Below are 112,375 nucleotides of genomic sequence, written 5' to 3' on the forward strand. Positions count from 1 at the left end.
CCACCCGCCCGAGTCGCCCCCGGCACCCCCGCCCCGACCCCCGGCGGCAACGGCCTCCTCCTCACCGAACTCCCGGTCCCGCACCGCCCCAAGGGCTCCCCGTACACGGTGAACGACCAGCTCATGGTCACCACGGCCCTGATGATCGCCCACTGGAACCGCGAACACGGCGCACACCCCCGCCCGATGCGCATCACGATGCCCGTGGACGACCGCCCCCGAGGCACGGACATGCCGATAGGCAACGGCACGCGACTCGTCGAAGTCACCTTCGCCCCGGACGAGTTGACCACCACCCCCGACCACCACATGGCCGAACTGCTCCACCGCACGGCAAGGAGAACCCGCGCCCTCAAAGCCCTCCCCCGCCCCCAACTGGGCCACGGAGCAACCCTGTTGACGACTCCGGTCATCCCCGTCGCCTGGCGAGCCACCCTCACCCGGGGCCTACGCCGAGCAGCCGCCCCCTGGACCTCGACCACCCTCCTCAGCAACATCGGCCGCATCCCATACACCCTGGACTTCGGGGACCCGGCGGGCCGCGCGCACGCGGTGTGGTTCTCCGCCCCCGCCCGCATGCCCCGCGGCCTCACCGTGACGACGGCGTCCACCGCGGGGAAACTCCACGTCGCCCTCCGCTGGTCCCGCACCCTCCTCGGCCCCGGCGACGGAGCCCACCTCCGCGACCTGTTCGAGCACTACCTGCACACGACGGAGGAGCACCCGGCATGACAACCACGACCCGGCGCCCCACCGGCCTGCGCGACTTCTACGAGAACCCCGCGGTGCCGGTCGCCTCCGGCCCCTCCCGCACCCTCCGCCAGGCCCGCATCCTCGCCACCGCGCTGGGCCCGGCCACCGAACACCCCCGCACAGTCCTCGACATCGGCTGCGGCGACGGCACCGCGGCCGCCACCGCCGCCCCCCTCCTCACGGGCCACCGGGTCGTCGGCGTCGACTGGTCCCAGGACGCCCTCACCCGAGCCCGCACCCACCTCCCGTACACGGTCCGAGGCGAACTCACCGCGCTCCCCCTCCACTCGGCCTCCGCCGACGCCGTCCTGTTCAGCGAAGTGATCGAGCACCTCGTCGACCCGGACACCGCGCTCGCCGAGATCCACCGCGTCCTGCGCCCGGGAGGCCATCTCATGCTGTCCACCCCGAACTTGGCCGCCTGGTACAACCGCGCCCTGCTGCTCGCCGGTGTCCAGCCCGTGTTCTCGGAGGTGAGCCTGCGCGCGATCCACGGGCGCCCGGGCAAGGAGGTCGTAGGACATCTGCGGCTCTACACCCCGCGTGCGTTACGGGAGTTCGTGGCGGCGGCCGGCTTCGAGGTCGTGGGGCTGAAGGGCGCGCCCTTCCACGGCGTACCGCGACCGTTCCGGCCCCTGGACCGCCTGGCCTGTGCCAGACCGCAGTTGGCGTCGATCCTGCTGCTGCACGCGCGGAAGACGTAGGGGGCGCGGCCGTGTGGTGGGGAGTGGCGGCGGCCCTGTTGGCGAACGTGCTGTACAGCACCGGTTTCGTCCTGGAGAAGCGGGCGCTCGCCGCTCTGCCCGAGGTGACGGTCCGTCAACCGATAAGGCTGCTGCGGCTGGTGCTGGGCAGCCCGCTCTGGATCGGCGGGTCCCTCGCGCTGGCCTCCGGGTTCGGCGCGCAGCTCGCCGTGTACCGGACGCTGCCGATCGCCGCCGCGCAGGGCATCTTCGTGTCCGGCCTGGTGCTGCTCGTGCTGTTGTCCGCGCGGATGCTCGGCGAGGAGACCAGCGGCCGGGAGCGGTACGCGCTCGGGGCGATACTCGTCGCCCTGCTGATGGTCGTGCTGTCCCTCAAGGAAGGCTCGGACCATGTCAGCCGCAACGCGCCCTACCCGCTGATCCTGTTGGTCTGCGTGCCCTCGCTCGCCGCCGGTGTCTGGCTGTACCGGTCCACCGAGCGCGGCGCGACGCACCGGCACCGGTTGCCCACCACGGGCGTCGAATACGGCGTGGCGGTGGGCCTGTTGTACGGGGTCAGCTCGCTCGCCATCAAGGGGGTGTCGAGCTACCTGACGACAAGTGATCTGGGCGGGGCGGTAGTTGGGCTGCTCCGGTCGCCGTACCCGTACCTCCTCCTCTTCACCGGCGCGTTCGGCCTGGTCATGTCCCAGGCGGCGCTCCAGCGTTGCCGGGCCTCGCTGATCGTGCCGGTGTGTACGACGGTGACCAGTCTGTTCACGGCGGTGCTCGGCACGCTCGCGTTCGGCGAGGCGCTGCCGCACGACCCGCTGCGGCTGGCCCTGCGGATCGGGGGCACCCTCCTTGCGGTCACCGTCCTGCTGACCATGCCGAAGCACGACAACGCGCCTCAACCACCGGCCGAGGCCAAGGAGTTGACTCCCCCATGAACCCGGACGACCCGCTGCTGAAGATCCTGGCCTGCCCACTCGACAAGGGCCCGCTGCACCTGCTCCCCACGGACGCCCTCTACAACCCGCGCCTGCGCCGCCGTTACCCCATCGTCGACGGCATCCCGCAACTCCTGCCCTCGTCCGGCGAGCAAGTGACCGACGACGCCGAGCACTTGGAACTCCTCAAACGGATGGCCCCATGACCCCCACGAACCCGACGGGCCCCGCTCCCCGCACCCTCACCGCCCGTCTCGCACCCCTCCTCCCCACCCGCCTGGTCGCCGCGACCGCCCGCGCCGTCTACCCCCGCTTCGAACCCGAACTCGCCCGCCTGACCGACCTGTTGCCGCCCGACTGCGGCACGGCGGTCGACGTCGGTGGCTGGTACGGCCCCTGGACCCACCGCCTCTGGAGACACGCGCGCGAGGTGGTCACCGTAGAACCGGTCCCGCACCTGGCGCGGCTCCTCGCTGCCGCCGCCCCCGCGCACGCCCGGGTGATCCCGGCCGCCGCCTCCGACCGTCCCGGCACCGCCCGGCTGTGGCTGCCGCCGGACGACGAGGGCGACCGGGGGGTGTCGTCGCTGGTGCGCCGGGACATCCACGCCCGCGCCGTGCACGTGCAATGCGTCACGCTCGACGGGCTGGGCCTGCGCGAGGTCGGCTTCATCAAGATCGACGTCGACGGCAGCGAACTGGCCGTCCTGCACGGCGCGACCGGCCTGCTGACCCGCGACCGCCCCGCGCTCTTCGTCGAACTGGAGTCCCGTATCCAGCCGATCGCCCCGGTGGTGCGGTATCTGTCGCTGCTCGGCTACGAGGGCTGGGTCCTCCCGGACCGGAACAGGGACTGGGTCCGGCTCGCGGACTTCCCGCTGGAGAAGCATCAGGCCCGCAACTCGTACGTCGTCTCCCAGGGGCTGCTGCGCCGGGTGCTGCCCTTCGCGCGCGGGCCCCGTTACGTCAACTCGGTGCTCTTCCTCACCGACGGCCGCACCCCCGGCGTCAGGCCCGATGTCAGTGCCGTGCGCGACGATGGATCGCATGCCCGAAGCGAACCGTCCAGCCCGCCCCTTCAGCCCCCTCGACTTCCAACTCGTCCTGCTGCGCCGTATGGCGGACCACAACCCGGACCTGGTCGAGAACGCCCGTCATGAGCTGGGCGTCTCGATCGCCGACATGCGCGAGGCCAACAAGCGCTGGCAGGCGATGCTGCACTCCCCGCGCGGCCGGGCCGCCGCCTCCCGCTACCGGTCGATCCTCGGCACCCCCGAGTCGACCGTGAAGCGCAAGATCGGCGACCTCGACTGCGAGGCCTGGCAGTGGCCGGTCCCGCTCTGGCCCGACCTCCGCTTCGAGGTGCTCACCGCCCCGAACGGCGCCGTGTGGAACGAATGGCTGGTCCGCGCCCCGGGCGCCACGCCCCCACCCCTCCACACCCTCGACGACCTGACCCCCTGGTCCTGCACGGTCGACGAGGCGGCCCGCGCCTTCGCCCCCGCCCGCCCCCTGGAGGGTACGGCCCCCACCCGCTGGGGCCTCGCCTTCACCGCCCCGGACGCGCAGGGCGTACGCCACCAGTGCGCCGCCGAGTTCACCTGGGGACTGCTCCAGCGAACGGCGGTCAGCGAGTAGCGGCCGCCCCCAGAATCGCCTCGACCACCGCGGCCAGCGAAGACTCCGGATGCAGATCCAGGAAGAGGTTCGGCTCGACGAGTTCCAGCTCCATCACACAGGGCTGTCCGTCCGGCCCGTCGACGAGGTCCACGCGCGCGTACAGCAGCTCCGGTGCGTCCGGTACGGCGGCCAACGCCCGCTCGGCGACGGAGAGTTCGGCCTCGGTCGCCGTCCACGGCTCCAGGTCGGGGTGGGACACCTTGTCGTCGTCGTACGCCGTCCCGCGCGCCAGCACGGCCCCCTTCCGCGAGGCGTGCACGAACCGCCCCCCGAAGAACAGCAGCGCCCGCTCCCCGCTGACGTCCACGTTCGTCAGATACGGCTGCACCATCGCGGTGAGCCCCTCCGCGTGCATGCGCTCCAGCTGTCGTACGGCCGTCCCGTGCTCGTCGGGCGTGTAGCGGGCGGCGAAGCGCGCGCCCGCGCCGGAGGTCGGCTTGACGACGTACTCGTGGTCGTCGGGGAGGTCGGCCGGGTCGCCGGGGGCGAGATAGCGGGTCGGCACGACGGGCACACCGGCCGCCGCCAGGTCACCGAGGTAGCGCTTGTCGGTGTTCCACCGCACGACCTGCACCGGGTTCGCGAGCCGGGTCGCCTTCGCGGTCCGCTCGGCCCACGCGACGAACTCGGCGGGGCGCCAGCTGTAGTCCCAGGTGGAGCGGATGAGCACGAGGTCGTACGAACCCCAGTCGGTACCGGCGTCGTCCCACGGCGCGGCGACCGCCTCGGCCCCGGCCGCCCGCAACGCGTCCACCAGCACCGGGAGGTCACGGTCCTTGCTGGGCTTGGGTCCGGGGTCGTAGGTGGCGAGCGCGATTCGGGGCACGGGGCCTCCATCGTCGTACGGACTGCGGGCAGATCCGCAGGTTAACCGGCCGCCCCGCAACCGCGGCAACCGGATTGACCTTCCCCTTTGGTGAAGCCCCAGCATCGGTGACGGAACCGAGAAGAGGTCGAGGCGCACATGGGCGGTACGGGAGACATGCTGACGATCGGGGCCTTCGCGCGGGCGTGCAGGCTGTCGCCGAAGGCGCTGCGGCTGTACGACGAGCTGGAGCTGCTGCGGCCGGCGCGGGTGGATCCCGACAGCGGATACCGGTACTACGCGGTGGCACAGCTGGAGCGGGCGCGGCTGGTCGCGTGGCTGCGGCGGCTGGGCATGCCGCTGGCCGGGATCCGCGAGGTCTGTGCTCTCGAACCGGCCGCCGCCGCCCGCGAGATCCGCGCCTACTGGGCCCGGGTCGAGGCGGATACGGCGGTGCGGCGGGATCTCGCCGGGTTCCTCGTCGACCATCTCGCGGCCGTGACGGCCGTACCGGGAAAGGACACCACCATGCTGGAACTGCGTTACGCCGCCCACTCGGACCGCGGCCGGGTCCGCCCCTCCAACCAGGACACCGCGTACGCGGGCACGCGGCTGCTCGCGGTCGCCGACGGGTTCGGCCCGGCGGGCGCGCCCGCGAGCGGCGCGGCGGTGGAGGCGCTGCGCTTCCTGGACACCGAGGAGGTACCGGCGGGCAATGTGCTCAACCTCCTGGAGGAGGCGGTACGGGGCGCCACCGACGCGGTCCGTGACGTGGCCGATCCCGCCGAGAACGGCACGACCCTGACCGCGCTGCTGTGGACGGGCTCGAAACTGGCGCTCGTGCACATCGGGGACTCGCGGGCGTATCTGCTGCGCGACGGCGGCCTGTTCCGCATCACGCACGACCACTCGGTCGTCCAGTCGCTGATCGACGAGGGCCGGCTGACACCGGAGGAGGCCGGCTCCCACCCCCAACGCGCCATGCTCCTCAAGGCGTTGACGAGCGGAACCCCCGACCTCAAACTCCACGACACCCGCCGCGGCGACCGTTACCTCCTGTGCTCGGACGGCCTGACCGCGGTCGTCCCGGAGCACCGGATCCGCGAACTCCTCACCGCGCACTCGGACCCGGAGGAGGCGGTACGGTCCCTGGTCGACGCGGCGAACGAGGCCGGGGGTCCGGACAACGTCAGCTGTGTGGTGGCGGACGTGGTGTAGGAACGGGGGTGTCCCCGGCACCTGGGGACCGTTGCCCCGACGGCTAAGGAGTGCGCCGCGTGTCCACCCTCTTCCCGGCCCTGACCAACCCGGGCGAGCAGCCCGCTCTCCGGTTCGGCGACCGGTCCCTGACCTACGCGGAGCTGGCCGCGGCGGCGGACGCCCTCGCGGCCCGGTGCGCGGGTACCGGCCGGGTCGCCGTCTGGGCCACCCCCTCGCTGGAGACGGCCGTCGCCGTGATCGCCGTGCTGCGGGCGGGAGTTGCCGCCATCCCCCTCAACCCGAAGTCGGGCGAGAAGGAACTCGGCCACATCCTGACGGACAGCGCCCCGACGCTGGTCCTGGCGACACCAGGTGATGAACTTCCTTCTCCGCTACGGCACTTGGAGCGCGTAGACGTCGATGTGCGGGGTGCCGGGGTGGACGCTCCGGACGTCTCCCCCGGCGACGAGGACCCCGCCCTCGTCGTCTACACCTCCGGCACCACCGGCCCGCCCAAGGGCGCCGTCATCCCGCGCCGGGCGATCGCCACCACGCTGGACGCCCTCGCGGACGCCTGGGAGTGGACCGGCGACGACGTCCTCGTGCACGGGCTGCCGTTGTTCCATGTGCACGGCCTGGTGCTGGGCATCCTGGGCCCGCTGCGGCGCGGCGGCTCGGTGCGGCACCTCGGCAGGTTCAGCACGGAGGGCGTGGCACGGGAGTTGAACGACGGCGCGACCATGATGTTCGGCGTCCCGACGATGTACCACCGCATCGCCGAGACCCTCCCCGACGACCCCGAACTGGTCAAGTCCCTCGGCCGGGCACGCCTGTTGGTCTCCGGCTCGGCCGCGCTCCCGGTCCACGACCACGAACGCATCACGTCGGCGACCGGCCGCCGCGTCATCGAGCGCTACGGCATGACGGAAACCCTGATGAACACCAGCGTCCGGGCGGACGGTGAGCCGCGCGCCGGGACGGTGGGAGTCCCGCTGCCCGGCGTGGAGTTGCGACTGGTCGAGGAGGACGGCACGCCTCTTGCCTTGTACGACGGCGAGAGTGTGGGCGAGATCCAGGTGCGCGGGCCGAACCTCTTCACCGAGTACCTGAACCGGCCCGACGCGACGGCCGCCGCCTTCACTTCCGACGGCTGGTTCCGCACCGGCGACATGGCCGTGCGCGACCCCGACGGCTACGTCAGGATCGTCGGCCGCAAGGCCACCGACCTGATCAAGAGCGGGGGTTACAAGATCGGCGCGGGCGAGATCGAGAACGCCCTCCTCGAACACCCCGGCGTCCGCGAGGCCGCCGTCACCGGCGAACCGGACCCCGACCTGGGCGAGCGGGTCGTGGCCTGGATCGTGCCGACGGATCCCCAATCTCCGCCGCAGCTGGCCGAGTTGGCCGACCACGTGGCGAGCCGCCTCGCCCCGCACAAGCGCCCTCGCGTCGTCCACCACATCACGGAACTCCCCCGCAACGACATGGGGAAGATCCTGAAGCGCTCCCTGACCCATGACTGAGCGCCGCTCGGCCCGAGAGACCCTGGCCCTCGTCACGGACGACACCACCTTCACCGAACTCCCCTACCCGGCACGGGAGTCCAAGCCCGACGGCCCCCTCGCCTGGCAGGGCTACGACGCCTCGCGCGCCCGCGCCGCCGACCACACCGGCGAGTCGGAGTCGGTGGTGTGCGGCACGGCGACGGTAGCGGGAACGCGGGCGGTGCTGATCGCCTTCGAGTTCGGCTACCTCGGCGGCTCGCTCGGCGAGCGCACCGGGGACCGGCTGGAGGCCGCGTACACGTACGCCCGTGAACACCGGTTGCCGGTCGTGCCGTTGGTCGCCACCGGAGGCAGCCGGATGCAGGAGGGCATGATCGCCCTCACCCAACTCCAGCGCGTGGCACGCCAGTCGGCGCTCACGAGGGAGGCCGGTCTCCCCCAGATCGCGGTACTGCGCGACCCCACCACGGGCGGCGGCTGGGCCACGCTCGGCGCGGGCGCCGATGTGATCCTGGCCCTGCCCGGCGCCCAGGTCGGCTTCGCGGGCTCCCGCGTACGGCCGCCGGACGCGGACCCGACGGCGTACACGGCGGAGGCCCAGGTGGCGGCGGGGGCGGCCGACGCGGTCGTAGAACCGGGGCAGTTGCAGGAAACCCTGGGGAGGTGGCTGCGGCTGCTGACCAGGCCGTGGGGCGGACAGGCGCCGGTGCCGGCGGCGCTCGGCGCGAGCGATCTCCCGGCCACCGGATGGGAGGCGGTACAGCGCGCCCGGTCCCCTCAACGCCCGCGCGCCGAGCGCTACTTGGACGCCTACTTCACTCACCGGCTCGCGATCAGCGGCGATCGGTGCGGGGGTGTCGACGCGGGCATGCTGTGCGGGTTCGGGGAGCGGGAGGGGCGGACGGTCGCGTATGCCGCGCAGGCCGGGACGGCTACCCGGCCCGCTGGTTATCGCACCGCTGCCCGGTTGATCCGGCTCGCGGAGCGGCTCGGCATCCCGGTGCTGACGTTGGTCGATACCCCGGGTGCAGCGAACGACGCCGAGGCGGAACGGCAGGGTGCGGGGGCCGCGATCGCGGACCTGTTCGGCGCGGTGGCGGCCGCCCGGACTCCGCTGACCACTCTCCTGATCGGCGAGGGCGGTTCCGGCGGTGCGCTGGCGCTGGCCGCGCCGGGCAACACCTGGGCCACACCGGACAGCTACTTCTCGGTGATCGCCCCGGAGTCTGCCGCCGCGATCCTCAAGCGGCCGCCGGAGGAGGCGGAGTCGACCGCTGACCAACTCCGTATCCGGCCGCAGGACTTGGCGGAGTTGGGCGTCATCCGGACACGGCCTGTTTGAGCGGCGGCGCCGTCTCCCCTCCCAAGGAGACGGCGCCGCCCGTCTGCGTTACCGGACTCCCACCGCCCGGACTATCTCCTGCCGCACCGAACCGCCCTGGTCGTCGGTCGCCGAGGCCCGCAGCGAGATGTACTGAGCGTCCCGGGGCACGGTGAGGGTGCCGCGCCATGACGCGTGGCCGCCGGTGAGCCTCACCGTCCGCCACGACTTCCCGTCGTCGTACGACACTTGGAGCGTGCCGCCGACGATCGTCCCGGTGTCCGGCGCGCCCACCACGTACGAGGCGCTGATCCCGACCGGCACCCGGCCGCCGCCCCGGACATCGCCCGCGAGGTCGGTATCGACGTCGAAAGCGAGGTTGAGGAGGGGCAGGAAGGTCCATCGATCGGCGGGCGTGGCCGACGAGTTGAAGATCCACTCGGCGTGACCCCGCGTGGAGAGTTTCCAGCGGTCGGGGTCGAGGGCGGTGTCGGTGACGACCTTGTAGGTGTGTTCGTCGGCGGGCGCGTCCCAGTCGTAGGCGCCGGAGCTGGTGCGCCGGTCGACCAGGGTGCCGTCCCGGTACACCTCGGTGGTCTGCGTCATGCCGCTGTCCGCGCTCCACGCATCGCCGAATCCGGTGTGGTCGGGCCCGGAGTCGCCCCAGCCGGGAGTGTTGAACTGCAGCTGGTTACCTGACCGTTGCTGTCCCCAGCCGAGCCCGGTGCCGAGCCATGGATGCCACACCGGCTTGAACCAGTCGAGGGTGCGATGCGTCCCGCCCGTGTACTGGACCAGCCCGCTGCGTTCCTCCAGCGTGCCGTCCCCGACCGTCACGGACTCCGACCACCGCTGGCCAGGGCCGGTCGACACGTAGTCCGTCCGCTCGGCCGGATAGTCGATCCGCTCCCGGAAGCCGAGCCCGATGGGAAAGGCGTCGGTGATCGAGTAACGGAACTCCCCGCCGCTCACCGGCGTCACCGACTTCTCCGGCTTCACCGCGTGGAACTTCGTATCCAGGACGGCGAGTTGACTGCGGCTGGGCGCGTAGGTGAGATCGGCGTCCGGGATCGCGCCCTGGTGTCCGGCCGAAAGGTCGTACGTGTAGGGCGTGTTGAGCGTCCCCGTCATGTCGACCGTCTTCGCCGCCCGCAACCGTGCCGCGTCGGCCGCGTTCACCGAGGCGATCTGCAGCGGACGGTCGGAACCGTCGTCCGCACCCCACCACGCGCTGAGCCGCCCGGCCACGTCGTCCGTCACGAACAACGCCTTGGCGCCCGCGTCTTGGGCGGCCTGCGCGAGCGCGACCGGATCGGCGCCATCACCGTCGGCGAGGTGGGCGAGTACCGCGCGCCCCCGGACCGCACCGGTGATGGGACCGTCCCCCACATCCACCAACGGCAACCGGCTGTGCCCCTCGATCAGCGTGCCGCCCGACTGCACGACGGCCTCACCGACCCCCTTGACCTCCAACAGCGGCTTCCCGAGCCGCCACACGGTCCGGTACTCGAAGCTGCCCTGGGTGACCTTGTCCGTCGGGGCCGCGAACACGCTGTCGTACATCACCGGCACCTGAACGGCGTCGAAGAGATCGGAGCCGTTGGCGTTCCGGTCGTACTCCATGCCCAACTGCCGTGTCTCCGTGCGCTGTTGGACCTTCGCGCGAACCTCCCTGAGCCGCCGCCCGTCCAGGGTGACCTCACGATCCCGGTCGAGGGTGACCTGGGGCGCCGCGAGGAAACCGAGCCCGAGCGAGTCGGCACCGTGGCTGCCGCGCACGTCGAGGAAGGAGGTCAGGCTGTAAGTGCCGGGCTGGAGGCGGAGTTTGAGTGTCCCGGAGTCACCGACCGCCTCCGGGTAGGGGTCGTAGCCCTGCGCCAGCCGCTGCACCACCAGGTCGGCGGCCGTGGCGGCCCCGTCCCGGTCCTTCACATGGACGGTGAGTGTGTACCGCTCCTCCTCCTTGACCAGCCCGAATGCCGTATGGGCCACGGGAGTTCCGGCGGCGGAGGCGACGATCTGTCCGCTGGTGTTGCCGACCTCGGCCTTCGCGCCGTCACCGGTCACGGTGGTGGAGGCCGTGCCGTGCGCGGGCACGGTGAGGGTGGAGTCGGCGAGGGTGGCGACACCGGCCGGGGCGCCCTGGACGGCGAGGCTCAACTGGACAGCCGCGCCGGATGAGTTGGCGTAGGTGAGGGTCCTGGTGACCGGCTTGTTCGCGTCGTACGGCCAGCTGTAGAAGCCGAGGTCGGTGCTGCCGGTGGCAGTGATCCGGGCGTCCACGGCATCGGGCACGTTCACCCGCCCCGCCCCCAACTCGTAGACGGACGCGTCGAGTTGCTTGGACGTGGACATCAACGCGTCCTTGAGCTGCACGCCGGTCCAGTCGGGATGCTCCTGGGCGAGCAGCGCGGCCACCCCCGCCACATGCGGTGTCGCCATCGACGTACCGCTCATGGAGGTGTAGTACCCACTGCCGTCCACGAGTTGGGAGCGGGCGGCGAGGATGTCGACGCCGGGGGCGGAGAGGTCGGGCTTGAGGGCGTTGTCGCCGTGGCGCGGTCCTGCGCTGGTGAAGTAGGCGGCCTGGTCGTTCGCGTCGACGGCGCCGACGGTGAGCGCGGAGTCGGCGGCGCCGGGTGAGCCGATGGAGGAGGGGGTGCCGGTGTTGCCGGCGGCTATGACGAAAAGCGCCCCGGTCTCGCTGCTCAACGTGTTCACGGCCTGCGCCATGGGGTCGGTGCCGTCGCTGGGTTCGGTCGAACCGAGGCTCATGGACACGACCTTGGCGTGCACGTCCCGCGCGGCCCACTCCATCCCGGCGATGATCTGCGACTCACTCCCGGACCCCTGGTCGCTGAGCACCTTGCCCACGGCGAGGGTGGCGTCCGGGGCAACTCCCTTCTCCTGCCCGGCGGATGCGGCTCCGCTGCCGCCGACGGTGGAGGTGACGTGGGTGCCGTGGCCGTTGCGGTCGGCGACGTCCTCGCCGTCGATGAAGCTCTTGGTGACGGAGACCCGTTGGGCGAGGTCGGGGTGGGAGAGGTCAACTCCCGTGTCCAGTACGGCGACTGTGACACCCTTGCCGGTCAGCCCGGCCGCCCAGGCGTGCGCCGTACCGATCTGCGCGTTGCTCTCGGCCATGTCCGCGGTCACCCGCCCGTCCAGCCAGACCTTCCGCACCCCGTCCTGCCGGGTGAACGCGCTCCAGAACCCGCGCCCCTTGTCCGCCTCGACGGCGGCCCCGCGCACACTCGCGAGCGTCCGCGTCCGCTCGGCGTCGCGCGGGGTCACGGCCTGTGCCCCTTTGTCGTACGTCACGATCAGCGGCAGCTCGTCGGTCGTCCGGTCGGCGAGGCCCTGCCGTAGCAGCTCGCTCACGTCGAAGAGCCGGCGGTCGAGGGTGCCCGCGCGCAGGTAGGGGAGAGCCTCGTCCGGTACGACGGTGATGTCGCCGTTGGCCAGCTGGGTGCGGACGGCGCCGGTGGCGCCCTGGGGGCGTTCGACGCTCACTGTCTTCCGGCCGCCCGTGAGGTCGGTGACGGTGACCTTGTCGCCGGTGACGAGAGTGACGGTACGGGTGGGGCTCGCGGTGGGGGCGGCAGCCGTAGAGGCGCCTGGGGCCGCCTGCGCCTGTGCCGTCGGCAGCAGCGCGACCACGAGCCCGGCCGACAGCAGTACCGCCCCGCGTCTGACTGGTCCTCTGCTCATGCACGCCCCTCTTCGTCGAGCCGTCGAGTCGTCGAGTGCTGCGAAGAGTGTCGTGTGCCTTGTGGCGCAAGGGAGTTGAATGGGGCTGGCGGATTGACGCCCCGGCGGTTTCCCGCCAACGCGGCGTCACGAGGACGCCCCCCACTGCCCTTTACGCGGTCTTTAACTCGGGCATTACGGACAAATACCCCCATTTAGCGGCACCCCGCCCGGCCCACCACAAGACGCGCCCGCTCCCTCACCCCCGCACGATGCGAAAGAGGCCCGCCGCCCGGCGAAGCCCCGGTCCGCGCTCTCGGGAGAACCTGCCATGACCGTCAGTCTGGAGCAGTTGCGACGCTGCCATTTCGCCGTCGACCTGGGTGCCGCCCGTACCCGTGTCTACGTCAAGGGCGCCGGGCTCGTCGTCGACCAGCCGTCCGCCGCCGCCGTGAACACCCGGACCGGCGCGCTGATCGCCGTAGGAGAGTTCGCGGAGAAGATGACGGGCCGTACGCCCGACTACATCCGGGTGGTCCGGCCGGTGTCCGGCGGGACCGTCGTCGACATCGAGATGGCGCAGCGCATGCTGCGGCACCTGATCGGCGACAAGGTGCGCCGCGCGCTGCGCCGCAAGCCCCGGCTGCGGGCCGCGGCCTGCACCCCGCACGACGCCGATCCGCTGGCGCAGCGGGCCGCGATCGAGACGCTGGTCGGGCTCGGGGCGCGCCGGGTGGAGCTGGTCGACACGCTGATCGCCGCCGCGGTCGGCTGCGGGCTGCCCGTGGAGCGGCCCGAGGCCACCATGATCATGGTGTGCGGGGCGGCCGCGACGCAGGTCGCCGTGCTCTCGCTCGGCTCGATCGTGACCGCCGAACGCATCCCGGTGGGTGGCGAGGCGGTGGACCACGCGATCGTCCAACACCTGCGCCACGAGCACGAGTTGATGCTGCCGAGCCAGTCCGTACGGCCGCTGCAGCTGGCCCTGTCCGGCAACGGTCTCACCCCGCACGGCCCGACCACCACCGAGATCCACGGGCGGGACGTGGCGAGCGGCCTCGCGCGTTCCGTTCGGGTCGACACCGCGGCTGTACGGGACGCGATCGAGACCCCGCTGACCGCCGTGCTCGACGGGATCGGCCGGGTGCTGCGCAACTGCCCGCCCGACCTGGTGGCCGACCTCGCGGACCGCGGGATCATGATGGTCGGCGGCAGCGCGCTGCTCCCCGGCTTCGACCAGATGCTGCGCGCGGCGACCGGGATGCCGGTGCACATCGCCGAGCGGCCGGACGTGTGTGCCGTACAGGGCCTGGGTTACATGCTGGAGGGCAAGATCGAGCCGCTGGTCCTGGACCCGCTGGCCACCACCTGAGCCCGGACCCGGCCGATCCGCGTGACGGCGTCCCCGACCTCTCGCGCCTCCTCGAAGCGGTCCTGAGCGTCGGTTCCGAGCTCGAACTGCGCACCACGCTCCAGCACATCGTGGACGGCGCAGCCGAGCTGACCGGCGCGCGGTACGCGGCGCTCGGGACGACGGACCCCGGGCAGGACGGCCTCACCGAGATCCGTACGGGCGGGGCCGAGCCGCCGCCCGCGGGGTTGCTCAGCGTGCCGATCCACGTCCACGACGAGGTGTTCGGCCACCTCCACCTGGCCGGAAAGCGGCACGACGCCCCCTTCACCGCCGAGGACGAGCAGCTCCTGCACGTGCTCGCCGCCCAGGCCGGCATCGCGATCGGCAACGCCCGCCTGTACGAGACGGCCCGGCAGCGCGAGCGCTGGATCGAGGGCGCGGCGGCCGTCACCACCGCCCTGCTCACCGGCGAGACCGCGGCCGACGCGCTGAAGACGGTCGCGGAGGGCGCGCGGGCCCTCGCCGACGCGGCCGCGGGCGTGATCCTCCAGCGCACGGCGGCGGGCGGCATGGAGATCGTCACCGCGTCCGCCTACGAGGACCCGGGCGACATCGTCGGTACGACCATCGAGCCCGGCAGCCCGGTCCTGGTCCAACTCCTGGGCGGCGAACCGGTGTTCATCGACGACTCGGCGACCGACCCGCGCATGACGACGCATGTACGGCACCGGTTCGGCCCGAGCATGATGCTCCCGCTCCAGGCGGACGGCCGTCTCATCGGCACCCTGGCTCTCCCGCGCCGCCCGGGCGACCGCCCCTACACGACCGTAGAACGGTTGCTGGCAACGCAGTTCGCGTCCCAGGCCGCGCTCGCGCTGGTCCTGGCCGACGCACAGCACAGCCGGGAACGCCTCGCGGTGTACGAGGACCGTGACCGCATCGCCCGCGATCTGCACGACCTGGTCGTCCAACGCCTGTTCGCCACGGGCATGTTGCTGGAGTCCACGCAGCGCAGAACGGACGAGACGGACCAGGCCCACGAGCTCCTCGGGCGCGCGGTGGACGAACTCCAGTCGACGATCCAGGAGGTCCGCACCGCGATCTTCGCCCTGCAACAGCCACCGGCGGAGGCCCCAACGGGCCTGCGCGGCAAGGTACTTCGGGAGGCGGCGGGCGCGTCGGCCGTGCTCGGCTTCCAGCCCTCCACCCAATTCGAGGGCCCGGTGGACACCGTCGTCCCCGACCAGGTGGCGGCCCACCTCCTCGCCGTGCTCCGCCGCGCCCTCACCAGCGCGTCCGGGCGCGCCGACGTGTCCCGCCTGGAGATCACGGTCGACGTGACGACGCCCCTGCCGGACGGCAGAGACGCCGTACGACTGAGGGTGTACGACGACGGAGGGACCGACGCCACGACGGTGAGCTGGCAGTCACCGCTGAGGACTTAGCGGTGAGGTCTTAGCGGTGAGGTCTTAGCGCTGAGGACTTAGCGCTGAGGACTTAGTACGGCAGGATCCGCCCCGACGGCGTCCTGCGGTCGATGGTGTCGTCGCGGGGCGTGATGGGCCGGCGACTGACGCGAACGCGGATCTGTCGGTTCATGGCGCCCTCCCGAGGCTCATATCTCCTATGCCCCTCTCCTATGCCCCACACTCGTCCTCGCGACTCCCAACAACATCAAGTCCGTACGGTGAGACCCATGACGACCACCTTCACGCTGCTGCATCCCGGCGCCATGGGCGCGAAAGTCGGCGGCGAGGCGACCCGTACGGGCACCCGGGTCCTGTACGTCCCGACGGGCCGCAGCCCCGCCAGCCTCCAACGCGCCCGCGAGGCAGGCCTGGAGCCGGCCGAGTCCCTCGAATCCGCCTTGTCCGTAAGCGACTTCGTCCTCTCGGTGTGCCCGCCGCACGCGGCGGAAGACGTGGCGCGCGAGGTCCTCGGTCACCCCTTTCGGGGCGTGTACGTCGAGGCCAACGCGGTCAGCCCGGACCGTACGAGGCGTATCGCGGCGGCGTGCGCGGAGCGCGGCGCGCTGATGCTGGACGGCGCGATCATCGGCGGCCCACCGGGTCCGGGCAGCGCCCCGCGCCTGTACCTGAGCGGCGACGGGGAGCAAGTCGCGCGAGTGGCGGGGGCGTTCAAGGACACGCGGGTCGTGGCCCGCCCCTTGGACGCGGAAATCGGTGCCGCGTCGGCGCTGAAGATGGCGTACGCGTCGTACCAGAAGTCGGCGCGCGTCCTGGCCGCCGTATCGCACGCCCTGGCCGCGCACCACGGCGTGGCCGCCGAACTCGCCCGCGAGGCGGGCTCGTTGACGTCCAACATCCTCGCCGAGACCGACCAGCTCCCCAGCGTCGCCGCCCGGGCCTGGCGCTGGGCACCGGAGTTGGAGGAGATCGCGGCGACTCTGCACACGGCGGGACTGCCGGCGGACATGGCGGAGGGGGCGGCGGCGGTGCTGCGCCGGTGGACGGACGACAAGGACGACTACGACCTGCCGCTGGAGGAGGTACTGGCCCACCTCAGGACGGAGGGCTGAGGACTGACTCAGGGACCGACCGTGGGTCCGATGCTCCGCAGTTCCTGCACGGTTCCCCCGAGCCTGGATCGGAACCCCTCCAGCAACTCGGGCACCGCGCTGACGACCCAACGGGTACCGACGAGGTACTTGCCGCCGTAGATGGCGGCACTGTCGAGCCAGGTCACCTTGAACCGCTCCTCGGGGAAGGTGGTGATCCGGTACTCGCCCTGCTTCGTACGGCACAGCCCCTCGCGCAACTCCTCCGCCTCGACCCGGATCTCGGCGGTGCACCCGGTCAGCCCGGCGATCACCTCGACCTTGGCGGGGGCGACGACTCCGGCCTCGGGGGCGGCGGTCACAGCAGTGGGAGTGGCCTTCCGTCTCCCCTCGGCGCCGTCCTCGCCACCGCCGCAGGCCACGGCCAGCGGGAGCAGGGCGAGTGCGGCACCTCGGCGCAGGCGGGAGGTGTGTCCTGGGCGGGGTGACGACTGCGGTGTCTGGGGGTGGGTCATGACAGGGGGTACGGGGGTGGTGGGGCGGCTGTTCAAGAGGTTCGCCGTGCCGGATCGCCGCTCCCCCGCCCTGGGCGAGCCTGCGGATCCACCGGGGGCCCGATTCGGACGGAAGTACCAAGAGTGAAGTCACCGAACTCGCACCTGGCACAACCCCCGTCGCTGACACGCTGGTTGAGGTGATCGGGTCAGCTCGGTGAGCTGTGCTGTCGGGGGGCGGGCGTGGCGGTTCGGCAGGCTGTTGGAGGCGAGGGGCCGCGTCATGTCGCGTGCGTGATGGACGGGAACGGGCGGTGGGCGGCGCAGCGGGCGTTGCCTCGTACGTCTGGGCACCGTGCCGCGGAGACCACCGCGATCGACGTCATCGAGGCGGCGCGGGCGGCCGGAGTCGAGTGGCTGAGCATGTACGCGTTCTCCACCGAGAACTGGGGGCGTCCGAGCGCCGAGGTCGATTTCCTCATGCGGCTGGTACGCCGGGTGGTGCGCAAGCACGCGCCGCTGCTGCACGCGCGGGGGATCCGCTGCCGCTTCCTCGGGGTCACCGATCCCCGCATCCCCCCGGCGCTGGCCCGGGACTTCGCCGACCTGATGACGCTGACCGCCGACAACCGCGGCCTGACGCTGACCGTCGCCTTCGATCACGGCGGGCGCCGGGACATCGTCGAGGCCGCGCGGTCGCTGATCCGCGACGGCGTGCCGGCCGACGGCGTGACCGAGCAGACCTTCGCCGCCCATCTGCCCTTCCCCGACACCCCCGATGTGGACCTGGTCATCCGTACCTCGGGTGAGCAGCGCATCTCCAACTTCATGCTGTGGCAGGTCGCGTACGCCGAGTGGGTCTTCCCGCCGGTGCTGTGGCCCGACTTCCGCGCCCCGCACTTCCTGGAGTGCCTGCACGCCTACCGGCAGCGCGAACGCCGGTTCGGCGGTGTCCCGCACGGCCTCCCGCCCCTCCCGAACGGAGAACTTCGATCGTGACCGACGTGACCGACGTGACCGACGCGGGTTCCGGCATCCCCCAACAGCCGCACCCAGCTGGAGACTTGACGCCCATGTTCGGCCCGGACTCCCACTTCGACGAGCTCCTCAACGATCCTCGCTGGGCCCTGGCCATCGTGCGGGCGACCGTACTGGAGGCCGCGCATCCGCAGGTCGGCGCCGCCCTGCTCGACAGCTCCACGTTCGTCGCCCACCCTTGGCGCAGGCTGCAGAACACCTTCCTGAGCCTGCGGCGCATGTTCGGCGCCGACGACGACGTACGACAGCGGGAGGCGGCGCGGCTCAACCGGCTGCACGCGCGGCTGAACGGGACCGACGCCCGCGACCGGCCGTACGACGCGTTGGACCCCGCTACGCGCGCCTGGGTGGTGGCGACGCTGTTCGAGAGCACCGTCACCATGTTCCGGCTGAGCGGACAGCCCCTGGAACAGCGGGCGATGGAGAGGCTGTACGCCGAATTCCAGGCATTCCTCGGCGCTTTGGGGGACGAAGCCGGTCAACTGCCCGCCACGCTCCCCGAGTTCTGGCAGTACTACGACCGTGTGGTGGAGGAGGAGCTGGAGAACACGGAGGCGATGCGCATCATCCTCTACAAGCTCTTCGACCACCTTCCCGCTCCGCCGCTGCTGAACGGTCTGCCCACCCTGTGGGCGCTCGGCCGCGCGGTCGGCGGTCCGGTCATGGGAGCCATCACGGTGGCCTCGCTGCCCGAGCCGTTCCGCCGCCGGGCGGGGCTGCCCGAACTGCCCGGCGCCCAGACGCTGATGCAGAGCGCGTACCTGACCGTGGGCCTGGCCCGTTTCCTGCCCGACGGCTGGATCCGGGCCGAGAACATCGCCGACCTGCTGGCGCTCACCCCCGACAGCGACGACCCCCGCGCCCGGACCGTCCGCGCCCTGCACGACAGGATGAAGCGGGCCGGCGCCTTCCTCCGGCTCGTCACGCCCTTCGGCGCGGAACCGGAACCGGGACCGGAGTCCACCGCACCCGGAGCGATCCGGCGCGACGCGGAGGAGTTCTTCCGCGAGGTGCTGGACCAGACCGGCGACGGCTACGTGGACTGGCCCGACCTCGCCGCGATGGCCCGTGAGCTGTCCACCCGCCTCGACCTCGACGAGCCCGAGGAGACCAGGCTCTACAACGCCTACGCCGACTGGTGGCGGGAACTCCAGAGCGCCCTCGACACCGACGGCGACGGCCGCGTCAGCGCCCAGGAGTACGCCGCGGCCACCCCGTCCCTGGCCGGACCCGCGCTGATCAGAGTGGCGGAGGTCCTCTTCGACGCCACCGACAGGAACGGCGACCAGCGCATCGACGCGGACGAGTACCGGGCCCTGTTCCGGACCGCGTTCCGTCGCGACACCGCAGGCGCAGGCACCGGCGGCGCGTACACCCGTAGCGCGTTCGTCAAGGACTTCCTGTCCTTCATGTCCGGCCGACAGCGCTCGACACCGTACGACCCGCTGCTCGCCCAGGCGTGATCACCGGCCGTACGTTCCCGGCCCATGGATAGTGGCCAGTAGGCAGTAGCTGCTGGTCGGACGGTTCCGGCCTCCGGGAAGGAACTCATGACGCATCGGGCCAAGGACACCGCCGCCACAACCACAACCACAACAACTACCGCCACCGCGATCCTCGAAAGCCTGCTCGGCGACGAGGGGTCAGCCGACCCCTTTCCGTTGTTCGAGCGGGCCCGGACACTCGGACCCGTCCTGCCCACCGACGACGGCACCCTGCTGGTGACCGGCTATCCGGAGGCGGAACGGCTGACGCGCGACCGCGCTTTCGGGATCCTGAACGGCGAGACGCGCGAACCGTCCGGCCCCGGCGTCCCCGGGCATCTGTCGCGGCGGATCGTCGGCGCCTCCCTCTTGGAGACCGACCCGCCCCGGCACACCCGTCTCCGTTCCTTGGTCGCGTCGTTCTTCGCGGCCCGCAGGATCCCCGCGCTCGAACCGCTGATCGCGGCGGCGGTGGACGACCTGCTCGACGAGATGGCGGAGCGCGCGGGCCCCTCCGGCACCCTCGACTTCATGGAGGCCTTCGCCTCCCGGCTGCCGATGAGCGTGATCTGCGAGCTGATGGGCGTACCGAAGGAGGACCGGCACAGGTTCCGCGCCCCCGCGTCGGCCCTCACCCGCTCGCTGGAGATCGTCACACCCCCCGAGGTCGTACGGACGGCCGACACCGCGGCGGCCGAACTCGTCGAGTATTTCTCGGACTTGGCCGCCCGGCGCCGCGCGGAGCCACGGGACGACCTCGTGAGCGCGCTGTCAACTGCCGCCGTAGGGACGGAGTCCCGCCTCAGCGAGCACGAGATGCTGTCCATGTTCGTCCTGCTTCTCGTGTCCGGTTTCGAGACGACCTCCCATCTGCTCGGCAACGCCCTCGCCCTCGCCTTCCAACACCCCTTGGCAGCCGACGAGTTGCGCGAGGGGCGGACTCCCGCCCTCGGATTCACCGATGAGGTGCTGCGCCTGGAGGCCTCCGTCCAGTACGCGGCCCGGGTGCCGCTCCGCGAGGGGCTCGACGTCGGCGGGGTACCCGCGCCCCTCGGCACGGTCGCCCTGGTGTTCCTCGGTGCCGCCAACCGTGACCCGAGGCGGTACGACCGCCCGGCGGAGTTCGACCCCCTGCGCACCGGCCCCCAGCCGCTGGCCTTCGGCGGCGGCGCCCACTTCTGCCTGGGCGCCCCGCTGGCCAGGCTGGAGGCGAGCGTGGCGCTGCCCGCGCTGCTGCGGCGCTTCCCCCGGTTGCGCCTCGCCGGGGAGCCGGTCCGGAGGTACGGATTCATGCTGCGCGGTTACGAGGAACTGCCCGTCGCGCTCGGCTGATATTCGCACTGCCGTTCCCCGCCTCCTTCGTTACGGGCACGCATTGCCACCCAAACCACACGCAAGCAGACAGAACACCCAGAGCATGCCTGAGGGGATAGTTAAGCTGCAATGCGCTAATAGGCCGCATAACGAAGCATTTCTTTTCTCTCCTCCGTAAGTATCCGTAAGCAAGGGAGAGACGAAAAGGAAGAGACAAAGAGGACCGGAGAGGACCAGGTGGATCCGGAAACGCTGTTGTTCTCGATGTTCACCCCGGAGGGCAGGGTCAACCCGTACCCCGCACTCGCGGAATTACGGCGGACCGAACCCATCTACTACCACCCCGGATTCAACACGTATTTCCTGACGCGATTCGCGGACTGTCAGGCCGTCCTCACCGATCCCGCATTCCTGGTGCCCGATCTCGACTGGTGCGCGCGCGAACTGCCCGACTGGCGTGACCGGCCGAGCGCGGAATTCTTCTACTCCTCGCTGCTGCGCAGCAACGGCACGGACCACGCGCGGCTACGGCGGCTCGTGGGCGGCGCGTTCAGCGCGCGCCGGGTCGCCGCGCTGCGGCACACCGTGCGGGACATCACCGCGCGCCTGCTCGACGACTTCGCCGACGCCACCTCGGACGGCGGCAGCGCCGACTTCCAGGAACTGGTGGGGTATCCGCTGCCCGTCACCGTCGTAGGCCATCTCATCGGGGTGCCCGTCGAGGAGCAGCGGCAGTTCCACGGGCTGGGGCAGGACGCCGGGCGGCTGCTCGAACCCGTCCGGTCCCCCGAGGACTGGCGGCGCGCCGACCTCGCCGTCGTAGCACTGCGCGCGTACTTCACCGGCCTCATCGCCCTGCGCAGGGCACGGCCCGCCGACGACCTCACCTCGCTCCTGCTGGCGGTGCGCGACACCGACGACGGTCGGCTCACCGAGGCCGAACTCGTCGACATCCTCGTGCTCGTCCTGATCGCCGGTTTCGAGACCACCGCCGGGCTCCTCGGGCTCGCGGTGCACGCGCTGCTGGCCCACCGGGACCAGTGGGACCTGCTCGTGAGCGGACCCGAACTGGCCGCGCGGGCCGTGGAGGAGAGCCTGCGCTGGGACACCCCGGTGCAGATGACGGAGCGCATCGCCGCCGGGCCCGTCGACGTGGCCGGGGTGACCGTCCCCGAGGGCGCCAACGTGACCACCGTGCTGGCCGCCGCCAACCGCGACCCCGAACGCCACGCGGACCCCGACACGTTCGACATCCGGCGCGCCGACATCAAGGTGCTCGGCTTCAGCGCGGGACTCCACTACTGCCTCGGCGCGGCGCTCGCCCGCGTGGAGGCCGCCGAACTCCTCGAACAACTCCCCAGACGCTTCCCGACCTTGACCGCGTCCGCCCCACCCCACCGCCGCGAGTCCATCAGCCTCCGCTCCTTCGAGAACCTCCCACTGACGACAAAGCCCTGACGCCCCCCAGCCATCCGCATGCGTCCACCCCACCCCCCTAAGGGGCGCGGGGAACTGCGCGCCCAGCCCCCACCCACCCGCACCCCGCACACAGCCCAAACCACCCAGCCGCAACCCCGGCGCCTCTAAGCCGCCCTCCAGCCAGCGCCGCGTCACGGCTCAGTGGTCTCCGATTCGAGCCGCGCCCGCGTAGCCGCCCCATACACCCCCAGCGTGTCGGAAGTGATGCCGCGGGCCAGTTGGTAGGTGCGTACTGACGTCTGGACCTGTTTGTCGAAGATGCCGTTGTCGGGGCCGGTGTAGAGCCTCAACTGGGTCAGACGGAGCTGGAGTTCGGTTACCTCGGGGCCTTCGTCGCCGCGTTGGAGGACCGGGGCGGGGGTGGCGCTGCTCTGGCGGTTCGTGGCGGAGGCCGTTGACGCGGTGGTGGTGGGGGTCGGGGTCTCGCTGGCGTTCGCGGACTGCGATGCCGTAGCCGACGGGGTCGATGACGCCGTCGGTGACGGGGTCTCGCTGGGTGACGGGGTCGGGGACGCCGACGTCGGCCGGGCGGACGTGGAGCTGGTTGTGGACGGTGTGGTCCGTGCCGCGCTCTTCGACGCCGTCGGGACGCTTCCCCGTACGTCCTGAGGGGCCGCCTCGTCCCGCGACGGGGGCTCGTACGAGAACATGCCGCTCGCGAAACCCGCCACCGCGGCCACCGCCACGACGGCTCCCGTGACGGCGAGGAGGACGGTGCGGCGACGGCGCGGGCGGTCCTCGTCGTCCGTCGGCGGTTCCGGGGCGTCCCCGTCGCCCTCGCCGCTCCCGCCGTCCGCGAACAGGCTCAGGTCCGTCGGGACGGGGGCCGTGTCCGACGGAGCCCGGAGAGAAGCCGGTGCGGCCGGGTTCGGCGGCACCGCTCGCAGCAGCATCGTCTCCTCGACCGCCGGGAGCTGCTGGGTCTCACCCTCGGGTGTCGACGGTGTCGACGGTGTCGCCGGTGTCGCCGGTGCGGGCGGCTGCTCCCGCGCGGGGCTGTCCAGTTCCACATACGGTCTGATCCGGAGCGGGTCGAAGTCCTCCGCCGCTGCCGCCTCCGCCGTGCGCGCGTCGCGCAGCGCGTCGGACGCCCGTTGGGTGCAGGCGCAGGACGGGGAGCCGTCGGCTGCCCGGGGTGCCCCGCACTGCGGGCATATGTGGCCCTTCGCCTCGTTCACGTGTTCGTCCCTCCCCGTCGAACTCCAGAGGTTATGCGGATCTCCTTCACGTCGTCTCCTCCGACCCCCGGAATGACAGCTTCCAAACGGACTCAACAGGCCGTAACCCGCCATACCGATCACCATGGATGTGTAACGAGAGCCGCAGGAGGTCTTCATGGCCGGCGATGCGCACGGTATGACGGGGAATGTGCAGGACGCGCAGCCACCGGAGAGGCCCCCGCAGCGGGGCAGTTCCGCCCAGGAACACGTGTCGGGCAACGTCCTCGTCTCGATCGGGGCGCTGCTCCTGGGGCTGCTGCTCGCCGCCCTCGACCAGACCATCGTGTCGACCGCGCTGCCGACGATCGTCAGCGATCTCGGCGGGCTGGAGCACCTGTCGTGGGTCGTCACCGCGTATCTGCTCGCGTCGACCGCCGCGACCCCGCTCTGGGGCAAGCTCGGCGACCAGTACGGGCGGAAACGGCTCTTCCAGATCGCGATCGTGATCTTTCTCGTCGGGTCGGCGCTGTGCGGGGCCGCGCAGAACATGCCCCAGCTGATCGGCTTCCGGGCGTTGCAGGGGCTCGGCGGCGGCGGGCTGATCGTGCTGTCGATGGCGATCGTCGGTGATGTCGTCTCACCGCGTGAACGCGGGCGCTACCAGGGGCTGTTCGGTGCCGTCTTCGGTGCGACGAGTGTCCTCGGGCCGCTGCTCGGCGGGCTCTTCACCGAGCATCTGAGCTGGCGCTGGGTCTTCTACATCAACCTCCCCGTCGGAGTCGTCGCCCTCGCCGTCATCGCGACCGCGCTGCACATCCCGCGCAAGTCGACCCGGCACGTCATCGACTACCTCGGCACCTTCCTCATCGCCGCCGTCGCGACCTGCCTGGTCCTCGTCGCCTCGCTCGGCGGTACGACCTGGGGCTGGGGCTCGCCGCAGATCATCGGGCTCGCGGTGCTGGGCGTGGTGCTGATCGGGGCGTTCGTCGCCGTTGAGCGGCGGGCCGCCGAACCCGTCCTCCCGCTCAAGCTCTTCCGCGTCCGCACCTTCACCCTCGCCGCCGTCATCAGCTTCATCGTCGGTTTCGCGATGTTCGGCGCGATGACCTATCTGCCGACCTTCCTCCAGGTCGTGCAGGGCATCACCCCGACGATGTCCGGCGTCCACATGCTGCCGATGGTGTTCGGCATGCTGATCTCGTCCACCGCGTCCGGCCAGATCGTCAGCCGCACCGGCCGCTGGAAGGTGTTCCCCATCGCGGGCACCGGCATCACCGCGCTCGGCCTGCTCCTCCTCCACCGTCTCGACGAGGGCAGTTCCACCGCCGAGATGAGCGCGTACTTCTTCGTCTTCGGGCTCGGACTCGGCCTGGTCATGCAGGTGTTGGTGCTCATCGTGCAGAACGCCGTCTCGTACGAGGACCTCGGCGTCGCCACCTCCGGCGCGACGTTCTTCCGGTCCATCGGGGCCTCGTTCGGCGTCGCCATCTTCGGCACGATCTTCGCGAGCCGGCTCGGCGACAAGCTCACCGACGCCCTCAAGGGCACCACCCTCCCGCCGGGCGTCACCCCGGACGGCCTGGAGTCGGACCCGCGCGGAATCTCCCAACTCCCGTCCGCCGTCCGCCCGGAGGCCCTGCACGCCTACGCCTCCTCCATCACCGACGTCTTCCTCTACGCCGCTCCCGTCGCCCTCGTCGGCTTCGTCCTGGCGTGGTTCCTCAAGGAGGACAAGCTGCGTGGCTCGGTCACGGCGCCGGACGTCACCGAGACCCTCGCCAGCAACCCCGTCCAGCGGTCTTCGTACGACGAGGTGTGCCGCGCGCTGTCCGTGCTCGGCACGCGGGAGGGCCGCCGTGAGATCTACAGGACGATCACCGCGAAGGCGGGCTACGACCTTCAGCCGGCGGCGAGTTGGCTGCTTCTGCGGATCAAGCGGGACGGCTGGGCCGAGCCGGGTGTGCTCGCCGAGCGCAGCACCGTGCCGCTGCCCGTCATCCTCGCCGCCGTCCGTCAGGTCGAGGAACGACGGCTGGCCGTACGGGAGGGTCTCGATCTCCAACTGACCGACCAGGGGCGGGAGATGGCCGAGAAGCTCTCCCAGGCCCGCGAGGAGTCCCTCGCGGAGACGCTGGGCGACTGGTGGGGTCCGGACCGGCCCACCGACCTGATCCAGCTGGTGAAGGAGCTGAACGGCGAGCTGTGCGGGTCGGACAGCGAGCAGCCGCACAACGGGACGGCCGCGAAGCTCGGTTGAGGTCAGCCGAGGTTCTTGCGGAACCAGTGTTCCGCGTACGGGTCCTCGTTGTGCCGCCCGGTCTCCTCGTAGCCGAGCCGTGTGTACAGGGCGCGTGCCTCCACCAGGTCGTTCCGGGTGTCGAGGATCATCACCTTGGCGCCCAGCTCGCGGGCGGCGTCCTCGGCGGCCGTCACGAGCCTCGGGGCGCCGCCCCGGCCGCGCATCCCCTCGTGGACGAAGACCCTCGTCAGCTCGGCGGTCGTCGCGTCGAGAAGCCGTACGCCCGCCGATCCGGCCGCCGTGCCCTCGTACCACCCCACCAGCAACTGGCCGCCGGGCGGGGCCAGTTCGGAGCCGGTGCGGGCGGAGATCTCCCGCTCCAGCTCGGCGGGGTCCGTCCGGCGGTTCTCGTGCAGCAGGTACCAGCGGTCGCTGACCTCGGTGTAGTACGCCCGCCAGAGCGCGGCGGCGACGGGGGAGTCGTAGGGTTCCGGGGTGATCGTCCAGGTCATGCCGCCATTGTCAGGAGCCGGTGGGGGAGCGGCGCAACCGAATATGGGTCACCTCGGGGGAGTCCAGGACCTGGGTCTTCTGCCACTCGATCTGCGCGTCGCCCACGTTGTCGAACAGCCGCCGCCCGCCGCACACGAGCACCGGCACGACATGCAGGAGGAGTTCGTCCAGCCACCCGGCACGGATGAACTGCTGGACCAGATCGGCACCCCCGGCCAGGGAGACGTCCTTGCCCCCGGCCGCCTCACGGGCCAGCTCCAGCGCTCGGCCGGGACCCTCGGTGACGAAGTGGTAGGTCGTACCGCCCTTCTTCACCACCGACTCGCGCGGCTGGTGGGTGACCACGAACACCGGTGCGTGGAACGGCGGTTCGTCACCCCACGGGGTCTCCCCGCTGACGAACATCCCGTGCCCCATGACCACCGGCCCCAGCCGCTCGATCCACTCGGCGAGCAACTCGTCGTCCGGGCCGCCCGCCCCGCCCGCCATCCCCTGCATCTTGCGGAAGCTCCGCAGCCCGAACACCCACGCGTGCAGCCGCTCCCCGCCGATACCCAGCGGATGCTCCCGCCCCGACTCCGGCCCCGCGATGTACCCGTCCAGCGACACGGCCAGCCGTGCGACAACCTCACCCATGACAACCTCCTCGATCGGTCCTTACCCGTGCGTCGAACGGGGCGGGGCGCAATCGACACACCGGCACCATGAATTCCGCCGAGGTGTGGCCGTCGTTTGAAGAGGGCCTTTGAGGCAACCCGGTAGGGGAACCGACCGACTACGAGAGCCGGTTGGCCCAAAACCCGGAAGGCACTCATGTCCACAGGCGTGATCATCGTTTTGATCGTGATCGTGGTCGGCGTGGTCGCTGCCGCGGCCGCCCTGGCGCTGCGTGCCCGAGGCGCGACCGGCGGCTCGGGCCTGAAGCGCCGCTTCGGGCCGGAGTACGACCGGACCGTGGCCCGGCACGACGGCGACGCGAAGGCCGCCGAGCAGGAGCTCGGCGCGCGCGTCCAGGAGCACGGTTCGCTGCACGAGCAGCCGCTGGAGCCCGCGGCCCGTGAGCAGTACCAGGCCCGTTGGGCGGCCGCCCAGGAGCGTTTCGTCGACTCGCCCCGCGAGGCCATGTCCGACGTCGACCAGCTGCTCGGCGAGGTCGCCGGAGCCCGGGGCTTCCCCGACGTCCAGGAGTACGAGAAGCAGCTCGACGCGCTGTCCGTGCACCACGCGGACCACGTCCACGGCTACCGGCGCGTGCACCGCGTCGTCACCGCGCGGACGAACGGCACACCGGAGAGCCAGGCCGGCACCGAGGAGATGCGTGAGGCCATGCTCGAGGCCCGTGCCCTCTTCGACGACCTGGTGAGCGACGACAGCCGCAACGGCAACGGCAACGGCCACGGGCGTGGCGGCCGGCACTCGATCGGCGCATTCAACAAGCAGGCACTGAAGGGGAGTTGAGCTACATGACCGACGCGATACGGCCGACCGGCGACAACACGGACGCGAACGCGAGCACCAACGCGAGCACGAACGCGGAGCGCGCCGACCGCAAGGAGACCGACAGGACCGACAGGACCGACAGGACCGTGGACAAGACCGCCGAGCAGCGGGATGCCGAGAAGGCGTCGCGTGAGTCCGGGACCGGGTCCGGCGCCAAGCCGTTCGGCAGCAGGACCTCCGACGACAAGTCGGCGCCGCGAGGGTCCGAGAAGGTGACTCCGCTCGGGTCGTCCGAGAGGACTCCGACGGCATCGACCCCGGCGGTCACTCCGTCGACGTCATCCACGTCATCCACGTCGTCGACGACCTCGTCGCGCGACACCGACCGGGCGATCCCGAGCCCGCGCACCGGCGACACGACCGGCACCGAGCGCTCGGACCGCATCGGCCGCACCGAGGAGTCGGACCGCCCCGTCCACGCCCCCGAGCCCGCCCCCGCCGTCAGCACCGGTGCCGCCTCCGGCAACGGACGGCGTGTCCCGCAGGACGCCGAGAACGGCAGCCTGCTGCCGCACGACGAGAGCGACAAGTTCAGCCTGCGGCTGCAGCACGCGGTCACCGGGTTCGTCGACGAGCCCCGGTCCGCCGTCGAGGAGGCCGACCACGTACTCGAAGAGGTCGCCAACCGCTTCACGGAGGCCGTCACCAAGCGCCGCGCCACCCTGCACGGCTCCTGGGAGTCCAAGGGCACCGACGGCTCGGACGACACCGAGCAACTCCGCCTGGCCCTGCGGGACTACCGCGAACTGACGGAGCGGCTCCTCCACATGTGACCGGCCCAGGCCGCCGGTTCAGCCCTGTCCGTCGACCGCCCGGCGCTCCCGCCACTCCCGCGCGACCTCTTCGACGTCGTACGGCTTCATTCCCAGCGGGGGGCCGGGCGGCGGCTTGAACATCATCTCGCGGATCTTCACGTTGACTTCGGTGATGATCTGCCGCGCGATCCGCTCCGAAGGGGCCGAGTACGCCGCAGCAAGGGCGTCCTCGGCCTCTTTGCGCAGCGCCAGCGTCGGCGGCAGCACGGAGATGCCCTCGCGGGCCATCTTCTGCTTGATCCACCACAGTTCGTCGTACGTCGTGTCGGCGCCGGACGGCAACGGCTTCCCCGCGCCCGGGAGTTGGGCGAACTCTCCGGCCTGCTCGGCGTCCCGGATCTGCTTGTCGACCCAGGACTCGAAGGACACACCTGGTGGCTTTCGCTCGGTCATGACTTCAATTGTGCCGGACGCGGTGACGCCAGGCGATTTATCATGCGCCCGCTGCTGTAAGGACACTTCAAGGGGGAGCGCACGTGCTCGAACTCACCATGGCCTCGGTCTCCGGGACGGACGAGGGCGCCACCGCCGGCATGCTCATGGCCGAGGCGCCCAGTGACCCGGGCGCGGTGCTGCGGGTGGGCCGGGACGAGACGGTGTGCCGGCTGGTGACACCGGACGACTGGCTGTTCATCTCGCGGGTCCATCTGGAGTTCCTGTGCGGACCCGAGGGCGTCTGGCAGGTGAGCTGGCTGCGCGGCTCCCAGCCCGACCCGTCCTCCGAAGTACGCCTGATCGTCGGCGAGTACGCCCAGACCGTCGGCTACGGCGGCAGCGTGCCGTTGCCGCGCGGCGGGAGCGGCGAGATCGTCATCCAGGACCGCACCGGGCCGCGCAGCGTCAACGTCGGCTTCTATCACGAGGGTTGAGTCACCCGGGAGGGCCGGGAGGGCCGGGAGGGCCGGGAGGGCCGGGCGAGCTAGGCCAGCACCCGTGCCAGCGCGAAACCGTCGTAGCCCTTCCTGCCCACCGTCTGGATCGCCGTCCCCGACAGGCGCGCGTGCGAGCCGATCAACTCGATCGCGGTGCGCGTGCCTTGGACGTCCGGCGACGTGTTGTCCGGGTCGGCGACCCGGCCGCCGCGGACCACGTTGTCGACGATGATCAGGCTGCCGGGGCGGGTGAGCTTGAGGGCCCACTCCACGTAGTGCGGGTTGTTGGCCTTGTCGGCGTCGATGAAGACCAGGTCGAAGGGGGCTGGGCCCTCGTCGGCGAGTTGGGCCAGGGACTCCAGGGCCGGGCCCACCCGTACCTCGACGACCTTGTCGAGGCCCGCGCGGGCGAGGTTGCGGGTGGCGACCTCCGCGTGCTTCGGGCTGAACTCCAGGGAGACCAGCCGCCCGTCGGCGGGCAGCGCGCGGGCCAGCCAGATCGTGCTGTAACCGCCGAGCGTGCCGATCTCCAGGATGCGCGCGGCGCCCTGGATCTGGGCCAGCAGATGCAGCAGCTTGCCCTCGGCCGCGCTCACGGCGATCTCCGGGAGCCCGGCGGCCTCGCTGTCCCGCAGGGCCGCCTCCAACACCTCGTCGTCCGGGGCGAGTTGGCCGATGAAGTAGTCGTCCACGTCGTCCCACACCTGCGACTCGCTCATGTGCTCGTGCCTTTCGTGTGTCCAGCCGTACGTCCGATGACGGGTGCCGACCACCCGTGCCGGCTCCCCGAGTTAACTACCCGGCGCGCGCGTCGGGGGCGGTGGAAACGCCGGTGGCGGCGGGATCACCGGCCGCCGCGTCCGCCGGGACCGCCGTACGGCCAGCAGGACGGCGGTCGTCGTGAGCACGGCCAGGCCCCCGCCGATCGTCAGCAGCCACGCCGGGACGCCCGCGACCTTGCTCAGGTGGTCCTCGTAGATCACCTGCTGGAACGTCGCGTCCGTCGCCGTGCGGCGGAGCAGGTGGTCGCCGGTGATGCGGGACGGGTCGGGGAACTCCTGGTTCACGGCGGTCAGGAACGGGGTGCCCTTGGCGAGGGCGGCCAGCGGGCCCGAGGTGGTGGTGACGCGGCCCGCGTAGGCGACCTGCGGGGGTGAGCCGCCGAGCGTGCTGCTGGGTTCCATGCGGTGGGCGGCGAGGATGTACAGGCCGAGCGACTGCGGGGTGCGGGCCAGCCGGGAGAGCCGCATCGGGTAGACGGGGGACTCGGCGGCGAAGGTGAGGTGCAGCGGGTCGAGGGCGCCCTGGAGCGGGGTGCCGGCGGCCGCGGGGGCGAGGCGGATCGCGACGTACTCCCAGCGCTGGTCGACGTACGGCTGAAGGGCCTGGTCAAGGCGGGACGGCAGAACGAACCCGTTCGTGTGCAGCCAGTCGCCGAGCGCGTCCGGGTCGGTGGCCGTCAGCCGGGCCACGTCGAAGGGGCCGAGCCGCTCACGGCCGACCACGCCCACTCCGGGGGCTGTCGCGGCGCCGGGCGGGGGGCCGCCGCCGGTGGCGCCGGAGACGAGCGGCCAGTCGCCGTCCTGGGGCCAGAAGTGCGAGCGGGCGCGGTGCACGGGCGCGGTGAGCGTGTTCAGCGCGTCGAAGAGCGCGGGGTCGGCGAGCGTGGCCGTGGCCCGGTGCGGCACCGGCATGATCCACGCGGCCCGGCGCGCGTCCCCGGAGACGGTGAGCCGCATCACGATCTGCTCCTGGCGCCCGTCCCAGCGCACCACGGACGCCTCACGCCCCACCGCCACCTGCTGCGCACCGCCCGGCACCAGTGCGCCGCAGCCGCATGCCCAGGCCGGGGACACCAGCGAGCCGAGTTGGAGGGCGAACAGCGCCAGGACGACGGCCGTCGCACGCGCGCGTGGCCGCCCCCGCGTCATCCTCCGGATCGACCCCCGCAACGAAACGATCAGTAAACCGATCATGTCCACAAGTTATCGGGCCACCGGGCCGGTCGGAAGCGCGCGGGTATTAGCTGTGCCCAGGCAACCCGGGGCCGACTATCGTCGTCCGGACAAAAGGGGGGCGGCCGTCAGGTGAAGGGGGGGTTGCCTGCGTCTCTCCCGCAGGGGGTGCGAACCTCATAGGGTTCCCAGAGGGAACAACCACGCGCGTGACGCGTGGGACGAGCGGGGCGGAGGCCTACGAGGCGTGGCGAACGTGGAGCACAGCGGGCGACCGGCGGGAGCCGCGGGAGCATTCGGGTCGGGTGCGGCCCAGACGGCCAGGGCACGGCTGCGCGTGGCGCGCCTGGGTCTGTGGCTGGTCGCTGCGGTCCTCGCCGTACGGCAGGTGGCCGTGGTCCTCAGCACCCCGCAGGGGGAGCGGCTGACGGATCTGGAGACATGGGTCGGTCCGAACGGCGTGCTGCATGTGAAGGGCTCGCTGTACGACTCGACGCAGTTCACCGGCACCCCCTTCGGCGGGCTCGTCCTCAAACCGCTCACCCGGGCCGCGGAACAGGCCCTCGGCTGGGGCTGGACCTTCGGCACGCTGCTGCTGGTCGTCGCGCTCGGCCTGGTCGTCTCCCGCGCCCTGCCCAAGCCCGTCACCCGCCGTGCCTCGCTGCTCGCCGCGCCCGTCGCGATCAGCCTGCTCATGCTGTCGCTGCCGGTGCGCAACACGCTCTGGCTCGGCCAGACCAGCATCATCCCGGTCCTGCTCGTGCTGCTCGGCTGCTTCACCGTGCGCGGCGAGCGCTCCAGCGGCGTGCTGATCGGCCTCGCCGCCGCGCTCCAGCCGACGGTGCTGCTCTTCGCGCCGCTGCTGTGGTTCACCGGCCGCCGCCGGGCCGCGATCACCTCCGTGCTGACGTTCGCCGCGAGCGTGGCGGTCGCGTGGGCCGCGATGCCGCACGACTCGTACACCTACTGGGTGCACCACATGGCCGGTGCCGGCCTCGGCGGCGCGGCGGACGGCCTCGGCAACCAGTCGCTGCACGGCGCGCTGCTGCGCCTCGGCCTCACCGGCCCGCTGGAGATCGGCCTGTTCCTGGCCCTCGGCGCGGCCGTCACGTTCCTGGGCCTGCGCCGGGCCGTGCGGTACGCGCGCGACGGGCAGTTGCTGCTCGCGGTCGCGGTCACCGGCTGCGCGGCGATCGCCGTGTCGCCCACGACCTGGCAGCACCAGCTGCTGTGGGTGCTGCTCGCGGTGGTCGGCCGGGTCGGCAAGCGGGCCTCGGACCGCTTCGTGTGGCCGGTCGCGGTGATCCTCGTGGTCACGCTGCCCGCGAAGATGATGCTGCCGAACATGGCGGCCCTCTACTCGCTGCGTGACAACGTCGTCCTGCTCATGGCCCTCGCCGCCGCGACCGCGATCCCGTTCCTGTCCCGCACCTCCGAGTACTACCGCCGCCCGATCCCCACGGAGTACGCCGAGCCGGTCCCGACCCGCTGGAAGCACGTCCCGCTGCTGCCGTTCCTGCGCCGCGTCCTGACCCGCCCGAACCTCCTCCTCGAACTCCTCCTGATCCGCGTCACCTACGCCGCCTACCAGAAGGTCCGCCTCGCGGCGACCGGCGGCACCAACTCGGGCGGCCGGGCCACGGCGGAACACCACGGCCACGAGATCCTCTCGATCGAGCGCTTCCTGCACATCGACATCGAGCACGCGGTCAACCACTGGGTCGTGAAGGTCGAGTTCCTCAAGGACTTCTTCAACTTCTACTACGAGTCCTTCCACTTCGTAGTCCCCCTCACGGTCATGGCGGTCCTCTACTGGCGCCGCCCGGTCGACTACCGCTGGGCCCGCTCAGCCCTGGGCTTCGCCACCCTCCTCGCCCTGGTCGGTTTCTGGCTCTACCCCCTGGCCCCGCCCCGCCTGCTCCCCGGCCTCGGCATCATCGACACGGTCCACGGCGTCCAGGACTTCTCCAAGCCGGACTACGGCACCCTCACCGCCCTCACCAACCAGTACGCGGCGATGCCGTCCCTGCACTTCGGCTGGTCCCTGTGGTGCGGCGTCGTCATCTTCGCCCTCGCCCCCAAGTGGTGGATGAAGGCCCTGGGCCTCCTGCACCCCTTCTTCACCGTCTCCGCGATCGTCGCGACGGGCAACCACTGGGTCCTGGACGCGGCCGGCGGCGCGGCGGTCGTCGCAGCGGGCTTCGGCCTGGCGTACCTCTTCCAGGGCCCGAGGGCACGCTCCCTACGGCCCCAACCGGCCCGGATCAACACCGAGTTGGAGCCGGCGACGGGCGACCGTATTCGGAGCTGATGCGGTACGGCCGTGTGCCGGTCACGTCTCGGGCGGGCGCCATCGTCCCGACGAGAGATCGCCGAGCAGTCGCCGACCGGCGACGGTGAACGGATGGTCGGGACCCAGGCCCCGTTCCCGCCTGGCCACGACGTCCGCCATCAGCTCGATCGCGGCGTCCATGTGGCCACGCGCGGCCTGGGTCCGGGAGAGAAGCTGCTGGGCCGAGAGCGCGATCGGGTAGTCGGGACCGAAGCGTCGCCGGTATGCCTCGGTGACCAGTCGTATCTCCTGGCCGGCCTCGTCGAAGCGGCCCAGCAGGTAGAGCGCCCAGGCCCGATTGTGGTGGGCGCCCAAGGTCACCGTGTGGTCGGCACCGAGGAACCGGACGCATTCCGAGGGCAGGGAGAGCAGCGTGCCGCCGTCCTCCGCGACGATCTCGGAGGCGGGCAGCAGCACCAGCATGCCGGAGCGGGAACGCAGTGTCAGGGGGTGCGCGGGGCCCAGTACCCTTCGCCGACCGGCGACCGTGCTCCGGACAAGGCGGATGGCCTCGTCCCGCCGCCCCAGATTTCCGAGCACCAGCTGAAGGCCGTGGCCGCTGTCCAAGGTGTCGGGATCGTCGGCTCCGAACAGCCGCTCCTGAGCGGCGCGGACGTGCCCGAGCAGAGCCTCGGCCTCGGCGTACCGGCCCAGCCGGAAGAGCGCTCGGCCGGCCCGGGAGCGGGCGGCCAGCACGAGACGGTGCTCCGCGCCGAGCAGCCGCTCGCCGAGGTCCGCCGCGGCCCGGGCGGTCTCCCAGGCGGACAGGTAGTCCCCCGTGCGGTGCAGTGCGATGGACAGCCGGGTCACCACGGCCAGTGCGTCAGCGGACGTCGACGGGTCGCCGATGCGTCGCAGCAGGGCGAGCCCATGAGGCACCAGCAGCCGGAGCAGCGGGTCGTGGGGACCCGCGTCGGGGACGTCGGGGACGGCCGTGTCGAGCAGGAGGACGGCTGTGGTGTCCAGAACCGGTACCTGTTCCGCGGGGGTCGCCGCCGCGACACTGTCGAGCAGTACCCCGTGGCTCTGCGCGCACCGCACGCCGACGTCGACCAGTTCGGTCAGCGATTGGTCGAGCAGCGCTCTCAGCGCGGTCTCACAACGGGCGCGGGGAAGGACACCGCTGATCCCGGCCCGGTCGAGCAGGGACAGCGGCAGTGGCTCGGGGGCGAAGCGGGCCAGCAGTCTCAGCAGCGCGGTCGCTTCGGGCAGTCCGCGGGCCTCGAATACGTCGAGCGTCAGTTGCCAGGTCAGGCCGACCAGGTGCCGTGGATCCCGCTCCGACAAGGCATCGGCTCCCCGGTCGATGAGCTCGACCCGCTCCCCTTCGTCCAGATGGCGTCCGTAGGTCTCCAACGTCCAGGGATCGAGAACCTGTTGGGAGAGGAAGCCGCCTGCCAGCGTGAGAGCGAGCGGTAACCGGCCGAGCCGTTCCGCGATCGCCGCGGCCTCCTCCTGCGTGCCGCTGTGCGGGGCGAGGTCGCGCAGTACCCGCGCGGCGTCCTCGCGCGGCAGTACGCCGATGTGCTGCAGCTCGGCCCCCGGCCACCAGTGGGCGGCCGAGCGGCGTGTGGTCACCACGACCGTGCCGAGTGGGCTCGTGCGCAGCCAGCTGCCGTCACGGAGGATCTCAGGCTGGTCGGCGTTGTCGAGCACCAGCAACCAGGGTTCCGCGGAGCGGTCGAGATACTGCCAGACGAGATCGGCGGCGGGACGGAGTCCGTTGCGGGCGGCCAGCAGTTCACCGTCGCCGGCACCCCGGTCGGCGGCGACGGCGAGCATTCCGGCGCGCAGGCTCGCGCGGTCGGAAGCGCTGACCCACAGACCCACCCTGCCGTATTCGGCGGTGGCCAGCTGGAAGAGCGTGCAGGCGACCGCGGTCTTGCCGCAGCCGCCCATGCCGTACAGCACGTAGACCTCTCCGCCCCGCCCCGCCCGCATACCGTCCCGCAGACGTTCCAGTACCTCGGCGCGGTCGCGCAGAACGACAGGAGGCCGGCCGACGGCCGGACGGCGAACCGAGTCGGGGCCGCTGGGCGGGGCCGCTGCATCGCCGTAGTGGTGGTGTTCGCTGATGTGCTGGTCACCCGAGGCCTGGAAGACACGGCCACGGTCCTCGGCGTGGCCGTCCATCGCGCCTGTCATCGCTCCGCGTTGTGCTGGTCTCGCCCGGCCTGATAGATCCGGGCCTGGCCGGATGCGCTGGCGTGCTGCGTGATCGCGGGGCCGGTCGCGTCCGGCGGCTGAAGTTCGTCAAGGAGTCCGCGTAGTTCCGCAGCCGCGCCCGGCTGGGCGGCGAGCAACCGCCGAAGCCGCCCCTGCCACTCCAGGTGCAGTTCGCCGAGTGTCTCCTGGTCGTCGGCGTCACCGGCCGCCAGGGCGTCTTCGCGGGTGGCTGCCAATTCGGCGGCGACAGCCTCGGCACGGTGGGGCTGCATTCTGCGCCACAGGTGCGTGATTCCGTCCTGGGTCCGCTGCCACGCGTCAGTGGCCATCAACGTGACCAGTGTGACCCCCGCGCTCTGTGCGAGTAAGGCTGCCTCCGGGTCCACAGTTCCCCCTGATCGGAAATTACGGATAGTCGGAATATGTGCCGAACGGTATATGTCTGCCGGGGTTTGGTGCCGGATCGTTTCGTGGCTGTTTATCGTCGCACTCCTGAGCGGGACGGGGCAACAAGGGGTTTGTTGGGCGCTAGACTGAGAAAACTCTGGCCCAATCGAGGGGGCGATGGCCATGACCAGACCGTGGGAAGCCGATCCGGCCACGACATTCAAGAAGCGCCTGGGGAAATCACCGCAGGAGTTGGGGAATACGACCGACGACCCCGACTGTCCCGACATCTGGGAACTCGAGAACGGGGACATCGCCGTCATCGGCCGGGATCTCACGGCCTCACTGGGCGGCAAACTCCCGACCGGGGTCTCCATCGGATCCGACGAACGGCTCGTGGTCATCCCGAGGAACATGTTGATCGCGGCGAAACCGGATATCCCGAATGTTTGATTCCTTCCCGGGCGCGGTTTCCGAGCGCATGGACCGCTCCACATACCATGCGGACTTCCGGCGGGTTCAGGAGAGCGGAATTCGGCACTTGAACAAGCTCGAACGAGGCCAGAACTTCAAAGAACGCGGATTTTCCAGCTGGGAGGCTTTCGCGGCCGGAGAATGGGACCGCGCCCTGTCCCTCGTCGAGGAGAAACGAGATGCCTATGCGCGGCAGTTCCGCGAGGCGGCGCGGCGGAATATCCTGAGGCGTCGTCTTCGCGTGGTGGAGTTACCTGTGACTCCGTACGTGCAATGGGAACTGTTCGTTCTGCGGCTGCGCGTCGAACTGGGCGACAACATCAAGGTGCTCGATGCCCGCAAGATCTCGGACATCGAAAAACACCGCCCTGTTCCGGAGGTGGTGATTCTCGGAGACGCCGCCATGTACGAGGTGCTCTACGACGACGACGGGAACGCGAGCGGAGCCAATCGCTTCTCCGATCGATCACTGATCCGGGAGACGTCGGCCGGGTTCGACGCGCTGTACGAGCGCGGTGACGACTTCCACGATTTCTTCGACAGGGAAATCGCTCCGCTGCCCCCACCCGCGATCGCTTGCTGAGCCGAGCGCCGAGCACCCCGTGCGCGATGGCCCCAACCGGCCCGGATCAACACGGAGTTGGAGCCGGCGACGGGCGACCGTATTCGGAGCTGATGCGGTACTCGCCCGCCGCGGGGACCGTCAGCCGGGTGAAGTCGCCGACCTTGGTGAGGCAGGCGCCGTCCGCGCGCAGCCAGGGCGAGTAGGCGACCCGGACGGTGACCGGTCCCGGCCGGGAGACGCGCACGACGAGATCGGCACTGGTCGTCCGTACGACCTTCCCCGGTTCCGAGACCAGGGGTACGGCGTCCCGCACCCGGTAGACCCGCCAGTGGGCGTCACGCCACACCGGCTCCAGCCAGGCCGGGCGCCGGTAACGGACCAGCGCCGCCTCGTCCTTCGCATAGCCGTCCGGGGTCGCCTCCGGCAGCACGACGAAGCCGACGGCCCAGTGGTCGAGCCAGGCCCGGTAGGTGGCCGCCGAGAACGTGCCGTCGTAGAAGAGCCGGGCCCGTTCCATGTCGAGCTGCCGGTTCCAGCCCCGGGCGAGGTTGATGTGCGGGGCGAGTTCGGAGGCCTCGCGGTGATCGCGGGCGGGGACCGCCTCGACCCGCGTCCGGCCGGAGCCGAGCGCCTCCAGCGTGTGGACGACCGGCTGCGTGTCGTGCGCCCAGGCCGGCACGACGGTGGACACCTGGAGGTCGTCCACGGTCTTCTTCCCAACCCAGGAGACGGAGAAGACGAGGGCGACGATCACCAGATTGCGCCCCGAGCAGAGGAGCGCCCCAAAGGGGCGCGGGGAACTGCGCGACCAGCCCCCACCGGCCCGCGCGGAACAGATACGAGGTGCACCCAGAAGTACGGCCAACAGCACTGCCGGAGCGAACAGTTCCGCGAACCGCTCCACATTCGTCCCCACCGGCGACGGCACGAGATACGTCACCACCGTCCCGGCCGCATACACCGCCCCGCTCCACCGAGCGACCCGCCAAGCCCGCGGAGCGAGCGTCGCCACGGCCAGCCCCAGCACAACCGGCGGCCAGATATGACTCGGCGGCATCAACTGCTCACCGGTGAACGGAAAGAAGACGGACGTCACGCCGACGACGAGCGCGGGCGGCACCATCAACCCCGCCGCCCGCCACCAGTCCCGCACAACAAGGAACGCGGCCCCTACGACCGCCAGGAACAGCCCCGCCACCGGGCTGGCCATGGTCGCGAGGGCGGCGTAGACCGCCGTAAGGACAAGCCGCCGCTCCCGCGTTAGCTGCACGCACGCGGCCAGCGCGAGGGCGATGCCGAGCGCGAAGGTGGTCCGGCCGGAGGCGACGTTGCACCAGAGGGCGAGCGAGCAGAGGAGGGCGGGGCCGAGGGGGCGGCGGATACCGGTGCGGGTGACGAGGACCGCCGCCAGCCAGGACGCCGCGAGCCCCGAGAGAACGGTCACCGTCCGCACCCCCACCGCGGCCATCAAGTACGGGGAGATCAGGCTGTAGTTGGCGGTGTGCATCCCGCCGTACCAGAACAGGTTGTACGCCGATCTCCCGTGCTGCGCCGCGAAGTCGGCCCACGCGTCCTGCGCGGCGAGATCGCCTCCGCCGGTGGCGAGGAACGCCCACCAGAGCGCGTACAGGGGGAGCGTGGGGAGGGTCGCGAGGAGGGGGAGGCGGTGGCGGGAGCGGAAGTTGTGGAGGAGTTGGTTCCGCTGTGGGGCCGTGTTCACCGGCCGGACCAGGGTGTGGTGTTCGGCGGGGAGCATGTGAACGGAGACGCGAAACGTGCGGGAAACGTTCATCGGGTGCGGCGGGAGTCACCAGGACGAGTGACTCCGCGCCGCTACCGGTGGACGAAGGTCCCGCCCGTGCTCCGCGCCGCTCACCGGGCGGTGGCTCAGAGGGCGAACTCGACGGGTTCCTCGCCCTGCGTGACGAGGCTCTTCCACAGGTCGCTGGGGTTGCCGGTGGAGGCGTTGCGGAACTCCTCCCAGTACCAGTCGGCGCCCAGGAGCTGCTTGACGCGGGGGACGGCGACTCCGTCGGGTCCGGTGTAGTAGCGGACCTTCTCGATCCTGCCGTCGGTGACCGCCTGGTAGATGGCCGCCGCGGTCACGGCCGGGCTGGAGCCGGTGCCCTGCATGCCGAAGAAGCGCCGCATGCCGGACCGGTAGTCGTCGGGGATGTCGCCCGCCTGATCGATCTTGGTGAAGATGCGGGTGGCGTGGGCGCCCGGGAAGACCGCCTTGACCGAGACGCCGAAGTCGGCCATCTCGACGTTGAGGCCCTCGGTGAAGGCCGCGACCGCCGCCTTGGAGGCGGCGTAGACGGCGGTGTAGGGGTAGCCCTGGTCGGCGCTGATCGAGGAGATGTTGACGATCACGCCGGACCGCTGCTCGCGGAAGTACGGCAGGAAGGCTTTGGTCAGGGCCATCAGGCCGAAGACGTTGGTCTGGAACTGGTCGTGGATCTGCTCCATCGACGCGGCCTCGACGGGGCCCATGTGGTAGTAGCCGGCGTTGTTCACCAGCGCGTCGATGCCTCCGAACTGGGTGGCGGCCTGTTCGGCGAAGGCGGTGTCGGCGCCCTCGTCGTTCACATCGAGCAGGAGGGTCTTCACGTTCGGCAGGTCGCTGTGGACGGCGAGGTCCGCCTCCTTGCGGACGGTCGCCACGACGTTCCAGCCCCGGGACGCGAACAGGCGGACGCTGTCGCGGCCGAAGCCGGACGTGGTGCCGGTGATGACAACGGTGCGGTTCATGACGGGGACTCCTTAGTGACTTGTACGTGTTCACGGATCACGGATCCGCAATTTCAGACCGGCGGTCTGTTGCGTTGTGCTCAACTTAAGGTACCGCCGGTCTGATGTCAAAAGACCGGGAGTCTGTAATATGTGGGCATGACTACTTTCCAGCGTGCGCGCAGCGAGGAGCAGCGAGAGGTCCGGCGGCGGGCGATCCTCGACACCGCCGCCGCCATGCTCGACGAGATGCCGGTGAGCGCGGTCAGCCTGAACGAGCTGAGCCGTCGCGTCGGCCTCGCCAAGTCGAACGTGCTGCGCTATTTCGAGTCCCGCGAGGCGGTCCTGCTGGAGCTGCTGGACCACGCCTGGAAGGAGTGGACGGCCGACCTGCCCGATCTGCTGACCGCAGGCGTCGACGCGGAGGCCGCGGTGGAAGTGCGCGGCGAGCAGTTCGCCGCGGTGGTCGGCGAGTCCCTCGTCGGGCGCCGCATGCTGTGCGACCTGCTCAGCGCACAGGCCGGCGTGCTGGAGCACAACGTCTCCCCGGAGGTCGCCGCCCGCTACAAGAGGGCCGCCGTCGCCAACGTCGACGCGCTCGCGGCCCTCGCCCGCGTGCACCTGCCCGAGCTGGGCGAGCGCGCTCCCCAGCTGGCCGCGTCCATGATCATGGTGATCGGTGCGGTGTGGATCCACGCCCGCCCGTCGCAGGCGATGCTCGCCGCCTACGAGGCCGACCCCTCGCTCGCCGTTCTGAAGATGGACTTCGCCGTCGCCCTCCAAGAAGCGCTGGCCACCCTCACCGCCGGCACGCTCGCCCGCACTTCTCTCTGAATCCGCCCCCCAGAGTCACCGAATCCCACCCCCCAGAGTCACCCCCCTCATGCCTCATGCCTTAGGAGCAGCCATGCGCGTCATCGTCTTCGGAGCGTCCGGAATGGTCGGCCACGGCGCACTGCGCGCCTGTCTCCTCGACGAGGACGTCACCGAGGTCCTCGTCGTCGTCCGCAGCCCTCTTCCTCTGGACCATCCGAAGCTGCGGCAGATCGTCCACACCGACTTCAGCGACTTCACCGCCGTCCAGGACCAGTTGACGGATCTGGACGCCTGTTTCTTCTGCCTCGGCGTCTCCGCCCTCGGGCGCGCTGAGGACGAGTACACCCGCGTCACCTACGGCTACACCCTCGCCGCCGCCCGCGCCCTGCAGGCCGCGAACCCCGAGCTGACCTTCGTGTACGTCTCCGGCGAGGGCACGGACAGCACCGGCAGGAGCCGCCAGATGTGGGCCCGCGTCAAGGGCCGCACCGAGAACGCCCTGCTCGCCATGCCGATGCACGCGTACATGTTCCGCCCCGGCTACATCCAGCCCGTCGGCGGCGCCACCTCCCGCACCCCGGGATACCGCGTCCTGTACCGCGTCACCGCGAGCCTGTACCCCCTCCTGCGGCGAGCCTTCCCCCGCCACGTCACCACCACCGACGCCGTCGGGCACGCCATGCTCGCCGTCACCCGGCTGAAGGGCGCGGGCCCCACGGTGTTGCACAGCGCCGACATCAACCGCCTCGTCGCGGCCGGGCCCGGGCAGTCGCCCGAGTCTCCCCGCTCCTGATATTCGGCTTGGCGCCCATGGGTCGTGCCTGCGTAGGATCACACCCTTGACCGGGGTGAACACCTTTGACGGGGTGAACACCCTTGATTCCGGGGGGAATTGTGCGGATTCTGCTGAGCTCGACGTGCGCCGCCGTACTGCTGGGCGGGGGAGCGGTCGGCTGCGGGGCCGACTCCGCGAAGGAGGACTCCGCCAAGCTGACGCCCTCGGCGGCCGTGGCGGAGGTCGCGGAGAACTCCGAGGACATCACCTCGCTCCGCTACCGGGTCACCGGGACCGTGCCCGAGAGGGGGCGCATCGCGGCCGAGGCGTCCATGAAGACGGAACCGACGGCCATGACCATGGTGATGACCGTGGCCGGTGCGCGTACGAAGGGCGGGCTGGGCATCCGCTTCGTCGACGAGGCGATCTACCTCGGCGGCAGCGGCCCCCACCCGGCGAAGTGGCGCGGAAAGAGTTGGGTCAAGGCCGCGCCCGCCGTGTGGGGGCGGGGCGCGTCGAACAACAACTCCTATGGCCTGCTGCCCCGTTCACTGGAGGTGAGCCCGGTCGTGCAGTCCACGTTCCTGGCCGGTTCCAAGGACGTGCGCAGGATCGGTACGGAGACGGTCGACGGCACCAAGGCCATGCACTATCGGGGAACGGTCACCAGCGGCGACCTGCGCGCGTCCCAGAGCGCCACCAAGGACAAGGCGACCCGGGACGTCCGTATGGAGCGGGTCGACCAGTTCGTGAACCAGGGTGTCGACGGCGCCCTCACCATGGACCTGTGGGTCGACGGCGACGACCACGCCAAGCAGTTCCGTCTGCGGGGCAGGACCATCCCCACGCGGAACGACACCGACGGCGGGACGCTCGACCTGACCGTCACCTTCCTCGACCTCAACCCGTCCGTGAGCGTCAAGACCCCGCCCGCCGAGGACACCACGGACACCGCCGAACTCTCCGGCTGACGGCCCGAGTTCAGGAACACTCGAACCACACCGTCTTCCCGCCCCCGGCCGCCCGCGTCACCCCCCACTTGTCCGTCACCGCGTCCAGGATCACGAGCCCGCGCCCGTTCTCCGACTCGGCGTCGAAGTCGGTGTGCAGGTCCGGGAGTTGGGACGAGCTGTCGCTCACCTCGACCCGTACGCCGACCGCCCGGCGCAGCAACAGCAGCCCGCAGCGCCGGTCCGGAACATGCCGTACGACATTGGCGACCAGCTCCGTCACGGCGAGTTCGACGGTGTCGGACAGCTCCGGGATGCCCCACTCCAGGAGGAACGAGCGGACGATACGGCGGATGTGCCGGGCCGAGTGTTCACCCACGGTGAGGTGCATGACGTACTGCTGGCGGTGCGGAACGGCCAGCATGGCGGGGGGAATTGGTTCGTTCACGCTACGAGACTGACGCCTCGTCGCTACCCTCGGCAATGGCGTGAATACAACCCGTTTACGGGTGCGCATTGTCAGGAGACAGGGGGTTTCGCATGCACATCGCCACGCTTGATCCAGGGGCTTCGGCGCTGGACTACTACGGCTACGAATTGCGTCGCTATCGAGAAGCGGCTGGTCTCACCCAACGCCAGCTCGGCGTCATCATCAACTACACCGGGTCAATGATCGGTCAGATCGAGACCGCGAAGAAGTTGCCCACGCTGGAGTTCAGCAGGCAGGTCGACGCCGCGCTCAACACCGGTGGGCTGCTGACCCGGTTGCTCGACCTGGTGCTGCGCAGCCAACTCCCCGCGTGGTTCCGGCAGGTGGCCGAGTTGCAGACACGGGCTGTCGAGATCCTCAGCTTCGAGACGCACATGATCCACGGCCTCCTACAGACCGAGGCGTACGCGCGTGCCGTGCTCGGCGCGTTGGACCAGGGCAACCTCGACGACCGCACCGCAGTGCGGCTGGCTCGACAGAACATCTTCGAGAAGGAGGAGCCGCCCGTCTTCTGGGCGATCCTCAGCGAGTCCGCTCTGTACCAACAGATCGGTGGGCCCGAGGCGATGAGGGGTCAACTCGCGCGCCTGTTGGCATATGAGGACAACCCCCGAGTCAACATCCAGATCCTGCCGTTCGCGGTGGGAGCTCACGCGGGGCTACAAGGTTCGTTCGACCTCTATCGGTTCGAGAGCGACCCGACGATCGTCTACACGGAGGGCTATGGCGGCAGCGGGTATCCAACCGCCAACCCAGCCACCGTCAAGAAGTGCTCGCTCCGTTACGATCATCTCCAGGCTGCCGCTCTCTCCATCAAAGACTCGGCGAAGCTGATGCGGCGCGTAATGGAGGAACGTTATGGGGAACAACGCGATGCCGACGGGGACTCAGTGGCGGAAGTCCAGCTACAGCGGTGACGAGGGCGGCAACTGCATAGAGATCGCCGAAACCCCCTGCACCACCACCCCGAACACCCCCACTCTCGCCATCCGCGACTCCAAGACCCCGGCGGGGCCGATCCTCACCCTCGGCCCCGCCGCGTTCACGACCTTCGTCAACTGGTCCGCTACGACGGCTGGTTGACCTCGAAGTAGTAGTCCTGGTCGAGGTCGGCAAGCAGGCCGATCCGTGTCGGGGTCCAGCCGAACCGCTCCCGGGTCAGCGTGCTCGTGCCTACCAGGTCGGACGCGACGTAGTGGCCCAGCCAGCCGAAGTGGGTCTCGGCCTCCTCGACCGGCACGCTTGTCACCGGTAGGTCCAGCCGCCTGCCGATGACCTCGGCGATCTCCCGTCCGGGTACGCCCTCGTCGTCGACCGCGTGCAGGACCGTGCCCGCCGGCGCGTTCTCCAGAGCCAGCCGGTACAGCACCGCCGCGTCGTCGCGGTGGACGGCGGCCCAGCGGGTGCTGCCGTCGCCGACGTACGCGGAGACGCCCTTGGCGCGGGCGATGTCGATCACGGCGGGGACGAAGGCGTGATCGCCCTCGCCGTGCACCTGCGGAAGGCGGATCACCGAGACGCGGACGCCCCGCGCTGACGCCGCCAGGGCTGTGACCTCCGCGGGGAGGCGCGGCAGGTCGGGGCGTTCGGCGGGGTCGGGTACGTCGTCCTCGGTCCGGCCGTGGCTCATGACGGAGCTGAGGACGAAGGGGCGGTCCGAGCCGGAGAGCGCGCCGAACAGGGTTTTGGTCGCGCTCAGGTCCGTTGCCACGGAGGCCGCGTAGTTCGAGAAGTCGTGGATGAAGCCGGTGTGGATCACGCCGTCGGACGCCGACGCGCCCGCGCGCAGCGCGTCCAGGTCCTCCAGTGAACCCCGGTGCACCTCGGCCCCGGCCTTCGCGAGCCGGTCCGCCGACTCGTCGGAGCGGGCCAGGCCCAGCACTTGGTGTCCCGAGTCGAGCAGTTCGCGGACCACGGCACCGCCGACGAATCCGGTCGCTCCGGTGACGAAAACACGCATGACGAAATCACCCCAGGTGGGTTGGGAAGTGGTGTGCTTCCAGCCTGCGCTCGCCGCACCCCGCCCGTCCAAGACCGACTCCGGAAGACGTGATTCATTTCCGGTATCAGCGCAGCTCGTACCGTCGTACAGTCGAAGGATGAGTGACCTGGACCTGCGCCTCGTCCGCTGTTTCACCGTCGTCGCCGAGGAACTGCACTTCGGCCGGGCGGCAGCCGCGTTGCATCTCGCGCAGCCGTCCCTCAGTCGTCATGTGCGGCGGCTCGAAGGGGAGTTGGGCGTCCAGCTCTTCGACCGGACCACACAGGGCACCCAACTCACCGAAGCGGGGGCGGCGTTCCTGCCCCGGGCCCGGGAGCTGTTGCGGTCGGCGGAGGAGGCGGCGGCCGTGGCGCGGGCGGTCGGGCGGCCGAGCCGGGTCGTCATCGGGTTCATGACCGGGCTCATCGTCACCCCGGCGGTGCTCGCCCTGCGCGCGCGTCTCCCGGAGGCCGACGTGCACAGCCGCTTCCTCGGCTGGGGCGAGCTGCCGTCCGCCCTGCTGGAGCACCGGGTGGACGTGGTGGTGGGCCGACTCCCGTTCCCCACCGAGGGGTTGAGCGTGAGCGTCCTCTACGAAGAACCCCGCGTGCTGATGCTGCCGGTCACTCACCGGCTGGCGGGCAAGCAGTACGTCACCCTCGACGACATCGCGGACGAGCCCGTACCCCGGTTCCCCGACCCGGAGTTCAGCGCGTTCTGGCGCGTCGACCCACGCCCGGACGGCCGTCGGGCGCCGGACGGTCCGCTCATCAGGGAGCTGGAGGACAAGCTCGAACTCATCGCCGCGGGGGAGGCGGTGGCACTCGCTCCGGCCGGCGCCGTCTCGAAGGGGCTGCGGGCCGATGTGACCACGGTCCCGATCGAGGGTGTCGCCCCCATCCCGGTCGTCCTGGCCACCCGCGCAGGCGAGGAGCGCCGCCCCCTGCTCGCGGCCTTCCGCGCCTGCGCCGAGGATCACCTGACCCCCGCCGACTGGTCGGCTACAGCCGCTGGATGATCGTGCCCGTCGCCAGCGCCCCGCCCGCGCACATCGTGATGAGCGCGAACTCCTTGTCGGAGCGCTCCAGTTCATGCAGGGCCGTGGTGATCAGCCGCGCGCCCGTCGCGCCGACCGGATGGCCGAGGGCGATCGCACCGCCGTTCACGTTGACCTTCTCCAGGTCCTGCTCGAAGACCTGCGCCCAGCTCAACACCACTGACGCGAACGCCTCGTTGATCTCGACGATGTCGATGTCCTTGAGCGTCATGCCCGCCTTGCCGAGCACGGCACGCGTCGCGTCGATCGGCCCGTCCAGGTGGAAGTGCGGGTCCGATCCAACCAGCGCCTGAGCCACTATCCGCGCCCGGGGCCGCAGCTTCAGCGCCCGCGCCATCCGCTTCGACGCCCACATGATCGCGGACGCGCCGTCGCTGATCTGCGAGGAGTTGCCCGCCGTGTGCACGGCGGTCGGCATCACCGGCTTCAGCCGCGCCAGCGCCTCCATCGACGTGTCGCGCAGGCCCTCGTCCCGGTCGACGAGCCGCCACATGCCGTGCCCGGCGCGCTGCTCGTCCTCCGTCGTCGGCACCTGGACGGCGAACGTCTCCTTCTTGAAGCGCTCCTCGGACCAGGCGATGGCCGCCCGCTCCTGCGAGATCAGGCCGAGCGAGTCGACGTTCTCGCGGGTCAACTGCCGGTTGCGGGCGATGCGTTCGGCGGCCTCGAACTGGTTGGGCAGGTCCACGTTCCACTCGTCCGGGAACGGCTTCCCGGGTCCGTGCTTCGACCCCGAGCCCAGCGGCACCCGTGACATCGCCTCGACGCCACAGCTGATCCCGACGTCGATGACCCCCGCCGCGATCATGTTGGCGGTCATGTGCGAGGCCTGCTGCGAGGAGCCGCACTGACAGTCGACCGTCGTGGCCGCCGTCTCGTACGGCAGGCCCATGGCCAGCCAGGCGTTGCGCGCGGGGTTCATGGACTGTTCGCCGGCGTGGGTCACCGTGCCGCCGACGACCTGCTCGACGCAGTCGGCGTGGATGCCGGTGCGGCCCAGCAGTTCACGGTAGGTCTCGCCCAGGAGATAGGCGGGATGGAGGTTGGCGAGCGCTCCGCCGCGCCTGCCGATGGGGGTGCGTACGGCTTCCACGATGACGGGTTCCGCGACCATGGGACACGTCCTCTCCTCGTACACCGCGCGGCGCGGGCGTCCCGGCCACCCGCCACGCAAACTAGTACGCGTTCTAGTTCTGTGTGCAGTCTGCTGACAGGCCGTCCACAACCGCAAGGGTCGTGCAGGGAATTCGGGTTGCCGTACCTCTTGCGAGTTCTAGAACCCGTTATTACCTTCACGACACATTCCTGATGGGCCGTCAGAATCAGGCTGGAGTACCCATGCCCTGTCCAGCTCTCCCCGAGGGGTTCGACCTCACCGACCCGGACCTGCTCCACCACCGCGTCCCGCTCCCGGAGTTCGCCGAACTGCGCGCGGCCGAACCGGTGCGCTGGATCCAACAGCCCCTCAACATCGCGGGGTTCCAGGACGAGGGCTACTGGGCCGTGACCCGGCACGCCGACGTCCGGTACGTCTCCACGCATCCGGAGATCTTCTCCTCGACGCTCAACACGGCGATCATCCGCTTCGGCGAGCACATGACGCGCGAGTCGATCGACGTCCAGCGGCTGATCCTGCTCAACATGGACCCGCCCGAGCACACCCGCGTCCGCCAGATCGTCCAACGAGGCTTCACACCAAGGGCGATCCGCGCCCTGGAGGAACGCCTGCGCGACCGGGCCCACTCGATCGTGGCGGGCGCCCGCGCCCACCCCGGCCCCTTCGACTTCGTCACCGAGGTCGCCTGCGAACTGCCCCTCCAGGCCATCGCCGAACTCATCGGCATCCCGCAGGAGGACCGCGTCAAGATCTTCGAGTGGTCCAACAAGATGATCGCGTACGACGATCCCGAGTACGCCATCACGGAGCAGGTCGGCGCCGAGTCCGCCGCCGAACTCATCGCCTACGCCATGGGCATGGCCGCCGAGCGCAAGCAGTGCCCGGCCCACGACATCGTCAGCACGCTGGTCGCCGCCGAGGACGAGGGCAACCTGAACTCCGACGAGTTCGGCTTCTTCGTGCTGATGCTCTCGGTGGCCGGAAACGAGACCACCCGCAACGCCATCACCCACGGCATGCACGCGTTCCTCACCCACCCCGAGCAGTGGGAGCTGTACAAGCGGGAGCGCCCGTCGACCGCCGCCGAGGAGATCGTCCGCTGGGCGACCCCGGTCAACGCCTTCCAGCGGACGGCGACCCAGGACACCGAGCTGGGCGGCAAGTTGATCAGGAAGGGCGACCGGGTCGGTATCTTCTACGCCTCGGCCAACCACGACCCCGAGGTCTTCGAGAACCCGGACCAGTTCGACGTCATGCGCGACCCGAACCCGCACCTGGGCTTCGGCGGCGGAGGCCCGCACTACTGCCTCGGCAAGTCCCTGGCGGTGCTCGAAATCGACCTGATCTTCAACGCGATCGCGGACGCGATGCCCAACCTGACGCTGACGGGCGACCCGCGCCGGCTGCGCTCCGCGTGGATCAACGGGGTCAAAGAGCTTCAGGTGACCGCCGGTTGAGGTGACCCCGGTCGACCTCACAGCTCGGGCCGGCGGCATCCCGGCGCCGCCGGCCCGTCCCCTGCTCATGTCCGCAAAGCTGTCGCTTACTTCCGTACGGCGAACTTCATCAGTTCCCGCTCGTCCCCCTGCTTGATGTTGCCGGTCTCGTTGATGACCTGGAGCTTCCAACTCCCGCCCTCGCGGATCGCCTTGGCGACCGCGCAGCCGTTGTGGTCGCTGAGCAGGTTGGGCCAGATCTCGGCCACCTGCTGGGTGCTGCCGCCCGTGGCGTCGTAGACCTTGAAGGCGATGTTGCGGGCCTTCCGGAAGGAACTGCCCTTCTTGTAGGCGGCGGCGACGAAGACGATCGACGTGATGTTGCCGGGTATCCGCGCGAGGTCGACGGTCACCGTCTCGTCGTCGCCCTCGCCCTTGCCGGTCTGGTTGTCACCGCTGTGCACCAGCGAGCCGTTGCCCAGTGGGTCCACGGAGTCGAGGCCCGCGAGCCGTACCGGGTCCTGGCCCTGCATCGCGATGGCGATCAGGTCGAGGTCCGTACCGGCCTTCTGGCGCAGCTTCCCGACGAAGCCGCCGCTGCTGCCGACGGTCGGGTCCCAGGACGCCCCGATCTCCAGATGGGTCACTCCGTCCAGATCCGCCGGACCGTCTTCCTTCGTGAGCGTGATCATGCGTGATCGATCCTCTTGATCGTGGGACTCAGACGCACGAATTCTGCCCTCTTGACCGGCCTTTGGGCTACTCCCGGCCAGATGCGGTCATCGCGAACACTCCGGCGGCCAGGGCCGCGAGCAGGAGTGGGTAGCGCAGGCCGTGGTGCAGAGTGAGCCAGGCGCCCAGGAACGCGCCCGCGACCATGCCGACGACCGCGAGGCCGCGGCGGAGCGAACCGGGGCCCCAGCCGTTGCCCGCGACCGAGTCGGCGACCAGTGCGGTCAGGGTCGACGTCAGGACCGTGGTGGTCGAGATGTCGGCGACCTTGAGCGTGCGGACCGCCGCGTTGCGCAGCCCCATCGCGAAGGCGGTGAGGGCGATGAGGGGGTAGGTGGTGGCATGGTCCCCCGGTGCGGCGAAGGCGATGACGGCCGCCACACCCACCAGTACGGCCTCCGCGCCGAGACTCACCCGGGCCCACTTGCGCCGCGACCCGGTGTCCATCCGTACCGAGATCCGGCCCCCGGCCACCACACCCACGAGGAAGGCGCCGAGCGAGGTGAGGTTGTGGAACACCGAGAACCCGGGCGCCCCGGCGGCGGCGAAGCCCAGCACCACCACATTGCCGGTCATGTTCGCGACGAAGACATGCCCGAGGCCCAGATAACTGACCGCGTCGATGAGCCCGCTGACCACGGTCAGCCCCAGCAGCACGGCCACCAGCCGCACCCCGCGCGCTTCGGGATCGTAGGACTGGGGTGGTGTGTTCTCGGCCATGAACGCAATGTAGCGGCGGCCCCCGGTGTGCCGGGGGCCGCCGCTGTGTGGTGCGTGTGTGGAGCCGGTGATCAGTACCAGCCGTTGGACTGCCAGAAGTTCCAGGCGGCCGCGGGGCTGCCGTAGCGGGAGTTCATGTAGTCCAGGCCCCACTTGATCTGGGTGGCGGCGTTGGTCTTCCAGTCGGAGCCGGCCGAGGCCATCTTCGAGCCCGGGAGGGCCTGGACCAGGCCGTAGGCGCCGGAGGAGGAGTTCGTGGCGGTGACGTTCCAGCCGCTCTCGTGCTCGACGATCTTGCTGAACGCGTTGTACTGCGCGGCGCTCGGGATCATCTTGTGCGCGATCGACTGAGCGGAGGAGGCGGAGGTCGTCGCGGCCTGGGCGGGAGCCGAGGTCAGCACGAGACCGGTGGTGGCGGCGGCCAGAGCGGCGGCGGTCAGGGCCTTCTTCGGGGAGGCGATGCGAGCGACGATGCGGGAGACGGACACGGAGAACCTGTTTCTTCGGGGACAGAGGCGTCGTACGCCTGCCGGTGTCACGCGGTGCGCGGCGGGGGCAATGCGTCGGCGCCGAGGCCCGTGAGGACTCGTCGGCGCCGTGCGACTGCTCCAGAGAAACACTCTCGATCCGTGTCCGCAAAGACCCCTTTTACTAGTTGTGGTCGCATGTGGGTGAAAGATGAACTGTGTGACGTGGCTCTCAAACCCCAGGTCAGAGGGCGTTTGGGACGCGTACATGTCATGCCTAAACACTACTAATCCCAGTAGTTCGTGACATGGGTCATGTGGGCCGCTTCACCACCTCTGTGACGGCCGGTGCGCGCCGCCTCACACAGGGGTTAGATTTCTGGCCATGCCAGCCACGGGGAAGCTGATCGGTTCCGGCCGTACCGCCGACGTCTACGAGATCGACGAGGCGTGGGTGCTGCGCCGCAATCGCGAGGACTGGGGGGACGCGGCGGCCGAGGGCGCGGTGATGGAGCATGTGCGGGCCCACGGCTATCCCGTGCCCCGGGTGCGGCCGGGCGACTCGCGCACCGAACTGGTCATGGAACGGCTGAGCGGGCCCACCATGGTGGAGGCGATCGTCGCGGGCACGATCGACACGGTGGAGGCGGGGACCGTACTCGCTTCTCTGCTACGGCAGCTGCACGCGGTCCCCGGTCGGCGCCCCGGCACCCGCGTGCTCCACCTCGACCTCCACCCGGAGAACGTGCTGCTCACCCCGGACGGCCCGCGCGTCATCGACTGGGCCACGGCGGAGGACGGCGACCCCGGGCTGGACTGGGGGCTCTCCGCGATCATCCTCGCCCAGGTCGCCGTGGACGACGACCAGCCGGTCGCCGGACCGGCCCGCGCGCTGCTCGTCTCGCTGCTCGCGGATCCGTCAGGGCTCACGGGGGAGGGGCTGGCCGAGGCGCGGCGGAGGCGGGCGGTCAATCCGACGATGACTGCGCGTGAGGTCGAACTGCTCGGTGTCGCGGCGGAGTTGGTGCGGTCGGTCGCGCTTCTGCCGTAGCGGCGGAGGAGGCCAGGAGGGCGAGCTTGTCCGCCGCGTCGGTGCCCGGGTCCGGGTGGTAGATGACGAGGGTCCGGCCCGGGGCCCCGTCGATGCTCAGGCGCTCGCGGTTCAGGTGGAGGGCGCCGACCTGGGGGTGGTCGAGGTACTTGGGCGCGGCCTCGCAGGACTGGACGTCGTGGCGGGCCCAGAGCCGGCTGAACAGGGGGCTGGCGAGGGAGAGTTCGCCGACCAGCTCGATGAACCGGGGGTCGTCGGTGTCGGTGCCGACCGCCTCGCGGAAGGCGGCGACGATGCCTCCGCTGGAGTTCTCCCACTGCGGGTGGAGCGCCTGCTCGGCGGGGTCGAGGAACAGCGACCGCAGGCGGTTGGCGCCCGCCGTGAAGCGCGGTGACAGGGCGGTCGCGAGGGCGTTGGCGGCGAGGACGTCGAAGTAGCGGCCCTCGACCAGGGCCGGCAGCGGGAGCGTCGTGAGCAGCTTGGCGATGCTGGGCGGGACCGTCTCCCTGCGGCGCTGCGGGCGGGCGCGCTGCCTGCGGGGGCCGTCGGCGCCGAGGCGCAGCAGGTGGGCCGTCGCGGTGGCGTCGAGCCGCAGCACGCGGGCGATGGCTTCGAGGACCTGCGCGGACGGGTTGCGGTCGCGGCCCTGCTCAAGGCGCAGGTAGTAGTCGGCGCTGATACCGGCCAGCATCGCGACCTCCTCGCGGCGCAGGCCCGGCACCCGCCGTACCCCGTAGACCGGGATACCGGCCTGTTCGGGCGTGACGAGTTCACGGCGGGCGCGCACGTACTCGCCCAGCAGGTTCGGTTCGTCGGCCATCTCGTCACTGTAGATCGGGCGGGTGGGGGGCTGCCTGGTCCTGTCACCCCCAGGGTCGGCGGGGCCCTGGTTGGGGTGCGGGGCGGGCGGCAGCGTCGGCGGTGGCCGGTCGAGAGCCGACCTAAGGCGTGCTGATCAGTGACGCCGGCCACCACACCATGGAGCGACAAGCATGTCCACATATCTGCTGGTACACGGCGCCTGGCACAGCGGGCGGGCCTGGGACCGGGTGGTCCCGCTGCTGACGGCGGCCGGGCACCGGGTGTTCGCGCCGTCCCTCACCGGTTACGGCGACAAGGCGGGGCTGCTCGGCCCCGAGGTGGGTCTCGACACGCACGTCGACGACGTCGTCGGGCTGATCACCGAGGAGGGCCTCACCGATGTGGTCCTGGTCGGGCACAGTTACGCGGGGCTGGTCGTCTCGGGCGCGGCCAACCGGCTCCCGGACCGGATCGCCCAGCTCGTCTACCTGGACGCGATGGTCCCGGTGGACGGCGAGCGCGCGACCGACATCCTGCCGGTGACCCAGGTCCTGATCGACATGGCCGCGCAGTCCGACACTCCCTGGCGGATTCCGCCGCTGCCCGAACTCCCGCCGCCCGGGGGCCTGTTCGGGGTCACCGACCCGGCGGACATCGCCTGGCTGCGCACGATGGTCTCCGACCAGTCGGCGCTCTGCCTCCAGCAGCCCGTCCACCTGGACAACCCCGCCGCGAACGCGATCCCCCGCACGCACATCCACTGCGTGGGCAGCGAACCGGAGGGCTTCGAGCGCAGGCCCGTCCCCGCTATCCAGCCCAACGGCACCCCGGCACAGGTGTGGGAGCTGGAGACCGGCCACGACTGCATGATCACCAAGCCCGCCGAACTCACCGACCTGCTCCTCAAGTTGGGCTGAACCCGCCGGGCCTCAGACCCGCACCGGCGCGGGCACCCCCGTCGGCTGGCACAGCACGAGCGCCAGGTCGTCGGTGGGCGGCCCGCCGGTGTGGGCGAGCAGCCGCTCGTACAGCGCGTGCAGGGCCGCGTCCGGCGTCGGCTCGCTCAGGGCCGTGGCGGACTCGGTGAGGAGGGCGAACGGGGTGCCGTCCGGGGCGCGGGACTCGGTGAGGCCGTCCGTGTAGAGGAGGAGCCGGTCACCGGGCTGGAGCCGGACCCGGTACTGCCGCGGCTCCGGGTGCAGGCCCAACGGCAGGGCGGGCACCCGGGGTTCGAGCAGTTCCAGCCGCTGCCCGGAGCGAAGAGGCGCCGGATGACCGCAGTTGACCAGCCGCACCTCACCCGGCCCGAACTCCACCAGCACCGCCGTGACGAAGTCCTCCGGGGCGAGATGCGGAGAGAGCCGGGCGTCGATCCCCTTCGCGAGGGTGGTCAAATCCGGGGCGGTGTAAGCGAGTTCGCGAAACGCGGTGACCGTGTCGGACGCCGTACGCAGCGCGTCCAGCCCATGTCCGCGCGCGTCCCCGACCAGCACCCGCAGGCCGTACGGCGTCACCGCGAGGTCGTACAGATCGCCGCCGACGGACGACTCACGGCTCGCGCAGTGGTACCGGGTGGAGACGTGCGTGCCGGACAGGGTGCGGGAGAGGGGCCGCAGGATCGCCTCCTGCGTGATCCGGGCCACCTCCCGCGCCTCCGCGAGCCGCTCCCGCAACCGCCCCCGCTGCCACGCCCCGTACACACTGCACGCGCACCCCAGCAGCAGCCCGCCCCACCGGACGGCGAACCCGGCACTCACCTGCGTCCCGGCGCCGAGCCCCGCCGCGAGCGCGAGCAGGACCGTCCAGCAACTGACGAGAAACGTACGCCGGGCACCGAGAAACGCCGCGGCCATCAAGGGCCCGATCGCCAGCAACGGCAGGATCGGCTGCACCCGCCCGATCAGCAGGCCGGGCGCGGCCGCGAGCAGACAGCCGACGGGGGCGACGAGAAAGCCCATCGGGCCGGCGAGGAACCCCGCCGGTGCCTTGCGGAATCCCGCCCGTACCGTGCGGGCACCCATCGGCACCCTGCGGACTCGGCGTCTCCCATCCATCGCGTTCACGCCATGACGATCGCTGAATTTCCGGCTCTTCACCCGCGCCAACCGGGAGTTGATCAGCTCTCGATCATGAGGAGTCGAAAGCAGCCCGCAAGTGGTCGTAATGGACGGTTATTTCGTGGGTATCGCGACTATTCCGGGCAGGCGTGGACCGCGTTCCGGGACACGCGCGTGGAGCCGGTGGTGTGCGGACACACTGGGCCTCGTGCCGGACACGACTCACCCGAACCCCGGGAACCTCGGGAATCTGCCGCCCGAGACCCATAGTTTCGTCGGGCGGCGCGCCGAACTCGCCCTGCTCCGGGCGCTGTTGGACCCGGGCGGCGGCCCGGTGGGGCGGCTGGTGAGCGTGGTCGGGGTCGGTGGGGTCGGCAAGACACGGCTGGCCCTGCGCGCGGCGGCGGAGGTGCGGGAGGCGTATCCCGACGGCGTCTGGCTGACCGAGTTGTCGCCCTTGCACACGCCCGGGCTCGTGGATCTCGCCGTCATGGAGACCCTCCGGCTCGCCGACCAGTCGACCCGCCCGGTGATCGACGTCATCGCCGAATGGGCCCGCGGCAAACGGCTGTTGATCGTCCTCGACTCCTGCGAGCACCTCCTCGCCGACTGCGCGAAGGTCGCCGCCGCGCTGCTGTCCCGCGCACCCGGGCTGCGCATCCTCGTCACCAGCCGGGAACGGCTCGCCCTGCCCGGCGAGGAGGTCCTCCACCTCGAACCGCTCCCCGTGGACGGCGGCGCCGACGGGAGTGCCCCCGCCGGTGACGCCGTGGCCCTGTTCGCCGAGCGCGCCGCCGACGCCGGGCGCCCGCTCGGCGACGACGACCTGGCCGGCCGCGCGATCGCCGCCGCCGTCTGCCGTCGCCTCGACGGCATCCCCCTCGCCCTCGAACTCGCCGCCGCCCGCCTCGCCGACCTCACCCTCGACCAGCTCCATGCCCGGCTCGGCGAACGCCTGCCCTCACTCCCCGATCTCCCCTCGCCCTTGGACCTGTTGAGCTCCGAGCCCGGTGAACGCCCGCCCCGCCACCAGACCTTGCGCACCGCCATCGGCTGGAGCCACGAACTCTGCGCCCCGCTGGAACGCCTGCTGTGGGCGCGGCTCTCCGTCTTCACCGGAGGCTTCTGCGCGGAGACTGTCCAACAGGTGTGCGCGGGCGGCCCGTTGGCCCCGGAGCGGATCGCCGGACTGCTCGCCCGGCTCGTCGCACAGTCCATCGTGCTGCCCGACCCCGTCATCTCGGCCCGCTACCGGATGCTCGACACCGTCCGCGAGTACGGCACCGACTGGCTGCACGCCCTCGGTGAGGAACGCGCCGTACGCCGCCGCCACCGCGAGCACTACGCCCGCCTCGCCCACCGGGGCTGCGCCGAGTGGAACACCGGACGGCAGGTCGCCTGGTGCGAGCGCGTGCTGAGCGAACACGCCAACTTCCGCGCGGCGGTCGAGAGCGCGCTCGCCGAACCCGACCGTACGGCGGCCGTGGAGATGGCGGGCCATGTCGGATTCCTGTGGCGGCACTGCGGCTACCTCCGCGAGGCCCAGGCCTGCCTCGACCAGGCCCTCGCCGCCGACCCGCCGCCCGGCCACGGCCGCACCCTCGCCCTGTGGTCGCGCGGCGCCGTCGCCATCCTCCAGGGCGACCAGGAGGCGGCCGCCAACTGGGCGATCCGCTGCGCCGACGCGGCCCGCGACCAGGGCTCCCCGGTCGCCATGGTCGCCGCCGTCTACGTGAGGGGTGGACAGCTCGCCCTCACCGGCCGCCAGGCCGAGGCCATCGACGTCCTCGCCGCCGCACCCCAACTCCCCGTCCAGGACGACGCGTTCGGCGCCGCCCAGCTCCAGGTCCGGCTCGCGCTCTCCCTCGCGCACGTCCTGCGCGGCGAGTACGAACGCGGCCGCGAGGTCGCCGACGAGGTGCGCACGGCCAGCCGGAAACAGGGCGAGTACTGGTGCGGCGCCTTCGCCGACTACCTCATCGCCCAGGCCGACCTGGCCCACGGCGACACTCCGGCCGCGGTCGGCGGCGCCCGCACCTCCATCGCGGGCCACGCCCTGCTGCACAACACCGTCGGCGCCGCCATGTCCCTCGACCTCCTGGCCGCCGCGATCGTCACCACCGGCGACGCCCACCGCGCCGCCCGCCTCCTCGGCATCGGCACCCGCCTGTGGGAGCTCACCGGCCGCGCCCAGATGGACTCCCCGGACCTCATCGCCACCCGCCGCACCTGCGAACTCCGTGTCCGCGAACGCCTCGGCGACGACGCCTACGAGACGGGATACCGGGAGGGCCTGGCGATGTCGTACGACGAGGGAATCGCGTACGCGAGCAGTCGTTCAAGCGCTCAGTGACGCGGGGTGGGGCCGCCGAACGGCAGGAACAGGGTCCGGCTCGCGATCAGCCAACTCCCGTCCACCAAACGGAAGTTGTCTTCGTAGTGCCCGACCTGGACCGGGGGACCGGCCGGGACCAGACCGCCGTGATGACCGTCGACGCGGTACGTCGTGAAGTACGCCGTCGAGATCGCCGTGCCGGGGGAGGTGAGGGTGACGAGGACGTTCGACATCAGCCGCCGCGAGAGCCGCCCGGCGGGACGGGAACCGAAGTACTTCCGCAACGCGCCCCGCCCCTCGACCCGCCGCTCGTCGTCCGGCCACTCCCAGGTGCCGTCCTCGGTGAACAGCTCGGCGACGGAGGAGGGTTCACCGAGATCGAGGCGGCGGACGAAGTCCAGGATCACGCGCTCACAGGCGCGTTCGGCGAGAAGTCGTTGCAAGGGGTCAAGGTCCATGCGGTCGTTGGTACCAGCCGCACCCTGCGCACGACGACCGAATTACACGGCCACGTAAGTCACCGGCTCGGTCCCCGTCCGCTCCTCCGCCTGGCCCAGTTTGACCAGTCGGCGGAGGTGCGCCTCGGCCTCCGAGACCGCGATGTTCCTTGACTGGTACGGGATTTGGGACCAGGGGCGGTTCCACTCCATCCGCTCCGCGACCTGCCAGGGCGTGAGGGGTTCGGAGAGGAGGGAGAGCAGGTCGGCCAGGCGGTCCTCGTGGTGGGCGAGCAACTCCCGTACGCGACCGGCCGCGTCGGTGAAGGTGTGCTGGTGGGCCGGGAGCACCTCCGCCGCGCCCAGTCGGCCGATCCGCTCCAGCGAGTCGAGGTAGTCGCCGAGCGGATCGGGGAGCGTGTCGTCGTCCGGGTCCTCGTACAGGCCGATGTGCGGAGTGATCTCCGGGAGCAGATGGTCGCCGGAGAACAGGCGTCCGTGGCCCGGGAGTTGGGCCGGATGGTTCTCCTCCAGGTGCAGGCAGACGTGCCCGGGGGTGTGGCCCGGGGTCCAGATCGCGCGCAGTCGGCGGCCTGCCAGGTCGAGGAGTTCGCCGGGGACGATCTCGCGGTCGGGCAGGGCGGGGGCCAGGCCCGGCACGCTGCGCGGGCGGGCGGCCCGCAGGGGCGCGAGGTGCTCCTCGGGAGCACCGGCCGCCGTGAGCTTCGCGGTCATGTACGCCAGCCAGCGGCCCGGTTCGGTCGAACGGGCCCGCCGGACGATCGCCGTGTCCGCCGCGTGCATCGCGAGCCACGCCCCGGACGCCTCGCGCACCCGCCCGGACAGGCCGTGGTGGTCGGGGTGGTGGTGGGTGATGACCACGCCGTGGACCTCGCCGACCGACGTCCCGCAGGCCGCCAGGCCCTCGACCAGGGTGTCCCAGGAGGCCGGGTCGTCCCAGCCCGTGTCGACCAGGACCGGTCCGCGGTCGGTGTCGACGACGTAGACGAGCGTGGTCCCAAGTGGGTTGTCGGGGATGGGGACTTCGATGGAGCGGACGCCGCCGCCGTGGTCGTGGACCTGCCCCATGGACGTCATGGACTCCCCAATCGCCGCCTTCCGGCCACTATACGTGGACTCCATCGACCGGAACTGGTATTCAGTCTTCGTATCTGATGGATCGTCAGACAGCGGTACCGGGGAGGCAATCGGCCATGACCGAGCTCGTGGAACACCGACAGCTGTTCATCGGCGGGGAGTTGACCGATCCGCTGGGCACGGACGTCATCGAGGTGATCTCCCCGCACACCGAGGAGGTCATCGGCCGCGTCCCGCACGCGTCCACGGCGGACGTGGACCGCGCGGTCGCCGTGGCCCGCAAGGCCTTCGACGAGGGTCCCTGGCCGCGCATGACCCTCGACGAGCGGATCGCGGTCGTCACCCGCATCAAGGACGCGATAGCCGCCCGGTACGAGGAGATCGGCCGCGTCATCTCCTCCGAGAACGGGTCGCCGTACTCCTGGAGCATCCTCGGGCAGGCACTCGGCGCGATGATGGTGTGGGACGCGGCGATCACCGTCGCGAAGGGCTTCACCTACGAGGAGCGCCGGGACGGAGTCCTCGGGCAGATCCTCGTCCGCCGGGAGCCAGTTGGGGTGGTCGCGGCCGTAGTCCCGTGGAACGTCCCGCAGTTCGTGGCCGCCGCCAAGCTCGCGCCCGCGCTGCTCACCGGCTGCACGGCGATCCTCAAGCCGTCGCCCGAATCGCCCCTGGACGCCTACCTGTTGGGCGAGATCACGAAGGAGGCGGGCCTGCCGGACGGCGTCCTGTCCATCCTCCCCGCCGACCGCGAGGTCAGCGAGTACCTCGTCGGACACCCCGGCATCGACAAGGTCTCCTTCACCGGTTCGGTCCCGGCAGGCAAGCGCGTGATGGAGGTCGCGGCCCGCCATCTCACGCGCGTGACACTGGAGTTGGGCGGCAAGTCGGCGGCGATCGTCCTGCCCGACGCGGACATCACGACCGCCGTACCCGGCATCGTCTCGGCCGCCTGGATGAACAACGGCCAGGCGTGCGTGGCCCAGACCCGCATCCTCGTACCCCGCTCGCGCTACGACGAGTTCGCGGACGCGTTCGCGGCGGCGGCCAGCGCGCTGGTGGTCGGCGACCCGCTCGACCCGGCCACCCAGGTGGGCCCGTTGGTGGCCAAGCGCCAACAACAACGCAACCTCGACTACATCCGCATCGGCCAGGAGGAGGGCGCCAAGATCCTTACGGGCGGCGGCCGTCCACCGGGCCTGGACCACGGCTGGTACGTCGAGCCGACCCTCTTCGGAGACGTCGACAACTCCATGCGCATAGCCCGCGAGGAGATCTTCGGCCCGGTGATCTGCCTCCTCCCGTACGGCGACGAGACGGAGGCCGTGAAGATCGCGAACGACTCCGACTACGGCCTCAGCGGCAGCGTCTGGACGGGAGACGTGGCGCACGGCATTGACATCGCCCGCCAGGTCCGCACCGGCACCTACAACGTCAACACCTTCAGCCTCGACATGCTCGGCCCCTTCGGCGGCTACAAGAACAGCGGCCTGGGGCGGGAGTTCGGGCCCGAGGGCTTCTCCGAGTTCCTCGAACACAAGATGATCCACCTCCCGGCCGGTTGGGAGGGGTGACCCGGAGATGGGCGACCGCTGGCAGGTAGAGGTCGACCGCTCCATCTGCATCGGCTCGGCCCAGTGCACCCACCAGGCCCCCGACCGCTTCCACCTCGACGCGGCGATGCAGTCCCATCCGGCCGAACCGGAGACCGACGCCAACGAGAGGATCCTCGCGGCGGCGGAGGGGTGCCCGGTGGAGGCGATCATGATCACGTTGCTGGGGAGCGGGGAGCCGGTGTTTCCGCCGGAGGAGTAAGTCGCCCTGGTTCAGCGGCTGGTGGCCCCGGGAGGTCGAATTCCGGGGGCCACCGCGGCCAGTCGCGTCCTGATGGTCTCCGCCTCCGGCATCCCGTGTTCCGTGTACAGGGCGAGGGCGCGCTCGTAGTGGTGGACGGCGCGGGCGGTGTCGTCGAGTGCGAGGTGGGCCTCGGCCAAACCGCCGTGGGCGTGGGCCTGTTGGCCCGGGTTGCCGATGTCCTCGGCGATCGTGAGGGCGTCGGTGTGGTGAGGGAGGGCGTCGGTGGGGTGGCCGGCGGACCGGGCGGCTTCGCCCAGGCCGTTGAGGGCTCTGGCCTCGCCGTCGCGGTCGCCGTTGCGGGAGTAGAGGGCGAGTGCCTGGCGGTGGCAGTCGGCGGCCTGTGCGTGCTGGTCGCGGCGCGAGTGGACGATGCCCAGTCCGTGCAGGGCCCCTGCCTCGCCGTAGCCGTCGCCCACTTCCCGGAGCAGGGCCAGGGCCTGTTCCTGGTGGTGGGCCGCCTCGTCCAGGCGGTCGAGGCAGGTCTCGACCGTGCCGAGGTCCATGAGGGCGTGGGCCTCCAGGTAGCGGTTGCCCGCGCGGCGCAGCAGGGTCAGGGACTGGTGGAGGTGGTCGGCGGCCTCGTCGTAGCGGCCCAACTGGCCCTCGACATGGGCGAGGTTCTTCAGCGCGATCGACTCGCCCGAGGTGTCGTCGACGCCTCGGTACAGCAGCAGCGCCTGTTCCAGGTACTCGACGGCCGACAGGAAACGGCCCAGGCGTTCGTCGACCAGGCCGAGGTTGGTCAGCGCGCGGGCCTGGCCGGTGGGGTCGGCGGCCTCGCGGAACCGGGTCAGGGCTTCCTGGAGGTGGCGGCGGGCCGGTTCGTGGTGGGCGAGTTGGTAGTGGGCGGTGCCGATGCCGAGCAGCGCGCGGGCCTCGGCCGCCGGGTCGTCGAGCAGGCGGGCGGCGTCGCGGGCGTGGCCGTGGATCGTGAGGCCGTCGGTGTGGTGGCCGCTGATGAGGTGGCGGTACAGGGTGAGGGACAGCCGGATGGCGTGCGTGGGCCGGCCGTGGGCGGCGGTGTGCGCGGCCATCGCCGTCAGACAGGTGCGCTCGGTCTCCAGCCAGGCGCGTGCCGCGTCCGGATCCGACAAGTCGGGGACGGGGGCCGGGGTTTCGGGAGCGGCGGGGCGCAAGTGGGCCTCGGCCGGGTGGAGTTGGTCCATCGCGGCGGCAGCGGTGGCGAGGTAGTGGTCGAAGAGCCGGTCCAGCGCCGACTCCCGCTCCTCCGGCGGGTCTTGGGCTGTCGCGAGCCCGGAGGCGTAGGCGCGCAGGAGGTCGTGCATGCCGTATCGGGCGGTGTCCGTGCGGTGGATCAGGTGGGCGGGGGTGGGGGTGTCGAGGGCGCGACGGGTGTCTGGCGTGGGGGCGGTGTCCGGGCGCTGGGCGGGTTGGGTGCGGGCGTCGAGGGCGCGGCGGGTGCCTGCGGTGGGCGTGCCGGTCGGTGCGGGGGTGGTGTCCGCGTGTTGGACAGGCTGGGTACGGATGGGAGCGTTGAGGGTGCCGCGGGTGTCCGGCGAGGGCGTGCCGGTCGGTGCAGGGGCGGTGTCCGCGCGCTGCACCAGGTGGGCCCGGGCGAGGACCTCCAGGGCGCGGCGGGCGTCCGGCACCGTGCTGCCGGTCAGCGCCGCGGTCGCGTACGCGTCGAGGTCCGGGCCGGGGTGCAGGCCGAGCAGGCGGAACGTGCGTGCCGCCGCTGTGGGCAGTTGCCGTAGCGACCAGGAGAAGACCGTGACCACGGCGGCCCGGGGATCGCCCTCCGCGTCGAGCAGGAACAACCGGCCCTGCTGGTCGGCGAGTTCGGCGACGAGGTCGGTCAGCGGGGTGCCGGGGCGGGCGGCGGCCAGCTCCGCGGCGACCCGCAGGGCAAGCGGCAGCCGGGCGCACTGTGCGGCGAGGGTGTCCACGGCTGCGGGTTCTGCCTCGGCGCGGGGGCCGATGAGCCGGCGCAGGAGCGTGCGGGCCGCGTCGGCGGGCAGCAGGTCGAGGTCGAGACGCTGGGCGCCCTCCCGCGCGACCAGCCCGGCCAGGCTGTCCCGGCTGGTCACCAGCACCGCGCAGGAACCGGTGCCGGGCAGCAGCGGACGGACCTGCTCCACGGTCGCCGCGTTGTCCAGCACGATCAGCATCCGCCGGTCCGCGACCTCGGTGCGGTAGCGCGCCGCCCGGTCGTCCGGCTCCGGCGGGATGTCCTGTTCGGACACCCCGAGCGCGGTCAGGAACCGGACCAGCGCGTCGGGGGCGGTCATCGGGCGGGCGGGGTCGTAGCCGCGCAGGTTCACATACAACTGGCCGTCCGGGAACCGGTCCCGGGCCCGGTGCGCCCAGTGCACCGCCAGGGCCGTCTTGCCCACGCCCGCCGTCCCGGACACCGCCGACACCACGACGGCGGTGGGCCGCTGCACGCTCGCCCCCAAGACCTTCTCCAGCCGGGCGAGTTCCTCCTCGCGACCGGTGAACCCCGAGACATCCAAGGGGAGTTGAGCGGGTACGACGGCCTTGCCGTGCCCGGTGCCGGTGCCGGCACCCGTTCTGGGTCCGGACGGCGGGCGCGGGGCGGACTTTCCGCGCAGGAGCGCCTGGTGGACTCGCTGGGCCTCCGCCCCGGGTGTCGTGCCGAGTTCGTCGGACAGCCGCTTCCGCAGGGCGCCGTAGCAGGCGAGTGCCTCCGGGGCGCGCCCGGCGGCGTCCAGCGCCCGGATCAGCGCCACCGCGAGCGGCTCGATCAATGGGTGCTCCGCGACGAGGACGGACAGCGTGTCGACCACCACCAGGTGCTCACCCACCCGGAGTTCGGCCTCCGCCCAGGCCAGCACGGCGTCGACGTACTGATGCAGCCAGCTCTCCCGGGTCCGCGCCGCCCACTCCCCGGGCAACCCGGCCAACGGCGTGCCCCGCCACAGCCCCATCGCCTCCCGCAGCGTCAACACCCGTGCCGCGTCGGACCCTTTGGTCCGGCGAGCCCGGGTGATCAGGCTCCGGAAGCGGTGGATGTCGACCAGGTCGGGCGCGAGGTCCAGCCGGTAGCCCGCCGGGCCGCGCACCAACTCCGGGGCGGGGGAGGGGACTTCGTTGCCGCCCCCCGACGCCGTGGACGGCATGCCCGTATCGCCGTGGAGCCCCGGCCCCACCTCCGCCAACACCCGGCGGATACGCGCGACATGGGCGTACAGCGTGCCGCGCACCTGAGCCGGCGGGTCCTCGCCCCACACCCGGTCGATGAGCGTCTCGGCCGGTACCCAGCGGCCCGCGTCCACCAGCAGGGCCGCCAGGACCGTGCGCCGCTTCGCGGGGCCCAGGTCGACCGGTCGGCCCGCCACCCATAACTCCACGGGCCCCAGCAGCCGAAATCCCCTCACGCCCGTCTCCACAGCCCCACCCCACGCGCTTCACAGGTTCTCCACCGCGCACCCAACCACCTGCCCACCTGCGGGACAAGGTTTGCGCAAGGTCCACGGCCACCTCCCTCCGCCACCTTGGGCACGGCAACTCGCCCGCACCACGGACGACTTGGTCCCGTGGGCGGCACCCCGAGTGATGGAGGAACACAGAGAATGAAGCGGATCCTGGCCAAGGCCGGCATCGCCCTGGGAAGCGTGGCCCTGGCCACCACCGGCGCGTTCATCACCGCCGCCCCCGCGAACGCGGCACTGTCGGACTGCCCCTCCGGGGGACTCTGCGCCTACCTCGGCGTCAACGGCTCGGGCGACCCCGGCGTGGTCTACGGCGACAACACGAACCTGCTCCAGTACAACAAGTTCAACAACGCCGAGTCGCTGTACAACAACGGCAACAGCTGCAACGTCCGGATCTACTCGGGCACGGGCTACACGGGGTCCAGCTACATCCTCGCCAAGGGCTACTACAACGGCTCGCTGGCGAACACCGTGTACTGGCACAACGTCGCCTCCAACGACTGGTGCGTGTGAGCACAACCACGGCGCGGCGGACACTTCTCACGGTGCTCCTTGTGCTGACCGCGGCCGGCTGCTCCCTCGGGGGTGAGCAGCCGGCCCGCGGGCCCCAGGCACTCGACGTCCGTCCCCTGTCGGGCGCCACCGCGTCCACGTACGCCGACGCCGTACGCCTGCACGACCGCGAGGAACGAGCCGTCGCCGCCTGCATGGGCGCCCGCGGCCAGACCTACACGGCACAGCCCCGCACCGCCTCCGCGCGTGGCGAGGAGACCAACCCCTACGGCCTGCTCACCGTCCGCAAGGCCACCCAGGACGGCTACGGCATCGTCGGCGAGTACCTCTACCAGCGGTCCACCCCTGTCCCCGCGAGCGAACCCCACCAGGCCGCCTGGCAAAGGGCGTTGACCGGCACTCCGGCCCACCGGGTGAGCCTGCGCCTGCCGGACGGCGTCGACCTCGCCTACTCCACCGACGGTTGCGTCGCCCGGGCCCGCACCGAGCTCTACGGCGCGGACTGGAACACGGTGGAACCCGTCACCGTAGGCCTCGCGAACCGTGTCCTCGGGGCCGTGGAGAAGGACCCCGACTACCTCTCCGCCGTACGCCGTTGGTCCTCCTGCATGACCAAGGCGGGGTACCCGGCGAAGGACCTCCAGGCGCCCCGCGAGGCCGTCAACTCCCGGCTGCGGAAGGCCGCTTCGGACGAGACGGCCCTGCGCGCGCTCGGCAACGACGAGATCCGCACCGCCCGCGCCGACGCGGAGTGCCAGACGGACACGGGTCTGCCCGAAGCCGTCCGGGATGTCCAACGGGCCGTCGAGAAGCGGTTGTTGACGGCGGCCGACCGGAAGACCGTGGCGCGTTACGTGGCGGACCGGCGCACGGCACTGGCCTCCGCCACCGCATGAGCCACAGGGACTAGCTGGTCTGGAGCGTGGCGAACAGGGCCCGGACCCGGGTGCCGTCCGGCTGTGTCCAGGCGCCGGTGACCTGGCCGAGCGCGTCCTCGGGGGCCGTGGAGCCGGGGGTCAGTACCCGGTGCAGCCGCAGGGTCGGGCCGTCCGGTGCGGCGAACTCGGTGGCCTCGTCGGTGTCGGTCGGGGCGTCCAGGGCGGGGAGTGCCGCACCGGTCCAGGCGCGGGCGACCTCGCGGTCCAGGGTGTGGGAGACGCTCTGCGCCTGCGCCTCCACTCGCCCTTCGATGAACGCCGCCAACTCCGCGGCCAGCACCGGGTCGTGGCAGCCGTCGTAGGCCCAGCGCGGGCCGAGGACGCCGTGCTCCATGGTGCCGACGAGGGCGTGTTCGGCGCCGGGGAGCGGGGCGGCGCGGTAGGTGAGCGGCACGAGGTAGGCGCCCGGGCCGTCGGTGACGACCATGAACTCGATGCCGACCTCGCCCTCGGGGTCGTCGAGCCGGAACCCGCCGGCCTTCGCCAACTCCGGTTCGGGGGAGCCGTGATACCAGGGGCGGGTGGGCAGCCAGGCGGTGAGGAGTTCGAGTTTGGTGGGCTTGACGTAGGTCTGGTGAATGACAGCCATGGGGGAATTATCGGTCCCCGGCCCCGCCCGGCTCAGTGAGAATCATCGGTTCCCGGCCGCGCCCGGCTCCGTGAGATCGATCAACCGGCACACCGTCTCGATGTCGATCTTCACCTGGGCGATCGACGCCCGCCCCGAGAGCCAGGTGATCAGCGCCGAGTGCCAGGTGTGCTCGATGACCCGGACCGCCGACAGCTGCTCGGGCGTGGGGTGTTCGAGGCCCATCGCGTCCAGGATGATCACCGTGGTCTGCCTCGACACCTGATCGACCTCGGGGGAGACGCTGCGGTCCGCGAAGGTCAGCGCGCGGACCATCGCGTCGGCGAGATGCGGCTCGCGCTGGAGTGCGCGGAAGGCCCGCATCAGGGTCTCCGCGACCCGCTCGGCCGCCGTGTCACCGCCCGGCGGCTTCTTCCGCAGCGTGCCGTGCATGTGCTCCAACTGGTCCTGCATCGTGGCGACCAGGAGATGCACCTTGGACGGGAAGTACCGGTACAGCGTGCCGAGCGCGACCTGCGAGGACTCCGCGACCTCCCGCATCTGCACCGCGTCGAACCCGCCCCGGCTGGCCAGCTGCGCGCTCGCGTGCAGGATGCGGCGGCGCCGGGCCTCCTGCCGCTCGGTGAGGGGCGGCGAGGTCCGCGCAGTGGCTTCGGGCTTGGCTTGCGCTGGCATGGCTCCCGATCCGTGACTGTCGGTGAGGGCGGGTGATCACACCGATCATGGCAGGGCCTCGGCCGTGGTGTGAATCACCTGATCCACTTCTCACAGCGCCCGTACCGGCCGGTAGATTCAGAACCTCCTGGACGATCAAGTCTGAAACTTGTTCTAGATTAGCGTCCCGGCGTAATCTCGCGGGACAGTGCAGGGAGAAGGGGGCTCAGAGTGACCGCTGAGGCCAGTCAGGCGGGTCCCCAGGAGGACCTGGCAGCCGACGGCGAGCGACCGCTCCGTATCGCACTCCTCACCTATAAGGGGAACCCGTTCTGCGGGGGCCAGGGTGTCTACGTCCGCCACCTCTCCCGCGAGTTGGCCCGCCTCGGCCACCGCGTCGAGGTCATCGGTTCGCAGCCCTACCCCGTCCTCGACGAGGGCTACGACGGCATCTCCCTGACCGAGTTGCCCTCGCTCGACCTGTACCGCTCACCGGACCCCTTCCGCACCCCGAAGCGCGACGAGTACCGCGACTGGATCGACGCCCTCGAAGTCGGCACGATGTGGACCGGCGGCTTCCCCGAGCCCCTCACGTTCTCCCTCCGCGCCCGCCGCCATCTCCGCGCCAGGCAGGGCGAGTTCGACATCGTGCACGACAACCAGACGCTGGGTTATGGGTTGTTGGGGGATGTCGGCGCCCCGCTCGTCACCACGATCCACCACCCCATCACCGTGGACCGGCAGTTGGAGCTGGACGCGGCAGAGAACTGGCGTCAGCGCATGTCCAAGCGCCGCTGGTACTCCTTCACGCAGATGCAGAAGCGCGTCGCCCGCCGCCTGCCCACCGTGCTCACCGTCTCCGGCACCTCGCGCCAGGAGATCATCGACCACCTCGGCGTCCGCGACGACCGCATCCACGTCGTCCACATCGGCGCCGACACCGACCTGTTCTCCCCGGACCCGGCGGTTCCGCAGGTACCGGGCCGGATCGTGACGACGTCCAGCGCGGACGTCCCCCTCAAGGGCCTGGTGTTCCTGGTCGAGGCCCTGGCGAAGGTCCGCACGGAACACCACGACGCGCACCTGATCGTCGTAGGCAAACGTCCGACGGAGGGCCCGGTCGCCCAAGCCGTCGAGCGCTACGGCCTCGAAGGCGCCGTCGACTTCGTGAAGGGCATCTCCGACGCCGAGTTGGTCGACCTGGTCCGCTCGGCGGAGGTCGCGTGCGTGCCGTCGCTGTACGAGGGCTTCTCCCTCCCGGCGGCGGAGGCGATGGCCACGGGCACGCCCCTCGTCGCCACGACGGGCGGGGCGATCCCGGAGGTCGCCGGGCGCGACGGTGAGACCTGCCTGGCCGTACCGCCGGCCGACCCCGGCGCACTCGCGACCGCCCTGAGCCGGCTCCTGGCCGACCCGGCGCTCCGGGCCCGGCTCGGCGCGGCGGGCCGCGAACGCGTCCTGGCCCGCTTCACCTGGGCGAAGGCGGCCGAGGGCACGGTGGCCCGCTACCGCGAGGCGATCCCCGGCCGTACGACTTCTCCCTCCCCCTCTCCGACCAGTGTTACCGGCGTCTCTTCCGAAAGCAGGGCCACGTGCTGACCGTCGACTTCTCCCGGTTCCCGCTCGCCCCTGGCGACCGTGTCCTGGACCTCGGGTGCGGTGCCGGGCGGCACGCGTTCGAGTGTTATCGGCGAGGGGCACAGGTCGTCGCCCTCGACCAGAACGCCGAGGAGATCCGCGAGGTCGCCAAGTGGTTCGCGGCGATGAAGGAGGCGGGCGAGGCCCCGGCCGGAGCCACCGCCACCGCGATGGAGGGTGACGCGCTCCAACTCCCCTTCCCGGACGAGTCGTTCGACGTCGTGATCATCTCCGAGGTCATGGAGCACATCCCCGACGACAAGGGCGTCCTCGCCGAGATGGTCCGGGTGCTGAAGCCCGGCGGCCGCATCGCCATCACCGTCCCGCGCTACGGCCCCGAGAAGGTCTGCTGGGCCCTGTCCGACGCCTACCACGAGGTCGAGGGCGGCCACATCCGCATCTACAAGGCGGACGAACTCCTCGCCAAGATCCGCGAGGCGGGCCTCAAGCCGTACGGCACGCACCACGCGCACGGGCTGCACTCGCCGTACTGGTGGCTGAAGTGCGCGTTCGGCGTGGACAACGACAAGGCGCTGCCGGTGCAGGCGTACCACAAGCTCCTGGTCTGGGACATCATGAAGAAACCGCTCGCCACCCGGGTCGCCGAACAGGCGCTGAACCCGCTGATCGGCAAGAGCTTCGTGGCCTACGCGACCAAGCCGCACCTTCCCCTGGCGGAAGCCAAGTGACCACTCCCCGGACAGAACACCTCGTCCTGCCCGGGGTCCTCACCGCGGAGCAGGCCGCCGCGACCGTCGCCGGCATCCTCGCCGTGCAGCGGGAGGACGGGGCGATCCCGTGGTTCCGGGGCCATCACCTCGACCCGTGGGACCACACCGAGGCCGCGATGGCGCTGGACGCGGCGGGGGAGCACGAGGCGGCGGAGCGGGCGTACAGCTGGCTTGCGCGGCACCAGAACGAGGACGGGTCGTGGTTCGCCGCCTACGCCGACGGTGATGCGCGGGACGTGACCGACCGGGGGCGTGAGACCAACTTCGTCGCCTACATAGCCGTAGGCGTGTGGCACCACTACCTCGCGACCGGTGACGACACGTTCCTGGACCGGCTGTGGCCGAACGTCTTCGCCGCGGTCGAGTTCGTGCTGCGGCTTCAGCAGCCGGGCGGGCAGATCGGGTGGAAGCGGGAGGACGACGGTACGGATACGGCGGACGCGCTGCTGACCGGTTCCTCGTCGATCCATCAGGCGTTGCGGTGTGCGCTCGCCATCGCCGAACAGCGTGAAGAGCCGCAGCCGGACTGGGAGTTGGCGGTCGGGGCGCTGCGGCACGCCATCCGGCGGCATCCTGAACGGTTCCTGGACAAGGACCGGTACTCGATGGACTGGTACTACCCGGTGCTGGGTGGTGCGTTGACCGGTGTGGAGGCCAAGTCCCGGGTGGAGGAGGGCTGGAGCCGGTTCGTCGTGCCGGGTCTTGGGGTGCGGTGTGTCGTTCCCAACCCGTGGGTGACCGGTGGGGAGTCGGCTGAACTCGCCCTGGCGCTCTGGGTGTTGGGGGAGTCCGACCGTGCGTTGGAGATTCTCCAGTCCATTCAGCATCTGCGGGATGCGGAGACCGGGCTGTACTGGACCGGGTACGTCTTCGACGACGACGCGGTGTGGCCTCGTGAGCTGACTACGTGGACTGCGGGGTCGTTGTTGCTTGCGGTGGCTGCGTTGGGGGGCCATGACGCGACGTGTGCGGTGTTCGGAGCGGAGCACTTGCCGTTGGGGCTGGATCCGGATTGTTGTTAGGTGCGGGCCCGGTGGGGGCTGGTCGCGCAGTTCCCCGCGCCCCTTAAAAGCAGGTCGGCCTAAACGGGCCATCTTTTAGGGGCGCGGGGCTGTATTCATTTGCGGCTCCGCCGCGTGGGCGCGACCAGCCCTCACCGGCCGGTGCTTAACGGTGGACCTTGTTGGCGATCGCGTGGCCGATGAACAAGTACACGACCGCTGCCAGACCGTAGCCGCAAATGACCCGCGCCCACGCCTCGTCGAAGGTGAACAGGTCGCGGGACCAGCCGGCGAGCCAGTTGGCCGAGCGGTGGACGAACTGCACGAGGTCGTTCGCGCGGTTGGCGTCCAACAGGTACATCAGAATCCAGAGGGCCAGGATGAGGGCCATGATGTCGGCGATGATCACTATGACGTTGCCGACTGAATTCGAACCGCGTCGGTAGTAGGGGGACATGCCAAGCGGATTGCCGCTTCCGGCCGGATGAAACCCGAACGGCCCCGCCGGGTGGCGCGCGCGCCCGAGCCGGGTGAGGCTGCCGGGGTAAGGACACCCACTCGGGGAGAACACCCCGGAGGACCTCGTGCCCGTACCGATACGGCGCCTCTTCGTGGCGCTCACTCTGTGCTGCGCCCTGCTCGCCGGAGCCACGGCCTGCGGCAGCGCCACCGATGACGCCACGCAGGACACCGCGGCCGTCGTGGCCGCGGCAGCCGCCGCGACCCCGAGCCCCAGCACCTCCGCCGAACGGCAGAAGTTCGCCAAGACCCGCTTCGTCGCGAACGCGGGCCTCGCCGCCGGTGCCACCTACCAGTGGATCGTGAAGCCCTGGAAGGCGGGCAAGTTCAAGAAGGGCGCGAGTGGACGCCGCTTCGCGCTCGTCAAGGCGGGTCTCGCGGGCGCGTTCGCGTACAACCGGCTCAAGGCGGCCACGAAGAACGCCAAGGGTGACCCCACGCTCGCCAAGGCGGTCGCCCCGCTCACCGCAGGTATCGACTCCCTGAAGGACCTGCCGTCCAAGCTCCGCAAGGGCGACTCGACCGATGCCACGGCTGGTTCGTTCGACGACATCATCAACAAGGTCAAGGACGCCGGGAAGAGCGCCGGTGCCGAGGTGACCGACAAGGTGCCGTCGGCGGGCCAACTGGCGGGCGGCTGAAGGTGAGTTGAGCGGCTCCTGGGGCTTCGGCTCTGTCTAGGAGTTCAGCTCCGCCAGTACCCGTAGCGTGTGCGGGTCGGGCGCGAGGGCCAGGAGATCCGTCACCGGGCCCTTGCGCCACAACTCCAGCCGTTCCGCGATGCGTTCACGCGGCCCGACGAGGGAGATCTCGTCGGCGAACGCGTCCGGCACGGCGAGTACGGCCTCCTCCCGGCGGCCCGCGAGGAACAACTCCTGTATCCGCCGGGCCTCTTCCTCGTACCCCATGCGTGCCATCAGGTCGGCGTGGAAGTTCCGGGCCGCGTGCCCCATCCCGCCGATGTAGAAGCCGAGCATCATCTTCACGGGGAGCAGGCCTTCGGCCACGTCGTCGCAGACCTTCACCTGCGTCATGGGCGCGACGACGAAGCCGTCCCGGAAGGCCGTGGTGCCGTAGACCTCCGGTCGACTCGGCGACCAGTACAACGGCAGCCACCCGTCCGCGATTTCGGCCGTCTGTGCCACGTTCTTCGGCCCCTCCGCGCCGAGCAGCACCGGCAGGTCCGAACGGAGCGGGTGCGTAATGGACTTGAGGGCCTTGCCGAGTCCCGTACCGTCCTCCCCCCGGTACGGATGCGCGTGGAACCGTCCCGCCACCTCGACCGGCGCCTCCCGCCGCAGCACCTGCCGTACGACCTCGACGTACTCCCGGGTCGCGGTGAGCGGCGACTTGGGGAACGGCCGCCCGTACCACCCCTCCACCACCTGCGGCCCCGACAGCCCGAGCCCGAGGAGCACGCGCCCGCCGGAGAGATGGTCGAGGGTGAGCGCGTGCATCGCGGTGGTGGTCGGCGAGCGGGCCGCCATCTGCGCAACGGCCGTGCCCAGCTTGATCGTTGAGGTCCGCGCCGCGATCCAGGTGAGGGGAGTGAAGGCGTCGGACCCCCACGACTCGGCCGTCCACACGGAGTCGTACCCGAGCCGCTCGGCCTCCTGGGCCAGCGGCACATGGTCGGCGGAGGGCCCGCGCCCCCAGTACCCGAGTGCGAGACCGAGCCGCATATCGCCTCCAGAGACACCGATCTGACGGTACGTCAGTCAATCGATCGACGGCTGCGACTGTACGACAACGGCCCCCCACCCGGAAGGGCGAGGGGCCGCGGTGAACGCTGGAGGAGACTCAGCCGCGCTGGATCCCCGACGTGTCCTGCAGGACGCCACGACGGCCGTCCTGGGTCTGCGCGACGAGCGCCGGACCACGCTGCTCCACGGCCAAGTACCAGGTACCCGGCGCCAGTTCGGCGATCGGCGACGGCGAACCGTCCTCCGCGAACAGCGGCCGGGCCACCGGCACCGCGAACCAGAACGGCGAGAAGTCCCCGGCCGGAGCCGGCGCGGGCTGCCCGAACGGCTGCGCGGCCTGCGCCTGTTGGGGCGGGGTGCCGTACGACGGCTGCGGCTGGCCGGCGCCCGGGTAGCCGTAACCACCGGGCGGCTGGGCGCCGTAGGGCTGCGGGGCGACGGGCTTGGGGGCCGGGATGAGGGCGGCCTGGAGGGCGGGGACGAGAGGCGTGGCGATGGCGCCGCCCGCCAGGACGAGGGCGGCGATGAAGCCGAGGATGAGGCCGGCGCCGGCGCTGGCGCCGTCGGGGACATCCACGAGGGTCCAGAACAGGGACCAGACCACCAGGACAGAGAACGCGACGCCTGCCTGGCCCAGTTCGATACCCGCGATCTTGCGCGGCTGCGGCAGGGCGCGATTGACGACGATCAGAGCAGCGCCAATGACCCCACCGATGTAGAGGCCCAGGGCGTCGCCGAGATAGTCCCAGGCGGTCGGAGCGTCGCTGTAACCGGCGGCCGTGTAGAAGCTGAGGAACGACGCGATGAAGAGCAATACCGCTGCTCCGATCACCACGCCGTCGCCTCGTGTGAGGGAGCGGATATTCACTTCAGAGATCCTTCATCAGTCGTCTCGTCGTCGGCATCGCTGTCACGCTGTTGCCTTCAGGCCCGGTGCGAAGCGCGGGGATGGCCACTCATCGTACGGGTGACAATATCGCCTGCAAGGTTCGGGTGTCCGCCGCTACGGGGCAGGCTCGGTTACTCGCGCAAGACCCTCACGATGTTGTGCGCCGACTCCTCGTGCCAGGCCCCGCTCACGGGCAGCGGCGTGCTGTCGAGTACCGATCATGCTTGCTGTGTCGGCGGATGACTTGCGAAGCGCCGACGGACCTTGGCCCGTGAGGCGGCCGGGAGTGCTTGTAGCAAACGAAGCGGCTCGCCAAGAGAGGTCTCGGCGAGCCGCTTCGTGTGCAAGCAAGGGTGTCCTGGCCGGCTACTTCTGCGTGTAGGTGAAGCAGACGCCGATGGGCTTGTAAGCCTTCTTGCCCTTCTGGATGGTGCGCGTCTTGCCGTCGATGGACAGCTGTACATCGAACTTCTTGACCGCGTACTTGGTGTGGGCGTTAAGGGTGCCGTACTTACCGCTCGGTACTTCCTTCGCGCCGCTCACCGTGATGCTGTGCGACTTCGTCACGTCCCAGCCGACGCCCGCACTGATCACGCCTTTGGAAGCGTCGATGTGCTTCGAGAGCACGGTGCCGACCGATCGGGTGTCGTCGATGCGCAGTGTCATCTTGCCCCGCCCCGAAGCCGAGGCGATCACCGGCTTACCGCACGAGGTCCCGATGGAGTGGACATTGATCAGCCGCTTGAACTCGATCGGGCCCACGATCTTGGCTGACTTCACGCTCGCGATGCTCGTGTGCTCCGCGCTGGGTGCCGCCTGCGCTGAAGTCGTCATGCCGAGCAGGCCCATGGACAGTGAGGCAACAGCGGCCCCGCGCCGAACTGTTTGGAACTTCAAGTGATCCCCCGTGATCGTAAGTAGGAGGCTTTGACCGCCTCCGGTCAAGATCAGTTGATCAGGGTGAGCTGTGCTGCTGCAACTGATTTGAGGCAGATATGAGGGAGCGGGTGAGGCGCTGGTGATATGCCATCAAAGCACTCAACTCTCCAGGAAACTCACGATTCCCTCAGAGATTCCCTGCGCCGCCTTCTGTCGCCAGGCGCCGTTCGTCAGCAGTGCAGCATCATTGCTATCGCGCATGTTGCCGCACTCGATGAACACCTTGGGAACCGTTGACAGATTGAGACCGCCCAGGTCCTTACGCGTGACGAGACCGGTGCCTTCGCCGATGTAATTGGAGAACTGTTCGCCCGTCGCGCGACGGTAATCGCCCGCGATGCCCTTCCCGAGGACGGCCGAGGGACCGACGATGGCGCGGGTGTCGGCGCCGCCCGCGTGCACGGAGGCCGGCAGGATCACATGGAAACCCCGGTCGCCGACCGGTGCGCCGTCGGCGTGGATGGAGATCGCGGCGTCCGCGTGCGCGTCGTTCCCGAACCTGGCCCGCTGATCGACGCACGGCCCCCAGGCCGGAGAGTCCCCGTCGTGCGTCAACTTCACCGTGACGCCCTGCTTTTCGAGGATCGCCTTCAGCCGGTGGGACACGTCCATCGTGAACTGGGCTTCCGTGTACCCCGCGTTGGTCGACGTCCCGGTCGTGTCGCACTCCTTCCAGTTCGTGCCGATGTCCACCTTGCGGTTGATCTCGGCGCTGTGCTGGAAGTTGGTGACGTTGTGCCCCGGGTCGATGACAACGACCTTGCCCTTCAAGGGACTTGGCCCCGGCGGCTTGTCGTCGTTGGACGCGGTGCCCGTCGGGGACACGGGCGCGCCGGCCGATGCGGGCGATGTGTGGGCCGAGGCGCTGCCTCCCGGGCTGCCCACCGCCTCGTAGACGAACCACCCGATGAGCGCCCCCGGGACCAGCGCGGCCAGCGCCACGGTCAGGGGCCCACGACGGGGACGGCGGGGCTGCGGAGGATCGAAGTCCGGACCTACGTACGACACGGGAGCCACCCTAGCCGCCGCACAGGGCGGGTTTGCTGAAGCGGCAACAGGAGTCGCGCGCCTCCCCGCCCCGGACGGAGGATCGACGGACCAGCCCCCGTCCCGGAGGACTCACGATCATGCTCAAGGAAGCCGTCCACCGACTCGTCCCCGCCCCCGCGGGCCGCATCCACCTGGTGGAACAGGGCACCGGCCCCCTGATCCTCCTGGTGCACGGCTTCCCGGAGTCCTGGTACTCCTGGCGCCACCAGCTCCCGGCACTGGCCGCGGCGGGGTACCGCGCGGTCGCCGTCGACGTACGCGGCTACGGCCGCTCGTCACGCCCGGACGACGTGTCGGCGTACCGGATGCTCGACCTCGTCGAGGACGCCGTGGCGGTCGTGCAAGCGCTCGGCGAACGGTCCGCGGTGATCGTCGGCCACGACTGGGGAGCGGGCATCGCGGCGAACTCCGCCCTCCTCCGCCCCGACGTCTTCCGGGCCGTAGGACTGCTGAGCGTCCCTTACGCGCCCCGCGGCGGCCCGCGCCCCAGCGAGATCTTCGCGGGGATGGGCGGGGACGAGGAGTTCTACGTCTCGTACTTCCAGGAGCGGGGCCGGGCGGAGTCGGAGATCGAACCGGACGTACGCGGCTGGCTGGCAGGTTTCTACGCCGCGTTCTCCGCCGACACGATGCCCGCGCCCGGCACCCCCGACCCGCACTTCGTCAGCCGGGACGGCGGCACCCTGCGCGACCGCTTCCCGACGAAGCGCCCCGCGTGGCTGGGCGAGGCCGAACTGGACGTCTACGCGGGTGAGTTCGAGCGCACGGGCCTGACCACCGCCCTGAACCGTTACCGCAACATGGACCGGGACTGGGAGGAGCTGGCCCGCTACGACGGGGCCCCGATCACCCAGCCGTCCCTGTTCCTGGGCGGCTCCCTGGACGCGTCCACCACCTGGCTGTCCGACGCGATCGCCGCGTACCCGGTGACCCTGCCCGGCCTGCGCGGCTCGCACATCCTGGAAGGCTGCGGCCACTGGATCCAGCAGGAGCGCCCGGCGGAGGTCAACGAGCACCTCCTCAACTGGCTTGCGGACCTGCCGAGTTGACCTTCAGATCCCGGTGCCGGTGCGCCGTAGGACACGGAGGGAGTCGGTCGCCGACACCTCCGTGAACGCGCCGGACTCCAGCGCGCGGAGATACACCCGGTACGGCGCCTGCCCGGTGAACTCGTCCTCCGGTTCCGGGAACACGTCGTGGATCACGAGCAGCCCGCCCTCGGCGACATGGGGGGCCCAGCCCTCGTAGTCCCCGTTCGCGTGCTCGTCGGTGTGCCCACCGTCGATGAAGACGAGGCCGAGGGGCGTGCCCCAGATCCGCGAGATTTGCGGCGACCGCCCCACGAGGGCGACCACGTGCTCCTCCAGCCCGGCCTTGTGCAGGGTTCTGCGGAACGTGGGCAACGTGTCCATCAGCCCGATCTCCGGGTCGACGGTCTCCGGGTCGTGAAAGTCCCAGCCCGGCTGCTGCTCCTCGCTACCCCGGTGATGATCCAGGGTGAGCACGGTGACACCGGCCTCGCGGGCAGCATCGGCAAGGAGGATCGTCGAACGCCCGCAGTACGTCCCGACTTCGAGGAGGGGAAGGCCGAGACGCCCGGCTTCTACGGCGGCGGAGTACAGGGCAAGCCCCTCACCGACCGGCATGAACCCCTTCGCCACTTCGAACGCGGCGAGGATCTCGGGCTTGGGTGTCGGGGGCACAGGGGTCCTTTCGGCGGGTCGTACGCATATGCTGCCGCACCCCCTGCCGAACAATTCGGCAGGGGGTGCGGTGCGGCTTTTGCCTTTAGGGGCGCGGGGAACTGCGCGACCAGCCCCCACGCACCCGCAGAAAACGACGAAACCGACTACGCGCTGACAGTCTCACCGGGCAACGACAGATCAAGGTCAACCGAGACCTCATCCCCGCCGTGCGTCGCGGACGAGGCCAACGGACCATGCCCCGAAGCCCGAGCCGCCAACACATACGCCCCCTGAGACGGCACAGCGAGCACGTAACTCCCGTCCTCCTCGGAGAGCGTCGCCCCAGCCTGCCGCCCCCGCCGATCGATCAACGTGACCTTGGCCCGAGCAACAGGAACCCCGTCCGCACTCAACACCCGCCCCCGGAACCCCCGAAGAACCTCCTCGGCCCGCTCAAGGTTCGCCTCTTCCTCACTGCTGAAGTTCAACTGCGGCGCCCGATTCGGCTTGGGAAGGAACAGCGCCATCAACAGGCCGACAGCAACCGCACCCGTAGCGATCAGGAACGACACGTGGAACCCGTGCATGGTCGGAATCGCAACCCCGCCCACATGGTTCGCGGTATTCGCCAGCACCATCCCGATCACCGCACTGGAGACGGACGTACCGATCGACCGCATAAGGGTGTTGAGCCCATTCGCCGCACCGGTCTCGGACGCCGGCACCGCCCCCACGATCAACGCGGGAAGCGACGAGTACGCGAGCCCGATCCCCGCACCGAGAACGACGGCGATGACCAGGGACTGCCAGGCCGCACTCATGAGGCCGAGCCCCGCGCCGTAGCCGATACCGATGATCAGCATGCCGAGGATCAGGGTGACCTTGGGCCCGTACTTCGCCGACAGACGGGCGTACACGGGCGCCGTGAACATCATCGTCAGGCCGAGCGGGGCGACCAGCAGACCGGCGGTGACCATCGACTGCCCGAGACCGTAGCCCGTGGACTTCGGCAGCTGGAGGAGCTGGGGCAGGACGAGGGAGACGACGTAGAAGGAGACGCCGACCATGATCGAGGCGAGGTTGGTGAAGAGGACCGCCGGACGGGCGGTGGTGCGCAGGTCGACCAGCGGGGCCTTCAGGCGCAGCTCCATCACGCCCCACAGGAGCAGGACGACGGCCGCCGCGGCGAACAGACCGAGCGTGGTGCCGGAGGTCCAGCCCCAGTCGCTGCCCTTGGTGATGGGGAGGAGGAAGAGGACGAGACCCGCGGAGAGACCGATCGCGCCGAGCACGTCGAACGTGCCCTCCGCCCGCATCGGGGACTCCGGTACGACGAGGAGGGTGAGGCCGATCGCGAGGACACCGAGGCCGGCGGCGCCGTAGAAGAGGGCGTGCCAGTCGGCGTGCTGGGCGACGAGCGCCGCGGCGGGCAGCGCGAGGCCGCCGCCGACGCCGATCGAGGAACTCATCAGGGCCATCGCCGAGCCGAGCTTCTCGCGGGGCAGCATGTCGCGCATCAGGCCGATGCCCAGGGGTATCGCGCCCATGGCGAAGCCCTGGAGCGCGCGGCCCGCGATCATCGTGAGCAGGTCGCTGGTGAGGGCGCTGACCAGCGCTCCTACGACCATGATGGCCAGGCTGAGGATCAGCATCCGGCGCTTGCCGTAGAGGTCGCCGAGGCGGCCCATGATCGGCGTGGCGACGGCTCCGGAGAGGAGGGTCGAGGTCAGGACCCAGGTGGCGTTGCTGGGCTCGGTGCTCAGCAGCTGCGGCAGGTCCTTGATGACCGGGACGAGCAGGGTCTGCATCACCGCGACAACGATGCCCGCGAAGGCGAGCACCGGCACGACGGCGCCGGACGGCCTCCGTGCGGGCTGGTCGGTCGACGTGTGCGTCATGAAGTGAGGCCTCCAGGCCTGAGAGGGGGTGGAGCCGGTTGATCCGTGCGGGATAAGTGCACGGTAAACCTCGTATGCACGGGCAACTATTCCGATGCTTCGGCGTACTAACGAATCCTTGACCGTCCCATGAATATCTGACCCGACGTCAGCTCTGGTCATTCGTTGGAACGTGTTCTAATCTCGCCCGCCATGAAGGCCTATGTCGCAGGCGTCGGGATGACGAGGTTCGAGAAGCCCGAGACCCGGGAGTGGCAGTACTGGGACATGGTGCGGGAGGCGGGCAGCGCCGCGCTCGCGGACGCCGGGATCTCCTACGCCGACATAGAACAGGTTCCTATTGGCTACTGCTTCCAGCCCTCGACCGCCGGTCAGCGCGCGGCCTATGAACTAGGTCTCACCGGCATCCCCGTCTACAACGTCAACAACAACTGCGCCACCGGCTCGACCGCGCTGATGCTCGCCCGGCAACTGGTCGAGGGCGGGGCGGCCGACTGCGTGCTGGCGCTGGGCTTCGAGAAGATGAAGCGGGGTGCGCTGGGCGGGGGCGCGGACGGCGGGGACTTCTCCACGTCCCCCGTCGCCCGGCACTACGGCATCATGGCCGCCCGCCACGGCTTCGAGATGACCCCGCCCACCGCCCAGATCTTCGGCGACGCGGCCCGCGAGCACATGGAGAAGTACGGGACGACCGAGGCGCAGCTCGCCGCCGTCGCCGCCAAGAACCACCGGCACTCCGCCCACAACCCGTACGCCCAGTTCCAGGACGTGTACGACGTCGACGACATCCTCGCGGCCCGGGTCGTCCACCACCCGCTCACGAAACTCCAGTGCTCGCCGACGTCGGACGGGGCGGCTGCGGCGGTCGTGGTCTCCGAACGCTTCGCGGAGCAGCGGGAGTTGGGGGCAGGCACGGGTGCGGGTACGGGTGCGGGTAACGGTGGGGGCTCGCTCGTCGAGATCGTCGCCCAGGCGATGACCACCGACACCGAGGAATCCTTCGCGTCCGGCTCGTGCATCGACGTCGTCGGCCAGCCCATGTCCCGGGCCGCCGCCCGCCAGGTCTACGAACGGTCCGGACTCGGCATCGAGGACGTGGACGTCGTAGAACTGCATGACTGCTTCTCGATCAACGAGCTGCTGACGTACGAGGCGCTCGGCATGTGCGAGCCGGGGGAGTCCGGGAAGCTCGTCGAGTCCGGGGGGACGACGTACGGCGGGCGGTGGGTGGTGAACCCGTCCGGCGGGCTGATCTCCAAGGGGCATCCGCTGGGGGCCACCGGGATCGCCCAAGTCGCCGAACTGGTCTGGCAGTTGAGAGGGACGGCGGGGGAGCGGCAGGTGCCGGGGGCCGGGGTGGGGCTCGCGCACAACATCGGGCTCGGCGGGGCGGCCGTGGTGACCTTGCTGCGGGCGGCGTAGGTCCTGTGGGGTAGGTCCTGCGAGGTCGTACGGGGTCCTGTGGTCTAGGACCTACGGCCGTCCCACGACCCGGGCGAAATGCCGATGCAAGGGGCACGGGCCGGTTGGGAGGATGACCACCATGCCCCGAGCCGCTGACGTCTCCCGAATATCCCGCCTGTTCCCCCGCGGCGCCGCACCGCCCGCCTGGCTGGTCGTGGCGCTCGCGTGCGCCGGGCAGTTCCTCGTCGTGCTCGACGTGTCCGTCGTCAACGTGGCGCTGCCGTCGATGCGGGCCGACCTGGGGATGAGCGCGTCCGGGCTGCAGTGGGTGGTCAACGCGTACGCCATCGCCTTCGCCGGGTTCATGCTCCTCGGCGGACGGGCCGGTGACCTCTACGGCCGCAAGCGGATGTTCCTGGTCGGGCTCGCGCTGTTCACCCTGGCCTCGCTGTGCGGCGGACTGGCCCAGGACGGCTGGCAGTTGCTGCTCGCCCGGGCCGTGCAGGGACTGGGGGCCGCGGTGCTGGCGCCCTCGACGCTGACCATCGTCACCTCGGCGGTCGCGGAGGGCGCGGCCCGTGCCCGGGCCATCGCCACCTGGACGGCGGTCGGCGCGGGAGGAGGGGCCGCGGGCGGACTCGTCGGCGGGGTGCTCGTGGACACCCTGTCCTGGCGGTGGGTGCTCCTCATCAACGTGCCCGTCGGCGCGGTGGTGCTGCTCAGCTCCCTGCGCCGGCTCCCGGAGAGCCGGGCCGGGGACCGGCGGCGGCTCGATCTGCCCGGCGCCGTCCTGGTCACGGCGGGGCTCGGCGTCCTGGCGTACGGCATCTCGCAGACCGAGGCCGAGGGGTGGACGGCCGCGGCCACCCTGGTGCCGCTGGCCGCCGGACTCGCGCTGATCGCGCTCTTCCTCGTCGTCGAGGCGCGTACGGCGGCTCCGCTGATGCCGCTCGGGCTGTTCCGGGCGCGGGCGGTGTCGTCGGCGAACGCGGCGATGTTCCTGTCCGGGTCCGCGATGTTCTGCATGTGGTTCTTCATGACCTTGTACGCGCAGAACGTGCTCGGGTACAGCCCGCTGGAGGCGGGGCTCGCGCTGGTGCCGAGTTCGCTGGCGGTCCTCCTCGGCTCCAAGTCGGCGCCCCGTTTCATGCCGGTGCTCGGCGCGCGCAACGTGGCCGTGATCGGGACGCTGCTCGCGGCGGTGGGTTTCGGCTGGCAGTCCCTGATGACGGTGAGAGGGGACTACCTGACCGAGATCATGTTCCCCGGAATCCTGATGATGCTGGGCGCCGGTCTGACCGCTACCCCGCTCGCCGCGCTCGCCACGTCGGGGGCGGCGCCGGGGGAGGCCGGGCTGGTCTCCGGGCTGATCAACACCTCGCGCACGATGGGGGGTTCGCTGGGGCTCGCCGTGATGTCGACGATCGCCGCGGGGCGTACGGAGCGGGCGGCGGGTGGCGGTGCGGGGACCCTGCGGGCGCTGACGGAGGGGTATGCGCTGGCGTTCCGGACGGGGGCGGGGGTGCTGCTCGGTGGGGTGGTGCTGATGGTGGTGTGGCTGCCGTGGGGGAAGGGGGCGGGGGCTTCGGAGGTCGGGGCTGGGGCTGATGCGGGGGCAAGGGCCGGTGCGGGTGCGGGCCCGGCGGTGGCTGCGGAGTCCGAGAGTTCCGCGACTTCCACGACTTCCACGACTTTCGAGAAGTGAGGCAATGGTTTTTTGAGAGGTGAGGCAACGGTTCGGGCGGTTCATGGACTCCTTTAACCATCTAGGAGGTGCCCATGGGGGATCGCAAGCAGGCTCGGGAGGCTCGGGATGACGGGTTCCAGAGCTTTGTCATCGGCCGCTGGCCGCGGCTGATGCGGACGGCATTTCTTCTGACGGGGGAGCAGCACGCCGCGGAGGATCTGGTCCAGTCGACGCTCGAACAGACCTTTGTGGCCTGGCGCAAGGTCGGCTCGGCCGACGATCCGGAGGCGTACGTACGGCGCGTGATGATCAACGCGCACGCACGCAAACACCGCAGACGGCTCAAGGAGTTCCTGGCGCCCAAGGATGACTCGGGTCTGGTGCGCGAGATCGCCGACACCGGTGACCGCATCGCCCAGGCCGACGACCGCAGCGCGCTGTTGCAGGCGCTGGCCCAACTGCCGCCCAGGCAGCGGGAAGCGGTGGTGCTGCGGTACTGGGAGGACTTGACCGAGACACAGACGGCCCAGGCGATGGGCTGCTCGGTCGGCGCGGTGAAGAGCAACGCGGCCAAGGGGATCGCGAAACTCCGCGCCATACCGGGACTCGCCGAGATGGTGACGCAGGGAGGGCGGCAGTGATGAGCGCGGACCGGGAGACGAACCAGACCATGACGGACAGAGACATCGCCCTCCTGCTGGCCGACGCCGCGGACGAGGTCGAGATCGGTATAGCCCCCTACCAGGCGGTGATCCGCGGCGGCCGCCGACGCCGGGCCCGCCGCTGGGCACTCGCCACGGCGGCGGCCCTGGTGATCGTCGGCGGGTCGGGCACGCTCGCGTTGGCCGGGCTGCGTGATGGGAGCGGGGTCGAGGTGTCACCGGCGGTGAAGCAGGAGTCGACCGCGCCGTTGACTCCGGAGGAGCGGAGTGTGTACGAGCCGCGGGGGACCCTGATCGGCATCGGTGAGATCGGCGGCAAGGAGTGGCAGGTCACCGTCGACGTGTGGGGCGCCCCGCGCACCGAAGGGGAGGCCTGGGCCCAGTTCCAGCGCATGAAGGCGTTCGGCGAGGTGCCGGTGGGAATGGACGCGGGCAAGACGTCCCAACTGGTCGGCAAGTACTCGTACTTCACGCGCCGGGCCATCGGGGACGGGAAGGATTCCGTCCTCACGCAGAACTCGGTCGACACGAAGGACGTCATGGCGGGCACCGACCTCGAATCGGTCGCGCTCTCCCTGGACCCGAAGCACACCACCCCGCAGCGCCTGGTGATGGGTCAGGTCGCCAAGACCGCCCAGGAGGTCACGTGCAGTTGGAAGGACGGCAGCTCGACCGTCGCCCGCAGGGTCGCGGAGGGCGCCGACGTCAACAGCGACGAATCGGCGATCCGGCCGGTGGTCGGCTCATCGGACGACTGGTTCGTGTGCGTCGGGCCGGAGGGGACGACGTTCGACTCGGTGAAGGTGACGAAGTAGCGCCGGTGCGGGGAGAGTTCGGGGGTTCGCCCTCAGGGGCGTGACGCGGGGCGGTGGGTGTCGGTGGCCCGGAAAACGGTTCGCCGACCTCGCGCGGCCCTGACACAGTGACCCACCATGACGAACGTCGAGCTTGTCACCGCCGCGGAGTTGCGGCTCATGCAGGGGCTGGCGCAGCGTGTCACCGCCGTCCGCCCGGAGCTGGTGAACGCCGAAGCGATGTTCGGCGAGCTGGCCTGGAACTGGGGCAAGGGCCGCGCCGAGGACGACACGGGCCGACCGCGCCGGCTGTGGCTCTCCGACGGGGAGCTGGTGGCGTGGGCCTGGGCCACCCTTCCGCACCGGGTGCGGCGGAACGACGGTTCGGTGAAGGACGTCACCGAGGCCTGCCTCACGTACCAGGTCCACCCCGACCATGCCGAGCTCATCGACGAGGTGATCGACTGGTACGACGCTACGGCGGCGGGCATCGAGCGGACGGTGATGCCCAGCGCCGCGGACGGATTCGCCCTGAAGCGATGGGCGGCGCACGGCTACGAGACCGACTCGGCCGCGCTCGGCGACACCGGGTCCTGGACCCAGCTGAACGAGCGGGACCTGACGGAGGTGGAACACCCGGTTCTCCCAACGGGGTTCAGGTTCCGCACCGCCGACGAGGCCGGCCCCGAGGCTGCGGTCCAGGCCCACCTCGACGCCTGGTCCCCCTCGGCATACACGGCCGAGAGCTACGAGAGCGTCCGGCGGACACCGGGCTACCGCGGCGACCTGCACATCCTGGTGGAGGCACCGGACGGCACGATGGCCTCCTCGACGATCATGTGGCTCGACGAGGCGAACAGAAGCGCCGAGTTCGAACCGGTCGGGACGCATCCGGAGTACCGGCGGCGGGGGTTGGCGAGAGCGATGCTCCTGCACGGGATGCACCGGGCGCGGGCAGCCGGGGCCACGCATGCGACGGTCGCGTGCCTGGGGGCGCCGGGGCATCCCCGGGCACGGGGGCTGTACTACGGGCTCGGGTTCCGGGAGTTGTCGCGGGATGCGCCGCTTGTGAAGGCCGGGGGTGTGGGCTGAGGAGGGTGTCCGGGTCGGGTCGGAGGGTGCCTCTATGGGGTTCGTCAAGGAAATCGGGCTGCGCTCGGGCGGGCTGGTGGGCAGCATGGCGGGGTGCCGGATCTGCTGTGGGATGACGTCAGGGACTTCTTCGACCCTGAGCTGATGGGTGCCCTGCCGGACGTGTGCGTGGCGGGTGCCTCGGTCGAGGACTGGCAGGTCGTGTTCGACTTGGTTCGGTCGAGCGGATGGACGTGGGAGTACTCGGTGGGCGGAGTCGCCGGGCCACTGCCGTCGGCGGCGGAGGTGTTGTCGCGTCCCGCTGACGCGGAGACGGTCGATCTGCGGGTCTGGCCGGTCCCGGATGTGCTGGTGATCTTCCGGCCGATGGCCGTTGACGAGATCGACTTCGACGTCGACCTTCACGAACTGCGGGGCCAGGCTGGAGTGGACGTTCTGTGCGGCTTCCTGCGCACGATCGGTCGCCGACTGGGCAAGCCGGTGGCCATGACCGCCGAGGGCGATTACGGGAATCCGGTACTCGGGTTCGACCCGGTGATCGACCGCGTGGTGCTGTTGGCGGACCCACCGCCCAGTTGACCGCGACGGCCGGCCGGGACCGGTAGAGGGTGCCGTCCCGGCCCGCTGACACCCCTCCGGATCCGATTCTTGAAAAGTAGGGCCGGGGGTGGCCGGGACTGGGGCCCTGGTGGCCTTCGGGTGGGGTGCCGACGCGGTTTCGGCCCGTCCCCGGAACGGTGGCCTTCCGGGGTCGACTCCCGCCTCGTGCAAGGGTGTTGGCGGCATTCGTGTGAGTGTCCAGGATCCGTGCTGACCTGGGCCTTGGACCCGTCCGCTCCTACGATCGGCGCATTGGAGAGGGGGCCGGATGGACCGGACGGATCGTAGCCAGCACGGGCGGGACATACGCACGGTCGACGATGTACTCCGGCTCCTGGACGGGCTGTTCGCGCCGGAGGCCGACCGTTGGAGTTCGCGGGGTGCCTCTTGGTGGGACGGGTTCTATGCCGACCGGGACAAGCCGGTGCCGTTCTTTGTGGCTAAGCCGGACGAGAACCTGGTCGGGTATGTCGAGCGGGGGCTGATCGGCGGGGGTGGGGGTGGTCGTGCCCTGGACCTGGGGTGTGGTCCGGGGCGCAACGCGCTTCAACTCGCCGCGTGGGGCTTCGAGGTGGACGGGGTGGATCTGTCGCCTACGGCTGTCGCGTGGGCGGAGGAGCGGGCGCACGTCTCGGGAATCCGGGCCCGATTCCACTGCGGGGACGCCTTCGCCCTCGCCGGTACCCAACTCCCCGGCCCCTACGACCTCGTCTACGACTCCGGCTGTTTCCACCACCTGCCCCCGCACCGACGCATCAGCTACCTCGCCCTGCTGGACCAAGTCCTCGCACCCGGCGGGCACTTCGCGCTCACGTGCTTCGCCGCCGGCGGCATGGGGTCCGAACTGCCCGACGCCGAGCTCTACCGCGGCTCCGGGCTTCAGGGCGGGTTGGCCTACACGCCGGATGAACTGCGCTGGATATTCGGGGAGTTGGAGATGGTCGAGCTGCGCCGGATGCGCGCCGAGCCGGACGCCTCGCCGTGCTTCGGGGAGGACTTTCTCTGGACGGCGTTGTTCCGCCGGGGACTTGGTGCGCAGAACTCGTAACACGCGCAGGTTCGCAGGCTTCGCCGAGTCATGCCGGGATGAAGCTCGGCCACCAGGGCGGGACGTTGCCCGGGCACAACGGGGCGGGGTAGGAGTCCGGCATGCCGAGCCAAGTGACCAGGAACCAGGCGAACCACAGGGTGAAGACGAGCCCTGCGGCAAGGGCTGTCCTGCGATGACGTCTTCCGAGGGTGCCGTGCAGGATCACCCATGGAATCGCGGCGGCGATCCATATGAGAGGAGCGAGAAAGAGCAGAGTCGTACCGTTGGCCGCTGCGTTGACGCCGACGTCACAAGCAGCCCATGCCCTCCCGATGGCAGCAGTGGACACCACCGCGGTCAGTCCACCGAAGAGGATCCCGAAGCCGGTACCTCTGGGCCAGCGGCTCGGAGGACTCGACTGTTCTGTTCCCACGGTCATCCCCCCCGCCTCGCCGTAGGCCTACAACCAGCCCTGTTGTCGGGCCTCCCGCATGGCCTCCATGCGGTTGCGGGTTCCCGTTTTGCCGATCGCCGAGGAGAGGTAGTTGCGGACGGTGGACTCGGAGAGGTGGAGCTTCGTGGCGATGTCGGAGACCGTCGCGCCGTCCACCGAGGCCTTGAGGACGTCGCACTCGCGGGCGGTGAGGGGGTTCGGGCCCGCGCTCAGCGCGGCGGCGGCCAGGGCCGGGTCGATGACCGTCTCGCCGGTCAGGACGCGGCGGATCGCGGCGGCGAGGTCCTCCACCGGGCCGTCCTTCACCAGGAAGCCCGCCGCGCCCGCCTCCATCGCGCGGCGCAGATAACCGGGGCGGCCGAAGGTCGTGAGGATCAACACCCGGCAGTCCGGGGCCTGTTCGCGGAGTTCGGCGGCGGCGTCCAGGCCGCTCATGCCGGGGAGTTCGATGTCGAGGAGGGCGACGTCGGGGCGGTGGGTCAGGGCGGCGTCCACGATCGTGTCACCCCTGCCGACCTGGGCGACGACCTCCAGGTCCGCCTCCATGCCGAGCAGCAGGGCGAGGGCGCCGCGCATCATGCCCTGGTCCTCGGCGAGCAGCACTCTGACGGACTTGGCGGGCCGGTGGTCCCGGGGCATCTCATCCACGGGGCAAGAGTAAGGCCCAGGGAGACCCAGGCCGGTTGTCAAAAACTCTTCATTGTTCGCGTCCGCGAGTCTTGACGGTCTCCGGCTGCGGGCAAACAATCGCCTCGGCATTCTGCAATCACCCCAGGAATTTCCCGTGCCGGGCCGATTCCGGAAACCTTTCGACAAACTTTCGGCAGTTCGACATTTCGATCGCGAATGGGTTCGGCATATCGATCGAACGGCGTTCGGTATATCGACCGGTCGCTCGCGCCGCAACTCCGAGCACCCCGCCCCACCCGCACCGACGACCCGCACCGACCACCTGTACTGACCACCCGCACCGCCCTACCCGCAACAGAAGAGGTGCACCGTGTTCCCGAGATTCCTCCGCACCCGGCCGCGCCGGCTGAGAAACGCCACCCTCGCCGCACTGTCCGCGCTCGTGACCGTCCTCGCGCTGGCCGTAGGCGTGCCGCAGGCGTCGGCCGCCGGCTCGCTGCCGTGCGACATCTACGCCACCGCCGGCACGCCCTGCGTCGCCGCGCACAGTCTCGTCCGGGCGCTCTACTCGTCGTACAACGGCTCGCTGTACCAGGTGCAGCGGGCCTCCGACAGCGCCACCGCGAACATCGGTCTGCTGGCGGCCGGGGGGTATGCCAACGCGGCGGCGCAGGACTCGTTCTGTGCCGGTACGACCTGCGTCATCACCAAGATCTACGACCAGTCCGCGCGCCACAACGACCTCACGATCGAGGGCGCGGGCGGGGCCGGTGTCGCCGATGTCGGGGCGCCCGCGGACGCGCTGCCGGTGACCGCCGGCGGGCATCAGGTCTACGGCCTGGAGATCTCGGCCGGCATGGGCTACCGCGACAACTCCACCTCGGGCGTGGCCACCAACGGTGCCGCCGAGGGGATGTACATGGTGACCTCGGGCACCCACGTCAACGGCAGTTGCTGCTTCGACTACGGCAACGCCGAGACCAACAACCAGGACACCGGCAACGGTCACATGGACGCGATCAACTTCGGTACGGAGTGCTGGTTCGCGCCCTGCTACGGCAGCGGCCCCTGGGTGCAGGCCGACCTGGAGAACGGGCTGTTCCAGTCGGACTCCGGGTACAGCAAGAACACGGCGAACACCGGCACCGGAGCGATACCGTTCGTCACCGCTTTGCTGAAAAACAACGGTCAGGACCATTTCGCGCTGAAATCCGGAAACGCGCAGTCGGGGAGTCTCACGACCTCCTATTCCGGGGGTGAACCCACCACGAGCGGTTACTCACCCATGCATCAGGAAGGCGCGATCGTCCTGGGCACCGGCGGGGACAACAGCAACGGCTCCATCGGCTCGTTCTTCGAGGGCGTCATGACCGCCGGCATCCCGACCGACGCCGCCGACAACTCCGTACAGGCGAACATCGTCTCCGTCGGCTACGGCGCCTCGACCGGCACCACCGGGACGCTGGCGGCCGGTTCGGAGATCTCGCTGCGGGCGACCACCTCGTGCTGCACCGGCGACTACATCCGCCACCAGAACAACGCGGCGGTCCTCTCGGCGATCACGTCCAGCAGCGCGGCACTCGACAAGAGCGACGCCACCTGGATCGTCCGCAGGGGACTCGCCGACAGCTCCTGCTATTCGTTCGAGTCACGGAACTATCCCGGTGACTTCCTGCGGCACTACAACTACCAGCTCTATCGCCAACCCATGGTCGGGACAACGCAGTTCAGACAGGACGCCACGTTCTGCGCCTCGACCGGCAAGAGCGGCACGGGCACGTCGTTCGCGTCGTACAACTACCCGACCAGATATCTCCGGCACTACAACTACAACGTCTACATCGCGAGCGACGGCGGCTCCAACGCCTTCGACAGCGCGACCTCGTGGACGGACGACGTGAGCTGGGTCGTCACGGCTCCCTGGGCGCCGTAGCGGCCAAGTCCGCTGCCTCCACGGGGAGTTCGGCGGTGACCGTGAAGCCGCCGCGTGGTGACGGGCCGGCCCGCAAGGAGCCGCCCGCCACCGCGAGGCGTTCCGTGAGGCCCTTCAGGCCGGTCCCGCCGACGCCCTCGGCGGGGCCGGTCGCCGATGAGTCGCCCGTGCCGTCGTCGGCGATGGTGAGGCGGACGCGGTCCAGGATGCCGTCGAGGGTGATCTCGCAGCGGGTGGCACGGCTGTGCCGTACGGCATTGGTGACCGCCTCGCGGACCACCCAGCCCAGCAGGGCCTCGTTCTGCGGGGTCAGGGGCGGGCCCGACTGGCGGACCACCGGGTCGATGTCGGCGGCGGACAGGGCGGAGCGGGCGCGGTCCAGTTCGGTGGCGAGGCTGCCCTCGCGGTAACCGGTGACCGCCTCGCGGATCTCGGTGAGCGCCTGCCGGCCCACGGCCTCGATGTCGGTGATCTGGCCGAGCGCGGCCTCCATGTCGCGGGGTGCGAGACGCCGGGCCGCCTCCGACTTCACGACGATCACCGAGAGGGTGTGCCCCAGCAGGTCGTGCAGGTCGCGGGAGAACCGCATCCGTTCCTTCTCGACCGCGCGGCGGGCCAACTCCTCGCGGGCGGCGCGCAGTTCGCGTACGGCCTCGGAGAGGGAGAGGATCGCCGCGGTCACCATCGTGGACAGGAACGTGCCGTAGGCGACGTTGATCGCGTCCCAGCCCGCCCGGTACACGGAGACCGCGGCGGCGAGGGCGGTCAGGGCGAGGCCGACCTGGCCGAGGCGCGGGCCCCGGACGACGGCGCCCGTGGCGAGGCCGAGGAGGGGGAAGAAGTAGAGCCAGCTGCCGCCGTAGCCGAGGGCCAGGCCACAGGTGATCAGACCCATCACGACCAGTGCCACCAGCGTGGAGACCGCCTGGCGCTTCTCCTTCACGAAGGACCGGAACACCACATAGATGTAGAGGGAGTTGAAGGCGAACAGGCCCAGACCGCCGATCCAGGGGTTGGAGGTCTTGCCCTGGAGGAGGTTGGAGAAGGAGCCCATGCCCATCAGCAGCCACGGCAGCAGGGAGAAGCCGGTCGGCGGCGGGCCCGGATGCTCGGGGTGCTCGCCCTTGCGGCGGGCCTCCTTCTGCGCGGTCTTGAACTCCGCCATGTCGGCCTTCCACTGGGTCCGCGCGGCCCGCCACTGCTGTAGCTGGCAGGTGATCCCTCGCATCCAGGTCATCTCTCTCGCTCCCCCGGTCACACGGTCCGCCCGGTCCGGCGGTACGCCAGCACAGCGTACGAACCGAACGCGAGCAGCCAAGCCGTCAGCACCGCGATCGCGCCGAGTGCCGGGGCGTGCCCGTCGGCGACGGAGGTGCCGAGTTCGGCGAAGCGGTTGGTCGGGGTGTAGTGGGAGATCGCGCGCAGCCAGCCGGGGAAGAGGCTGATCGGGAACCACAGGCCGCCGATCACCGAGAGCCCCAGGTTGCAGGCCATGTTCGTGACGCCGGTGGTCTGGGAGGTGAGCCCGTAGCCGTTGCCGAGGCCGAGCAGGGTGAAGGGGATCGAGCCGAGCCACAGCAGCAGCGCGATCGCCGCCCACTGCCAGGCGTCCAGCCGTACGCCGTTCACCAGTCCGCCCGCCGCGAGCACGGCGACGATCGAGGGCAGCACGGTCACCGAACCGGTCAGCGCCCGGCCGACCACCACCTGCCGCGGGGTCATCGGCGTCACCCGCAACTGCCGCAGCCACCCGATCGCCCGGTCCTCGGCGACTCCGCCCCCGGTGTTGAGCGCGGAACCGACCGCGCCGTAGGCGGCCATACCGACCATCGCCGTGGCCTTGTAGCCACTGTCGTCACCACCGAGGTTCGTGAACAGCAGGTACATCATCACCGGCATCGCGATCCCACCGATGACGAAGCCGACGTCGCGCAGGGTCCGGCGTACTTCGAGGCGCAGGTAGTCGAACATCACACCGTCTCCAGTTCGTGTGTCGTCAGGGCGAGGAACGCGTCGTCGAGGGACGCCGGGGTGACCTCCAGGCCGCGGATCGCGTTGCGGGCGGCGAGGGCGATCACCGTCGCGTCCGAGTCGTCGGTGCGCAACAGCGCGCGGTCGCCGCGGACTTCGAGGGTGCGTACGCCGGGCAGCTGGGCGAGACCCTCGGTGGAGCCGCCCGCCAGGTCGAAGGAGACGAGGCTGCCGCCGGCCGCGCGCTTGAGCTGCTCGCCGGTGCCGTCCGCGACGATCCGGCCGCGGTCGATGACGACGATCCGGTCGGCGTGCGCGTCCGCCTCCTCCAGGTAGTGCGTGGAGAACAGCACGGTGTGCCCGCGCCGGGCGTACGCCCGCATCGACTGCCAGAACGCGTGCCGCGCCTCCACATCCAGGGCGGCCGTGGGCTCGTCCAGGACGATCAGCGACGGGTTCCCCGCCAGCGCCACGGCGAACCGCACCCGCTGTGTCTGCCCGCCCGACAGCCTGTCCACCCGCCGCCCGGCCAGCTCGCCGATACCGGCCAGCTCCAGGGCCTGCGCGACCGGCATCGGCTTCGGATAGCGCCGGGCGACGAACGCGACCAGCTCGCCGACGGTGACCCGGGGCACCGCCCGCGACTCCTGCAACATCGCCCCGACCAGGCCGTTCCGCACGGCCAACTCCGGTGTCCCGCCGAAGAGTTCGACCGTGCCGGCGTCGGGCGCGTTCAGCCCGAGCAGCAGCGAGATCGTCGTCGACTTGCCCGCGCCGTTGCGGCCGAGCAGCGCGACCGTCTCGCCGCGCCCGATCTCCAGGTCCATACCGTCCACGGCACGCACCGCGCCGAAGGTCTTGACCGCCCCCGCGAAAGACACGGCAGCCGCTGTCCGGTCCGCCGCCCCACCTGTCTGTGTCATGGCTACGACGCTACGGATCCGGCCCCCTCGCCCGGCAGATGCGCATGTACGGACTCGGGCAGGACAAATGTCACCGACGGCGGCGCGGACACCTACCTGACGCACCGTCAGGAGCCTTCACAAGTGCGGGGCGCTCGGCTATACAGAAGGGCGCCGGACTGGAACGCGTTCTAGGTCGGCCCGTGACGACCTCGGTGCGGCCGACGGTGCGGACGGCCGCACCGAGGTCTTCGACCACCGGCGATCAGGAGCCCCATGCCCATCGACGCAGCCCAGGCCCTCGCGGCCGAACCCCGGACCGGCGAGATCTCCTGGACCACCAAGGACGTCCAGCTCTACCACCTCGGCCTCGGCGCGGGCACCCCCGCGACCGACCCCGACGAGCTGCGCTACACCCTGGAGTCCCGGCTGCACGTCCTGCCGAGTTTCGCCACCGTCGCGGGCAACGGCTCACCCGGCGTCATCAGCGGCCTGTCCATGCCCGGCATCGAGGTCGACCTCGCCCGCGTCCTGCACGGCGGCCAGTCCCTGCGCCTGCACCGCCCGATCCCGGCCCAGGGCACCGCGACCAGCACCGGCCACATCGCCGCCGTCTACGACAAGGGCAAGGCGGCCGTCCTCGTCATGCGCACCGAAGTCGCCGACGCCGACGGCCCGTTGTGGACCAACGACGCGCAGATCTTCGTACGGGGGGAGGGGGGATGGGGTGGCGACCGCGGGCCGTCCGCACGCCTCGAACCCCCAACAGGCGAGCCCTACAAGGTGGTTGAGCGTGCCATCCGCGAGGACCAAGCCCTCCTCTACCGTCTCTCCGGCGACTGGAACCCCCTGCACGCCGACCCCGAGTTCGCCAAGCTCGCCGGATTCGACCGGCCCATCCTGCACGGGCTGTGCACCTACGGCATGACGCTGAAGGCCGTCGTCGACACGCTGCTCGACGGCGACGTGACCCGGGTGCGCTCCTACGACACACGGTTCGCCGGGGTCGTGTTCCCCGGCGAGACGCTGCGCATCCGCATGTGGCGCCGGGGTGATGCGGAAGTACAGGTCGCGGTGAGCGCCGTAGAACGGGACGACGCGCCCGTCCTCGCCGACACGATCGTCGAACACTCCTGAGACAAGCCCGAGTTGAGGGGAGCCGCACCATGCTCGCAGCCGTACTGCACGAGATAGGCCAGGACAAACTGGAGGTCCTCGACGACGTCGAGGCGACGGGCTTCGGGCCCGGTCGGGTCAGGATCCGGGTGCGCGCCACGGGGCTGTGCCACTCGGACCTGTCCGCGATGGCGGGCGTACTGCCACAGCCCGCGCCCTTCGTCCCGGGGCATGAAGGTGCCGGCGAGATCCTCGAAGTCGGCGAGGGCGTAAGCCACTTGAAGGCCGGTGACCGGGTCGTCGTCTGCTGGCTGCCGGCCTGCGGGGTGTGTCCGGCGTGCAAGCGCGGCCAGACCCAGCTGTGTCTGGCCGGGTTCATGAACGCGGGTACCCCCAACTTCAAGCGCCCCAGTGGCGATGTGTTCGGCTTCGCGGGCACCGGCACCTTCGCCGAGGAGGTCGTCGTCGACGCGGGCTGCGCCGTACCGATCCCCGACGACGTGCCCTTCGACATCGCCGCCCTCATCGGCTGCGGGGTCACCACCGGACTCGGCGCCGCCCTCAACACCGCTGACGTGCAAGCCGGTTCGTCGGTCGCCGTGATCGGCTGCGGGGGCGTCGGCATCTCCGCGATCCAGGGTGCCCGGCTCAAGGGCGCCGCCGAGATCGTCGCCGTCGACCCGGTCGCCTCCCGCCGTGAGGCCGCGCTCAAGTTCGGTGCCACGAAGGCGATTTCACCGGACGAGCTGCCCGACGCCAAGCAACAGGTCACCGGCGGCGAGGGGTTCGACTACGTCTTCGAGGTCGTCGGCCGCTCCGCCACCGCCCGCACCGCCTACGAGAACACCCGGCGCGGCGGCACCCTCGTCGTCGTCGGCGCGGGCGCCCTGGACGACTATCTCCAACTCAGCATGTTCGAGCTGTTCTTCGACGAGAAGCGCATCCTCCCCTCGATGTACGGCGGGGGAGACGTGCTGCGTTCCTACGAGCGCACGATCGCCCTGTGGCGGGCGGGCCGCGTCGACCTGGAGAGCCTGATCACCCACCGCGTTCCGCTGGCCGACATCAACGAGGCCCTCGACCAGATGCGCCAGGGGACGGCCCTGCGTACGTGCATCGAGATCTGAGGACCGGGTATGTCGTTGCCACTTGAGGGACTTGCGGCGATCGTCACCGGCGCCGGACGCGGGCTCGGCCGGGCCGAGGCGCTGGAGCTCGGCCGGCTCGGCGCGGCCGTCGTCGTCAACGACTACGGGCAGCCGGGCCGGGACGGTTCGGGGGCGGCCTCCGCCGGTCCCGCCGAGGAGGTCGCCGCCGAGATCCGCGCGGCGGGCGGCCGCGCCACCGCCCACACCGGGGACGTCGCCGACTTCCAACAGGCCGCCGAACTGGTCGAGTTGGCGGTCGCCGAGTTCGGCAGGCTCGACATCCTCGTCAACAACGCGGGCATCCTGCGCGACCGCATGGTCTTCTCCATGACGGAGGGCGAGTGGGACGCGGTGATCCGGGTCCACCTCAAGGGCCACTTCAACACGACCCACTTCGCGGCCCGGCACTGGCGCGAACGCTCCAAGGCGACCGGCGCACCGGTGTACGGGCGGATCGTGAACACCTCGTCCGAGGCGTATCTCGCAGGCTCGGCCGGACAGCCCAACTATGCTGCCGCGAAAGGCGGAATCGTCGGCCTGACCACCTCCACGGCCCTCGCCCTCGCCAAGTACGGCGTCACCGCGAACGCCATCTGCCCCCGCGCCCGCACCCGGATGACCGAGGACGTCTTCGCCGGGTTCGGGGAGAACGGCGACGGCCTCGACCCGCTCGCCCCCGAGCATGTCGCCCCGCTCGTCGGCTACTTGGCCTCACCCGCCGCCGAGCGGATCAACGGCCAGCTCCTCGTCGTCCACGGCGGCATGGTCGCGATCGTCGAACGCCCGCACGTCCAGGCCAAGTTCGACAGCAAGCAGGACCTCTTCAGCTACGACGAGCTGGACGCCGTACTCACCCCGCACTACGCGGAGCGACCGCCGGGGGAGACGTTCGCGGCGGCCGAGGTGCTGGGACTCAAGCGGGAGCCGGACACGGCCTAGGGAACGCGGCGGCCCCGCCCGTCCGGAGACGAGCGGGGCCGTGTCGTGCGAGGTGGTGCAGGGCGTCTGACGTGTCGTCAGACCGCCGCGTACTTCGACTGCGTGGACTGCTCGGACGGCTTGCGGTGCCGGCCGTGGGCGGCCGAATCGCCGTCCTGCGCCGAGACCGGGCCCCGGTGCTTGCCGTGACCGGAGGCGTCGTGTGTGTCGGCAGACATGGTCTGCGCGGTGTTCGAGTCGTTCATCGGAAAGTTCACCCCGTTGCAACATGATCCTTCATACAGCCCGGCGATCTTATCCAGCCGTTCCCGGGGTGACGCGAGGCGGACCGCCGTCCGGAACGAGTTCGTTACCGAGCCGCACCACTTCGTTACCCGACGGCCACCCGGCCTTTGAGCGGCGCTTCCCGCAAGGGCACCGGACGCGGCGCGACCGGCACCGGAGGATCCGGTTGTGACGGCGATGACGGCGACGGCACGGCCTCCCCAGGCGCGCCCCCCGTCCCGTCCCGAACCGGATCCTCCGGGCGTGTTTCCCCCGTACCCCCCACGCCCCCCGTTACCGCAGGGGACCCCGCGTCCCCTGCTTCCCCCGTTCCCCCCGCCCCCCTGGGCACCGCGAACCGCGCCACACCGCACGGCACTTCCGGTGTGGCGTACGGCAGTCGCAGCACCCCGTCCTCGGTCCACAGCCCGGCGCCCGCCAACCACCCCTCGGGCGCCGGGAGTTGGAGCAACTGCCGCTCGGCGGGCCGCCATACGGCGAACCAGGTGCCGGCCGGCCCGTCGACGCGCAGCGCGACCCCGCAGTTCTCCGGCATCAGCACCTGCCCCGGCTGGATCGCGAACGGCGTCACCGTGCAGTCCGGCAGCCGCAGGCACTCCGGGAACCGCACCGGCAGCGTGGACCCGACCACCCCCCAGCCCAGCCGTTCCCCCCGCCCCGGCGCCGGCGCGTCCGAGCCGATCAGCAGCAGCCCGCTGTCGGGGTCGGCCGCGAGCAGCCGGTCGTCGCTGTCCGCGGCGATCTGCAGCAGCGGCGACACCTCCCCGTCCCGTTCCAGGTCGACCACGATCGCCTTGGTCCGCCCGCCGACCTCCCGGTCCAGCGCCAGCATCCGCCCGGCCCGGTCCAGCCAGACCCCGCCCGAGCAGCGCCCCGGGACCATCGCGAGATGCTCGGGCCCGAACGCCCCGCCCGCCACCAGCCACACGGCGGTCGAGCGCCGGCCCACGGCGAGGGCGTACGCCTTCTCGCCCCCCGGCGCGGGCGGCAGCAGCCGCAGCCGGGTGTCCGGGTCCGGGCACTCGACCGCGCCGAGCGGCAGCTCACCGGTGCCCGGGCCGGTCGGGTAGAGCAGCGAGAACGCGTGCCGCCCGTCGACCAGCCGCCGGATGAGCACCCGCCCGTCGCCCATCGGCTGGACCTCGGTGCCGGGCTCCTCGGGCTGGTTGCCGGGCAGCGGCACGGCGTACGGCTCGGGGCCGTCCAGCGTCCACCGCTCCGGGAACAGGCAGTCACCGGCCGGCGCGAGGCGGGCGGCGTACGCCCCGTCCGCGGTGATCGCACACGCGGTGCCATCGGTCCGCGGTTCCCCGCACTCGTCCTCGTCCTCGTCGTGAGCCGTGGGCTCGATCGCACAGGCCGTCATGGTTCGGTCACCTCCGGCCACGAAACTAGTTTTCGCACGTACGGACGTGGGACCGATGAGCAGGCGCTTCACCAATAAGGGTGGCCAAGTAACGATTCGCCTGAGGAAACGGGGGCCGGTGTGCTGAACGGGGCCGCGCACCTCCGTACGGCCGGTTCAGCGGTTCAGCCGATCGGTCCAGCCAGGTAGCCTTTCCCCGTGCCCCGTCAGTCCGTACCCCGCCTGTCCGAAGTCATCGCCGCGCTGGAGAACCTGTGGCCCGCCGAGCGGGCCGAGTCCTGGGACGCGGTCGGCACCGTCGTGGGCGACCCGGACCAGGACGTCACCCGTGTGCTGTTCGCCGTGGATCCCGTGCAGGAGATCGTCGACGAGGCCGTGAAGCTGGGCGCCGACCTGCTGGTCACCCACCACCCCCTCTACCTGCGCGGTACGACGACGGTCGCGGCCTCCACCTTCAAGGGCCGTGTGGTGCACACGCTGATCAAGCACGACATCGCGCTGCACGTCGCCCACACCAACGCCGACCGCGCCGACCCGGGAGTCTCCGACGCGCTCGCGGGCGCGCTGGACCTCCGGGTCGTAGGACCGCTCGTACCGGACCCGACCGATCCGGAAGGCCGCCGGGGCCTGGGCCGGATCTGCGAGCTGGACCACCCCCTGACCGTCCGCGAGCTCGCGGCCCGCGCCGCCGAGCGCCTGCCCGCCACGGCGCAGGGCATCCGCGTCGCGGGCGACCCCGACGCCCTGGTCCACCGGATCGCGGTGAGCGGCGGCTCAGGCGACAGCCTCTTCGACGACGTACGCGCGGCAGGCGTAGAAGCTTTCCTCACAGCGGACCTCCGCCACCACCCGGTGTCGGAAGCCCGAGCCCACACTCCTCTCGCGCTGCTCGACGCGGCGCACTGGGCCACCGAGTGGCCCTGGTGCGAGCTGGCCGCCGCCCAGCTCGACGAGATCTCCGACCGCGAGGGATGGGACCTCAGGGTCCATGTCTCCAAGACGGTCACCGACCCCTGGACCGCCCACGCGGCGTCCACCGCCACACCTGACAAACCTGGAGCCCCCAACTGAACGCCGCGCCCGCCGACCAGATCCGACTTCTCGACGTCCAGGCCCTCGACGTACGCCTCTCGCAGCTCGCGCACAAGCGCAACTCCCTGCCGGAGCACGCCGAGATCGACTCGCTGACCAAGGACCTCACCCAGCTGCGCGACCTGCTCGTGGCCGTGCAGACCGAGGAGAGCGACTGCGCCCGCGAGCAGACCAAGGCCGAGCAGGACGTGGACCAGGTGCGCCAGCGCGCCACCCGCGACCAGCAGCGCCTCGACTCCGGTGCCGTCACCTCGCCCAAGGACCTGGAGAACCTCCAGCGCGAGATCGTCTCCCTCGCCAAGCGCCAGGGCGACCTCGAGGACATCGTCCTGGAGGTCATGGAGCGCCGTGAGTCCGCGCAGGAGCGCACCGCCGAACTGACCGAGCGGGTCGGTTCCGTGCAGGGCAGGATCGACGACGCGACCGCCCGCCGCGAGGCCGCGTACGAGACGCTCGACGCCGATGAGGCCACGGCCGAGAAGGAGCGCGAGGTCGTCTCGGCGACCATCCCCGCGGACCTCCTCAAGCTCTACGACAAGCTTCGCCAGCAGCAGGGCGGCATCGGCGCGGCCAAGCTGTACCAGCGCACCTGCCAGGGCTGCCGCCAGGAGCTCGCCATCACCGACTTCAACGAGGTCCGCGCGGCGGCGCCCGACACGGTCGTCCGCTGCGAGAACTGCCACCGCATCCTGGTGCGCACGTCCGACTCCGGCCTGTAAGGAGCGCTGGCCGTGCGGGAGTTCATCGTCGAGGCCGACGGCGGTTCCCGGGGCAACCCGGGTCCCGCGGGCTACGGCAGCGTCGTCATCGACGCGACGACGGGGGAGACGCTGGCGGAGGCGGCCGAGTACATCGGCATCGCCACGAACAACGTCGCCGAGTACCGGGGCCTGTTGGCCGGCCTCCGCACGGCCCACGCCCTGGACCCCGCCGCGTCCATCCACATCCGCATGGACTCCAAGCTCGTCGTGGAACAGATGTCGGGCCGCTGGAAGATCAAACACCCCGACATGAAGCCCCTGGCGGCGGAAGCGGGCCAGGTCTTCCCGCCGGACCAGGTGACGTACGAGTGGATCCCCAGAGCCCAGAACAAACACGCGGACCGCTTGGCCAACGAGGCGATGGACGCGGGGAAGCGGGGCGAGCAGTGGTCGGCGGCAGAGTCAACGGCAGAACTCCGCAGCACAGGCTCAGGCGAGGCTTTTAAGGGCCGCGGAACACAAGCGGAGCTGTCCAACACAGACCCAGCCGACGCCCTTAAGGGGCGCGTACGCGCTGAGCTTTCCAGCACAGACCCAGCCGATGCCCTTAGGGGCCGCGGGCGCGCCGAGCTTTCCAGCGCAGGCCCAGCTGACGCCCTTAGGGGCCGCGGGCGCGCCGAGCCTTCCAACACAGGCCCAGCCGACGCCCTTAAGGGGCGCGGGGAACTGCGCGACCAGCCCCCACCGGCCGCAACTGTGACGACTACCGCCAAGGCCACCGCCGACACCCGCGCAGCCCGCAACATAGCCACGCCGAGCGCCGGTTGGGCCCCCGCAGACATGGGCGCCCCCGCAACCTTCGTCCTCCTACGCCACGGCGAAACCCCCCTCACCCCCCAGAAGCGCTTCTCAGGCAGCGGCGGCACCAACCCGTCCCTCTCCAACGTCGGAAGGGACCAAGCGGAGCGAGCAGCAACCGCGTTGGCAACCCGAGGCACAATCCAGCACATCATCGCCTCCCCCCTCACCCGCACCAGGGAAACCGCCGCAGCCGTAGCAGACCGCCTGGGCCTACCGGTGACGATCGAAGAGGGCCTGCGCGAAACGGACTTCGGCGCCTGGGAAGGCCTCACCTTCGGCGAGGTACGCGAGCGCTACCCCGACGACCTGACCACCTGGCTGGCCGACCCCACGGCCCAACCCACAGGCGGCGGCGAGAGTTTCGCCGACACGGCAACCCGAATCGCCGCCACCCGGGACAAGCTGACCGCGACCTACGCGGGCCGCACAGTCCTCCTCGTCACCCACGTCACCCCGATCAAGACGTTCGTCCAACTCGCCCTGGGCGCCCCACCGGAGTCCCTGTTCCGCATGGAACTCTCCGCGGCGTCAATCTCAGCCGTGGCGTACTACGCCGACGGCAACGCGAGCGTACGACTCTTCAACGACACGTCCCACCTACGCTGACCGCAGCCCCGCCGCCTCCCGCGCCAGCACCTCGACCCGCCCCCAGTCCCGCGCGGCCACCGCATCCCCCGGAATCATCCAACTCCCGCCCACACACCCGACGTTGGGCAACGCCAGGTAGTCGGGCGCGGAGTCGACCCCTATCCCCCCGGTAGGACAGAACCGCGCCTGCGGCAACGGCCCGGCCAGCGCCTTGAGATACGCGGTACCCCCCGAGGCCTGAGCCGGAAAGAACTTCATCTCCCGCACCCCGCGCTCCAACAGCGCGACCACCTCGGACGTGGTCGACACCCCCGGCAGGAACGGCACCCCGGACCCCTGCATAGCCTCCAACAGCAACTCGGTCCACCCGGGACTCACAAGAAACCGCGCCCCCGCCTCCACGCACTCCTTCACCTGCCCCGGAGCCACCACGGTCCCGGCCCCCACCACGGCCCCCGGCACCTCACCCGCGATGGCCCGCAACGCCTCCAGCGCGACCGGCGTCCGCAAGGTCACCTCGATCGCGGGCAACCCACCCGCCACCAGCGCCCGCGCGAGCGGCACCGCGTCGGCGACGTCCTCGATGACGACGACGGGCAGCACGGGAGCGAGACCGAGCAGGGAGAAGGAAGGCGACGGCGAGGAAGACATGGCCTCATCCTGCCGAGGTGATGCAGTGCACGCAAAGCCCATTGCGCACACTGCAACGCATGCCCGATGGTTCGCTCAGTGAATCTCGTCCACCAGCACATCCAGCGCCCAGGCCCGCCCCGCCTGCGACGGCGCCTCCGCCTCCACCACATACCCCAAGTCCCGCAAGGCCTCGACCAGTTCACCCGGCGTCCCGGGCGCCCCCGGCGAGGTCAACAGACTCCGCACGATCCGCCCCTTCGTCGCCTTGTTGAAGTGGCTGACAACCTTCCGCGTCGGTGCATGCAGCACCCGCACGGTCGCCGTCCGCCCCGCGACCTCCCCCTTCGGCTTCCACGCCGCCACATAGGCCGACGACCGCAGATCCAGCACGAGCCCGTCCCCGGCAACCTCCGGCAGCACAGCCGCCATCGGCCCCCGCCAGTGCGCACCCAACGCCCCGAGCCCGGGCAGCCGTACCCCCATAGAGCAGCGATACGACGGAATCCGGTCCGTCACCCGCACCGCGCCCCACAACCCGGAGAACACCAGCAACGAACGCGCGGCCCGCTTCTTCGCGGCGGGTTCGAGCGAGGCCAGGTCGAGGGCGTCGTAGAGAACCCCCGTATAGATCTCCCCGGCGGGCCGCGCACCCGCCGTCCGCAGCTCCGTGTTCTTCGCGATCTCGCCGCGCAGTCCCTCACTCAGCCCGAGGACCTCGCGTGCCTTGTCCTCGTCGGCGGCGCACAGGTCGACGAGTTCGTCGAGTACGGCCGCGCGGGCGTCGGTGAGTCCCGGCAGGGAGAGCGATTCCGGCTTGAGGGGGGCACCGCGGCCGGAGGAGGCCTTGCCTTCGGACGGCGGCAGCAGGACGAGCACGGCGGGTTTCTCCTTAGGGGACTTCAGGGAACTTCAGGGCACTTCTGGCTTACGTGGGGGGCTTGCGCCAGCGTAAAGGGTGCGGGCCTGCGGATTGTGCCTACGCTCGTGTCATGCCCAGCCGCCGTATCCGGGTGACCGGCACCCCCGAAGCCCCGCTCCGGGCCGCCCTCACCGCACTCCGCACCGAACTCGGCGTACCCGAGACCTTCCCGCCGGAGGTACTGGCGGAGGCGGAACGCGCTGCGAAGGCACCGGCCCCCGCCGTCGAGGACGCGACCGACATCCCCTTCTTCACCATCGACCCGCCCACGTCCATGGACCTGGACCAGGCGATGCACCTGTCCCGTAGGGGAACCGGGGGGACCGGAGGGACCGGTTTCCGGGTCCGGTACGCCATCGCCGACGTCGCCGCCTTCGTGGTCCCCGGCGGCGCGCTGGACGCGGAGGCCCACCGCCGCGTGACCACGCTCTACTTCCCCGACGAGAAGACCCCGCTGCACCCGCCCCTGCTGAGCGAGGGCGCCGCGAGCCTGTTGCCGGACGTGACGCGGCCCGCGGTGCTGTGGACGATCGACCTGGACGCGGACGGCCGTACGTCCGCCGTCGACGTCCGCCGCGCCCTCGTCCGCAGCCGGGCCAAACTCGACTACGCCACCGCGCAGCGGCAGATCGACGCGGGCACGGCGGAGGAACCGCTCGCGCTGCTGAAGGACATCGGCGAGGCGCGCGAACGCCTGGAGGTCGAGCGCGGCGGCATCTCCCTCAACGTGCCCGAGCAGGAGATCGTCGAGCGCGACCACACCTACGAACTCGCCTACCGCGCCCCGCTCCCCGCCGACGGCTGGAACGCCCAGATCTCCCTCCTCACCGGCATGGCCGCCGCCGACCTGATGCTCACGCACGGCACGGGCGTCCTGCGCACCCTCCCCACCGCCCCCGACGGCGCGGTCGGCCGCCTCCACCGCACCGCGCACGCGCTGCACATCGACTGGCCGCACCACATGTCGTACGCGCAGCTCATCCGCTCCCTCGACCCGCACCTCCCGCACCACGCGGCCTTTCTCCAGGAGTGCACGACCCTGCTGCGCGGCGCGGGCTACACGGTCTTCCGCGACGGCAACCTCCCGCCCGTCACCACCCACGCGGCGGTCGCCGCCCCCTACACCCACTGCACAGCGCCCCTACGGCGACTGGTCGACCGCTACGCCTCCGAACTCTGCCTGGCCCCCTCCTCCCCACCCGCCTGGGTCCTGGCCGGCCTCGACGCCCTCCCCAAACAGATGGCCGACGGCAACCGCCTCGCGGGCACCGTCGAGCGCGAGTGCGTCGACATCGTCGAGGCAGCCCTGCTGAAGGACCGCGTCGGCGACCTCTTCGACGGCTATGTGGTGGACGTCGAGGAACGCCAACCGACGGTAGGCAAGGTGCAGTTGGACACCCCGGCCGTCGTCGCCCGCCTCGAAGGCGGCACGACCCCGCTGCCCTTGGGGGAACGGCTGCGGGTCCGCCTCACCCAGGCGGACCCGGGGACGTCGAAGGTACGGTTCGCGCCCCCCTGACCGCTTCCAGACGGGCCTGAAGGGCCGCTACGACGCGGTCGGCGTCGTCGGCGTGGAAGCGGACGGTGTCGACCTCCCGCCGTCGGCCGAGGAGCGTGAAGTGGCTTACGGGCTCGGCGAGTTGGAGGGTGACGGAGGTGCGGAAGCCGACGGGGAGATCGAGTTCCCCGTCGGCACGGCGCCGGGTCACCCGCAACTCCCGCTCGGCGGAGGCGATATGACCCAGCGGGACGATCACGTCGGCGCGGGCGGCCCGCCGGAGCCGTAGCCCCTGGGTGTCCAGCCGGTGCGGGCGGGCGACAGCGGCCGCGTGCAGGGCGGCGACGGACGCGACCGCGAACAGGCCCAGGACCGGCACCACTTGGTGGAGCACCGGCCAGTCCCGCAGCAGTACCGACATGGTGAGCGTCTCCAGGACGCACGCGAGCGCCGACCCGGCCACCATGGCCCGTCGCGCCCGCGCATACCCGAACACCCGCCCGCCGCCTGCCCAGTTGGTCCTCATGGGGTCAGTGCAAATGCTGACGTCGCGGCAGTGTCAAGCGCCAAGCGGCGCGCCGAACCACAGCCGCAGGGCGTCCGAGGGGTCGTCCTCGGTGCCGTCCGTGTCCGTCGCCCAGGCGGTGAACCCGTCGGGGCGCACCAACAGCCCGGCCAGTTCCGGGTGTTGGGGGCAATTGGTGGTCAGCACGTCCACCAGGCCCTCGTAACCGGCCGCGCGGGCACGGAGTTTGGGGTCGTCGGCCAGGTCGAGGAGGAGGGCGCGGCCGGTGTGGAGGTGGTCGCCGAGGCGGGTGCCGTCGGCGAGTTCGAGGTCGGGGGCGCTGCGGCCGGTCAGCGGGTGGTCGCCGGGGAGGTCGTAGCGCTGCCAGGCGCCGGAGATCCGCTTGACGAAGTACATCGTGCCGTCGGCCGTCCCCGCGAGGTCGCTGACGATCCCGCGCAGGGCACGGGCGTGTGCGTCGGGCCGCATGACCGCGATCTGGGCGCGGGTCCAGTCCAGCACCCAGGCGCCGATCGGATGCCGTTCGGCGGTGTAGGTGTCGAGCAGGTCGACGGGTGCCCGGCCGCTGATGACCAGGGCGAGCTTCCAGCCGAGGTTCATCGCGTCGCCGACGCCGAGGTTGAGGCCTTGCCCGCCGAACGGCGAGTGCACATGCGCCGCGTCGCCCGCGAGCAGCACCCGGCCCGAGCGATAGGTGTCCGCCTGACGGCAGTTGTCGGTGAACCGGGTCGCGGTGTGCAGGGCGTGCACGGTGACGTCGACCCCGGTCACGCGGCGCACGCTGGCCTGCAACTCCTCGGTGGTGACCGGGGATTGGCGGTCGGCGGGCGGCCCGTCGAACTCGATGGACACCATCCGCCCCGGCATCGGGCCGTAGGTGTACATCCCGGTGGCGGTGGCGTTCCAGCCCTTGCTCAGCCCCTCGGTGCCGGTCAGGTCGGCGATCGCCTGGTAACCGGTGATCTCCGGTGCGGTGCCCGGGAACTGGATGCCGGCGAGCTTGCGGACGAGGCTGCGGCCGCCGTCGCAGCCGACCAGCCAGCCGGTGCGGACGGCCTGCGGCGCCGATCCGTCCGTAGCGGCGAGGTGGACGGTCACCCCCTCGTCGTCCGCGTCGTAACCGGTCAACTCGACCTGCCTGCGCACCTCGACGCCGAGTTCGACGGCGCGTCGGCCGAGCAGGCGCTCCAGTGGGGCCTGCGGGACGAAGCGTCCGACCTCGCCGGCCGGGCCGACCTCCGCGAAGGCGGGGTCCGAGGTGTCGAGCAGATCGGCCCGCAGGGTGATCCCGGCGAAGTGTCCGGCGGACTTCGGCGGCGGGGCGGCGCCCTCACCGCCGCTCTGCGTCCGCAGGAACTCCTTCATGCCGTTCGCGGTCTCGACCTGCACCTCGGTCAGCGCGGGCAGCAGCCCCCGGCGGTAGAGGGAGACGGCGGTGAGGGTGTTGATCCCGCCCGCCTTGATCGTCTCGTCCACCTCGGTCAGCCGCTCAGCGACCAGCACGCGGGCCCCGCCGAGCCGCAGCTCACAGGCGAGCAGCAGCCCGATGGGCCCGGCTCCGGCGATGACGACGTCGTAGTTCGTGTCGGTGTTCGTGTCAGCGTTCATGGCTTAAGTGTAGTCACTAAAAAATTATGTTGGCTACACTGTTCTCGTGAGTGAGAGAGTGAGTGAGAGCAAGGACGCGGCCGAGCTGCCGCTGAGAGAGCGCAAGAAGCGGGCGACACGGCAGCGGATCTCGAACGTCGCCTCGGCGCTGTTCCGGGAGCGTGGCTTCGACCAGGTGTCGGTCGCGGAGGTCGCGCGGGCCGCCGAGGTGTCGACGATGACCGTCTTCAACTACTTCCCGCGCAAGGAGGACCTGTTCCTCGACCGCATCCCGGAGGCGGTCGAGATGTTCAGCGGGGCCGTACGCGACCGCGCCCCCGGCGAGACCCCGCTCGCCGCGCTCCGCCGCCTCGCCCTCGAACTCCTCGACCGGCGCCACCCGTTGGCCGGTCCCGACAGCGGTTTCCCGGACTTCTGGGAGGTCGTGGCCGACTCGCCCGCCCTGTGCGCCCGGGGCCGCGAGGCCCTGGAGGAGATCGAGAACGCCCTGGCCGCCGCCCTCACCGAGACCGCCCCGGACACCCCCGACCCCGCCCTGACCGCGGCCCTGACCGTCGCCGCGTACCGCACGGTCTACGTCACGACCGCGCGCCGCGTCTTCGCGGGAGAGGGCGCGGAAGGACTCGTAGAAGACCATCGGGCGCGGATAGGCGCGGCCTTCGACGCGTTGGAACGGGCGCTCGTCCCGGCATGACACGCGGCCCCGGCGCGTTGCACCCTGTGGAGGAAAGGGGGTGCGGCCGGTGAGCGCACGTGAGCAGGCGCTGTGGACGAGGGCGAGACTGGGCCGCTGCGGTCCGCCGCTCGACCTGCTGACGGCCCGGTTCGACCGGCACGTCTACGCCCCGCACGCGCACGAGGAGTTCACGATCGGCGTCTGCGTCGGCGGCTCGGAACTCATCGACTACCGCGGCGGCCGCGTCCGTGCGACCCCGGGCTCCATCGTCGTACTGGCCCCCGGTGAGATGCACACGGGCGGCCCGGGCAGTGCCACCGACGGCTACGCCTACCGAGCCCTCTACGCCGACCCGGGACTGCTGACGGACGGCATCCTCGGCGCGGCCCTCCCGCACTTCCGCGAGCCGCTCCTCGACGACACCGAACTCGCCGTGGCGCTGCGCTCGGCGCACACCCAACTCAGCGTCTGCCCGGACCCGTTGGAGGCGGAGTCGCGTTTGCCGTGGCTCCTGACGGCGCTCGCCCGCCGCCACTCCACAGCGCGCCCGGCACCGGACGAGATCCCGGGCGCGGCCTGGGTGGCCCACGCGGTGCGGGACCGCCTGGCGGACGAACTGCTGACCCCGCCCTCCTTGAACGCGCTGGCGGCGGACTTCGGCCTGTCCCGCTACCAGCTCCTGCGCGCCTTCCGTACGACGATGGGGATACCGCCGTACGCCTGGCTGGCCCAGTACCGGGTGACCCGGGCGCGCGGTCTGCTGGAGGCGGGCGGGCGGCCCGCCGAGGTGGCGGCGCAGGTGGGCTTCGCGGACCAGGCGCATCTGACGCGGTGGTTCCGGCGGGTGCTGGGGGTGACGCCGGCGGCGTACCGCAACAGCGTTCAAGACTCCCGATGAGGTGGCGACGCATCCTCGCCGTATGACTGCACGCGGCTGGTTCCTGTTCTCCCTGATGGGAGTGGTGTGGGGCATCCCCTACCTGATGATCAAGGTGGCGGTGGACGCCCCGCTCTCCCCGTCCATGGTCGTCTTCACCCGCTGCGCCCTGGGCGCCGTACTCCTGCTTCCCTTCGCCCTGCGACAAGGCGGCCTGGCCGGGACGGTCCGCGCGCACTGGCGCCCGATGCTGGCCTTCGCGTGCATCGAGATCATCGGCCCGTGGTTCACGCTGACGGACGCGGAACGGCACCTGTCCAGCTCTACGGCGGGCCTGCTGATCGCGGGCGTACCGATCGTGGGCGTGCTGATGGCGCGCTTCTTCGGGGACGCGGAACGTCTGGGGGCGCGTCGGGTGGCGGGCCTGGCGCTGGGACTGGCCGGGGTCACCGTCCTCACGGTCCCGCATCTGACGGGCGGCGACGCGCGCTCGCTGGCGGAGGTGCTGCTGACGGTGCTCGGGTATGCGACGGCGCCGCTGATAGCCGCCCGCTACCTGAAGGACGTCCCGACGCTCCAACTGACCGCCCCCTGCCTGGCGTTGGCGGCGATCGTCTACGCCCCCGCGGCGGCGGTGACCTGGCCCTCCTCGGTCCCGTCGCCCCAGGTTCTGGCGTCCCTCGCCGGCCTGGGTGTGATCTGCACGGCGGTGGCGTTCGTGGCCTTCCTGGAGCTGATCAAGGAGGTCGGCCCGACCCGTTCGACGGTGATCACGTACGTCAACCCGGCGGTGGCGGTGGCGGCGGGCGCGCTGTTCCTGGGGGAGGACCTGACGGTGGGCATCGCGGTGGCCTTCACGCTGATCCTGGCGGGGTCGGTGCTGGCGACGGCGGCCACCGGTCCGCGGGGCGGCGCCCGCCCGGTAGCATGGTCGACACGGCAGACGAGCCGGGCGGACGGCCGCGTGGAGTGCCCCTAGGGGGACTTCCCGAGGAACGTCCGGGCTCCACAGGGCAGGGTGATGGCTAACGGCCACCCGGGGTGACCCGCGGGACAGTGCCACAGAAAACAGACCGCCGGGGACCTCGGTCCTCGGTAAGGGTGAAACGGTGGTGTAAGAGACCACCAGTGCCCAGGGTGACCTGGGCAGCTAGGTAAACCCCACCCGGAGCAAGGTCAAAAGGAGCCGCCGCTTCGCAAGAAGGGCGACTCTGCGCGGACGTTCGAGGGCTGCCCGCCCGAGTCCGCGGGTAGACCGCACGAGGCCGGTGGCAACACCGGTCCTAGATGGATGGCCGTCGCCGGGAGGACCGTGAGGTCCCCCCGGAAACAGAACCCGGCGTACGGCCCGGCTCGTCTGTCGGTAGGGCTCTGACCTGGTCTTATGGCTTGGTCGGGGCCCTTTCTCGGGTTTGGGGGCTTCGGGGGAGTCGGCGACAAGGGCGCTCAGTGACACGGTCTGGACGTCGTTCGGTTTCGCTGATTCCGTGACCCGGCTGTGGTTGTCCAGGCCCTCGACACGCACTACGGGACGTAGGGGTTGTTGCAGACGCCGGGGTACGCACGGGAGGTGTTGGTGGCGGGCGGGCTTGAGGGGAAGGAACCTGAGCAGCAGGTCGATGCTCGGATGGGGCGGCGGGAGCTGCTGGAGGGGGTGGACGCACCCCGGTTCCGGACTGTTCTGTCCGAGGCGGTCCTGCGCACGGGGTTGCTCAACACCCGTGAGCGACTTGGGCAGTTGGAGCACCTGACTGCGATGTCGGAACGTCCGAACATCGTCGTCCATGTGTTGCCGTTCAGTGCGGGTCCTTACGGGCTGGACAGCACTGACGTGTGGTTCCTGCGCCTGGCGCAGGGACGTACGGCGGCATACACGGAGAACACGCACCGCGGCGACCTGATCGAGGACAGTGCCGCGGTCGAGAAACGGCAAGGTGCTTACGATGCGGTTCGCGACCTGGCGTAAGAGCTCATACAGCAACTCGGACGGTGGGGCTTGCGTCGAGGTCTCTGACGACTTCGCCGCTGTCGTCCCGGTGCGGGACAGCAAGGTTCCTCACGGGCCGGTGCTTGTGTTCCCCGCTGATGGGTGGAACTCCTTCGTTTCGGCAATCGGGAACGGGCGGTTGAGCGACTGATCAGGCAAGGTGACGACCCCGCGATCCGATCCGATCGCGGGGCCGCTGATCGGCCTGCCTTGGCCGGCCTGGGCGGTGTAGTGGTAACGAGCCTTGAGGATCTTGGCCTGTTTGTCGTCGGCTCGGTGGACGAGCGCTTTTGCCGGCGGGTTCGCCAGCCGCTTGGCTCTTCCCTTGCCGCACTCCTGCGACGCCTCCCCGCCTGCAGCCGGAACCGGTGAACCTCGCGTACTGGGCGGCCGGGCCATTTTGGTTGGGCTGATGTTCCATATCACGTAGTGACATACGCAAGGAATTGCCGTATCCATTTAATGTTCATCTAGAATTCCCTTTCATTTCGGTGTGTGCTGCCATTTCCCGCCCGACGTGATAGCGGAGTGTGGGCATTGTGGCGGAGGTCACACGTGCGACACCCTCGGCATGGCCATGTCCTCGGCGGACGCCGGCGGTATCGCGCGGGGTGCCACCAGATTCATCGGCGCGATGAGCAAGGCCGGGCGGATTCTGTGCAGCTTCACCCCCTCGACCCGCGTGCTCATGAAGGACGGCCGCACCAAACAGATCGGGAAGATCAAGCCCGGCGACAAGGTGGCGGCGGCGGATCCGAAGACGGGCAAGCGACTAGGGGCACGCACGGTCACCGCTCAAGGCGGCCACCGCGACACGGACCTGGTCTACCTGAGCATCCGTGACAAACAGGGCCGTACCGTCACCGTCGACACCACCTACGAACACCCCTTCTGGGACGCCACGGCTCGCGCGTGGATCCAGGCCGGCGAACTCACCGTGGGCCACGACCTCAGCACCGCCGAGGACGGTCGGGCCCGACTGGTCGGCGTCCGGCACGAGGTCGGCGCGGCTGACATGTACAACCTCACCGTCGAGGAACTGCACACCTACTACGTGCTCGCCGGTTCCACGCCGGTGCTGGTGCACAACTGCGATGTGGCGCTGGGCAGGGCGGCAGAGGGAACTTGCCCGGGGGGCCAGATCGACAGAGATCGAGATGGGATGGATCGCCCGAGCGGTGGCCAATGGAGAACGCTCCTGGGGATCGATCCACTGGTATCGCACGGACATCAAAACGAATCAGAAAGTGGAATTCTTTCCCGATGAGCCCGACTGGTCGAGCTTCGGTAGATTGCGACCGTTCCCCATCGACGCGGGACCTTCGTGCAAGTGCTAGGACCCCGATCTCAAGGAGCGCCCTCCACTGTGGAGACGAACGGCACCTCTCCCCGTCCGGACCTGTCCGTGTTCCTGGACTCCGCTCTGTACCCGGACCTGATCGAAAGGGGCGGTCTCGTCTCCGCCTTGGAGAGCCTGGCCCGTGAGAGCGGCTTGGATGTGGGAACCCCCTACAGCGAGTACGCGTCGGGGCCGGGGCGCTACAAGAGTGCCGTCATCGCGACGGACCGCGGCACGATGTCCATGCTGCTCGGCAAGCACGAGCGGATGTTCTCTCTCGACGTCCGCGGGCGCGGATTCACGTGGGCGGACGGAATGACGGACGATCTGCGGGAACTGGTCAGGGCGGTGGCGGCCTGGCGGAGCGGAGTGCCCGTGGACGAGTTCGCCGGGGCGTTCCCGTTCATGCGGCTCGGACGGCTCGCCCGCGGGTACGAGAGCGGTGATCCGATCGCGGCCCAGTGGGAATGGCTGCGGACCGCGGAGGTCTACGACGACGAACGGCCCCTCGTGGAGGCGGCCCACGCCAACGGCCGCCTCCGCGGGCTCTTTCCCTATCTCAGCCACGGGGTCCTGCGGCTCTCCACGGAGCTGGGGAGACAGGGGGCGAGGGAGATCCAGATCTGTCCGGTCACCGGAGGGTCCTACCAGGTGGAGGACACCGGGTCGGGAGACGGGGTGAGGAACGCGGTCGCTCTGGAGGAAGCGATCGATGCCGCTGTCGATCTCCTCCTGACCTCCGGTTGACCGGGTCCCCTCGGTCGAGCGCAAACGAAGGCCACACCGGACGTCCGCGTGACTCCGGTGGGGCCTTCGCATCACACTCGCCGGAAGACCCGGACTAGCGCGCCAGCCAAGGGAGTTGAGCCCTAGGATGTGCCGCGATTGACCCCCGTCGATCCCCGCCCCGCCCGAAGGACGTACACGACTCATGAGCGACCCCGTGCCGACGCCCGAGCCGGCGGAGCAGCAGAAGATCGACACGTCCGTGCCGCACTCCGCGCGGATCTGGAACTACTGGCTCGGCGGTAAGGACAACTACCCCGTCGACGAGGCGGCCGGTGACGCGTACACCGAGGTGTTTCCCGGGATTGTTGCCATCGCTCGGTCCAGCCGTGGCTTTCTGCGGCGGAACATCGCGTATCTCGTCTCCGAGGCGGGGATCCGGCAGTTCCTGGACGTCGGTACCGGGCTTCCGACCGCGCAGAACACCCACCAGGTCGCCCAGGCGCTCGCTCCCGAGGCGCGGATCGTCTACGTCGACAACGATCCGATGGTGCTCGCCCACGCCCGTGCCCTGCTGTACTCCACCGCGGAGGGCGCGACCGCGTACATCGACGCCAACGTGACGGACCCGGACCGCATTCTCGAAGTCGCCGCCGAGACGCTGGACTTCGGCCGGCCCACCGCGCTCATCCTCAGCAACATCCTGGGTCATGTCGCCGACTACGAGCAGGCCCGTTCCATCGTCACGCGGCTGATGGAGGCCCTGCCCTCGGGCAGTTACCTCTCCATCAACGACGGGTCGCGCGGCATCGACCCTGTCTTCGAGCAGGCCCAGGACGCCTACAACAACAGCGGCGCCGTTCCGTACAACCTGCGCTCCATCGATGAGATCACCGCGTTCTTCGACGGACTGGAGTTCGTCGGGCCCGGTGTCGTCTCGGTGACGGAGTGGCGTCCGGAGGACGGTTCGGGTGTACCGGCGGTCGTCGCCGAGCACGGTGGGCTTGCGCGTAAGCCGTAGCGGCAGTAACCCCTGTGGGTTTATGGGTAGTTGGTGCTGACGGGGTCCCTGTGGTCCCTGCGCCGCAATGGACTGTTCCTCCGTGCACAACCTTCTGGAAAGCCGCCGGTCTGAAAGGACACACACCTGCGCGAGCAACCGGGGGGTAGTCATGCGACGGATAGGTACTGCACTGGCCGCGATGATGCTGGCGGGCGGTGGGCTGTTGGCTGGCACGGTTCCGGCGGTGGCCGCGCCGGCGGCCGTGGACTGTGCCGTCACGTGGGGGAGCCTGGACAAGACGGGTGCCCCCGACGCCTCCAGGCGACTGGCCGACGTGCGGGTCGGACAACACGAGTGCTACGACCGGCTGGTCTTCGACGCCCAGGGCACGGGGGCCGACGCGATCGGCTACTCGGTCCGCTACGTCGACGAACTGCACCAGGACCCGAGCGACATCGTCGTTCCGATCAAGGGTGGCGCCATCCTGGAGATCTCGCTGTTCTCCTCGCGCTACGACCCGGCGACCGGACAGCCCTACCCGCCGCTCCCGTCCGTCAACGTCACCGGATACCGGACCTTCCGGGAGTTCAAGGTCGTCGGCGGCTCCGAGGGCTACACCCAGGCCGGACTCGGTGTCCGCGCCCGGCTGCCGTTCCGGGTCTTCCAGACGGCCAACCATCTCGTGGTGGATGTGGCTCACACCTGGTGACCCCGTACGGCATAACTTGGCCGGGTCGAATCCGGGTCGAATGTGGCCTGTACCGGTGGCCGACCGGATGACGCGCACGATCCGGTGAACTCGGCCAGCGGCAACGCCGGTTGACCGTTCGCGCTGTCCGGATTCCGGCGGCCCCGGCGCCCGGTCAGCGGTCGGCGGAGGTGTCCCCGCGGAACGCTCCGGCCACCACGGGGACGAGCTGCCGTTCGATCTGCTCGGCGGGCATGGCGGCCAGTTCGGTGCCGATGGGGGACAGGGCGAGCCAGTTCAGCATGCCTGCCGCGCAGCGCGTGCG

Annotated in this window: 108 protein-coding genes, 1 other RNA gene and 3 pseudogenes (1 of these 112 cut by a window edge); 67 read left to right on the forward strand and 45 right to left on the reverse strand. The window is 70.7% G+C overall.

Features of this window, described 5'->3' with window-relative positions:
- From OO69_RS18540 to OO69_RS18565, 6 genes and pseudogenes are all read left to right on the forward strand, one after another.
- Positions 1–732, forward strand: a pseudogene (locus OO69_RS18540) (condensation protein); the annotation flags it as partial.
- Positions 729–1,457 (forward strand): class I SAM-dependent methyltransferase, encoded by a 729-nt coding sequence (locus tag OO69_RS18545; RefSeq protein WP_033281811.1) that lies wholly within the window; start codon positions 729–731, stop codon positions 1,455–1,457. The pseudogene OO69_RS18540 and the gene OO69_RS18545, both read left to right, overlap by 4 nt.
- 23 nt (positions 1,458–1,480) lie before the next feature.
- Positions 1,481–2,386 carry a hypothetical protein gene (locus OO69_RS18550; RefSeq protein ID WP_033281812.1) on the forward strand — a complete coding sequence of 302 codons (906 nt, stop codon included), beginning with the start codon at positions 1,481–1,483 and terminating at the stop codon, positions 2,384–2,386.
- Positions 2,383–2,592 (forward strand): Trm112 family protein, encoded by a 210-nt coding sequence (locus tag OO69_RS18555; protein WP_019060261.1) that lies wholly within the window; start codon positions 2,383–2,385, stop codon positions 2,590–2,592. Before OO69_RS18550 ends, OO69_RS18555 begins: the two co-directional genes overlap by 4 nt.
- A complete protein-coding gene (locus OO69_RS18560) occupies positions 2,589–3,545 on the forward strand; it encodes an FkbM family methyltransferase (RefSeq protein WP_033281813.1) in 957 nt (318 codons plus the stop codon). Before OO69_RS18555 ends, OO69_RS18560 begins: the two co-directional genes overlap by 4 nt.
- On the forward strand, positions 3,502–4,023 hold the full coding sequence (locus OO69_RS18565; protein ID WP_033281814.1) for a hypothetical protein: 522 nt from the start codon (positions 3,502–3,504) through the stop codon (positions 4,021–4,023). The genes OO69_RS18560 and OO69_RS18565 overlap by 44 nt, the downstream gene beginning before the upstream one ends.
- Here OO69_RS18565 and OO69_RS18570 read toward each other — a convergent pair.
- Positions 4,013–4,891, reverse strand: coding sequence for an ATP-grasp domain-containing protein (locus tag OO69_RS18570; protein ID WP_033281815.1), 879 nt, complete (start codon positions 4,889–4,891; stop codon positions 4,013–4,015). The two genes, OO69_RS18565 and OO69_RS18570, sit on opposite strands and share 11 nt — an antisense overlap.
- 156 nt (positions 4,892–5,047) lie before the next feature.
- Between OO69_RS18570 and OO69_RS18575 the strand changes: the two genes are divergently transcribed.
- From OO69_RS18575 to OO69_RS18585, 3 genes are read left to right on the forward strand one after another with little or no spacing between them, the layout of a single operon-like run.
- Complete coding sequence (locus tag OO69_RS18575) at positions 5,048–6,088, forward strand: MerR family transcriptional regulator (protein WP_420707888.1); 1,041 nt, start codon at positions 5,048–5,050, stop codon at positions 6,086–6,088.
- A gap of 59 nt (positions 6,089–6,147) precedes the next feature.
- Positions 6,148–7,593 carry an acyl-CoA synthetase gene (locus tag OO69_RS18580; RefSeq protein WP_033281817.1) on the forward strand — a complete coding sequence of 482 codons (1,446 nt, stop codon included), beginning with the start codon at positions 6,148–6,150 and terminating at the stop codon, positions 7,591–7,593.
- A complete protein-coding gene (locus OO69_RS18585) occupies positions 7,586–8,917 on the forward strand; it encodes a carboxyl transferase domain-containing protein (protein ID WP_033281818.1) in 1,332 nt (443 codons plus the stop codon). Before OO69_RS18580 ends, OO69_RS18585 begins: the two co-directional genes overlap by 8 nt.
- 48 nt (positions 8,918–8,965) lie before the next feature.
- Here OO69_RS18585 and OO69_RS18590 read toward each other — a convergent pair whose 3' ends face one another.
- Positions 8,966–12,607, reverse strand: coding sequence for a S8 family serine peptidase (locus OO69_RS18590; RefSeq protein ID WP_033281819.1), 3,642 nt, complete (start codon positions 12,605–12,607; stop codon positions 8,966–8,968).
- 310 nt (positions 12,608–12,917) lie between these two features.
- Between OO69_RS18590 and OO69_RS18595 the strand changes: the two genes are divergently transcribed.
- From OO69_RS18595 to OO69_RS18605, 3 genes are all read left to right on the forward strand, one after another.
- On the forward strand, positions 12,918–13,958 hold the full coding sequence (locus OO69_RS18595; RefSeq protein ID WP_033281820.1) for a rod shape-determining protein: 1,041 nt from the start codon (positions 12,918–12,920) through the stop codon (positions 13,956–13,958).
- On the forward strand, positions 13,955–15,385 hold the full coding sequence (locus OO69_RS18600; RefSeq protein WP_051801120.1) for a GAF domain-containing protein: 1,431 nt from the start codon (positions 13,955–13,957) through the stop codon (positions 15,383–15,385). The genes OO69_RS18595 and OO69_RS18600 overlap by 4 nt, the downstream gene beginning before the upstream one ends.
- Positions 15,386–15,636: 251 nt before the next feature.
- Positions 15,637–16,479, forward strand: a complete 843-nt coding sequence (locus tag OO69_RS18605; protein WP_033281822.1) for an NAD(P)-dependent oxidoreductase — start codon at positions 15,637–15,639, stop codon at positions 16,477–16,479.
- A gap of 8 nt (positions 16,480–16,487) precedes the next feature.
- On the opposite strand, the gene OO69_RS18610 is transcribed toward OO69_RS18605, so the two are convergent.
- Positions 16,488–16,973 carry a hypothetical protein gene (locus OO69_RS18610; RefSeq protein ID WP_033281823.1) on the reverse strand — a complete coding sequence of 162 codons (486 nt, stop codon included), beginning with the start codon at positions 16,971–16,973 and terminating at the stop codon, positions 16,488–16,490.
- Positions 16,974–17,249: 276 nt separating this feature from the next.
- Here OO69_RS18610 and uppS point away from each other — a divergent pair, with 276 nt between their 5' ends.
- From uppS to OO69_RS18630, 4 genes are all read left to right on the forward strand, one after another.
- On the forward strand, positions 17,250–17,951 hold the full coding sequence (gene uppS / locus OO69_RS18615) for a polyprenyl diphosphate synthase (protein WP_051801097.1): 702 nt from the start codon (positions 17,250–17,252) through the stop codon (positions 17,949–17,951).
- A 74-nt stretch (positions 17,952–18,025) separates the two neighbouring features.
- Positions 18,026–19,453 carry an oxygenase MpaB family protein gene (locus OO69_RS18620; protein ID WP_051801121.1) on the forward strand — a complete coding sequence of 476 codons (1,428 nt, stop codon included), beginning with the start codon at positions 18,026–18,028 and terminating at the stop codon, positions 19,451–19,453.
- A gap of 87 nt (positions 19,454–19,540) precedes the next feature.
- Positions 19,541–20,806, forward strand: coding sequence for a cytochrome P450 (locus OO69_RS18625; protein WP_051801098.1), 1,266 nt, complete (start codon positions 19,541–19,543; stop codon positions 20,804–20,806).
- A gap of 219 nt (positions 20,807–21,025) precedes the next feature.
- On the forward strand, positions 21,026–22,246 hold the full coding sequence (locus OO69_RS18630; RefSeq protein ID WP_051801099.1) for a cytochrome P450: 1,221 nt from the start codon (positions 21,026–21,028) through the stop codon (positions 22,244–22,246).
- Between the two features lie 152 nt (positions 22,247–22,398).
- Here the strand turns inward: OO69_RS18630 and OO69_RS18635 are convergent, their stop codons facing one another.
- Entirely contained in the window at positions 22,399–23,445 is a 1,047-nt protein-coding gene (locus OO69_RS18635; protein ID WP_033281824.1) for a peptidoglycan-binding domain-containing protein, read from the reverse strand.
- A gap of 157 nt (positions 23,446–23,602) precedes the next feature.
- Between OO69_RS18635 and OO69_RS18640 the strand changes: the two genes are divergently transcribed.
- Positions 23,603–25,684: an MDR family MFS transporter gene (locus OO69_RS18640; RefSeq protein ID WP_033281825.1), complete on the forward strand. Its 2,082-nt coding sequence runs from the start codon at positions 23,603–23,605 to the stop codon at positions 25,682–25,684.
- A gap of 2 nt (positions 25,685–25,686) precedes the next feature.
- On the opposite strand, the gene OO69_RS18645 is transcribed toward OO69_RS18640, so the two are convergent.
- Both OO69_RS18645 and OO69_RS18650 read right to left on the reverse strand, forming a co-directional pair.
- Positions 25,687–26,178 (reverse strand): GNAT family N-acetyltransferase, encoded by a 492-nt coding sequence (locus tag OO69_RS18645; protein WP_033281826.1) that lies wholly within the window; start codon positions 26,176–26,178, stop codon positions 25,687–25,689.
- Positions 26,179–26,188: 10 nt separating this feature from the next.
- On the reverse strand, positions 26,189–26,815 hold the full coding sequence (locus OO69_RS18650; RefSeq protein ID WP_033281827.1) for a dihydrofolate reductase family protein: 627 nt from the start codon (positions 26,813–26,815) through the stop codon (positions 26,189–26,191).
- A gap of 177 nt (positions 26,816–26,992) precedes the next feature.
- Here OO69_RS18650 and OO69_RS18655 point away from each other — a divergent pair, with 177 nt between their 5' ends.
- Together OO69_RS18655 and OO69_RS53875 are read left to right on the forward strand one after the other, a co-directional pair.
- Complete coding sequence (locus tag OO69_RS18655; RefSeq protein ID WP_033281828.1) at positions 26,993–27,637, forward strand: hypothetical protein; 645 nt, start codon at positions 26,993–26,995, stop codon at positions 27,635–27,637.
- A gap of 5 nt (positions 27,638–27,642) precedes the next feature.
- Positions 27,643–28,452 (forward strand): hypothetical protein, encoded by an 810-nt coding sequence (locus OO69_RS53875; RefSeq protein WP_420707889.1) that lies wholly within the window; start codon positions 27,643–27,645, stop codon positions 28,450–28,452.
- Positions 28,453–28,470: 18 nt separating this feature from the next.
- On the opposite strand, the gene OO69_RS18665 is transcribed toward OO69_RS53875, so the two are convergent.
- The gene (locus OO69_RS18665; RefSeq protein ID WP_033281829.1) at positions 28,471–28,887 is read right to left on the reverse strand and encodes a DUF1992 domain-containing protein; all 417 of its coding nucleotides are present in this window, start codon (positions 28,885–28,887) and stop codon (positions 28,471–28,473) included.
- Between the two features lie 83 nt (positions 28,888–28,970).
- Between OO69_RS18665 and OO69_RS18670 the strand changes: the two genes are divergently transcribed.
- Complete coding sequence (locus OO69_RS18670) at positions 28,971–29,363, forward strand: hypothetical protein (protein WP_033281830.1); 393 nt, start codon at positions 28,971–28,973, stop codon at positions 29,361–29,363.
- Between the two features lie 50 nt (positions 29,364–29,413).
- Here OO69_RS18670 and OO69_RS18675 read toward each other — a convergent pair whose 3' ends face one another.
- Positions 29,414–30,085, reverse strand: a complete 672-nt coding sequence (locus OO69_RS18675) for an O-methyltransferase (protein WP_033281831.1) — start codon at positions 30,083–30,085, stop codon at positions 29,414–29,416.
- Between the two features lie 72 nt (positions 30,086–30,157).
- A complete protein-coding gene (locus OO69_RS18680) occupies positions 30,158–31,342 on the reverse strand; it encodes a DUF2330 domain-containing protein (RefSeq protein WP_420707890.1) in 1,185 nt (394 codons plus the stop codon).
- Positions 31,343–31,568: 226 nt separating this feature from the next.
- Here OO69_RS18680 and OO69_RS18685 point away from each other — a divergent pair, with 226 nt between their 5' ends.
- On the forward strand, positions 31,569–33,632 hold the full coding sequence (locus OO69_RS18685) for a bifunctional glycosyltransferase 87/phosphatase PAP2 family protein (RefSeq protein ID WP_033281833.1): 2,064 nt from the start codon (positions 31,569–31,571) through the stop codon (positions 33,630–33,632).
- Between the two features lie 21 nt (positions 33,633–33,653).
- Here the strand turns inward: OO69_RS18685 and OO69_RS18690 are convergent, their stop codons facing one another.
- Together OO69_RS18690 and OO69_RS18695 are read right to left on the reverse strand one after the other, a co-directional pair.
- Positions 33,654–35,798 carry a tetratricopeptide repeat protein gene (locus tag OO69_RS18690; RefSeq protein WP_033281834.1) on the reverse strand — a complete coding sequence of 715 codons (2,145 nt, stop codon included), beginning with the start codon at positions 35,796–35,798 and terminating at the stop codon, positions 33,654–33,656.
- Positions 35,795–36,205, reverse strand: a complete 411-nt coding sequence (locus OO69_RS18695) for a hypothetical protein (RefSeq protein ID WP_033281835.1) — start codon at positions 36,203–36,205, stop codon at positions 35,795–35,797. The genes OO69_RS18690 and OO69_RS18695 overlap by 4 nt, the downstream gene beginning before the upstream one ends.
- A gap of 184 nt (positions 36,206–36,389) precedes the next feature.
- Here OO69_RS18695 and OO69_RS18700 point away from each other — a divergent pair, with 184 nt between their 5' ends.
- Positions 36,390–36,659 carry a hypothetical protein gene (locus tag OO69_RS18700; protein ID WP_033281967.1) on the forward strand — a complete coding sequence of 90 codons (270 nt, stop codon included), beginning with the start codon at positions 36,390–36,392 and terminating at the stop codon, positions 36,657–36,659.
- The gene (locus tag OO69_RS18705; protein WP_033281836.1) at positions 36,652–37,263 is read left to right on the forward strand and encodes a DUF6879 family protein; all 612 of its coding nucleotides are present in this window, start codon (positions 36,652–36,654) and stop codon (positions 37,261–37,263) included. Before OO69_RS18700 ends, OO69_RS18705 begins: the two co-directional genes overlap by 8 nt.
- A 46-nt stretch (positions 37,264–37,309) precedes the next feature.
- On the opposite strand, the gene OO69_RS18710 is transcribed toward OO69_RS18705, so the two are convergent.
- Positions 37,310–39,001: a hypothetical protein gene (locus OO69_RS18710; RefSeq protein WP_033281837.1), complete on the reverse strand. Its 1,692-nt coding sequence runs from the start codon at positions 38,999–39,001 to the stop codon at positions 37,310–37,312.
- Between the two features lie 131 nt (positions 39,002–39,132).
- Positions 39,133–39,996: an SDR family NAD(P)-dependent oxidoreductase gene (locus OO69_RS18715; RefSeq protein ID WP_033281838.1), complete on the reverse strand. Its 864-nt coding sequence runs from the start codon at positions 39,994–39,996 to the stop codon at positions 39,133–39,135.
- Positions 39,997–40,134: 138 nt separating this feature from the next.
- Between OO69_RS18715 and OO69_RS18720 the strand changes: the two genes are divergently transcribed.
- From OO69_RS18720 to OO69_RS18730, 3 genes are all read left to right on the forward strand, one after another.
- Positions 40,135–40,809 carry a TetR/AcrR family transcriptional regulator gene (locus OO69_RS18720; RefSeq protein ID WP_033281839.1) on the forward strand — a complete coding sequence of 225 codons (675 nt, stop codon included), beginning with the start codon at positions 40,135–40,137 and terminating at the stop codon, positions 40,807–40,809.
- A 73-nt stretch (positions 40,810–40,882) separates the two neighbouring features.
- Positions 40,883–41,584 carry an NAD-dependent epimerase/dehydratase family protein gene (locus OO69_RS18725; RefSeq protein ID WP_033281840.1) on the forward strand — a complete coding sequence of 234 codons (702 nt, stop codon included), beginning with the start codon at positions 40,883–40,885 and terminating at the stop codon, positions 41,582–41,584.
- Positions 41,585–41,685: 101 nt separating this feature from the next.
- Positions 41,686–42,537 carry a hypothetical protein gene (locus OO69_RS18730; protein WP_234444467.1) on the forward strand — a complete coding sequence of 284 codons (852 nt, stop codon included), beginning with the start codon at positions 41,686–41,688 and terminating at the stop codon, positions 42,535–42,537.
- A gap of 10 nt (positions 42,538–42,547) precedes the next feature.
- Here OO69_RS18730 and OO69_RS18735 read toward each other — a convergent pair whose 3' ends face one another.
- Positions 42,548–42,964 carry an ATP-binding protein gene (locus OO69_RS18735; RefSeq protein ID WP_420707891.1) on the reverse strand — a complete coding sequence of 139 codons (417 nt, stop codon included), beginning with the start codon at positions 42,962–42,964 and terminating at the stop codon, positions 42,548–42,550.
- Between the two features lie 92 nt (positions 42,965–43,056).
- Between OO69_RS18735 and OO69_RS18740 the strand changes: the two genes are divergently transcribed.
- Positions 43,057–43,923 carry a helix-turn-helix domain-containing protein gene (locus OO69_RS18740; RefSeq protein WP_033281842.1) on the forward strand — a complete coding sequence of 289 codons (867 nt, stop codon included), beginning with the start codon at positions 43,057–43,059 and terminating at the stop codon, positions 43,921–43,923.
- Complete coding sequence (locus OO69_RS18745) at positions 43,880–44,089, forward strand: DUF397 domain-containing protein (protein WP_234444468.1); 210 nt, start codon at positions 43,880–43,882, stop codon at positions 44,087–44,089. Before OO69_RS18740 ends, OO69_RS18745 begins: the two co-directional genes overlap by 44 nt.
- Here OO69_RS18745 and OO69_RS18750 read toward each other — a convergent pair.
- Positions 44,073–44,966 (reverse strand): SDR family oxidoreductase, encoded by an 894-nt coding sequence (locus OO69_RS18750; protein ID WP_033281844.1) that lies wholly within the window; start codon positions 44,964–44,966, stop codon positions 44,073–44,075. The genes OO69_RS18745 and OO69_RS18750 overlap by 17 nt on opposite strands.
- A 139-nt stretch (positions 44,967–45,105) precedes the next feature.
- On the opposite strand from OO69_RS18750, the gene OO69_RS18755 reads away from it, so the two are divergent.
- Positions 45,106–46,005 (forward strand): LysR family transcriptional regulator, encoded by a 900-nt coding sequence (locus tag OO69_RS18755; protein ID WP_033281845.1) that lies wholly within the window; start codon positions 45,106–45,108, stop codon positions 46,003–46,005.
- Here the strand turns inward: OO69_RS18755 and OO69_RS18760 are convergent.
- The gene (locus OO69_RS18760; RefSeq protein ID WP_033281846.1) at positions 45,989–47,158 is read right to left on the reverse strand and encodes a steroid 3-ketoacyl-CoA thiolase; all 1,170 of its coding nucleotides are present in this window, start codon (positions 47,156–47,158) and stop codon (positions 45,989–45,991) included. The two genes, OO69_RS18755 and OO69_RS18760, sit on opposite strands and share 17 nt — an antisense overlap.
- A 224-nt stretch (positions 47,159–47,382) precedes the next feature.
- Here OO69_RS18760 and OO69_RS18765 point away from each other — a divergent pair, with 224 nt between their 5' ends.
- The gene (locus OO69_RS18765; protein WP_033281847.1) at positions 47,383–48,618 is read left to right on the forward strand and encodes a cytochrome P450; all 1,236 of its coding nucleotides are present in this window, start codon (positions 47,383–47,385) and stop codon (positions 48,616–48,618) included.
- Between the two features lie 86 nt (positions 48,619–48,704).
- Here OO69_RS18765 and OO69_RS18770 read toward each other — a convergent pair whose 3' ends face one another.
- The 3 genes from OO69_RS18770 to OO69_RS18780 all read right to left on the reverse strand — a co-directional run bounded on the left by OO69_RS18770 (position 48,705) and on the right by OO69_RS18780 (position 50,537).
- Positions 48,705–49,289, reverse strand: coding sequence for a TerD family protein (locus tag OO69_RS18770; RefSeq protein WP_033281848.1), 585 nt, complete (start codon positions 49,287–49,289; stop codon positions 48,705–48,707).
- Positions 49,290–49,356: 67 nt separating this feature from the next.
- On the reverse strand, positions 49,357–50,049 hold the full coding sequence (locus tag OO69_RS18775) for a YoaK family protein (RefSeq protein ID WP_033281849.1): 693 nt from the start codon (positions 50,047–50,049) through the stop codon (positions 49,357–49,359).
- Between the two features lie 71 nt (positions 50,050–50,120).
- Entirely contained in the window at positions 50,121–50,537 is a 417-nt protein-coding gene (locus OO69_RS18780) for a transglycosylase SLT domain-containing protein (protein WP_033281850.1), read from the reverse strand.
- Between the two features lie 364 nt (positions 50,538–50,901).
- On the opposite strand from OO69_RS18780, the gene OO69_RS18785 reads away from it, so the two are divergent.
- Positions 50,902–51,567, forward strand: coding sequence for a phosphotransferase (locus OO69_RS18785; RefSeq protein WP_033281851.1), 666 nt, complete (start codon positions 50,902–50,904; stop codon positions 51,565–51,567).
- On the opposite strand, the gene OO69_RS18790 is transcribed toward OO69_RS18785, so the two are convergent.
- Entirely contained in the window at positions 51,485–52,387 is a 903-nt protein-coding gene (locus tag OO69_RS18790) for a helix-turn-helix domain-containing protein (protein WP_051801100.1), read from the reverse strand. The genes OO69_RS18785 and OO69_RS18790 overlap by 83 nt on opposite strands.
- Before the next feature lie 172 nt (positions 52,388–52,559).
- On the opposite strand from OO69_RS18790, the gene OO69_RS18795 reads away from it, so the two are divergent.
- The gene (locus OO69_RS18795) at positions 52,560–53,285 is read left to right on the forward strand and encodes an alpha/beta fold hydrolase (protein ID WP_033281852.1); all 726 of its coding nucleotides are present in this window, start codon (positions 52,560–52,562) and stop codon (positions 53,283–53,285) included.
- A 12-nt stretch (positions 53,286–53,297) separates the two neighbouring features.
- On the opposite strand, the gene OO69_RS18800 is transcribed toward OO69_RS18795, so the two are convergent.
- Positions 53,298–54,389, reverse strand: coding sequence for a PP2C family protein-serine/threonine phosphatase (locus OO69_RS18800; protein WP_234444469.1), 1,092 nt, complete (start codon positions 54,387–54,389; stop codon positions 53,298–53,300).
- Between the two features lie 244 nt (positions 54,390–54,633).
- Between OO69_RS18800 and OO69_RS18805 the strand changes: the two genes are divergently transcribed.
- Positions 54,634–56,778, forward strand: a complete 2,145-nt coding sequence (locus tag OO69_RS18805; protein WP_051801101.1) for an ATP-binding protein — start codon at positions 54,634–54,636, stop codon at positions 56,776–56,778.
- On the opposite strand, the gene OO69_RS18810 is transcribed toward OO69_RS18805, so the two are convergent.
- Together OO69_RS18810 and OO69_RS18815 are read right to left on the reverse strand one after the other, a co-directional pair.
- On the reverse strand, positions 56,772–57,218 hold the full coding sequence (locus OO69_RS18810) for a nuclear transport factor 2 family protein (protein ID WP_033281854.1): 447 nt from the start codon (positions 57,216–57,218) through the stop codon (positions 56,772–56,774). The genes OO69_RS18805 and OO69_RS18810 overlap by 7 nt on opposite strands.
- 42 nt (positions 57,219–57,260) lie before the next feature.
- Positions 57,261–58,286 carry an MBL fold metallo-hydrolase gene (locus tag OO69_RS18815; protein WP_033281855.1) on the reverse strand — a complete coding sequence of 342 codons (1,026 nt, stop codon included), beginning with the start codon at positions 58,284–58,286 and terminating at the stop codon, positions 57,261–57,263.
- Between the two features lie 125 nt (positions 58,287–58,411).
- Between OO69_RS18815 and OO69_RS18820 the strand changes: the two genes are divergently transcribed.
- Together OO69_RS18820 and OO69_RS18825 are read left to right on the forward strand one after the other, a co-directional pair.
- The gene (locus OO69_RS18820) at positions 58,412–59,869 is read left to right on the forward strand and encodes an aldehyde dehydrogenase (RefSeq protein ID WP_033281856.1); all 1,458 of its coding nucleotides are present in this window, start codon (positions 58,412–58,414) and stop codon (positions 59,867–59,869) included.
- 7 nt (positions 59,870–59,876) lie between these two features.
- Positions 59,877–60,110, forward strand: coding sequence for a ferredoxin (locus OO69_RS18825; RefSeq protein ID WP_033281857.1), 234 nt, complete (start codon positions 59,877–59,879; stop codon positions 60,108–60,110).
- 11 nt (positions 60,111–60,121) lie between these two features.
- On the opposite strand, the gene OO69_RS18830 is transcribed toward OO69_RS18825, so the two are convergent.
- Entirely contained in the window at positions 60,122–63,511 is a 3,390-nt protein-coding gene (locus tag OO69_RS18830) for an AfsR/SARP family transcriptional regulator (protein ID WP_234444470.1), read from the reverse strand.
- A 195-nt stretch (positions 63,512–63,706) separates the two neighbouring features.
- Between OO69_RS18830 and OO69_RS18835 the strand changes: the two genes are divergently transcribed.
- On the forward strand, positions 63,707–64,081 hold the full coding sequence (locus OO69_RS18835; RefSeq protein ID WP_033281858.1) for a peptidase inhibitor family I36 protein: 375 nt from the start codon (positions 63,707–63,709) through the stop codon (positions 64,079–64,081).
- 32 nt (positions 64,082–64,113) lie between these two features.
- Entirely contained in the window at positions 64,114–64,977 is an 864-nt protein-coding gene (locus OO69_RS18840) for a hypothetical protein (protein ID WP_234444471.1), read from the forward strand.
- Positions 64,978–64,987: 10 nt separating this feature from the next.
- On the opposite strand, the gene OO69_RS18845 is transcribed toward OO69_RS18840, so the two are convergent.
- Both OO69_RS18845 and OO69_RS18850 read right to left on the reverse strand, forming a co-directional pair.
- Entirely contained in the window at positions 64,988–65,608 is a 621-nt protein-coding gene (locus OO69_RS18845) for a maltokinase N-terminal cap-like domain-containing protein (protein WP_033281860.1), read from the reverse strand.
- A 42-nt stretch (positions 65,609–65,650) separates the two neighbouring features.
- Positions 65,651–66,283, reverse strand: coding sequence for a TetR family transcriptional regulator (locus OO69_RS18850; protein ID WP_033281861.1), 633 nt, complete (start codon positions 66,281–66,283; stop codon positions 65,651–65,653).
- Between the two features lie 210 nt (positions 66,284–66,493).
- On the opposite strand from OO69_RS18850, the gene OO69_RS18855 reads away from it, so the two are divergent.
- Genes OO69_RS18855 through OO69_RS18865 form a run of 3 tightly spaced genes read left to right on the forward strand, consistent with a single transcriptional unit; the run spans position 66,494 to position 69,653 of the window.
- Positions 66,494–67,861: a glycosyltransferase family 4 protein gene (locus OO69_RS18855; protein ID WP_033281862.1), complete on the forward strand. Its 1,368-nt coding sequence runs from the start codon at positions 66,494–66,496 to the stop codon at positions 67,859–67,861.
- Positions 67,855–68,589, forward strand: a complete 735-nt coding sequence (locus tag OO69_RS18860) for a class I SAM-dependent methyltransferase (RefSeq protein WP_033281863.1) — start codon at positions 67,855–67,857, stop codon at positions 68,587–68,589. The genes OO69_RS18855 and OO69_RS18860 overlap by 7 nt, the downstream gene beginning before the upstream one ends.
- Positions 68,586–69,653: a prenyltransferase/squalene oxidase repeat-containing protein gene (locus tag OO69_RS18865; protein WP_033281864.1), complete on the forward strand. Its 1,068-nt coding sequence runs from the start codon at positions 68,586–68,588 to the stop codon at positions 69,651–69,653. Before OO69_RS18860 ends, OO69_RS18865 begins: the two co-directional genes overlap by 4 nt.
- A 145-nt stretch (positions 69,654–69,798) precedes the next feature.
- On the opposite strand, the gene OO69_RS18870 is transcribed toward OO69_RS18865, so the two are convergent.
- Entirely contained in the window at positions 69,799–70,089 is a 291-nt protein-coding gene (locus tag OO69_RS18870; protein WP_033281865.1) for a hypothetical protein, read from the reverse strand.
- A gap of 127 nt (positions 70,090–70,216) precedes the next feature.
- Here OO69_RS18870 and OO69_RS18875 point away from each other — a divergent pair, with 127 nt between their 5' ends.
- The gene (locus OO69_RS18875; protein ID WP_033281866.1) at positions 70,217–70,792 is read left to right on the forward strand and encodes a hypothetical protein; all 576 of its coding nucleotides are present in this window, start codon (positions 70,217–70,219) and stop codon (positions 70,790–70,792) included.
- A 36-nt stretch (positions 70,793–70,828) separates the two neighbouring features.
- On the opposite strand, the gene OO69_RS18880 is transcribed toward OO69_RS18875, so the two are convergent.
- The 4 genes from OO69_RS18880 to OO69_RS18895 form a co-directional block, all read right to left on the reverse strand.
- The gene (locus OO69_RS18880) at positions 70,829–71,833 is read right to left on the reverse strand and encodes an LLM class F420-dependent oxidoreductase (protein ID WP_033281867.1); all 1,005 of its coding nucleotides are present in this window, start codon (positions 71,831–71,833) and stop codon (positions 70,829–70,831) included.
- A gap of 118 nt (positions 71,834–71,951) precedes the next feature.
- Complete coding sequence (locus OO69_RS18885; protein WP_199810981.1) at positions 71,952–72,722, reverse strand: DUF5336 domain-containing protein; 771 nt, start codon at positions 72,720–72,722, stop codon at positions 71,952–71,954.
- Between the two features lie 387 nt (positions 72,723–73,109).
- A complete protein-coding gene (locus tag OO69_RS18890; protein WP_033281868.1) occupies positions 73,110–73,592 on the reverse strand; it encodes a hypothetical protein in 483 nt (160 codons plus the stop codon).
- Between the two features lie 189 nt (positions 73,593–73,781).
- Positions 73,782–74,690, reverse strand: a complete 909-nt coding sequence (locus OO69_RS18895) for an N-acetylmuramoyl-L-alanine amidase (protein ID WP_078652472.1) — start codon at positions 74,688–74,690, stop codon at positions 73,782–73,784.
- Positions 74,691–74,809: 119 nt separating this feature from the next.
- On the opposite strand from OO69_RS18895, the gene OO69_RS18900 reads away from it, so the two are divergent.
- Complete coding sequence (locus tag OO69_RS18900; protein WP_033281870.1) at positions 74,810–75,781, forward strand: alpha/beta fold hydrolase; 972 nt, start codon at positions 74,810–74,812, stop codon at positions 75,779–75,781.
- Positions 75,782–75,784: 3 nt separating this feature from the next.
- On the opposite strand, the gene OO69_RS18905 is transcribed toward OO69_RS18900, so the two are convergent.
- Both OO69_RS18905 and OO69_RS18910 read right to left on the reverse strand, forming a co-directional pair.
- Positions 75,785–76,435 carry a class I SAM-dependent methyltransferase gene (locus OO69_RS18905; protein ID WP_033281871.1) on the reverse strand — a complete coding sequence of 217 codons (651 nt, stop codon included), beginning with the start codon at positions 76,433–76,435 and terminating at the stop codon, positions 75,785–75,787.
- A gap of 146 nt (positions 76,436–76,581) precedes the next feature.
- Complete coding sequence (locus OO69_RS18910) at positions 76,582–78,315, reverse strand: MFS transporter (protein WP_033281872.1); 1,734 nt, start codon at positions 78,313–78,315, stop codon at positions 76,582–76,584.
- A 192-nt stretch (positions 78,316–78,507) separates the two neighbouring features.
- On the opposite strand from OO69_RS18910, the gene OO69_RS18915 reads away from it, so the two are divergent.
- The 7 genes from OO69_RS18915 (at position 78,508) to OO69_RS18945 (ending at position 85,602) form a co-directional block, all read left to right on the forward strand.
- Positions 78,508–79,737 (forward strand): lipid-transfer protein, encoded by a 1,230-nt coding sequence (locus tag OO69_RS18915; protein WP_033281873.1) that lies wholly within the window; start codon positions 78,508–78,510, stop codon positions 79,735–79,737.
- Between the two features lie 112 nt (positions 79,738–79,849).
- Positions 79,850–81,424, forward strand: a complete 1,575-nt coding sequence (locus tag OO69_RS18920) for an MFS transporter (protein WP_420707892.1) — start codon at positions 79,850–79,852, stop codon at positions 81,422–81,424.
- Between the two features lie 74 nt (positions 81,425–81,498).
- On the forward strand, positions 81,499–82,047 hold the full coding sequence (locus tag OO69_RS18925; RefSeq protein ID WP_033281874.1) for a SigE family RNA polymerase sigma factor: 549 nt from the start codon (positions 81,499–81,501) through the stop codon (positions 82,045–82,047).
- Positions 82,048–82,076: 29 nt separating this feature from the next.
- Positions 82,077–82,883, forward strand: coding sequence for a hypothetical protein (locus tag OO69_RS18930; RefSeq protein ID WP_234444473.1), 807 nt, complete (start codon positions 82,077–82,079; stop codon positions 82,881–82,883).
- A gap of 117 nt (positions 82,884–83,000) precedes the next feature.
- Entirely contained in the window at positions 83,001–83,954 is a 954-nt protein-coding gene (locus tag OO69_RS18935; protein ID WP_033281876.1) for a GNAT family N-acetyltransferase, read from the forward strand.
- 93 nt (positions 83,955–84,047) lie between these two features.
- Positions 84,048–84,533: a hypothetical protein gene (locus tag OO69_RS18940; RefSeq protein WP_033281877.1), complete on the forward strand. Its 486-nt coding sequence runs from the start codon at positions 84,048–84,050 to the stop codon at positions 84,531–84,533.
- 289 nt (positions 84,534–84,822) lie between these two features.
- Positions 84,823–85,602: a class I SAM-dependent methyltransferase gene (locus OO69_RS18945; protein WP_033281878.1), complete on the forward strand. Its 780-nt coding sequence runs from the start codon at positions 84,823–84,825 to the stop codon at positions 85,600–85,602.
- A gap of 28 nt (positions 85,603–85,630) precedes the next feature.
- On the opposite strand, the gene OO69_RS53005 is transcribed toward OO69_RS18945, so the two are convergent.
- Both OO69_RS53005 and OO69_RS18950 read right to left on the reverse strand, forming a co-directional pair.
- On the reverse strand, positions 85,631–85,936 hold the full coding sequence (locus tag OO69_RS53005; RefSeq protein WP_234444474.1) for a hypothetical protein: 306 nt from the start codon (positions 85,934–85,936) through the stop codon (positions 85,631–85,633).
- Between the two features lie 108 nt (positions 85,937–86,044).
- Positions 86,045–86,677: a response regulator transcription factor gene (locus OO69_RS18950; protein WP_033281879.1), complete on the reverse strand. Its 633-nt coding sequence runs from the start codon at positions 86,675–86,677 to the stop codon at positions 86,045–86,047.
- Positions 86,678–87,038: 361 nt separating this feature from the next.
- Between OO69_RS18950 and OO69_RS18955 the strand changes: the two genes are divergently transcribed.
- Positions 87,039–88,601, forward strand: coding sequence for an alpha-L-arabinofuranosidase B (locus OO69_RS18955; protein WP_033281880.1), 1,563 nt, complete (start codon positions 87,039–87,041; stop codon positions 88,599–88,601).
- Here the strand turns inward: OO69_RS18955 and OO69_RS18960 are convergent.
- From OO69_RS18960 to OO69_RS18970, 3 genes are read right to left on the reverse strand one after another with little or no spacing between them, the layout of a single operon-like run.
- Complete coding sequence (locus OO69_RS18960; RefSeq protein WP_051801103.1) at positions 88,579–89,838, reverse strand: sensor histidine kinase; 1,260 nt, start codon at positions 89,836–89,838, stop codon at positions 88,579–88,581. The two genes, OO69_RS18955 and OO69_RS18960, sit on opposite strands and share 23 nt — an antisense overlap.
- A 17-nt stretch (positions 89,839–89,855) precedes the next feature.
- The gene (locus OO69_RS18965) at positions 89,856–90,572 is read right to left on the reverse strand and encodes an ABC transporter permease (RefSeq protein ID WP_033281881.1); all 717 of its coding nucleotides are present in this window, start codon (positions 90,570–90,572) and stop codon (positions 89,856–89,858) included.
- Positions 90,572–91,495: an ABC transporter ATP-binding protein gene (locus tag OO69_RS18970; RefSeq protein WP_106971066.1), complete on the reverse strand. Its 924-nt coding sequence runs from the start codon at positions 91,493–91,495 to the stop codon at positions 90,572–90,574. The genes OO69_RS18965 and OO69_RS18970 overlap by 1 nt, the downstream gene beginning before the upstream one ends.
- A gap of 255 nt (positions 91,496–91,750) precedes the next feature.
- Between OO69_RS18970 and OO69_RS18975 the strand changes: the two genes are divergently transcribed.
- Genes OO69_RS18975 through OO69_RS18985 form a run of 3 tightly spaced genes read left to right on the forward strand, consistent with a single transcriptional unit; the run spans position 91,751 to position 94,677 of the window.
- Entirely contained in the window at positions 91,751–92,611 is an 861-nt protein-coding gene (locus OO69_RS18975) for a MaoC/PaaZ C-terminal domain-containing protein (protein WP_033281883.1), read from the forward strand.
- 29 nt (positions 92,612–92,640) lie between these two features.
- The gene (locus tag OO69_RS18980; RefSeq protein WP_033281884.1) at positions 92,641–93,717 is read left to right on the forward strand and encodes a Zn-dependent alcohol dehydrogenase; all 1,077 of its coding nucleotides are present in this window, start codon (positions 92,641–92,643) and stop codon (positions 93,715–93,717) included.
- 9 nt (positions 93,718–93,726) lie between these two features.
- Positions 93,727–94,677: a 3-oxoacyl-ACP reductase gene (locus OO69_RS18985; protein ID WP_033281885.1), complete on the forward strand. Its 951-nt coding sequence runs from the start codon at positions 93,727–93,729 to the stop codon at positions 94,675–94,677.
- Between the two features lie 77 nt (positions 94,678–94,754).
- Here the strand turns inward: OO69_RS18985 and OO69_RS52510 are convergent, their stop codons facing one another.
- Both OO69_RS52510 and OO69_RS18990 read right to left on the reverse strand, forming a co-directional pair.
- The gene (locus tag OO69_RS52510) at positions 94,755–94,922 is read right to left on the reverse strand and encodes a hypothetical protein (protein WP_199810983.1); all 168 of its coding nucleotides are present in this window, start codon (positions 94,920–94,922) and stop codon (positions 94,755–94,757) included.
- Between the two features lie 125 nt (positions 94,923–95,047).
- Positions 95,048–96,328, reverse strand: a complete 1,281-nt coding sequence (locus OO69_RS18990) for a hypothetical protein (protein ID WP_033281886.1) — start codon at positions 96,326–96,328, stop codon at positions 95,048–95,050.
- A 198-nt stretch (positions 96,329–96,526) separates the two neighbouring features.
- Here OO69_RS18990 and OO69_RS18995 point away from each other — a divergent pair, with 198 nt between their 5' ends.
- Genes OO69_RS18995 through OO69_RS19005 form a run of 3 tightly spaced genes read left to right on the forward strand, consistent with a single transcriptional unit; the run spans position 96,527 to position 99,588 of the window.
- Positions 96,527–97,399, forward strand: a complete 873-nt coding sequence (locus tag OO69_RS18995) for a Nif3-like dinuclear metal center hexameric protein (protein ID WP_033281887.1) — start codon at positions 96,527–96,529, stop codon at positions 97,397–97,399.
- The gene (locus OO69_RS19000; RefSeq protein ID WP_078652474.1) at positions 97,396–98,139 is read left to right on the forward strand and encodes a zinc ribbon domain-containing protein; all 744 of its coding nucleotides are present in this window, start codon (positions 97,396–97,398) and stop codon (positions 98,137–98,139) included. The genes OO69_RS18995 and OO69_RS19000 overlap by 4 nt, the downstream gene beginning before the upstream one ends.
- A gap of 12 nt (positions 98,140–98,151) precedes the next feature.
- Entirely contained in the window at positions 98,152–99,588 is a 1,437-nt protein-coding gene (locus OO69_RS19005) for a bifunctional RNase H/acid phosphatase (RefSeq protein WP_033281889.1), read from the forward strand.
- On the opposite strand, the gene eda is transcribed toward OO69_RS19005, so the two are convergent.
- The gene (eda, locus tag OO69_RS19010) at positions 99,580–100,221 is read right to left on the reverse strand and encodes a bifunctional 4-hydroxy-2-oxoglutarate aldolase/2-dehydro-3-deoxy-phosphogluconate aldolase (protein WP_033281890.1); all 642 of its coding nucleotides are present in this window, start codon (positions 100,219–100,221) and stop codon (positions 99,580–99,582) included. The genes OO69_RS19005 and eda overlap by 9 nt on opposite strands.
- Before the next feature lie 75 nt (positions 100,222–100,296).
- Entirely contained in the window at positions 100,297–101,079 is a 783-nt protein-coding gene (gene yaaA, locus OO69_RS19015; RefSeq protein ID WP_033281891.1) for a peroxide stress protein YaaA, read from the reverse strand.
- A gap of 113 nt (positions 101,080–101,192) precedes the next feature.
- Between yaaA and OO69_RS19020 the strand changes: the two genes are divergently transcribed.
- The gene (locus OO69_RS19020) at positions 101,193–102,641 is read left to right on the forward strand and encodes an RNB domain-containing ribonuclease (protein ID WP_033281892.1); all 1,449 of its coding nucleotides are present in this window, start codon (positions 101,193–101,195) and stop codon (positions 102,639–102,641) included.
- Here the strand turns inward: OO69_RS19020 and OO69_RS19025 are convergent.
- Together OO69_RS19025 and OO69_RS19030 are read right to left on the reverse strand one after the other, a co-directional pair.
- Entirely contained in the window at positions 102,592–103,146 is a 555-nt protein-coding gene (locus OO69_RS19025; RefSeq protein ID WP_033281893.1) for a hypothetical protein, read from the reverse strand. The two genes, OO69_RS19020 and OO69_RS19025, sit on opposite strands and share 50 nt — an antisense overlap.
- Positions 103,147–103,179: 33 nt before the next feature.
- Positions 103,180–104,754, reverse strand: coding sequence for an FAD-dependent monooxygenase (locus tag OO69_RS19030; RefSeq protein WP_033281894.1), 1,575 nt, complete (start codon positions 104,752–104,754; stop codon positions 103,180–103,182).
- A 46-nt stretch (positions 104,755–104,800) separates the two neighbouring features.
- Between OO69_RS19030 and OO69_RS19035 the strand changes: the two genes are divergently transcribed.
- From OO69_RS19035 to OO69_RS19070, 10 genes and pseudogenes are all read left to right on the forward strand, one after another.
- Complete coding sequence (locus tag OO69_RS19035) at positions 104,801–105,448, forward strand: TetR/AcrR family transcriptional regulator (protein WP_051801104.1); 648 nt, start codon at positions 104,801–104,803, stop codon at positions 105,446–105,448.
- A 49-nt stretch (positions 105,449–105,497) separates the two neighbouring features.
- On the forward strand, positions 105,498–106,328 hold the full coding sequence (locus OO69_RS19040) for a helix-turn-helix domain-containing protein (RefSeq protein WP_033281975.1): 831 nt from the start codon (positions 105,498–105,500) through the stop codon (positions 106,326–106,328).
- A gap of 85 nt (positions 106,329–106,413) precedes the next feature.
- Positions 106,414–107,133, forward strand: a pseudogene (locus OO69_RS53880) (DMT family transporter); the annotation flags it as partial.
- A gap of 118 nt (positions 107,134–107,251) precedes the next feature.
- An RNA gene (rnpB, locus tag OO69_RS49490) (RNase P RNA component class A) lies at positions 107,252–107,667 on the forward strand.
- A 177-nt stretch (positions 107,668–107,844) separates the two neighbouring features.
- Positions 107,845–108,270 (forward strand): annotated as a pseudogene (locus tag OO69_RS19050) (DUF5753 domain-containing protein); the annotation flags it as partial.
- Complete coding sequence (locus OO69_RS50195) at positions 108,251–108,445, forward strand: DUF397 domain-containing protein (protein WP_078652475.1); 195 nt, start codon at positions 108,251–108,253, stop codon at positions 108,443–108,445. The pseudogene OO69_RS19050 and the gene OO69_RS50195, both read left to right, overlap by 20 nt.
- 420 nt (positions 108,446–108,865) lie before the next feature.
- A complete protein-coding gene (locus tag OO69_RS49465; protein WP_051801106.1) occupies positions 108,866–109,561 on the forward strand; it encodes a polymorphic toxin-type HINT domain-containing protein in 696 nt (231 codons plus the stop codon).
- A gap of 99 nt (positions 109,562–109,660) precedes the next feature.
- Positions 109,661–110,380: a DUF6193 family natural product biosynthesis protein gene (locus tag OO69_RS49470; protein ID WP_051801107.1), complete on the forward strand. Its 720-nt coding sequence runs from the start codon at positions 109,661–109,663 to the stop codon at positions 110,378–110,380.
- 184 nt (positions 110,381–110,564) lie between these two features.
- Complete coding sequence (locus OO69_RS19065) at positions 110,565–111,380, forward strand: SAM-dependent methyltransferase (protein ID WP_033281898.1); 816 nt, start codon at positions 110,565–110,567, stop codon at positions 111,378–111,380.
- Positions 111,381–111,531: 151 nt separating this feature from the next.
- The gene (locus OO69_RS19070; RefSeq protein ID WP_234444476.1) at positions 111,532–112,071 is read left to right on the forward strand and encodes an AMIN-like domain-containing (lipo)protein; all 540 of its coding nucleotides are present in this window, start codon (positions 111,532–111,534) and stop codon (positions 112,069–112,071) included.
- A gap of 154 nt (positions 112,072–112,225) precedes the next feature.
- On the opposite strand, the gene OO69_RS48860 is transcribed toward OO69_RS19070, so the two are convergent.
- A protein-coding gene (locus OO69_RS48860; RefSeq protein WP_106971067.1) for a TetR/AcrR family transcriptional regulator crosses the window boundary here: on the reverse strand, positions 112,226–112,375 show its 3' end. It continues 489 nt past the right edge of the window; the window shows 150 of its 639 coding nt (coding positions 490–639); its start codon lies beyond the right edge, outside the window — the gene reads right to left on this strand; it ends in the stop codon at positions 112,226–112,228.

The organism is Streptomyces sp. NRRL F-525, assembly GCF_000716605.1.
Lineage (GTDB): Bacteria > Actinomycetota > Actinomycetes > Streptomycetales > Streptomycetaceae > Streptomyces.

Coding starts and splice junctions, on each gene's coding strand:
- OO69_RS18825 (WP_033281857.1), top strand. CDS start 59,877: ATGGGCGACCGCTGGCAGGTAGAGGTCGACCGCTCCATCTGCATCGGC.
- OO69_RS18645 (WP_033281826.1), bottom strand. CDS start 26,178: ATGACCTGGACGATCACCCCGGAACCCTACGACTCCCCCGTCGCCGCC.
- eda (WP_033281890.1), bottom strand. CDS start 100,221: ATGTCTTCCTCGCCGTCGCCTTCCTTCTCCCTGCTCGGTCTCGCTCCC.
- OO69_RS18980 (WP_033281884.1), top strand. CDS start 92,641: ATGCTCGCAGCCGTACTGCACGAGATAGGCCAGGACAAACTGGAGGTC.
- OO69_RS19020 (WP_033281892.1), top strand. CDS start 101,193: ATGCCCAGCCGCCGTATCCGGGTGACCGGCACCCCCGAAGCCCCGCTC.
- OO69_RS18650 (WP_033281827.1), bottom strand. CDS start 26,815: ATGGGTGAGGTTGTCGCACGGCTGGCCGTGTCGCTGGACGGGTACATC.
- OO69_RS18930 (WP_234444473.1), top strand. CDS start 82,077: ATGACGGACAGAGACATCGCCCTCCTGCTGGCCGACGCCGCGGACGAG.
- OO69_RS18945 (WP_033281878.1), top strand. CDS start 84,823: ATGGACCGGACGGATCGTAGCCAGCACGGGCGGGACATACGCACGGTC.
- OO69_RS18665 (WP_033281829.1), bottom strand. CDS start 28,887: ATGACCGAGCGAAAGCCACCAGGTGTGTCCTTCGAGTCCTGGGTCGAC.
- OO69_RS18915 (WP_033281873.1), top strand. CDS start 78,508: ATGAAGGCCTATGTCGCAGGCGTCGGGATGACGAGGTTCGAGAAGCCC.
- OO69_RS18970 (WP_106971066.1), bottom strand. CDS start 91,495: ATGACACAGACAGGTGGGGCGGCGGACCGGACAGCGGCTGCCGTGTCT.
- OO69_RS18975 (WP_033281883.1), top strand. CDS start 91,751: ATGCCCATCGACGCAGCCCAGGCCCTCGCGGCCGAACCCCGGACCGGC.
- OO69_RS52510 (WP_199810983.1), bottom strand. CDS start 94,922: ATGAACGACTCGAACACCGCGCAGACCATGTCTGCCGACACACACGAC.
- OO69_RS18750 (WP_033281844.1), bottom strand. CDS start 44,966: ATGCGTGTTTTCGTCACCGGAGCGACCGGATTCGTCGGCGGTGCCGTG.
- OO69_RS18620 (WP_051801121.1), top strand. CDS start 18,026: ATGTTCGGCCCGGACTCCCACTTCGACGAGCTCCTCAACGATCCTCGC.
- OO69_RS53875 (WP_420707889.1), top strand. CDS start 27,643: ATGACCGACGCGATACGGCCGACCGGCGACAACACGGACGCGAACGCG.
- OO69_RS18935 (WP_033281876.1), top strand. CDS start 83,001: ATGACGAACGTCGAGCTTGTCACCGCCGCGGAGTTGCGGCTCATGCAG.
- OO69_RS18880 (WP_033281867.1), bottom strand. CDS start 71,833: ATGCGGCTCGGTCTCGCACTCGGGTACTGGGGGCGCGGGCCCTCCGCC.
- OO69_RS18760 (WP_033281846.1), bottom strand. CDS start 47,158: ATGGTCGCGGAACCCGTCATCGTGGAAGCCGTACGCACCCCCATCGGC.
- OO69_RS18595 (WP_033281820.1), top strand. CDS start 12,918: ATGACCGTCAGTCTGGAGCAGTTGCGACGCTGCCATTTCGCCGTCGAC.
- OO69_RS18700 (WP_033281967.1), top strand. CDS start 36,390: ATGACCAGACCGTGGGAAGCCGATCCGGCCACGACATTCAAGAAGCGC.
- OO69_RS18690 (WP_033281834.1), bottom strand. CDS start 35,798: ATGACAGGCGCGATGGACGGCCACGCCGAGGACCGTGGCCGTGTCTTC.
- OO69_RS18960 (WP_051801103.1), bottom strand. CDS start 89,838: ATGACCTGGATGCGAGGGATCACCTGCCAGCTACAGCAGTGGCGGGCC.
- OO69_RS18625 (WP_051801098.1), top strand. CDS start 19,541: ATGACGCATCGGGCCAAGGACACCGCCGCCACAACCACAACCACAACA.
- OO69_RS18655 (WP_033281828.1), top strand. CDS start 26,993: ATGTCCACAGGCGTGATCATCGTTTTGATCGTGATCGTGGTCGGCGTG.
- OO69_RS18590 (WP_033281819.1), bottom strand. CDS start 12,607: ATGAGCAGAGGACCAGTCAGACGCGGGGCGGTACTGCTGTCGGCCGGG.
- OO69_RS18710 (WP_033281837.1), bottom strand. CDS start 39,001: ATGCTCCCCGCCGAACACCACACCCTGGTCCGGCCGGTGAACACGGCC.
- OO69_RS18755 (WP_033281845.1), top strand. CDS start 45,106: ATGAGTGACCTGGACCTGCGCCTCGTCCGCTGTTTCACCGTCGTCGCC.
- OO69_RS18680 (WP_420707890.1), bottom strand. CDS start 31,342: ATGATCGGTTTACTGATCGTTTCGTTGCGGGGGTCGATCCGGAGGATG.
- OO69_RS18925 (WP_033281874.1), top strand. CDS start 81,499: ATGGGGGATCGCAAGCAGGCTCGGGAGGCTCGGGATGACGGGTTCCAG.
- OO69_RS18770 (WP_033281848.1), bottom strand. CDS start 49,289: ATGATCACGCTCACGAAGGAAGACGGTCCGGCGGATCTGGACGGAGTG.
- OO69_RS18575 (WP_420707888.1), top strand. CDS start 5,048: ATGCTGACGATCGGGGCCTTCGCGCGGGCGTGCAGGCTGTCGCCGAAG.
- OO69_RS49465 (WP_051801106.1), top strand. CDS start 108,866: ATGGCCATGTCCTCGGCGGACGCCGGCGGTATCGCGCGGGGTGCCACC.
- OO69_RS18745 (WP_234444468.1), top strand. CDS start 43,880: ATGCCGACGGGGACTCAGTGGCGGAAGTCCAGCTACAGCGGTGACGAG.
- OO69_RS18765 (WP_033281847.1), top strand. CDS start 47,383: ATGCCCTGTCCAGCTCTCCCCGAGGGGTTCGACCTCACCGACCCGGAC.
- OO69_RS18675 (WP_033281831.1), bottom strand. CDS start 30,085: ATGAGCGAGTCGCAGGTGTGGGACGACGTGGACGACTACTTCATCGGC.
- OO69_RS19065 (WP_033281898.1), top strand. CDS start 110,565: ATGAGCGACCCCGTGCCGACGCCCGAGCCGGCGGAGCAGCAGAAGATC.
- OO69_RS18720 (WP_033281839.1), top strand. CDS start 40,135: ATGACTACTTTCCAGCGTGCGCGCAGCGAGGAGCAGCGAGAGGTCCGG.
- OO69_RS18810 (WP_033281854.1), bottom strand. CDS start 57,218: ATGGACCTTGACCCCTTGCAACGACTTCTCGCCGAACGCGCCTGTGAG.
- OO69_RS18835 (WP_033281858.1), top strand. CDS start 63,707: ATGAAGCGGATCCTGGCCAAGGCCGGCATCGCCCTGGGAAGCGTGGCC.
- OO69_RS18640 (WP_033281825.1), top strand. CDS start 23,603: ATGGCCGGCGATGCGCACGGTATGACGGGGAATGTGCAGGACGCGCAG.
- OO69_RS18815 (WP_033281855.1), bottom strand. CDS start 58,286: ATGGGGCAGGTCCACGACCACGGCGGCGGCGTCCGCTCCATCGAAGTC.
- OO69_RS18990 (WP_033281886.1), bottom strand. CDS start 96,328: ATGACGGCCTGTGCGATCGAGCCCACGGCTCACGACGAGGACGAGGAC.
- OO69_RS18705 (WP_033281836.1), top strand. CDS start 36,652: ATGTTTGATTCCTTCCCGGGCGCGGTTTCCGAGCGCATGGACCGCTCC.
- OO69_RS18900 (WP_033281870.1), top strand. CDS start 74,810: ATGCTCAAGGAAGCCGTCCACCGACTCGTCCCCGCCCCCGCGGGCCGC.
- OO69_RS18950 (WP_033281879.1), bottom strand. CDS start 86,677: ATGCCCCGGGACCACCGGCCCGCCAAGTCCGTCAGAGTGCTGCTCGCC.
- OO69_RS18850 (WP_033281861.1), bottom strand. CDS start 66,283: ATGCCAGCGCAAGCCAAGCCCGAAGCCACTGCGCGGACCTCGCCGCCC.
- OO69_RS50195 (WP_078652475.1), top strand. CDS start 108,251: ATGCGGTTCGCGACCTGGCGTAAGAGCTCATACAGCAACTCGGACGGT.
- OO69_RS18555 (WP_019060261.1), top strand. CDS start 2,383: ATGAACCCGGACGACCCGCTGCTGAAGATCCTGGCCTGCCCACTCGAC.
- OO69_RS19030 (WP_033281894.1), bottom strand. CDS start 104,754: ATGAACGCTGACACGAACACCGACACGAACTACGACGTCGTCATCGCC.
- uppS (WP_051801097.1), top strand. CDS start 17,250: ATGGACGGGAACGGGCGGTGGGCGGCGCAGCGGGCGTTGCCTCGTACG.
- OO69_RS18965 (WP_033281881.1), bottom strand. CDS start 90,572: ATGTTCGACTACCTGCGCCTCGAAGTACGCCGGACCCTGCGCGACGTC.
- OO69_RS18610 (WP_033281823.1), bottom strand. CDS start 16,973: ATGACCCACCCCCAGACACCGCAGTCGTCACCCCGCCCAGGACACACC.
- OO69_RS18605 (WP_033281822.1), top strand. CDS start 15,637: ATGACGACCACCTTCACGCTGCTGCATCCCGGCGCCATGGGCGCGAAA.
- OO69_RS18565 (WP_033281814.1), top strand. CDS start 3,502: ATGGCGGACCACAACCCGGACCTGGTCGAGAACGCCCGTCATGAGCTG.
- OO69_RS18800 (WP_234444469.1), bottom strand. CDS start 54,389: ATGGGTGCCCGCACGGTACGGGCGGGATTCCGCAAGGCACCGGCGGGG.
- OO69_RS18545 (WP_033281811.1), top strand. CDS start 729: ATGACAACCACGACCCGGCGCCCCACCGGCCTGCGCGACTTCTACGAG.
- OO69_RS18715 (WP_033281838.1), bottom strand. CDS start 39,996: ATGAACCGCACCGTTGTCATCACCGGCACCACGTCCGGCTTCGGCCGC.
- OO69_RS18585 (WP_033281818.1), top strand. CDS start 7,586: ATGACTGAGCGCCGCTCGGCCCGAGAGACCCTGGCCCTCGTCACGGAC.
- OO69_RS18795 (WP_033281852.1), top strand. CDS start 52,560: ATGTCCACATATCTGCTGGTACACGGCGCCTGGCACAGCGGGCGGGCC.
- OO69_RS19025 (WP_033281893.1), bottom strand. CDS start 103,146: ATGAGGACCAACTGGGCAGGCGGCGGGCGGGTGTTCGGGTATGCGCGG.
- OO69_RS18560 (WP_033281813.1), top strand. CDS start 2,589: ATGACCCCCACGAACCCGACGGGCCCCGCTCCCCGCACCCTCACCGCC.
- OO69_RS18820 (WP_033281856.1), top strand. CDS start 58,412: ATGACCGAGCTCGTGGAACACCGACAGCTGTTCATCGGCGGGGAGTTG.
- OO69_RS18910 (WP_033281872.1), bottom strand. CDS start 78,315: ATGACGCACACGTCGACCGACCAGCCCGCACGGAGGCCGTCCGGCGCC.
- OO69_RS18785 (WP_033281851.1), top strand. CDS start 50,902: ATGCCAGCCACGGGGAAGCTGATCGGTTCCGGCCGTACCGCCGACGTC.
- OO69_RS18845 (WP_033281860.1), bottom strand. CDS start 65,608: ATGGCTGTCATTCACCAGACCTACGTCAAGCCCACCAAACTCGAACTC.
- OO69_RS18740 (WP_033281842.1), top strand. CDS start 43,057: ATGCACATCGCCACGCTTGATCCAGGGGCTTCGGCGCTGGACTACTAC.
- OO69_RS18985 (WP_033281885.1), top strand. CDS start 93,727: ATGTCGTTGCCACTTGAGGGACTTGCGGCGATCGTCACCGGCGCCGGA.
- OO69_RS18890 (WP_033281868.1), bottom strand. CDS start 73,592: ATGGGCCTGCTCGGCATGACGACTTCAGCGCAGGCGGCACCCAGCGCG.
- OO69_RS18920 (WP_420707892.1), top strand. CDS start 79,850: ATGACCACCATGCCCCGAGCCGCTGACGTCTCCCGAATATCCCGCCTG.
- OO69_RS18775 (WP_033281849.1), bottom strand. CDS start 50,049: ATGGCCGAGAACACACCACCCCAGTCCTACGATCCCGAAGCGCGCGGG.
- OO69_RS18870 (WP_033281865.1), bottom strand. CDS start 70,089: ATGTCCCCCTACTACCGACGCGGTTCGAATTCAGTCGGCAACGTCATA.
- OO69_RS19070 (WP_234444476.1), top strand. CDS start 111,532: ATGCGACGGATAGGTACTGCACTGGCCGCGATGATGCTGGCGGGCGGT.
- OO69_RS18725 (WP_033281840.1), top strand. CDS start 40,883: ATGCGCGTCATCGTCTTCGGAGCGTCCGGAATGGTCGGCCACGGCGCA.
- OO69_RS18790 (WP_051801100.1), bottom strand. CDS start 52,387: ATGGCCGACGAACCGAACCTGCTGGGCGAGTACGTGCGCGCCCGCCGT.